At 65.1% G+C, this 115343-nt stretch carries 92 protein-coding genes, 1 tRNA gene and 3 pseudogenes (2 of these 96 only partly in view); 46 read left to right on the top strand and 50 right to left on the bottom strand.

Annotation, left to right across the window (positions count from 1 at the left end; genetic code table 11):
- Both ACVMDN_RS35740 and ACVMDN_RS35745 read left to right on the top strand, forming a co-directional pair.
- Positions 1–238 carry the 3' portion of a type I secretion system permease/ATPase gene (locus ACVMDN_RS35740; protein WP_244559016.1) on the top strand. It extends 2411 nt beyond the left edge of the window, so the window shows 238 of its 2649 coding nt (coding positions 2412–2649); the start codon falls outside the window, past its left edge; its stop codon occupies positions 236–238.
- Positions 225–1652 carry an HlyD family type I secretion periplasmic adaptor subunit gene (locus ACVMDN_RS35745; RefSeq protein ID WP_076834818.1) on the top strand — a complete coding sequence of 476 codons (1428 nt, stop codon included), beginning with the start codon at positions 225–227 and terminating at the stop codon, positions 1650–1652. Before ACVMDN_RS35740 ends, ACVMDN_RS35745 begins: the two co-directional genes overlap by 14 nt.
- Before the next feature lie 124 nt (positions 1653–1776).
- Here the strand turns inward: ACVMDN_RS35745 and ACVMDN_RS35750 are convergent, their stop codons facing one another.
- From ACVMDN_RS35750 to ACVMDN_RS35775, 6 genes are all read right to left on the bottom strand, one after another.
- The gene (locus ACVMDN_RS35750; RefSeq protein ID WP_141341226.1) at positions 1777–4638 is read right to left on the bottom strand and encodes a coiled-coil domain-containing protein; all 2862 of its coding nucleotides are present in this window, start codon (positions 4636–4638) and stop codon (positions 1777–1779) included.
- A 123-nt stretch (positions 4639–4761) separates the two neighbouring features.
- Complete coding sequence (locus ACVMDN_RS35755; RefSeq protein WP_057021157.1) at positions 4762–5376, bottom strand: DsrE family protein; 615 nt, start codon at positions 5374–5376, stop codon at positions 4762–4764.
- Between the two features lie 35 nt (positions 5377–5411).
- Complete coding sequence (locus ACVMDN_RS35760; RefSeq protein WP_225643109.1) at positions 5412–6005, bottom strand: hypothetical protein; 594 nt, start codon at positions 6003–6005, stop codon at positions 5412–5414.
- A gap of 32 nt (positions 6006–6037) precedes the next feature.
- On the bottom strand, positions 6038–7042 hold the full coding sequence (locus tag ACVMDN_RS35765) for a TAXI family TRAP transporter solute-binding subunit (RefSeq protein WP_057021156.1): 1005 nt from the start codon (positions 7040–7042) through the stop codon (positions 6038–6040).
- A gap of 215 nt (positions 7043–7257) precedes the next feature.
- Complete coding sequence (locus tag ACVMDN_RS35770; protein ID WP_076834812.1) at positions 7258–8649, bottom strand: sensor histidine kinase; 1392 nt, start codon at positions 8647–8649, stop codon at positions 7258–7260.
- Positions 8646–9311 carry a response regulator transcription factor gene (locus ACVMDN_RS35775; protein ID WP_076834811.1) on the bottom strand — a complete coding sequence of 222 codons (666 nt, stop codon included), beginning with the start codon at positions 9309–9311 and terminating at the stop codon, positions 8646–8648. Before ACVMDN_RS35775 ends, ACVMDN_RS35770 begins: the two co-directional genes overlap by 4 nt.
- Before the next feature lie 123 nt (positions 9312–9434).
- Here ACVMDN_RS35775 and ACVMDN_RS35780 point away from each other — a divergent pair, with 123 nt between their 5' ends.
- From ACVMDN_RS35780 to ACVMDN_RS35795, 4 genes are all read left to right on the top strand, one after another.
- On the top strand, positions 9435–9968 hold the full coding sequence (locus ACVMDN_RS35780) for a hypothetical protein (RefSeq protein WP_456834680.1): 534 nt from the start codon (positions 9435–9437) through the stop codon (positions 9966–9968).
- 93 nt (positions 9969–10061) lie between these two features.
- The gene (locus tag ACVMDN_RS35785) at positions 10062–10511 is read left to right on the top strand and encodes a hypothetical protein (protein WP_076834806.1); all 450 of its coding nucleotides are present in this window, start codon (positions 10062–10064) and stop codon (positions 10509–10511) included.
- 133 nt (positions 10512–10644) lie between these two features.
- Entirely contained in the window at positions 10645–11928 is a 1284-nt protein-coding gene (locus tag ACVMDN_RS35790; protein WP_283805990.1) for an MFS transporter, read from the top strand.
- Positions 11928–13187, top strand: a complete 1260-nt coding sequence (locus ACVMDN_RS35795; RefSeq protein WP_076834804.1) for an arsenic transporter — start codon at positions 11928–11930, stop codon at positions 13185–13187. Before ACVMDN_RS35790 ends, ACVMDN_RS35795 begins: the two co-directional genes overlap by 1 nt.
- A gap of 155 nt (positions 13188–13342) precedes the next feature.
- Here ACVMDN_RS35795 and ACVMDN_RS35800 read toward each other — a convergent pair.
- The 4 genes from ACVMDN_RS35800 to ACVMDN_RS35815 all read right to left on the bottom strand — a co-directional run bounded on the left by ACVMDN_RS35800 (position 13343) and on the right by ACVMDN_RS35815 (position 17961).
- A tRNA-Ser gene (locus ACVMDN_RS35800) sits at positions 13343–13432 on the bottom strand.
- Between the two features lie 547 nt (positions 13433–13979).
- Positions 13980–15431, bottom strand: coding sequence for a trehalose-6-phosphate synthase (locus tag ACVMDN_RS35805; protein ID WP_057021128.1), 1452 nt, complete (start codon positions 15429–15431; stop codon positions 13980–13982).
- Positions 15432–15633: 202 nt separating this feature from the next.
- Positions 15634–16467 carry a trehalose-phosphatase gene (gene otsB / locus ACVMDN_RS35810; protein WP_057021127.1) on the bottom strand — a complete coding sequence of 278 codons (834 nt, stop codon included), beginning with the start codon at positions 16465–16467 and terminating at the stop codon, positions 15634–15636.
- 3 nt (positions 16468–16470) lie between these two features.
- Positions 16471–17961 carry an MFS transporter gene (locus ACVMDN_RS35815; RefSeq protein WP_244559015.1) on the bottom strand — a complete coding sequence of 497 codons (1491 nt, stop codon included), beginning with the start codon at positions 17959–17961 and terminating at the stop codon, positions 16471–16473.
- Positions 17962–18145: 184 nt separating this feature from the next.
- Here ACVMDN_RS35815 and ACVMDN_RS35820 point away from each other — a divergent pair, with 184 nt between their 5' ends.
- Entirely contained in the window at positions 18146–18514 is a 369-nt protein-coding gene (locus ACVMDN_RS35820) for a DUF3175 domain-containing protein (RefSeq protein ID WP_141343299.1), read from the top strand.
- A 5-nt stretch (positions 18515–18519) separates the two neighbouring features.
- Here ACVMDN_RS35820 and ACVMDN_RS35825 read toward each other — a convergent pair whose 3' ends face one another.
- Together ACVMDN_RS35825 and ACVMDN_RS35830 are read right to left on the bottom strand one after the other, a co-directional pair.
- Complete coding sequence (locus tag ACVMDN_RS35825) at positions 18520–19575, bottom strand: IS30 family transposase (protein WP_253625294.1); 1056 nt, start codon at positions 19573–19575, stop codon at positions 18520–18522.
- A 167-nt stretch (positions 19576–19742) separates the two neighbouring features.
- Positions 19743–21776, bottom strand: a complete 2034-nt coding sequence (locus ACVMDN_RS35830; protein ID WP_141342737.1) for a methyl-accepting chemotaxis protein — start codon at positions 21774–21776, stop codon at positions 19743–19745.
- Between the two features lie 154 nt (positions 21777–21930).
- On the opposite strand from ACVMDN_RS35830, the gene ACVMDN_RS35835 reads away from it, so the two are divergent.
- Genes ACVMDN_RS35835 through ACVMDN_RS35845 form a run of 3 tightly spaced genes read left to right on the top strand, consistent with a single transcriptional unit; the run spans position 21931 to position 24786 of the window.
- The gene (locus ACVMDN_RS35835; protein WP_141342733.1) at positions 21931–22263 is read left to right on the top strand and encodes a hypothetical protein; all 333 of its coding nucleotides are present in this window, start codon (positions 21931–21933) and stop codon (positions 22261–22263) included.
- Positions 22244–23416 (top strand): FIST N-terminal domain-containing protein, encoded by a 1173-nt coding sequence (locus ACVMDN_RS35840; protein WP_076834794.1) that lies wholly within the window; start codon positions 22244–22246, stop codon positions 23414–23416. Before ACVMDN_RS35835 ends, ACVMDN_RS35840 begins: the two co-directional genes overlap by 20 nt.
- Entirely contained in the window at positions 23413–24786 is a 1374-nt protein-coding gene (locus tag ACVMDN_RS35845) for an ATP-binding response regulator (RefSeq protein ID WP_076834793.1), read from the top strand. Before ACVMDN_RS35840 ends, ACVMDN_RS35845 begins: the two co-directional genes overlap by 4 nt.
- A gap of 105 nt (positions 24787–24891) precedes the next feature.
- On the opposite strand, the gene ACVMDN_RS35850 is transcribed toward ACVMDN_RS35845, so the two are convergent.
- The 4 genes from ACVMDN_RS35850 to ACVMDN_RS35865 all read right to left on the bottom strand — a co-directional run bounded on the left by ACVMDN_RS35850 (position 24892) and on the right by ACVMDN_RS35865 (position 29680).
- Positions 24892–25632 carry a LuxR C-terminal-related transcriptional regulator gene (locus ACVMDN_RS35850; RefSeq protein WP_076834789.1) on the bottom strand — a complete coding sequence of 247 codons (741 nt, stop codon included), beginning with the start codon at positions 25630–25632 and terminating at the stop codon, positions 24892–24894.
- 280 nt (positions 25633–25912) lie between these two features.
- The gene (locus ACVMDN_RS35855; RefSeq protein ID WP_016843264.1) at positions 25913–26593 is read right to left on the bottom strand and encodes a response regulator; all 681 of its coding nucleotides are present in this window, start codon (positions 26591–26593) and stop codon (positions 25913–25915) included.
- 135 nt (positions 26594–26728) lie between these two features.
- On the bottom strand, positions 26729–27937 hold the full coding sequence (locus ACVMDN_RS35860; RefSeq protein WP_307720419.1) for a c-type cytochrome: 1209 nt from the start codon (positions 27935–27937) through the stop codon (positions 26729–26731).
- Between the two features lie 27 nt (positions 27938–27964).
- Complete coding sequence (locus ACVMDN_RS35865) at positions 27965–29680, bottom strand: PQQ-dependent dehydrogenase, methanol/ethanol family (protein ID WP_076834785.1); 1716 nt, start codon at positions 29678–29680, stop codon at positions 27965–27967.
- A gap of 404 nt (positions 29681–30084) precedes the next feature.
- Here ACVMDN_RS35865 and ACVMDN_RS35870 point away from each other — a divergent pair, with 404 nt between their 5' ends.
- The 4 genes from ACVMDN_RS35870 (at position 30085) to ACVMDN_RS35885 (ending at position 35160) form a co-directional block, all read left to right on the top strand.
- Positions 30085–30570: a (2Fe-2S)-binding protein gene (locus ACVMDN_RS35870; protein ID WP_028335209.1), complete on the top strand. Its 486-nt coding sequence runs from the start codon at positions 30085–30087 to the stop codon at positions 30568–30570.
- 90 nt (positions 30571–30660) lie between these two features.
- Positions 30661–33000 carry a xanthine dehydrogenase family protein molybdopterin-binding subunit gene (locus ACVMDN_RS35875; protein ID WP_076834783.1) on the top strand — a complete coding sequence of 780 codons (2340 nt, stop codon included), beginning with the start codon at positions 30661–30663 and terminating at the stop codon, positions 32998–33000.
- A gap of 13 nt (positions 33001–33013) precedes the next feature.
- The gene (locus tag ACVMDN_RS35880) at positions 33014–33814 is read left to right on the top strand and encodes an FAD binding domain-containing protein (RefSeq protein ID WP_076834782.1); all 801 of its coding nucleotides are present in this window, start codon (positions 33014–33016) and stop codon (positions 33812–33814) included.
- Between the two features lie 233 nt (positions 33815–34047).
- Positions 34048–35160, top strand: coding sequence for a CaiB/BaiF CoA transferase family protein (locus ACVMDN_RS35885; protein WP_076834780.1), 1113 nt, complete (start codon positions 34048–34050; stop codon positions 35158–35160).
- Between the two features lie 202 nt (positions 35161–35362).
- On the opposite strand, the gene hppD is transcribed toward ACVMDN_RS35885, so the two are convergent.
- On the bottom strand, positions 35363–36481 hold the full coding sequence (gene hppD / locus ACVMDN_RS35890; protein WP_076834778.1) for a 4-hydroxyphenylpyruvate dioxygenase: 1119 nt from the start codon (positions 36479–36481) through the stop codon (positions 35363–35365).
- Positions 36482–36604: 123 nt separating this feature from the next.
- Between hppD and ACVMDN_RS35895 the strand changes: the two genes are divergently transcribed.
- On the top strand, positions 36605–37081 hold the full coding sequence (locus tag ACVMDN_RS35895; RefSeq protein ID WP_038385738.1) for an Lrp/AsnC family transcriptional regulator: 477 nt from the start codon (positions 36605–36607) through the stop codon (positions 37079–37081).
- A gap of 81 nt (positions 37082–37162) precedes the next feature.
- Positions 37163–37474: a DUF1272 domain-containing protein gene (locus ACVMDN_RS35900; RefSeq protein ID WP_028335203.1), complete on the top strand. Its 312-nt coding sequence runs from the start codon at positions 37163–37165 to the stop codon at positions 37472–37474.
- A gap of 99 nt (positions 37475–37573) precedes the next feature.
- On the opposite strand, the gene fahA is transcribed toward ACVMDN_RS35900, so the two are convergent.
- The 5 genes from fahA to ACVMDN_RS35925 form a co-directional block, all read right to left on the bottom strand.
- Positions 37574–38845, bottom strand: a complete 1272-nt coding sequence (gene fahA / locus ACVMDN_RS35905; RefSeq protein ID WP_076834776.1) for a fumarylacetoacetase — start codon at positions 38843–38845, stop codon at positions 37574–37576.
- A gap of 109 nt (positions 38846–38954) precedes the next feature.
- Entirely contained in the window at positions 38955–40301 is a 1347-nt protein-coding gene (hmgA, locus tag ACVMDN_RS35910; RefSeq protein ID WP_076834774.1) for a homogentisate 1,2-dioxygenase, read from the bottom strand.
- 2 nt (positions 40302–40303) lie between these two features.
- Positions 40304–41257: an MBL fold metallo-hydrolase gene (locus tag ACVMDN_RS35915; protein ID WP_076834772.1), complete on the bottom strand. Its 954-nt coding sequence runs from the start codon at positions 41255–41257 to the stop codon at positions 40304–40306.
- A gap of 231 nt (positions 41258–41488) precedes the next feature.
- Positions 41489–41716: a DUF2783 domain-containing protein gene (locus ACVMDN_RS35920; RefSeq protein WP_050401747.1), complete on the bottom strand. Its 228-nt coding sequence runs from the start codon at positions 41714–41716 to the stop codon at positions 41489–41491.
- Positions 41717–41725: 9 nt separating this feature from the next.
- Positions 41726–43354 (bottom strand): FAD-dependent oxidoreductase, encoded by a 1629-nt coding sequence (locus ACVMDN_RS35925; RefSeq protein WP_141342735.1) that lies wholly within the window; start codon positions 43352–43354, stop codon positions 41726–41728.
- A gap of 169 nt (positions 43355–43523) precedes the next feature.
- Between ACVMDN_RS35925 and ACVMDN_RS35930 the strand changes: the two genes are divergently transcribed.
- The gene (locus tag ACVMDN_RS35930) at positions 43524–44084 is read left to right on the top strand and encodes a MarR family winged helix-turn-helix transcriptional regulator (protein WP_057021109.1); all 561 of its coding nucleotides are present in this window, start codon (positions 43524–43526) and stop codon (positions 44082–44084) included.
- A gap of 263 nt (positions 44085–44347) precedes the next feature.
- Here the strand turns inward: ACVMDN_RS35930 and ACVMDN_RS35935 are convergent, their stop codons facing one another.
- The gene (locus tag ACVMDN_RS35935; RefSeq protein WP_256521258.1) at positions 44348–45349 is read right to left on the bottom strand and encodes an NAD(P)-dependent oxidoreductase; all 1002 of its coding nucleotides are present in this window, start codon (positions 45347–45349) and stop codon (positions 44348–44350) included.
- The gene (locus tag ACVMDN_RS35940; RefSeq protein ID WP_016843242.1) at positions 45303–46109 is read right to left on the bottom strand and encodes an N-acyl homoserine lactonase family protein; all 807 of its coding nucleotides are present in this window, start codon (positions 46107–46109) and stop codon (positions 45303–45305) included. Before ACVMDN_RS35940 ends, ACVMDN_RS35935 begins: the two co-directional genes overlap by 47 nt.
- Positions 46110–46497: 388 nt before the next feature.
- Here ACVMDN_RS35940 and ACVMDN_RS35945 point away from each other — a divergent pair, with 388 nt between their 5' ends.
- The 4 genes from ACVMDN_RS35945 (at position 46498) to ACVMDN_RS35960 (ending at position 53181) form a co-directional block, all read left to right on the top strand.
- Entirely contained in the window at positions 46498–48057 is a 1560-nt protein-coding gene (locus ACVMDN_RS35945) for a caspase family protein (protein ID WP_076834766.1), read from the top strand.
- Positions 48058–48196: 139 nt separating this feature from the next.
- A complete protein-coding gene (locus ACVMDN_RS35950) occupies positions 48197–48850 on the top strand; it encodes an OmpA family protein (protein WP_076834764.1) in 654 nt (217 codons plus the stop codon).
- A 247-nt stretch (positions 48851–49097) separates the two neighbouring features.
- Positions 49098–50015, top strand: coding sequence for an efflux RND transporter periplasmic adaptor subunit (locus ACVMDN_RS35955; protein WP_076834763.1), 918 nt, complete (start codon positions 49098–49100; stop codon positions 50013–50015).
- A 13-nt stretch (positions 50016–50028) separates the two neighbouring features.
- Positions 50029–53181, top strand: a complete 3153-nt coding sequence (locus ACVMDN_RS35960; RefSeq protein ID WP_057021104.1) for an efflux RND transporter permease subunit — start codon at positions 50029–50031, stop codon at positions 53179–53181.
- Positions 53182–53488: 307 nt separating this feature from the next.
- Here ACVMDN_RS35960 and ACVMDN_RS35965 read toward each other — a convergent pair whose 3' ends face one another.
- The 6 genes from ACVMDN_RS35965 to ACVMDN_RS35990 all read right to left on the bottom strand — a co-directional run bounded on the left by ACVMDN_RS35965 (position 53489) and on the right by ACVMDN_RS35990 (position 60623).
- Complete coding sequence (locus ACVMDN_RS35965) at positions 53489–54124, bottom strand: pyridoxamine 5'-phosphate oxidase family protein (protein WP_076834761.1); 636 nt, start codon at positions 54122–54124, stop codon at positions 53489–53491.
- Between the two features lie 107 nt (positions 54125–54231).
- On the bottom strand, positions 54232–55533 hold the full coding sequence (locus ACVMDN_RS35970; RefSeq protein ID WP_076834759.1) for an ArgE/DapE family deacylase: 1302 nt from the start codon (positions 55531–55533) through the stop codon (positions 54232–54234).
- Positions 55530–57218: a dipeptide ABC transporter ATP-binding protein gene (locus ACVMDN_RS35975; RefSeq protein WP_076834757.1), complete on the bottom strand. Its 1689-nt coding sequence runs from the start codon at positions 57216–57218 to the stop codon at positions 55530–55532. Before ACVMDN_RS35975 ends, ACVMDN_RS35970 begins: the two co-directional genes overlap by 4 nt.
- On the bottom strand, positions 57215–58048 hold the full coding sequence (locus tag ACVMDN_RS35980) for an ABC transporter permease (RefSeq protein ID WP_057021099.1): 834 nt from the start codon (positions 58046–58048) through the stop codon (positions 57215–57217). Before ACVMDN_RS35980 ends, ACVMDN_RS35975 begins: the two co-directional genes overlap by 4 nt.
- On the bottom strand, positions 58048–59049 hold the full coding sequence (locus ACVMDN_RS35985) for an ABC transporter permease (RefSeq protein WP_076834755.1): 1002 nt from the start codon (positions 59047–59049) through the stop codon (positions 58048–58050). Before ACVMDN_RS35985 ends, ACVMDN_RS35980 begins: the two co-directional genes overlap by 1 nt.
- Complete coding sequence (locus ACVMDN_RS35990) at positions 59046–60623, bottom strand: ABC transporter substrate-binding protein (RefSeq protein ID WP_076834754.1); 1578 nt, start codon at positions 60621–60623, stop codon at positions 59046–59048. The genes ACVMDN_RS35985 and ACVMDN_RS35990 overlap by 4 nt, the downstream gene beginning before the upstream one ends.
- 185 nt (positions 60624–60808) lie before the next feature.
- Between ACVMDN_RS35990 and ACVMDN_RS35995 the strand changes: the two genes are divergently transcribed.
- Positions 60809–61669, top strand: a complete 861-nt coding sequence (locus ACVMDN_RS35995; RefSeq protein ID WP_028335183.1) for an AraC family transcriptional regulator — start codon at positions 60809–60811, stop codon at positions 61667–61669.
- Positions 61670–61913: 244 nt separating this feature from the next.
- On the opposite strand, the gene ACVMDN_RS36000 is transcribed toward ACVMDN_RS35995, so the two are convergent.
- Complete coding sequence (locus ACVMDN_RS36000) at positions 61914–62588, bottom strand: Crp/Fnr family transcriptional regulator (protein ID WP_057021095.1); 675 nt, start codon at positions 62586–62588, stop codon at positions 61914–61916.
- Between the two features lie 211 nt (positions 62589–62799).
- Between ACVMDN_RS36000 and ACVMDN_RS36005 the strand changes: the two genes are divergently transcribed.
- The 4 genes from ACVMDN_RS36005 (at position 62800) to ACVMDN_RS36020 (ending at position 69669) form a co-directional block, all read left to right on the top strand.
- Positions 62800–64848: an AsmA family protein gene (locus ACVMDN_RS36005; RefSeq protein ID WP_200844503.1), complete on the top strand. Its 2049-nt coding sequence runs from the start codon at positions 62800–62802 to the stop codon at positions 64846–64848.
- Between the two features lie 129 nt (positions 64849–64977).
- Complete coding sequence (locus tag ACVMDN_RS36010; RefSeq protein ID WP_076834745.1) at positions 64978–67416, top strand: adenylate/guanylate cyclase domain-containing protein; 2439 nt, start codon at positions 64978–64980, stop codon at positions 67414–67416.
- A 470-nt stretch (positions 67417–67886) separates the two neighbouring features.
- Positions 67887–68783 (top strand): alpha/beta fold hydrolase, encoded by an 897-nt coding sequence (locus ACVMDN_RS36015; protein WP_158074247.1) that lies wholly within the window; start codon positions 67887–67889, stop codon positions 68781–68783.
- A gap of 7 nt (positions 68784–68790) precedes the next feature.
- Positions 68791–69669 carry an efflux RND transporter periplasmic adaptor subunit gene (locus ACVMDN_RS36020; RefSeq protein ID WP_076834752.1) on the top strand — a complete coding sequence of 293 codons (879 nt, stop codon included), beginning with the start codon at positions 68791–68793 and terminating at the stop codon, positions 69667–69669.
- Between the two features lie 204 nt (positions 69670–69873).
- Here ACVMDN_RS36020 and ACVMDN_RS36025 read toward each other — a convergent pair whose 3' ends face one another.
- Positions 69874–70725, bottom strand: coding sequence for a caspase family protein (locus tag ACVMDN_RS36025; RefSeq protein ID WP_076834742.1), 852 nt, complete (start codon positions 70723–70725; stop codon positions 69874–69876).
- A 372-nt stretch (positions 70726–71097) separates the two neighbouring features.
- Between ACVMDN_RS36025 and ACVMDN_RS36030 the strand changes: the two genes are divergently transcribed.
- From ACVMDN_RS36030 to ACVMDN_RS36065, 8 genes are all read left to right on the top strand, one after another.
- The gene (locus ACVMDN_RS36030; protein ID WP_076834740.1) at positions 71098–72825 is read left to right on the top strand and encodes a hypothetical protein; all 1728 of its coding nucleotides are present in this window, start codon (positions 71098–71100) and stop codon (positions 72823–72825) included.
- A 472-nt stretch (positions 72826–73297) separates the two neighbouring features.
- Positions 73298–74023 carry a thermonuclease family protein gene (locus tag ACVMDN_RS36035; protein WP_057021088.1) on the top strand — a complete coding sequence of 242 codons (726 nt, stop codon included), beginning with the start codon at positions 73298–73300 and terminating at the stop codon, positions 74021–74023.
- Positions 74024–74181: 158 nt separating this feature from the next.
- Complete coding sequence (locus ACVMDN_RS36040) at positions 74182–75015, top strand: LssY C-terminal domain-containing protein (protein WP_076834750.1); 834 nt, start codon at positions 74182–74184, stop codon at positions 75013–75015.
- A gap of 131 nt (positions 75016–75146) precedes the next feature.
- Positions 75147–76331 carry a pyridoxal-phosphate-dependent aminotransferase family protein gene (locus tag ACVMDN_RS36045; protein WP_057021087.1) on the top strand — a complete coding sequence of 395 codons (1185 nt, stop codon included), beginning with the start codon at positions 75147–75149 and terminating at the stop codon, positions 76329–76331.
- A gap of 319 nt (positions 76332–76650) precedes the next feature.
- Positions 76651–77703 carry an ABC transporter ATP-binding protein gene (locus ACVMDN_RS36050; protein WP_244559012.1) on the top strand — a complete coding sequence of 351 codons (1053 nt, stop codon included), beginning with the start codon at positions 76651–76653 and terminating at the stop codon, positions 77701–77703.
- A 21-nt stretch (positions 77704–77724) separates the two neighbouring features.
- A complete protein-coding gene (locus ACVMDN_RS36055; RefSeq protein WP_310885509.1) occupies positions 77725–78789 on the top strand; it encodes a substrate-binding domain-containing protein in 1065 nt (354 codons plus the stop codon).
- Between the two features lie 215 nt (positions 78790–79004).
- Positions 79005–80720, top strand: a complete 1716-nt coding sequence (locus tag ACVMDN_RS36060) for an ABC transporter permease (RefSeq protein WP_076834734.1) — start codon at positions 79005–79007, stop codon at positions 80718–80720.
- Positions 80721–80903: 183 nt separating this feature from the next.
- Positions 80904–83012: a S9 family peptidase gene (locus tag ACVMDN_RS36065; protein ID WP_076834733.1), complete on the top strand. Its 2109-nt coding sequence runs from the start codon at positions 80904–80906 to the stop codon at positions 83010–83012.
- 224 nt (positions 83013–83236) lie between these two features.
- Here the strand turns inward: ACVMDN_RS36065 and ACVMDN_RS36070 are convergent, their stop codons facing one another.
- The 3 genes from ACVMDN_RS36070 to ACVMDN_RS36080 all read right to left on the bottom strand — a co-directional run bounded on the left by ACVMDN_RS36070 (position 83237) and on the right by ACVMDN_RS36080 (position 86608).
- A complete protein-coding gene (locus ACVMDN_RS36070) occupies positions 83237–83956 on the bottom strand; it encodes a ribonuclease activity regulator RraA (RefSeq protein WP_057021244.1) in 720 nt (239 codons plus the stop codon).
- A gap of 104 nt (positions 83957–84060) precedes the next feature.
- Positions 84061–85800: an L-arabinonate dehydratase gene (gene araD / locus ACVMDN_RS36075; protein ID WP_076834748.1), complete on the bottom strand. Its 1740-nt coding sequence runs from the start codon at positions 85798–85800 to the stop codon at positions 84061–84063.
- Between the two features lie 175 nt (positions 85801–85975).
- Entirely contained in the window at positions 85976–86608 is a 633-nt protein-coding gene (locus ACVMDN_RS36080) for a response regulator transcription factor (protein WP_018269422.1), read from the bottom strand.
- Positions 86609–86762: 154 nt separating this feature from the next.
- Between ACVMDN_RS36080 and ACVMDN_RS36085 the strand changes: the two genes are divergently transcribed.
- The gene (locus tag ACVMDN_RS36085; protein ID WP_057021082.1) at positions 86763–87071 is read left to right on the top strand and encodes a hypothetical protein; all 309 of its coding nucleotides are present in this window, start codon (positions 86763–86765) and stop codon (positions 87069–87071) included.
- A 138-nt stretch (positions 87072–87209) separates the two neighbouring features.
- On the opposite strand, the gene ACVMDN_RS36090 is transcribed toward ACVMDN_RS36085, so the two are convergent.
- The 6 genes and pseudogenes from ACVMDN_RS36090 to ACVMDN_RS36115 form a co-directional block, all read right to left on the bottom strand.
- On the bottom strand, positions 87210–87527 hold the full coding sequence (locus tag ACVMDN_RS36090; protein ID WP_076834731.1) for a pilus assembly protein PilZ: 318 nt from the start codon (positions 87525–87527) through the stop codon (positions 87210–87212).
- A gap of 3 nt (positions 87528–87530) precedes the next feature.
- Positions 87531–88388: a CheR family methyltransferase gene (locus ACVMDN_RS36095; protein ID WP_076834729.1), complete on the bottom strand. Its 858-nt coding sequence runs from the start codon at positions 88386–88388 to the stop codon at positions 87531–87533.
- A gap of 37 nt (positions 88389–88425) precedes the next feature.
- Positions 88426–88815: a response regulator gene (locus ACVMDN_RS36100; protein WP_018269419.1), complete on the bottom strand. Its 390-nt coding sequence runs from the start codon at positions 88813–88815 to the stop codon at positions 88426–88428.
- A 43-nt stretch (positions 88816–88858) separates the two neighbouring features.
- Complete coding sequence (locus ACVMDN_RS36105) at positions 88859–89332, bottom strand: chemotaxis protein CheW (RefSeq protein ID WP_253588546.1); 474 nt, start codon at positions 89330–89332, stop codon at positions 88859–88861.
- Between the two features lie 22 nt (positions 89333–89354).
- Complete coding sequence (locus ACVMDN_RS36110; RefSeq protein ID WP_310885508.1) at positions 89355–92069, bottom strand: hybrid sensor histidine kinase/response regulator; 2715 nt, start codon at positions 92067–92069, stop codon at positions 89355–89357.
- A gap of 385 nt (positions 92070–92454) precedes the next feature.
- A pseudogene (locus ACVMDN_RS36115) lies at positions 92455–93979 on the bottom strand (flagellin N-terminal helical domain-containing protein).
- Positions 93980–94502: 523 nt separating this feature from the next.
- Here ACVMDN_RS36115 and ACVMDN_RS36120 point away from each other — a divergent pair.
- The 3 genes from ACVMDN_RS36120 to ACVMDN_RS36130 all read left to right on the top strand — a co-directional run bounded on the left by ACVMDN_RS36120 (position 94503) and on the right by ACVMDN_RS36130 (position 96553).
- Positions 94503–95240 (top strand): Crp/Fnr family transcriptional regulator, encoded by a 738-nt coding sequence (locus ACVMDN_RS36120; protein ID WP_375166541.1) that lies wholly within the window; start codon positions 94503–94505, stop codon positions 95238–95240.
- Between the two features lie 188 nt (positions 95241–95428).
- Positions 95429–96148, top strand: a complete 720-nt coding sequence (locus tag ACVMDN_RS36125) for a Crp/Fnr family transcriptional regulator (protein WP_057020884.1) — start codon at positions 95429–95431, stop codon at positions 96146–96148.
- Positions 96149–96352: 204 nt separating this feature from the next.
- Complete coding sequence (locus tag ACVMDN_RS36130; protein WP_244559010.1) at positions 96353–96553, top strand: hypothetical protein; 201 nt, start codon at positions 96353–96355, stop codon at positions 96551–96553.
- Positions 96554–96688: 135 nt separating this feature from the next.
- Here the strand turns inward: ACVMDN_RS36130 and ACVMDN_RS36135 are convergent, their stop codons facing one another.
- Together ACVMDN_RS36135 and ACVMDN_RS36140 are read right to left on the bottom strand one after the other, a co-directional pair.
- Positions 96689–97291 (bottom strand): helix-turn-helix domain-containing protein, encoded by a 603-nt coding sequence (locus tag ACVMDN_RS36135; RefSeq protein ID WP_076834577.1) that lies wholly within the window; start codon positions 97289–97291, stop codon positions 96689–96691.
- A 503-nt stretch (positions 97292–97794) separates the two neighbouring features.
- Positions 97795–98013 carry a hypothetical protein gene (locus ACVMDN_RS36140; RefSeq protein WP_456835931.1) on the bottom strand — a complete coding sequence of 73 codons (219 nt, stop codon included), beginning with the start codon at positions 98011–98013 and terminating at the stop codon, positions 97795–97797.
- On the opposite strand from ACVMDN_RS36140, the pseudogene ACVMDN_RS36145 reads away from it, so the two are divergent.
- Positions 97922–98286, top strand: a pseudogene (locus ACVMDN_RS36145) (hypothetical protein). The gene ACVMDN_RS36140 and the pseudogene ACVMDN_RS36145 sit on opposite strands and share 92 nt — an antisense overlap.
- A 95-nt stretch (positions 98287–98381) precedes the next feature.
- Here the strand turns inward: ACVMDN_RS36145 and ACVMDN_RS36150 are convergent.
- Together ACVMDN_RS36150 and ACVMDN_RS36155 are read right to left on the bottom strand one after the other, a co-directional pair.
- Positions 98382–98564 (bottom strand): hypothetical protein, encoded by a 183-nt coding sequence (locus tag ACVMDN_RS36150; protein ID WP_141342047.1) that lies wholly within the window; start codon positions 98562–98564, stop codon positions 98382–98384.
- A gap of 96 nt (positions 98565–98660) precedes the next feature.
- Positions 98661–99662, bottom strand: a complete 1002-nt coding sequence (locus ACVMDN_RS36155; RefSeq protein WP_076834579.1) for a glycoside hydrolase family 3 N-terminal domain-containing protein — start codon at positions 99660–99662, stop codon at positions 98661–98663.
- Between the two features lie 132 nt (positions 99663–99794).
- On the opposite strand from ACVMDN_RS36155, the gene ACVMDN_RS36160 reads away from it, so the two are divergent.
- Entirely contained in the window at positions 99795–101891 is a 2097-nt protein-coding gene (locus ACVMDN_RS36160) for an acetoacetate--CoA ligase (protein ID WP_456835924.1), read from the top strand.
- Between the two features lie 38 nt (positions 101892–101929).
- A complete protein-coding gene (locus tag ACVMDN_RS36165; protein WP_076834581.1) occupies positions 101930–103063 on the top strand; it encodes a threonine synthase in 1134 nt (377 codons plus the stop codon).
- 26 nt (positions 103064–103089) lie between these two features.
- On the opposite strand, the gene ACVMDN_RS36170 is transcribed toward ACVMDN_RS36165, so the two are convergent.
- Together ACVMDN_RS36170 and ACVMDN_RS36175 are read right to left on the bottom strand one after the other, a co-directional pair.
- Positions 103090–104283 (bottom strand): methyl acetate hydrolase AcmB, encoded by a 1194-nt coding sequence (locus tag ACVMDN_RS36170; RefSeq protein ID WP_057020890.1) that lies wholly within the window; start codon positions 104281–104283, stop codon positions 103090–103092.
- Positions 104284–104372: 89 nt separating this feature from the next.
- The gene (locus ACVMDN_RS36175) at positions 104373–106013 is read right to left on the bottom strand and encodes a flavin-containing monooxygenase (RefSeq protein ID WP_076834583.1); all 1641 of its coding nucleotides are present in this window, start codon (positions 106011–106013) and stop codon (positions 104373–104375) included.
- Positions 106014–106315: 302 nt separating this feature from the next.
- Between ACVMDN_RS36175 and ACVMDN_RS36180 the strand changes: the two genes are divergently transcribed.
- On the top strand, positions 106316–107218 hold the full coding sequence (locus tag ACVMDN_RS36180) for an AraC family transcriptional regulator (protein WP_076834585.1): 903 nt from the start codon (positions 106316–106318) through the stop codon (positions 107216–107218).
- Positions 107219–107237: 19 nt separating this feature from the next.
- Here ACVMDN_RS36180 and ACVMDN_RS36185 read toward each other — a convergent pair.
- Positions 107238–108273: pseudogene (locus ACVMDN_RS36185) on the bottom strand (aldo/keto reductase).
- Between the two features lie 22 nt (positions 108274–108295).
- Positions 108296–109477 (bottom strand): MFS transporter, encoded by a 1182-nt coding sequence (locus ACVMDN_RS36190; protein WP_076834586.1) that lies wholly within the window; start codon positions 109475–109477, stop codon positions 108296–108298.
- 101 nt (positions 109478–109578) lie between these two features.
- Between ACVMDN_RS36190 and ACVMDN_RS36195 the strand changes: the two genes are divergently transcribed.
- Both ACVMDN_RS36195 and ACVMDN_RS36200 read left to right on the top strand, forming a co-directional pair.
- Complete coding sequence (locus tag ACVMDN_RS36195) at positions 109579–110535, top strand: LysR family transcriptional regulator (protein WP_076834588.1); 957 nt, start codon at positions 109579–109581, stop codon at positions 110533–110535.
- Positions 110536–110542: 7 nt separating this feature from the next.
- On the top strand, positions 110543–111031 hold the full coding sequence (locus ACVMDN_RS36200) for an SRPBCC family protein (RefSeq protein WP_076834591.1): 489 nt from the start codon (positions 110543–110545) through the stop codon (positions 111029–111031).
- Positions 111032–111037: 6 nt separating this feature from the next.
- Here the strand turns inward: ACVMDN_RS36200 and ACVMDN_RS36205 are convergent, their stop codons facing one another.
- Positions 111038–111787: a class I SAM-dependent methyltransferase gene (locus tag ACVMDN_RS36205; protein WP_076834593.1), complete on the bottom strand. Its 750-nt coding sequence runs from the start codon at positions 111785–111787 to the stop codon at positions 111038–111040.
- A 339-nt stretch (positions 111788–112126) separates the two neighbouring features.
- On the opposite strand from ACVMDN_RS36205, the gene ACVMDN_RS36210 reads away from it, so the two are divergent.
- Together ACVMDN_RS36210 and ACVMDN_RS36215 are read left to right on the top strand one after the other, a co-directional pair.
- Positions 112127–114502, top strand: coding sequence for a glucose/quinate/shikimate family membrane-bound PQQ-dependent dehydrogenase (locus ACVMDN_RS36210; RefSeq protein WP_141342044.1), 2376 nt, complete (start codon positions 112127–112129; stop codon positions 114500–114502).
- A 240-nt stretch (positions 114503–114742) separates the two neighbouring features.
- Positions 114743–115343 carry the 5' end (the start) of an Hsp70 family protein gene (locus ACVMDN_RS36215; protein WP_076834596.1) on the top strand. 719 nt of this gene lie beyond the right edge of the window, so only the first 601 of its 1320 coding nucleotides appear in the window; its start codon is at positions 114743–114745; its stop codon lies beyond the right edge, outside the window.

The following is a 115343-nucleotide window of genomic DNA, read 5'->3' on the forward strand; positions in this document are numbered from 1 at the left end:
CAGCGCGCTGGACTACGAAAGCGAGCGCGCGATCCAGCAGAACATGAGGCGGATTTCCGCCGGCCGGACCGTGTTCGTCATCGCCCACCGGCTGTCGACGGTGCGCAATGCAAGCCGGATCATCACCCTCGAGCATGGCCGCATCGTCGAGGACGGCAGCCATGACGAGCTGATCCGCACCAACGGCCGTTACGCCAACCTCCATTATCTGCAGGCCGGTATCCATGACGTCCGCTAGCCGCAATGTCGTCGCGTTCCCGAGACGCGAACCTCGCCGCCGCGAGCACGAAATCGCCTTTCTGCCGGCGGCGCTCGAGATCGCCGAATCGCCGCCGTCGCCGATCGGGCGCGCGATCGGGGCCTGCATCATCGCCGCGTTCTGCATCGCGCTGTTGTGGGCGACGCTCGGCAGCGTCGATATCGTCGCCAGCGCGACCGGCAAGATCGTGCCGGGCGGGCGCACCAAGCTGATCCAGCCGTTCGAGACCGGTGTGGTCCGCGCCATCCGCGTCCGCGACGGCCAGAGCGTCAAGGCCGGCGACGTCCTGATCGAGCTGGATCCGACAATGACGGAAGCCGACCAGGAACGCCAGAAGAGCGATCTGCTTGCAGCCGAGCTGGACGTCGCGCGGCTGCGCGCCGCGCTGGCCGCAGACCCGCTCGCGGCCTTCCGGCCGCCGCAAAACGCAAGTGCGGCCGAAATCGAGATGCATCGCCAGTTCCTGATCAGCCAGCGCGCCGAACAGAGCGCAAAGCTTTCTGAAATCGAGCGTCAGCAGGGGCAGAAGGAGGCGGAACGGGCGACCACATCGGCGAGCGTCGACAAGCTGGAGGCGACGATTCCGGTACTGAAGGAGCGCGTCGATATCCGCAAGGGTCTCGTCGAGAAGGCATTGGCGTCGAAGGTCGTCTATCTCTCCGAATATCAGGAACTGGTCGCCATGCAGCAGGACCTCGTCCTGCAGCAGAGCCGGCTGCGCGAAGCCGATGCGGCGATCGCGCTGCTGAAGGAGACCAAGGACAAGACTGCCGCGGAGTATCGCCGCGCGACCTATGATGCTCTTGCGAAGGCCGAGCAGAAAGCTGCGAGCGCCGCGCAGGAGGTGGTCAAGGCGGAGCGGCGAACGAAACTGCAGAGCCTGACCGCACCGGTCGACGGCGTCGTGCAGCAGCTTGCCGTTCATACGGTGGGCGGCGTGGTGACGCCCGCTCAGGCGCTGGCCGTCGTGGTCCCGAGCGAGAGCCAGCTCGAGATCGAGGCCATGCTGTCGAACCGCGACATCGGCTTCGTGCATCCCGGCCAGAAGGCGGAGATCAAGGTCGATACGTTCAACTTCACCCGGTACGGGCTGCTTCATGGCGATGTGCTCAGCGTGTCGACGGATGCCATCACGCGCGAAAAGCAACAGGGCAACCCCAATGACCGGACATTGGGCGCGGCGCAGAGCAGCAGCGAGCCTAAAGGTCAGGAGCTGGAATACGCCGCGCGCGTTTCGCTCGACCGGACGCACATGCAAATCGAGGACAAGCTCGTCAAGCTCGGGCCGGGCATGGCGGTGACGGTCGAAATCAAGACCGGCACGCGCAGGATCATCAGCTACCTGCTGTCGCCGCTGGCACGCTACCGGCAGGAAGCCCTGCGCGAACGCTAAAGCGAAGCCCGTCGCCGGACGTTGCGGCCGGGCGGGGCGCCACGCGCGTGAGAGCGAAGCTCGTCGCGGTGGCGCCCGTCGTTAGGACGATTGCGGTGAAATTGCCGGTGGATTGGCACATGCGCTATCGGCGCAGCGCTTCCAGACGCGATTTCGCCTCATGAACTCCCGCGGCGTTGGCCTTGGCGTAGAGGTCTTGCGCCCTGCGCTCGTCGCCGCGCGTGCCGTAAGTCCCCCACTTCGCAAGAATCAGGGGATCGTAGGTTTCTGCCAGCGCGAAGCTCGCCTGGGCGCTGCCCATTTCCACGGCGCGCTCGAGTACAAGCCGCGCCGCGCCTATGTCGCCCTGACGCAACAAGGAGCTCGCCCGCGCAACCAACCCTCCGGCTTCCGCAGCCTGCTCGGGAGCAGGCTGGGCAACCGCGCGAGCAGGCGCCGCTCGCGTCTGTTCGGCGGTTGGATTGGTGGCCACTTCGATGGACTTGTCCCGCGCGGTCGCACCGGTCGTCAACGCCGCGCCGTGCGCCTTGCGATCCTCGGCCTCATACGCATGGATTGCGCTCCGCGACAAAGGGAGGTGCTGGGGCTGCACGTCGATCCTGGCGCGCAATTGTCTCAATTCGGCAGCGCTGGCTTCCGCCGCCTGCTTCTGCAGCAAGATTTCCTCGCCTGCCTTTGCCGCCCGCGCCGTCTGGGTCTCGCTGTCGCGATGCGCTGCCGCCAGATCTTGCTCCAGCCGCGCGGACCGCTCACGCTCCTTTTGCAGGTCCGCCGCAGCGCTCTTTCCCACAGCTTGCAGCCGGGACGTTTCCTTGCCCGCTTCGGTCACCAGCACGGCCTTGCTCTCGACGTCACGTCGCGCCGCCGCGAGATCCTGCTCCAGCCGGGCGGACCGCTCACGCTCCTTTTGCAGCTCGGCCGCACCGCTCTTCTCCACCGCCTTCAGCCGGGACGTTTCCTTGCCCGCCTCGGTCACCAGCACGGCCTTGCTCTCGATATCACGGCGCGCCGCCGCAAGATCCTGCTCCAGCCGGGCGGACCGCTCATGCTCCTTTTGCAGCTCGGCAGCACCGCTCTTCTCCACCGCCTTCAGCCGGGACGTTTCCTCGTCTGCTTTCGTCGCCAGCGCCGTCTTGGTCGCGACATCGCGCCGCGCTGCCGCGAGATCCTGCTCCAGCCGGTCGGCCCGCGCCGCTTGCAGTGAGTTCTGCAACTCCGCCGCACCGCTTTCCCTTTCCCGCTTCAGTCGGGCGGTTTCCTCGCCTGCTTTCGTCGCCAGCGCGGTTTGCGTCTCGACATCGCGGCGCGCAGCCGCAAGATCCTGCTCCAGCCGCACCAGTCGCTCACGTTCGTCCGGTGTGGATTTGTGAACCGAAGCCGCGCCGCTCTCGGCCGCCTGCCTGAGCTCCGCTGCTTCTTCACCGGCTTTGCGGGCCTGCGCCTCGAAGGCGTAGATCGTGCTTCGCGTCTGGGAAAGCTCCTGTGTCAGCGCGTCGGCCTTGGCACGCGAGTCCCGCAGCTCGGCGGCCCCGGCCTCCACCGTCCGCTTCTGCCGCAGGGCTTCATCGGCCGCCTTTGCCGCCAGCGCGGTCTGGGTCTCGGCATCACGCCGCGCGACCGCAAGATCCTGCTCCAGCCTTTCGGACCGCTCTCGCTCCTTTTGCAGGGAGCCCTGCGACTCGGCCGCTCCGCTTTCGCTTTGCTGTTTCAGTCGGGAAACCTCCTCGCCGGCTTTGGTCGCCAGCGCGGCCTGGGTCTCGACGTTGCTGCGGGCAGCCGCAAGGTCCCGCTCCAGCCGTGCGAACCGCTCACCTTCGTCGGGTGTGAATTTGCTGACCGAAGCCGTGCAGCTTGCAACCGCCTGCCTGAGCTCCGTCGCTTCGTCTCCGGATTTGCGGACTTGGGCTTCGTATGCGTAGATCGAGCTCCGCGACAGCGAGAGGTCTTGTGCCAGCGCCTCGGCTCGTTCGCGCAATTGCCTGAGCTCGGCAGCTCCGACGTCCGCTGCCTGCTTCTGCCGCAGGGCTTCTTCCTTTGTCGTTGTCGCCAACGCCATCTGGGTCTCGACATCGCGCCGCGCTGCCGCCAGATCCTGCTCCAGCTGCGCGCTCCGCTCGTGCTCCCTTTGCAGGGCCGACTGCAGCTCCGTAGCGCCGCTTTCACGCATCCCCTTCAGCTGGGAAACCTCCTCGCCTGCCTTTGCCGCCAGCGCCGTCTGAGTCTCGACGTTGCGGCGCAATGCCTCGAGATCCTGCTCGAGCCGCGCGGACCGCTCGCGCTCCCGCTGCAGATCCGCCGCGCCACCTTCCGCCGCTGCTTTCAGCCGAGACGCTTCCTCACCCGTTTTTGTCGCCAGCACGGTCTGGGTTTCGACATCACGCCGCGCTGCCGCCAGATCCCGCTCCAGGCGCTCCGCCCGCTCACGCGTCTCTTGCAGGGAGTTCAGCAACTCCGCGCCGCCCTGCGCGGCCTGCTTCTCATCGGCCGCCTTGTCCGTCAACGCGGCCTGGGCCTCGATATCGCGGCGCGCCGCCGCGAGACTCTGCTCCATCGACTCGGCCCGATAGCGCTCTTGCTCGAGACGTTGCAGCAACTCGATGTCACGTCTTGCATTCGTCAGTTCGCAGGAGAGCGACTCCGCCCAGTTGTATTCCCGTTTCGAGGCCTGCCCCGTGTCGCCGACGCTCGCTTGGGCGACCTGCACCGGTCTGTCATTGCCGCCTCGACCCGGCGGCAAGGCTTCGGGAGCGCCGTTCCTTGCCGCTTCGATGAAAGCGGGACTACCGGCAGCCGCCGAATGCTGCGGTTGCGTCGAAGGGCGCGCCGGATCTGGGGAAGCCCGTGTTTCCGGCGCGCACATCATTGCGAGCATGGCAGCAGTCGTCCACGACAGCGCGGACCGTCCCGCCTTGGGCAGCAGGCGGCGCGACGAATCTGCGATGTCGCAGCCGGCAACTGCCTTGTCCTTGAGGATCACCGGGCCCATCCGCAATCACCTGTCGCGTGGCGACACGATCTGTTGAGGTACGGCATTATGCGCCGTACCGCAGCGCGAAGCCTACAGCCCGCATGGAGGACCCCACCCACCCCTTTCGGGTTAGGCCACAGGTCACGGCTTCACATAGGACCAGCCCTTCTCCTGCAGTTCCATCACGCGCACGACGCCTGACTTCACCACCTCCGCCTGGCGAACAATCGGGATATCCTTGTTCTCGGCCTTGTGCATTTTTTCCTGGGTATTGCCACAGGCCTTGAACGAGACCTCCGGCGTGCTCAGCGCCATTTCCTCGAGACGGGCTTTCACCGGCGAGGTGTCGTCGCGCAGCATGTGCAGGCCGGGTCCGAAGGTGACCACCTCGATTTTCACCTTCTCGCCGAGATCCTTGTAGTATTGCGCAACGTTGACTGCGTTGTTGAGCGCGAGATTCATGGCTGCGGGATCGTTCGTGTTCACCTGCAGGATCAGGTTGTGCGACTTGGCGTTGGATGGAAGCCGGGCGTTGGCGTCGAGAGGAGATCGTTCCCTCTTGTGGGTGGTCGCCTTGCGCGAGATATGAACCCTTTGGACCTTTTCTGAAACGTGCTGATAGTCCGCAGTGCGGTTCGTTGTTGTCGGTGTCCAGTACCGTCCGCCGCCTTGCTCCGCCGCAGCGTATGAAGCGGCCAGGAGCGCCGTTGCGGCTCCGATGATGGTTACCTTCGCAATATGCTGAAACACGCGCATGGATACCTCCTGTTAAAGACACGTTATTGAAATCCCTAGCCGTTGGGTTTTGCGGTCGGTTGTGGCCACCTGCAGGCAGCGGTGATCTTCGCGCGCACCACATCCATCCCGCCCAACGGAAACACCGCATCCAGCGCCGGTCCGGTACGGGGTGCGAGGTGAATATTGAGACCTCCGCCGTCCGGAAGGGACTGCAGCAAGCGAACCACGTCACCGCCGAACGCAACGCCGGTCCCGGACGCAGGCACAGCTGCCGCTACTTGCTGCGGCGGACCGTCGTTGATGCGGTAGGAAATCGCATATCCATCGCCGCGACCGGACACGCGGGAGCCCGCGACGATCAGTTCGCTCCGCCCGCCATGGCAGCGAATCGAAAGCGTCATTGCGCTTTCGCCAGCACCGTCGCGCGATGACGTCGTGGCGGTGGCGACCGGTGAATAGTCGAGCGGTGAAGTCGTCAGGCTGACGACCCAGCTGTTACCCAGGTTCGCCTGGGGCAGCGCCGACGCCCGCGGTGTCTTCTCGGAGCACTCCGGCCGTTCGGAGCGTTCCTTGGCGGAGCAATCGCGGAGCTGAGCGATCTGGCGATATCCTGCCGCCTGCGCCGAAGCAATGCCGCTTGCGAGCAAGACTCCAGCCACCGCGCAGGTCGCCGCGCGTCTCATTGCGATGTATTTGCGGCGGCGCGCGGCTCGCGATCGAGCCACGCCTGCGCTGCGGGGAAGCGCGTCAGGCCGGGAACGGTCGCGGCGAGATTGATCGTCTTCCACTTTTGGTCGAAGCCCGGCTGCTGCAGCTTGTCGATCCGCGAGAACAGATACTCCACGAAGCGCGCAAGGCGCTCATAGCGGTTCGATTTGGCCGGAAAGTTGAAAGCCACCAGGGCGGTCGGCACGGCGATTGTCGTGACGCGCTCGCCCTGCTTGATGAGATTGGGATACTCCGTGGCCTCGAGCGAGGCGGGAAGATAAAAGTCTTCGAACCTCCTGTCATAGGGAACAGGCAGGAACTTGAACCCCGGGTCCCAGCGGCCGCGCACGAAGGCATCCACCGGCTTCGAGGTGATGAAGACGACCGCGGCCATCTCGCCCTTGCGCATCTGCTCGAGCGCGACCTGATGGGGAATGAACGTTTTTTCCACATCGAGGCCAAGGCGGCTGAAGATCAGCGGCCCCGAATAGGCCGCCGCGGTACCCAGATTATTGAAGTTCACCTTCTTGCCGGCGAGATCGCTCAGGCTTTGGATCTCGGGACGAACGAAGATATGCAGTTCGGACGGAAACAGGTTCAGCACGAAAGCCAGCCGTTGCTGGATATCCGGCACCTGGCTCCTGTATTCCTCGAGCACGTCGGAATTGATGATGGCGGCATCGATGCCGCGCAAATACAGCAGCGAGTTCACATTCTCCGTCGGCCCGCGCGTCACGACCGGCAACACATGCAGCTTGTCGCCATCGTCTACCACGCGGGCGATTTCGGCCGCGAGACGAATGGGCGCGCCCTCGAGCAGGCCCCCGGCGAGGCCGATCGTCCAGGCATTCATCGTCACCTGCGGCTTTTGCGGCGGCGGCTCACGGCGCAATTGACGCGGTGCAGCAGGTTGCGCCTGTGCATCCACGTTTGACAGCGGAACGGTCGTGAGCAGCGGAATCAGCAGCGCCAGCATGCGCAACGGGTGCAATTCCCTTTTTGCGGTCTGTCCCATGGGATCTCCGCCCTCGCCGATCGGTGATTTTGTCGTAGTTTCATGCAGTTCATCGGCGCGCGCTATTTCTCCCCATGGGGGAGCCCACTACTCCTTCCGGATTATCCATTGTGCGTGTCCCCCCACGCCGCGGCAGCGAGGGACCGGTCACCGGCACCAAACATCCGGGATTTCCCTCACTCCAGCCCCGCGGACGGCAGACGTATCGCCACTCGAAGTCCCCCGAGTGGAGACCGGTCCAGGCTAAGGGATCCGGCGTAAAGCTCGGTGAGTTCCCGCGTGATCGACAGCCCGAAGCCGAATCCTGGAGAGCTTTCGTCGAGCCGTTGGCCGGCCTGCACCGCCTGCGACATCTGCTCCGGCGAAAGCCCCGGTCCATCGTCCTCGACGACGAGGACGACACTTCGCGTCTCCTCGCGAGATTCGACGACAACCTTGCTGCCGCACCAGGAGAAGGCGTTCTCCAGCACGTTTCCCAGCATCTCGTCGACGTCCTGCTGTTCGCAGGCTACCGCCAGGCCGGCTGGTATATGATTGACGAAATCGATCGTCTTGTCGGCGTTCACTTTGCCGAGGACGAGACCGAGATCCGCGACGCGTGGCGCGATTACTGTTCTTGTCCGAACCGGACCGCCAAGTGCGGCCGATCGGGCGCGGCCCAGATGATGCCGGATGCGCCGGTCCATTAGGACGACGAGACCGTGAAGATCCTCTGAGCCTGACGATTGCTTCTGCAGCGCGACCGCCAGCGTCGCAAGCGGCGTCTTCAGTCCGTGCGCCAGATTCGAGACGTGTTTGCGCGCCCGCTGCAGGTTGGTGGCGTTCTGAACCAGCAGCGCATTCAGTTCGGTGGCCAATGGCTGCACCTCGCCCGGCTGCGCGTCGGGCACGTTGTCGCGAAGTCCAGCTCTTACATCGGCGACCGCCTGACGAAGTCGTTCGAGGGGACGCAACCCCAGACGAACCTGGATCAGCATCGCTAAGATCAATGCGATGCCGAGCACCGCGAGCGACAAGGCCAACGTGCGCATTGCTTCCCACAACGGCCCGCGCACCGCGTCTCTCGGCGCGGAGGCCACGATCGTGACAGGAGTGCCGGACACCGCGACGTTCAAAATGCGAAAGTGGAGTACGTTGTCGTATGGACCCTTGCCGTCGGCAGGCAGCGGGCGTTCTCGCGGAGGCGGATCTTCGCCGATCGGGGGAGGCGGCGGCGGGGGCGGCAGGGGTCTGTTGCTGATATCGGGAGGAGCCAGATCCGCTCCGTCGAGCGACCGCGACCGCAAGGCGTTCTTTGGCCCCAAAATCTGCCAGTACCAGCCGCGTCGGCGTCGATCGAATGGCGGCCCGTCGGCGGATCCCGCCAGACGAATGTTGCCGGCGCCGTCGGCTTCAAGCATGGACGCGAGGAAGAGGATCTGCGCGTCGAGCCTCTGATCGATCTGCCCCTGCACGAATCGATGCAGCACGAACGATATCAGGATCGCGGCGACGATCAGGGCTGCGGTGATGAACACGCCGGCTCCGATCATGAGGCGCCGGCCGAGCGATGCATTCCGGCTCATCATGGGGATCCCGAGTTGAGCTTGTAGCCGCGGCCCCTTTCGGTCTCGATCAGCGCCTTGCCGACCTTGCGCCGGAGCCGCGCGACGATCACTTCGATGGAATTCGAATCCGTCCCGACGTCGCCCTCATAGACCTTTTCCGACAGCAGGCCTCGCTCGACCACGGTGTCCTTGCGCAGGATCAGGCATTCGAGAACACGCCACTCCAACCCGGTCAGCTTCAACGGCAATCCATCGAGCTCGAACACGCCGGTCTGCGTTTCGAAGCTCAGGGGTCCGCAGGAAATTCGCGGCACAGCATGCCCCGAGGCGCGACGGACCAGCGCGCGAAGGCGCATGACCAGTTCCTCGATCCGGAATGGCTTGGTGAGATAGTCATCGGCCCCGGCCTTGAAGCCTTCCACCTTGTCGGTCCAGCCGTCGCGCGCAGTCAGGATCAGCACCGGCAGGTGCCGGCCCTGCTTCCGCCAACCGCGCAGCACCTCGACGCCGGGCACTTTGGGCAGCCCGAGATCGAGCACTGCGGCATCGTAGGATTCGGTTTCGCCGAGGTGCTGTCCGTCCTCGCCGTTGGCGGCGATGTCGACCGCGAAATTCTCCTCACGCAGGGCTCGGGCGATCTCTTGCGCGAGCAGGCGATCGTCTTCGACCAGAAGGATTTTCATTCGGCTCACACCTCGGACCGGAACTAGGCGCCCAAGCTTAACTCAAGCTGAACGGAACGGTTCAGGCTGGATTGGGGACAGTGTCCTAGGCTTCAGGCATCGCAATCATGAAAGGAGCGTCCAATGACCGAAAGCGATGCACAGAGGGATACGAGCCCGTCGCTGCCTGGGCGCCGGCAGGTCCGGCATCGTGGCCTGTTGGCAGGGGCCGCGCTTGCCGTGCTTGTCGCCGGCGCAGCGGCCGGTGCCGGTGGCGTTCGCGTCGCCCAGAATTGGCCGCCGCGCAGCGTCATGCTGCTGCAGCCGACCGCGATCGACAGGCTGCAACCCGGCGGTCCGTCCGCCGTGCGCGGCAACGTCGCTGAGATCTTCGGCCACATGTTCTTGATGGAGGACGGCGGCGGCCGCGCCCTGATCGATCTCGGACCGCGTGGGGATAATGCCGATGCCGTCACCAGGGGAGAGATCGTGACGGTCCAGGGAATGTTCGATCAGGGGATCTTCCGCGCTCAAATCGTCTCGCATGCCGACGGCCGAACCGAAGCCTTCGGTCCTCCGCCGCATCCGCCTCGCGGCGCGCCACCGCCGCCTCCGCGGGCCGACGGGCCGCCTCCGCCGCCGCCCCCAAGGGACACCACCCCCACCACCGCGGGCTGACGCCCCGCCACCACCGCCCGGAGCACCGCCACCGCCCCCTGGGCCCAAAGCGCTTTGAGCAAATCACGAACAGTAGAAAATCAGGAGATCAGGATGTCGGAAGACCAGATCAAATTGTCCGGCAGGATCGTGCACGTTTTTGCGCACCGCTTTGTGGTTCAGACCCCGAAAGGCATGGTGCTTGCCGATCTCACGCCGCATGGAGCAGACCTCGTCAAGCTCCGGATCGGAGCCGATGTCGAACTAGAAGGCGAGCAGAAGCCTTCTGAGCTCAAGGTGACGCATTTCGCGTGCGATGGCGCGGGCGTGACGATCCAGCACAAGAAGAAGCCCGAGCACGCCCACCACGAACCCGTAGACCCCGCCGCAGCGATCGAGGCCGCTCGCTCGGCCGGGTTCGAACCGATGGGTACGCCCCGTCGCAAGCCCAAGCATTTCGAAATAGACGGCCGGCGCAACGGCGAGACCTACGAACTGCACGTCGAATTGGGCGGACGAATCCGGAAAGCCAAGCTCGTCGGCAACGGACACGAAGCTGCTTGACGCTTAGGGGACGACTGACGCCGCTCTGAGCAGCCGTAACAGGAAACCGGACCCGAACCGGACTCAACCGGCTCGGGTGCGTCGAGGATCTCATCGGACAGGCAGTTTGTTTAATCAAGCATCGGGATGCAACGTGTCGATAGCACCGACGGCCTCATACAGCGCAAGTCCAGAGAAGGCGCTCCGTCCGCTGCTCGCGCTGAACTTCTTCATCGCCGACATGCAGGCCGGCATCGGGCCGTTCCTCGGCGTATTTCTGCTCGCGCAGGGCTGGCAGGCCGGCTGGATCGGGACGGTGATGACGGCGGGCGGCGTTGCTGGGATGTTGATGACGACGCCGGCCGGAGCCCTGATCGACGCCACGCGCAGCAAGAAGCTGTTCGTCATCATCCCCGGCATCTGCAGTGTCGTCGCCTCCGGCATCGTGCTGCTGTCACAGGAGTTCTGGCTCTTGGCAGCCTCACAGGTCGCGACGGCGATTGCCGGCGCCGCGATCGGTCCGGCCGTCGCCGGCATCACGCTGGGTATCGTCCGCCAGGCAGGCTTCAATCGACAGAACGGCCGTAACCAGGCCTTCAACCACGCCGGCAACATGGTCGGCGCCGGGCTGTCCGGATTCGTCGGCTGGGTGTACGGCTTCACCGCGGTGTTCTGGCTCGCGGCGGTCTTCGGTGTTCTCTCGATCGCTTCCGTTATGATGATCCCGAGCGCGTCCATCGACGACGACGCAGCCCGCGGGCTCGAACGCGAGAGCACGGACGACAAGCGCGCGAGCGGGTTGCAAGTGCTGATCGAATCGAAGCCATTGCTGATCCTCGCCGCAACTCTGCTGTTCTTCCACCTCGGCAATGCGGCGATGCTCCCGCTGTACGGCCTGGCGGTCGTGGCCGACAAGCAGGCCGACCCCGCGAGCTTCGTCGCGATGACCATCGTCATCGCCCAGGGCACCATGATCCTGACCTCGCTGGTTGCGATGCGGATGGCCGAAAGGGAGGGCTACTGGCTGGTCATGCTGGTGTCGTTCATCGCCTTGCCGGTCCGGGGCATCATCGCGGCGTGGCTCCTGAACAGCTGGGGCGTTTATCCGGTACAGATTCTTGACGGCGTCGGCGCGGGATTGCAGAGCGTGGCAGTGCCCGGCCTCGTCGCGCGGATTCTCGACGGGACCGGGCGGATCAATGCCGGCCATGGCGCGGTCATGACGGTCCAAAACATCGGTGCCTCGCTCAGCCCTGCGATCGGTGGCTGGATCGCGCAGGAGTTCGGGTACGGGCCGATGTTTCTCATTCTCGGTGGCTGCGCCACGGTCTCAGTCGCGCTGTGGAGCGTCTTCGCGCCGTTGTTGAAGCCTGCTTGTGCGACAAAGCCCGGGCACGCATCGGATGCAATGGTTTCAAGCGCCGCGAGTGTCGCCTGATGTTCACTCACAACGCCGCGACCTGGGGAATCGCCGGTCTTGCGACCTTGGGCGTCATTGCACGCCCCTGGAATCTGCCGGAATACATCTGGGCAGTGACCGGCGCCGTCCTGCTGATCGCCTTCGACCTGTTGCCGTGGCGAGACGCCGTCGCGGCGGCAGGCAACGGAACGGACGTCTACTTCTTTTTGATCGGCATGATGCTGCTGGCCGAGGTCGCTCGGAAAGAGGGCTTGTTCGATTGGTTCGCCGAACTCGCCGTCAAGCATTCGCGCAACTCAGCGTCGCGGTTGTTTTCGATCGTCTATGCGGTCGGTACGCTGGTCACCATTTTCCTGTCGAACGACGCCACCGCCGTCGTGCTGACGCCCGCGGTCTACGCCGCGACCCGTGCCGCGAAGGTCGAGCCGCTGCCGTATCTTTTCGTCTGTGCGTTCATCGCCAACGCCGCCAGCTTCGTGCTGCCGATCTCTAATCCGGCCAACCTCGTGTTGTTCGGCGCGCGGATGCCGACGCTGCCGCAGTGGCTGCACTACTTCCTGCTGCCCTCGATCGTGGCGATTGCAGCGACCTTCATCATGCTCCGGCTCAGCCTGCGGAACAGCCTGTCGGGTAGTGTCGATGTGCGCGACGGAGAGCCGGCCGTGCTTGCCAGAAGTGCCGCGATCGTCGCCGCCGGCATCGGCGCGACGGCGGCGGTCCTGCTCGCCACATCGGCGTTGGGTCTGGATCTTGGAATCCCGACATTTGCCTGCGGGGCGATGGTGACCGTGATCGTGCTCCTGCTCGGCCGCACATCGCCGCTATCGATCGCGCGCGATATCTCATGGTCGGTCCTTCCTCTCGTCGCCGGACTGTTCATCCTGGTCGAGGGCCTCAATCGCACCGGCGTGCTGCCGGCACTCGCGGAAGAGCTCGAGCGAACCGCCGCGCGATCGCCGCACGCAACCTCATGGGGCGCCGGCGTCATCACGGCGATTGCCTCGAACCTCATCAACAATCTGCCGATGGGTCTGATCGCAGCGACGACCACGCAAGCCGCGCAGGCGTCGCATCACGTCACCGGCGCAATCCTGATCGGCGTCGACCTCGGACCCAACCTTTCAGTCACCGGTTCACTCGCCACGATCCTGTGGCTGATCGCGCTGCGGCGCGAGGGTGAGCATGTTGGCGCGCTTCGCTTTCTGCAACTCGGCATTGTGGTCATGCCGCCGGCATTGGTACTTTCGCTGCTTGCGCTCTCGCTGTCTGCCTCATAAGAGCGGTTGCGGCTTCGATTGCCAGAAACGGGGGGAGCTCCAAGAGGGCTCAACTTCTCTTGGCGGGGCCGCGCATGTTGTGTAAGCGCTGCATACGCGCCGCCGGTCGCACAAAATCGTAGAAGATCGCGGCTTGGCGCACTAAATCGTGGAAATGGCGGAGAGAGTGGGATTCGAACCCACGGTACGGTTTCCCGCACACACGCTTTCCAAGCGTGCGCCTTAAGCCACTCGGCCATCTCTCCGGGAGGCCCTCTCTTGAAGGGCTGAGGCGGATTTTGCAAGGGAGCGCAGGCCGGGAGCGCGAAATTTCCACAACATATTGAAAACATTGGGTAAATTGATAGCGACGACAGCCGCGCGCTGCGCCTTGCGCGTGGACGCGCGCGATTTTGGCCGGCGGTCGGTCAGGGACCGGCGCAAATCAATGAGTTCATCCGATCGACGCGCCGTTTCGTCATTCCGGGGGCTCGCCGCAGGCGAGAGCCGGGAATCTATTGGGGCGCCTCACTCGTGGAAGAATGGATGCCGGGTTCTCGCCTTCGGGAGCCCCGTCGCGAGCATGCGAGGTTATGACCACTGACCGCGCAACACACTCAGTGCCGTCCCAGCGAAAGAGGGACCCATAACCACAAGTGCCGATTATTGCGCGATGCTGCTACGACGAGCCCCGTTCACAACATCCACCGCGGCGTATGGGTCCCTGCTGCCGTGCGCAATTGCGCACTAGGCAGGGACGACAGCACCGCGGATGGGCGAACCAACGCACCCACCCTGCATCGTCATGCTCGCTCAGTGATAGCGCGCGGCAAAATCCGCCGTGCGGCGCGGCCACAGGGTTGGTGGCTCCGGCAGCGCCGCGTTTCCCGCATTGTGCGTATCCTGCAGCGCCTCGATGAAGTCGGCGAACCATTGCTGGATGGTGCCGCTGTTGAGCTTCTCCATCATGGCTTCCCAGCGCATCCGCCGCTCGGTCAGCGGCATCGCGAGGGCCGTCGCCAAGGTGCGCGCCATGCCGTCGATATCGTGCGGATTGACCAGCAGCGCGGCGTCGAGCTCGTTCGCCGCACCGGCGAATTTCGACAACACCAGCACGCCGGGGTCCGCCGGGTTTTGCGCGGCGACATATTCCTTGGCGACCAGGTTCATGCCGTCCTGCAGCGGCGTCACGACGCCGACCTGCGCGGTGCGGTAAAGGCCTGCGAGCACGCCCTGGCCAAAGCCCTTGTTGAGGTAGCGGATCGGCGTCCAGTCGACCTCGCCATGCACGCCGTTGACGTCGGTAACGAGCTTCGCCACCTCGCTCTGCAGATTGCCGTAGGCTTCGATCGCGCCTCGCGAGGGCGTTGCGATCTGCAGCAGCGACACCGAACGTTTCAGGTTCGGATGCAGCGTCCACATCTTGTCGAACGCCTTGATGCGGTTGACGAGGCCCTTGGAGTAGTCGAGCCGGTCGACGCCGATCGCGAGCTTCTCGCCGTTGAGGCTGCGCCGCAGCCGCGTCACGTCGGGATGCGTCATCGCCTTGGTCGCCTGCTGCGCGAACTTGCCCGGATCGATGCCGATCGGAAACACCGCGGCGCGGGTGCGGCCGAACGACGAATTGATCACGCCGTCGCGCACCTCGAAGTCGAGATCGTGCTGCACATAGCTCAGGAAGTTCTCGCAGTCCTCATCGGTCTGGAAGCCGATCAGGTCATAGGACAGCATCGCCTCGATCAGCTCGCGATGATTGGGCACGCCCGCGATTACCGCGCGCGCCGGCCATGGCGTGTGCAGGAAGAAGCCGATCGGCTGCGTGACGCCGAGATCGCGCAGCTCGGCGCCGAGCGCGAGGAAATGATAGTCCTGGACCCAGAACACGGAATCCGGCTTGCGGAAGCGCAGCAACGCGCGCGCCATGAACGCGTTCACTTCGCGATAGCTCGCGTAGTCCTCGCGAGACGCACGAATCAGATCGGCGCGCGAATGCATCGCGGGCCACAGCGCCGAATTGGCAAAGCCTTCGTAATAGCCGCCATAGTGCGCGGCCGGCAGATCGAGCATCGCCAGCGCGCCCGCCCCGAGCGCTTCGACCTCTGCGAAAGGTTCCTTCAGGTTCCCGTCGCGGACGCGTCCGCTGGAACCAACCCATATTGCCCCTGTCTTTTCCACCACCGGCAACAATGCCGCAGCCAGCCCCCCCGTCATGGGTTCATTGGGTTTTCCGCGCGAGACGCGGTTCGATACGACGACGAGGTTCACCAGGTCCCCTCCTGTTGGTCAACTCGCGTATTAACAACCATTCATCAAGATGGTTCCTGACCAAGGAATCTCCCAATTGAAACCAAATTCTGGCGAACACGAACGGAACTCGCGGGAACTCGCGAAAAGAAAATTACGCGCGAGGTTGACGCCACGACGCAAAAGCACCGTATTCGATTCGCCTGCGATGAATGCGTTTCGGTTAGGACAGGCTGACGTCCCTATCAACGTCGAGCAGATGCGCGAGGAATTCGCGCACATCGCTCGGTCCGTCGAAATGTCCGGCGACGCCGGTTGCGCGACGGCCGACGGAGAACGCTAGACCGTCGAAATCGGGCATGATCGCGAACACGGTCTCGTCGGTGACGTCGTCGCCGATGAAGAACGGACGCCGCCCCTTGAACGGCTCATGCGTCATCAGCTCGAGCACGCCGGTCGCCTTGGTGAAGCCGGAATGCTTGATCTCGCAGACGCTCTTGCCCGGCAGCACCTCGATCGGCGCATTCGGCAACTCGGCGCGGATCAGCGACACCGCTTCATAGATCGCCTTCTCCGCCTGCGGCGCCAGCCGGTAGTGCAGCGCCAGCGAATAGCCCTTGTCCTCGAGCAGAATGCCGGGGCTGAGCTTTGCGATCGCGGCAAGACGGCGCTTCAACTCCTTGTCGAGCGGCGGCGCGTGTGCGGCGACCGCCTCGCTGTCCGGCTGCAGCCGCATCTCGGCGCCGTGGCCGCCGATCGCAGGAAACACTTCCGGCGCGAAGATCAGGTCGATGTCATTGAGGGAGCGGCCGCTGACCAGCGCCAGCGCGCCGTGGGTGCGCTCATGCAGCTGCTTCAGCGTGGTCGACAGTTCCGGCGGCACCCAGACCTCGCGCGGCGTCGGCGCGAAATCGAGCAGGGTGCCGTCGATGTCAAGCAGCACCGCGACCTGGCGGAGTGGCGGAATCAGCGACGCCTGCGTCGGCACGCTGTCCGTCTTGGCGTCAGGGGCGATGTCATCATCCATGGGCATCTCGGCCACGTCATGTTTCGTCATAGTCTACTCCACACATGCCAGTGGTCGCGCGACAGATTCGAGCGATTTCCGCTCGGCCGCGACGGCATAGCGCCATGCGACCGCTGCGGCGACCATCATGAGCGCCGACCCCAGCAGGTAGCCGGCGAAGACGCTGTTGCGCGATCCGGTGTCGATCAGCACGCCGAACAGCGCCGGTCCAATCACGCCGCCAATGCCGGTGCCGATCGCATAGAAGGCGGCGATCGCGAGCGCGCGGACCTCCAGCGGAAACGTCTCGCTGACGGTAAGATAGGCGGCGCTCGCGGCCGGCGAGGCAAAGAAGAAGATCACCATCCAGGCGATGGTCTGGGTCTGCGCGCTGAGCACGCCGATCGAGAACAGATAGCCGGACAGCGCCAGCAGCACGCCCGAGATGCCATAGGTCAGCGCGATCATGGTGCGGCGGCCGAGCGTATCGAACAGGCGGCCGAGCAGCAGCGGCCCGAGGAAGTTGCCGGCGGCGAAGGGCAGGATGTACCAGCCGACATTGCTGGCGGCGACACCGAAGAAGTCGGTCAGGATCAATGCGAAGGTGAAGAAGATCGCATTGTAGAAGAACGCCTGCGCGGCCATCAGCGTGAGCCCGACCAGCGAGCGCTGCCGGTAGGTGGAGAACAGCGTCGCCGCGACCTCGCGCAGCGGCGTGTGATCGCGCATCCGCAGCCTGATCTTCTCGAAGTCCGCGCTCGATTGTTCGTGGCCGAGCACGGAGGTCTCGATATCGGCGACGATCTTGTGGGCCCGGTCGGGATAGCCGTGGATCATCAGCCAGCGCGGGCTCTCCGGAATCCACATCCGCATCAACAGCACGACGAGGCCGAGCACCGCGCCGGTGAAATAGGCGATCCGCCAGCCGTGGTCCGGCGCAAGGAACGCGGGATCGAGCAGGATGATGGCGCTCAGCGCACCGATCGCCGCCCCGATCCAGAAGCTGCCGTTGATGACGAGATCGGTCCAGCCGCGATAGCGCGCCGGCACCAGTTCCTGGATGGTCGAGTTGATCGCGGTGTATTCGCCGCCGATGCCGGCACCGGTGAGAAAGCGAAACAGCGCGTAGCTCGCGACATTCCACGACAGCGCGGTCGCGGCGGTCGCCGACAGATAAAGCGCGAGCGTGATGAAGAACAGCTTCTTGCGCCCGATCCGGTCGGTGAGCCAGCCGAACCCCAGCGCGCCGAGCACGGCGCCGGCGAGATACGCGCTGCTGGCAAGACCGACATCGGCATTGGAGAAGCTCATCGTCGGGCTGTCCTTCAGCGCACCCGACAATGCACCCGCGAGCGTCACTTCCAGCCCGTCGAGGATCCAGGTGATGCCAAGCGCCACCACGACGCGGGTGTGAAAGCGGCTCCAGCTGAGATTGTCGAGCCGGACCGGAATCGAGGTCTCGATGATGCGGTCATCGTCCGGCGTGACCGGAGCCACGGCCTGTCGCGTCGTCGCGGAACTCAATTGTGTCGGCTGCACTGTCATCAGAATCGACCAATGAGAAAAACCCCGGAACGATCTGTTCCAAGGTTCACTCACCCGGAATTGCGGCAAACGGAGTGCCCGCCACGCGGTGTCAACGCGGCAGGCCGGCAAGGGTTCCCGCAATGCGGCATAGGAACCACGATCGCGGCGAACTGTTCTCGGCTCAAAACACACGGAGGCATCGATGGCCGCACACAAGAAAGCAACACGCAAGACGGCAAGGACATTACCGGCACGGTCCATGGGCACGACGCGGCGCAGGCGCGGCGCAAGCAAGAGGACGGCGAAGCGCTGGTCGCAGCGGGTGACAAAGGAGAGCGACGCGCTCGACCTCAAGCGCGGCGTGTTCAAGCAGACCAGCGCGAAGAAGATCGCATCATCGCTGAAGCGGTCCGCCGAGCACAGCGCGCGCCGCAAGAGCGGCGCCTATCGTTCCGCGCTCTCGATGCTGACCTTCTATATCAACCGCGCCGGCAAGACGCTGCCGAAGACCGAGCGATCACGGCTGGAGCGCGCCAAGGTCGAGTTGAAGCACCAGTTCGGACGGGATTAGTCGCATCATCCCGCCAACCAAACAGCGTCGTCCCGGCGCAGGCAATTAATTCGTCGTCCTGGCGAAAGCCGGGAGGTGGATTCACATTCGAAGTGCAACACTTGAGCAAAGGACTCGGCAGGCGTGCGGTAGTCAAGGCATTTGCGCGGGGTGTTGTTGTAGGCGGCGATGAACTGGCGGAATCTGGCGGTCGAGAGGGTTACGAGATCCGTCTTGCGGGGAATAAAGCGGCGCATCCTGCCGATGGCGTTCTCGATGCCACCCTTCTGCCAGGGGGCATGGGGATCGCAGAAGAAGGTCGCGATCGAGAGGCGGTGCAGCGCCAGGTGACCGGCGAACTCGGTGCCGTTGTCGAAGGTAACGCTCTGGCGCAGCTCTTGTGGAAGGGTCGCGAAGAAGCCCACGAGATGGCGGGCGACACCGCGCGCGACCTTGCTGGCAAGGCGGATGCCGAGCAGCAGCCGCGAGGTGCGTTCGTGCACGGTCAGCACGGCCTGACCGTATTTCGAGAACATCATCAGGTCGGCCTCCCAGTGTCCGGGCACGCTGCGGTCGGCCGCTTCGAGCGGCCGATTTGCCAAGGATACACGGCCTTCGATGAAGCTTGCGGGGCTGCCGCCCCGCTTGCCGCGGCAGCCGCGCTTGCTCTTGGCGCGCGGCAGATAGCGCCGCCAGTTGAAGTCCGTGGTGCGCCTGAGTTGGCGATAGATGAAGCGGTAGATGGTCTCGTGGGAGATCACCTTGCGCCCGTACTCGCGGGCCAGCCGGCCAGCGACCTGCTCGGGCGACCAGCCGCGGCGAAGGCGTTGCAACACCGCGCGGCGCAGGCCGGGCTCCCGTTCGAGGCGTCCGCCCGTCCAGCGCCGCGCTCGCATCTGGTGCTGGGCATAGCTCGGCTTGTAGCCGACCTGGCTCCCCCGATTGCGCCTCAGTTCCCGAGAGATCGTTGATGGCGAGCGATCCAGAGCTGCCGCGATTTGCCGGACCGAGCTGCCATTGGCCGATCGGCAGGCAATCTCGCATCGGTCGTCCAGAGAGAGCTGCTTGTAAGTCCGCCCCATGGCAACACCTCCTCAAGGAAGTGTTGCACTTCGTTTGTGAACTCAGGGGACCCATACGCCGCGGCCCAACAAAAGGGCACGCGGCGAGTTGCACTTAAAACAATAGTGAGTGGTGATTATGGGTCCTGGCTTTCGCCAGGACGACGATGGATAGATCCGCGCGCGCCTTATGCCGCGCGGATATTGGCCATAAAGCGGTCGAGCTCCTCGCGCAGCCGCGAGCTCTCGACCGACAGCGAGCGGGCCGAATTCAGCACCTCTTCGGAAGCAGCTCCGGTCTCGGTGGCGCCGCGATTCACCTGGGTGACGCTGGACGCCGCTTCCTGTGTGCCCTGCGCGACGTTCTGCACGCTGCGCGCGATCTCCTGCGTTGCCGCGCTCTGCTGCTCGACCGAGCTTGCGATGTTGGTCGCGATGCCGGAGATCTGCCCGATAGTGCCGCCGATCTCCTTGATAGCGGCGACCGATTCCTGCGTCGCCGCCTGCATGCCCGAGATATGGGTGGAGATCTCGTCGGTGGCCCTGGCGGTCTGGCTCGCCAGCGACTTCACCTCGGCGGCGACCACGGCGAAGCCGCGGCCGGCGTCGCCGGCGCGCGCGGCCTCGATGGTGGCGTTCAGCGCCAGCAGATTGGTCTGCTCGGCGATCGCGGTGATCAGCTTGACGACGTCGCCGATCTCCTGCGCAGCGCGCGAGAGCTTGCCGATCCGCGCGTCGGTCTGCTCGGCCTGACGCACGGCGGAATCGGCGATCTGGCTGGATTCCTTGGCGCGACGGCCGATCTCGTCGACGGACGCCGACAGTTCCTCGGTCGCGGAGGCGACCGATTGCATGTTGCTGGAGGCTTCCTCCGAGGCGCCGGCGACCTGGCTCGACAGGTTCTGCGTGGTCTCCGCAGTCCGGGTCAGCGTACCGGCCGCGGATTCGAGCTGCACGGCGGAGGCCGACACGTTGGAGACGATCGAGCCGACGGCGGATTCGAATTCGTCGGCAAAACGAATCAGCTCGTTGCGCCGCGCGGTCGCACTTTCCTTGTTCTGCGCTTCCTGGGTCGCGGCATCGCGTTCGGCCTTGGCGATCGCCTGGACCTTGAATTCCTCCACGGCGCCGGCCATCTCGCCGAGTTCGTCGCGGCGGCCGAGGCCCGGCAGCACAACGTCGAAATTGCCCGCCGCGAGCTCGCGCATCGCCGCACACATCGCCGCGATCGGTCGCGAAATGCCCTTGCCCAGCAGGAACGCCCAGACCAGCCCGAGCACGAAGCTGCCGGCGGCGAGCATCAGGATCAGCTGCTCGGTCTCGCCGATCATGGTGTGCGATTCGTTTTCAAGTCGCTTCTGGTCGGCGAGCAGATCGGACTTCATCGCCGCCGCGCCCTGGCTGATAGCGGCCGCGGACTCCGTCATCTCGACGGTCAGTTCGTCGATCGACTTCGCGTTCGCGATCAGCTTGGCGAGCGCCTCGCGGTACTCTTCGAGCAGCGCGGTGATGTCCTTCACGCTCTGGGTGATCCGCTCGTTATTCGAGGTGATCGCCTTCACGAGATTGTCGGCGAATTTCAGCCGGGCGAGCGCGCTCGAAGCGACCGTCTTGTCGCCGTTGACGACGAAGGTATTGACGGCCCCGGTGATCGACTGGAGCTGGTCGGTCACCTTCTTGGCGCCGAACTGGATCGACTGCAGCTCGGAATCATCGGCGTTGCTCGGAAGATCGTCGAGCTTGTAGCGCATCGAGGTCGCGCTGCGGGTCAGCTTGTTCTGCGCGGTCTGTGCGCTGTCGTCCTTGATGCGGACGATCTCGGCGAAGATCTTGGTGAAGGCGCGGAATTCGCGCTCCAGCTTGGTGATCTGCTCGAGCCGGGCCGGATTGGTGGTGCCCTTCATCGACGCCATGATGGCGTCCTTCAGGCTGCCCTCGGCGGCGAGCGCGGCCTTGGCGTCGTCCTCCTTGCCGGTCGCAACGAAGTAGCGCGCCAGCGAACGGTAGAAGATCAATTCGCGATCGATGTTGCGGGCCAGATCGGCTTCCGCGACGCTCTGGCGATAGGAGCCGACGCCGGCGGAGACCCGCTCGAAGCCCATATAGGCAAAGCCCATGGTGGCTGCCGAAAGCGCCAGCGTGACGGCAAAGCCGAGCATGATCTTGGCGCGAAATCTGAGGGTTGGGATCCTGATCGACAACGATCGCTTCAGCCCCGGCATTCCAACCCCCGTCTTCATTCTGAAAACCACGCGAGGTCCGGCAGCAACCCGCCCCAGACCCCGGAGCGCAAAACTAAGGCAGAATCGATAAGGCCCGGTAAATGGGCAGCGGCCGCCGGGCCCGGCGCGATACTACCTTGGTCGGGCTAGCCGGGTGGGTAAGGTGATTGACGCGCAGGTCCGGCCCGATAGTTTAGAACCGATCAAATCCTGTCCCTGCCCGGGCCAGGAGAACACACATCGGGAGGTGTCCCATGTCATCGCGTCGACCGGCGCCATTGGCGCTTGCGGCGAGCGTAGCTGCCGGCGCAATAGCCCGGCCAATGGCATTTCCCCTCACGACCTGAAAGCCGCGGGCAAGCCGGAACGCCAGCCATCGCGGCATGGTCCGGATGCCCTCACGACCCGCGCGGGTTCAGTCGGCCGCGCCAAGAAAAGCAAAAAAATTCTGGTTAGGGAGAACGCCTTTGGCGAAGCAGAACGGTAGCGCCGCCGACAGTATTGTCGTGGTGCAGGCAAAGACCGACGGGCCGCGGGAAGCAGCCGACGAGATCGCGCGCCAATTGGCGGCGGCTGATCTCGCGATGCTCGTGGTGTTCGTGTCGCCGGTCTACGAGCCGCGGACATTCATTGCCGAACTGTCCAGCCGCATGCCCGACGTACCGATCTTCGGCTGCACCACGGCCGGCGAATTGTCGCCCGGCGGTTGGGACGAGGACAGCGTCGTCGCGATGGGCTTCAACGCGGCCGATTTCGTCATCGCGGCCCGGCCGCTGTTCGACCTTTCGACATTTCGGGTCGATCACGGCCGCTCGATCTGCACCGAATTGCAGAACGAATTCGCGCAACGCACCGAGCATTGCGATCACACCCATGATTCCTTCGGGCTGCTCTTCATCGACGGCATGTGCCAGCGTGAGGAGACCATCATGTCGGCGATCTATGCGTCGCTCGGCGACATCCCGGTGGTCGGCGGCTCCGCCGGCGACGGCCTGCGCTTCGAGAAATCGTGGGTCTTCCATGGCGGCGAGGCCTTTACCGATGCCGCGGTCCTGATCCTGATCCGGACCCGGCTGCCGTTCCGCCTGTTCAAGTGCGACCACTTCGAACCGACCTCGACCAAGATGGTGGTGACCGAGGCCGACATCGAGCACCGCATCGTCAAGGAATTGAATGCCGAGCCGGCCGCGCTGGAATATTCCCGCGCCGTCGGCCTCAGCGACAGCAAGCTCGAATTGTTCTCGTTCGCCGCGCATCCCGTGCTGGTTCGCGTCGGCGGCGCCTATTACGCGCGGTCGATCCAGCGCACCAACCCGGACGGATCGCTGCAATTCTTCTGCGCCATCGACGAGGGCATGGTGCTGACGGTGGCGCGCGAGCGCGACCCGATCGACGTGACGAGCCGCCTGCTCAAGGAGCTGACCGAGGATCTCGGCGAGGTCTCGATGTTCATCGGCTTCGAATGCGTGCTGCGCCGGCTCGACGTCGAGCAGCGCCAGCTGTCGCGGGAGATGTCGGAGCTCTATCGCCGCAACAAAGTGATTGGCTTTCAGACCTATGGCGAGCAGTATCGCTCCATGCATGTCAACCAGACGCTGACCGGCATCGCCATCGGCAAGCGGACACTCGCGCCGCAATGACGGATACCAAGACCACGCGAATTGCGGCGCTCGAACGCGAGGCCGAGAAGCTGCGCAAGATCAACGCGGCGCTGATGTCGCGCGTCGAGCGCTCGACCGATCAGCAGCTCAACGCCTTCTCGCTGTTCGAGACCGCGATCGCGCTGGATCAGCAGGTGCGCGACCGCACCCAGCAGCTCAAGCAGGCGCTGCAATCGCTGGAGAAAACCAATGGTCGCCTGCTGCAGGCCAAGCAGCAGGCCGAAGCGGCGAGCTCTTTGAAATCATCCGTGCTGGTCTCGGTGACGCACGATCTGTTGCAGCCGCTGAATGCGGCGCGGCTGACGCTGTCCGCGCTGACCGAGATGGCAACCGAGTCCAAGAGCGTCGCGCTTACCGATCAGATCGACCGTTCGCTGGCGACGCTCGAGGACATGCTGCGGACGCTGCTCGACATCTCCAAGCTCGATGCGGGCGTGCTCAGGCCCGAATTCGGGCCGGTCGCGATCGCCTCGCTGTTCGAGCCGCTGGAGCAGGAATTTGTCGCGACCGCCGCCAAGCGCAATCTCGGTTTCCGGATCATGCCGTCGTCCGCGGTCGTTCGCTCCGATCCGCTGATGCTGCGACGGATCCTGCAAAACCTCGTCGCCAATGCGCTGCGCTACACCCAGCGCGGCAGCGTGCTGATGGGATGCCGTGCCAGGGGCGATGACATCTGCATCGAGGTGCACGACACCGGGCCGGGCATTCCGGAAGCGCAGCGCGAAGCCATCTTCGTCGAGTTTCAGCGCGGCGAAACCAGCGCCGGCGACAAGGCCGGCATCGGGCTTGGTCTCTCGATCGTGCGCCGGTTTGCCGACCTGCTCGGCCATGACATCAAGCTGAGCTCGCGCGCCGGCAAAGGCTCGGTGTTCTCGGTCACCGTGCCTCGCACGCTGGATCCGGTTGCGATCCCGGTGCGCGAACAGGCGAGCGTCGACTATCGCTATGGCGGCATGGAGGGCGCCAAGATCCTGCTGATCGAGAACGACCTCTCGAGCGCCGAGGGGCTCGCCCATTTGCTGGAGAAATGGGGCTGCGACGTCGCGGTGACGATCTCCAAGACCGAGGCGCTCGAGCGCATCCACGCGCTCGACGGCATTCCCGACGCCATCATCGCCGATCTGCATCTCGACAATGGCGAGACCGGCATTCAGGCCGTCGATGTCATCCGCGGCGCGATCAACGCCAAGGTACCGGCGATCATCGTGACCGCCGACTACTCGGCCAAGGCCGCCTCCGACGTATCGGCCTTCGGCCATGAGCTGTTGAAGAAGCCGATCAAGCCCGCCGAGATGCGCTCGCTGCTGTCGTTCCTGCTGGCGGCGGAGCAGTCGGGCGCGCGGTTATGAGCAGAGCGTTTTCGAGCGAAGTGGATACCGGTTCGCGTGAAGAAAACGCATCAGACAAGAACCTGGAGCCTTTCCCGTTGCGATTCCATCGAAACGGGAAAGGCTCTAGGCGCCATGCGACGACGGCGAGGCCGTCACCGGCGCGTGGTCGTGCTTGCCGAAGTCCAGCTTCGACAGCGCGATGATGGCCTCGGTGCGGCTGCGCACGCCGAGCTTGCGCAGGATCTCCGAGACATGCACCTTCACGGTGGTGACCGAGATATCGAGCTCATAGGCGATGTGCTTGTTCTGCAGGCCGCGGCAGATCATGTCGAGCACGCGAAGCTGCTGCGCGGTGAACTGGCCGAGCTGCTGCACCAGCTCGCGCGCCTCGGCCTGGGCCTTCCGCGCGGCGGCGGTATCGCGAAAACGCGGCGGCAGGCACACCGCGCCTTCGAGGATGCCGCGCAACAGCCGCGCCAGCTCGAGCTTCGGCGTCGACTTCGGGATGTAGCCGGAAATGCCGAGCGAGAGCGCGCCGCCGACGATCCGGGGATCGTCATGCGCCGACACGATCACGAGCGCGCTGCGCGGCGCGGCGGCACGCACCCGGTAGGCGCCGAGCAGGCCCGTCGTCCCGGGCATCGACAGATCGAGCAGGATCAGATCGAGCCCGTCGCGCGCCGCGATCACATCCAGCGCACCGTCGATCGACGTCGCCTGCAGCACCTCGGCATCGGGAAACTCGGCCCCGATCACGCCGATCAGGGCGGCACGGAACAGCGGGTGATCCTCGACGATCAGCAGTCGAGGCGTACCCGCCTTGCCGAGCGGCGGCTCGTCCGCCAGGGGCGCGGTCGTGGTCAATGCTGCGCCGTCCTCCCTCGGATGCTCATAACAGCCATTGTGCGCACGACGTTATCTCAAAGCCGGATGGCAGCCTATAGGCAGGATTTCCAATGCGCCCGCCTCGCAGTGCAGCACGGCTAGTGTGCCGAATCCGAAGTTCGCATCATTTGCCGCACCTTCGGAGCGAACTTCGGATTCGATAAGGACACTAGCAAACTTATGATTCTAGTGTGCTTTATGAATGCGAAGTTCGTGAAAGTGGCTGCCGCGAAATCGCACGAACTTCGCATTCAGCACACTAGGGCGCCTTCTCCGCCTTTGCGCCCGAACAGGCCTCCGGGACCGGAAGCGGAATCTTGCCGAGCTCGATGATCGCCTTGTTGCGGCTGAACAGCTTCAGCTTGCGCAGGATCTCGGTGACATGCGCCTTCACGGTGGATTCCGCGAGCTTGAGCTCGGCGGCGATCTCGCGGTTCTGCAGGCCGCGGATGATCAGATGGAGCACCCGGATCTGCTGCGGCGTCAGCTTCTGAATGCGTTCGCGCAGCGTCCGCGCCGTCTCGGACTGTTCCAGCGCACCGACCGCGACGAAATCCCGCGGCGCGGAGACCGACCCGCTCAGCACACGCGCGATCGCCTGCGAGAGCTCGCCGAGCGAGGTCGACTTCGGCAGATAGCCGACCGCGCCCATCTCGAGCGCCTCGCGGATGGTGTGCTTGTCCTCCTCGCTCGAGACGATGGCGATCGGCAGCCGCGGATAGCGATCCCTGATCTTCTGGAAGCCGGAGAAGCCGACCACGTCGGGCAGCAGCAGATCGAGCAGCGCCAGGTCGATATTCGGCTCGCTGGCGAGGATGCCAAGGGCCCCCTTGATCGAGGTGGCCTCATAGATCCGGGCATCGGGATGCGAGATGCGAATGGCGTTGCCAAGCGCCTCCCCGAACAGGGGGTGATCGTCGATGATCAGGAACCCCATCATGAGGACCCTCGCACTGCTCAAGCCTCCGTTCCGATTGGATCGGAACGGGGCTCTCGATTCATGTTCTGACGCGTTTTCTTCACGCGAACCGGTATCCACTTCGCTCGAAAACGCTCCTCTTGCGAACCGCAGCTTCTAGTTCGATCCGCCGGTATCCTGCACGCTCTGCAGATAGACATATACGTTTCTGAGCTCGTCGTCGTTGAAGACGTCCTTCCAGGCCGGCATGCCCTTGGCCGGCCGCCCGTCATGGACCGTCTTCCAGAATGTCGATTCCATGTCGTCAGCATAGCGCTTCTTGAGCAGCCTGAGATCGATCTTTCGCTCGGCCTGCACCGCGTCCGGGCCGTGGCAATGCGCGCAGGTTCCGTTGAAGACCTCCCGCCCGGCGGTGGCATCCCCCTTGGCGTCGCCGGCGGTCGCGGCGGTCTGAACCGGTCTCTCGGCCGCCGCGGCCGCGGCCTGCCCGACCGTGACGGGCTCGCTGGCGCCGACGGACGACGTCGTCGCGCGGTCGGCCTCGCCGAACTTCACCGGTGCGCCGTTCGGCACGCCATATTTGGCAAACAGGGCGGCAATCTCCGGCTGCAGCGCCGGCAGCACGCCGTCGACTTCATCGCGCAACGCGCCGGACGCCTTGGCGAAACCGATCGCGGTCGCCCAGAGCAGGCCGTCGCCCTCGGTGGACACGATCTGATATTTGTCGCCGAAGCTGGTCTTGTTGAGCCAGCCCGCCACCGGCGCCCAGATGAAGGCGATGTCGGCCTTGCCCTGTTCGAGCGCCGCCATGCCCTCCTCCGGGCTGAGCACGGTCACCTTCCGGACGTCGTCGCGCAGCGCGAGCAGGTTCTGCGGCGTCGATTGATACTGCACCGCAACCCGCAATCCCCTGAAATCGTCGACGCCGGCAAGCTTGCGGTCCTTGCTGCCGACCAGCGCATAGCCCTCATGGGCGATCGGCTTCGAGAAGATCACCGCCGGGCCCATGAAATCGTCGATCAAAGGCAGGCCGACCATGGCGTCGCACTGCTTGCTGAGCAGCGTCTCCCGCACCGTGCGCTTGCCGAAATAGGACTTGTACCAGTTGGTGCTCACCGTGCGGCCGAGCGTCTGCGCCACCGCCTGGCCGATCTCGAGATAGAGGCCGGGCTTGCCCGGGTCGTCGCTCGAGAACGGCAGGTTGGTCGGGTCGGCGCAGAGCCGCAGCGGCGGCTTTGTCTCGTCGGCGCCGGCCGCTAGGGCCGGCACCATGAGCAGGGCGGAGAGCAGCACGGTCCGGATTGCATGTTCCAACCGCGTGTTGCGCGAGGGGGTGCGCAGTTCGTTTCGGGCGATGCAGGACACGGACAATGCTGCCTCCTAGACGATCGTTTACTGCAGGGCGAACACGAACAGCGAGCCGCCTTCGGGCGCCGCGGCGACCATCTTCTTGCCGATGTCACCGAGGAAGGCCGGCAGCGCCGCGGTGCGTCCGACCACGATCGCGACATACTGCTTGCCGTCGACCGAATAGGTCACTGGACCTGCACCGATGCCGCTGCCGAGGTTCTTGCTCCACAGCACCTTGCCGTTCTTGGCATCGATGGCGCGGAAGTCGCCATGCAGATTGCCGGAGAACACCAAATTGCCGCCGGTCGTCAGCGTGCCGCCGTTGAAGGGCAGGTCTTCCTTGATGCTCCACACCTTCTTGTTGGCGATCGGATCCCAGGCTACGAGCTCGCCGAGGAAGCCGCCGGGGCCCGGCTTGGTCGGGAATTCGGCGCCAAGATAGAACACGCCGCGCTTGTAGTTCACGTCAGAGACCGACCAGTCCATGCACACATTGTTGCTCGGGATGTAGACGAGGCCGGTCTGCGGGTTGAACGACATCGGCTGCCAGTTCTTGCCGCCGATCAGGTTCGGGCAGATGTCCTTGGCGGGATGGCCCGGGCCCGGACGCTTGTCCGGATCCTCTTCCGCCCGCATCGTGTTGATGTCCCACTTCTTGGCCCAGTTAGCGAAGACGTATTTCTCCGCGGAGATCATCTTGCCGGTCTCGCGGTTGGCCACGAAGAAGAAGCCGTTGCGGTCCGCCTTCATCAGCACGGGCGTCTCGGTACCCTTGATCTTGAGGTCGGCGAGCAGCAGCTCGTTGACGCCGTCATAGTCCCAGGCGTCAGCCGGCGTGCCCTGGATGTGCCACTTGATCTTGCCGGTGTTGGGATCGATCGCCAGCGTCGAGGCCGTGTAAAGGTTGGTCAGCTTGCCGAAATTGCCGTCGCCGGTGGAGCGCACCGCGGTGTTCCACGGCCCCGGATTGCTGGTACCCCAGTAGACCGTGTCGGACTTGGCATCGTAGGAGCCGACCAGCCAGGCGGCGCCGCCGCCGTGCAGCCCGGTGTCGCCCTTCCAGGTGTCGCTGCCGGGTTCGCCCGGCGCCGGCACCGTGTAGGTCTGCCAGAGCAGCTTGCCGTCCTTGAGCGAGAACGCCTGCAAGGCGCCGCGGACGCCATATTCGCCGCCGCCGAAGCCGGTGATGACCTTGTCGCGGACGACGAGCGGCGGCGAGGTGATGACCGAGCCCTGCTTGTAGTCGACGACCGTCGAGGTCCAGAGCTCCTTGCCGGTCTCGGCGTCGAGCGCGGTCAGCTTGCCGTCGAGCCGGCCGACGAAGATCTTGCCGTCGGCATAGGACACGCCGCGATTGTTGACGTCGCAGCAGGCGTATTGAAGCACGTCATCCGGAATATCGGGCTGCCAGGTCCATTTGCGCGCGCCGGTCGCGGCATCGATCGCATAGACGTATTTCGGACCCCACGAGGTCGACACATACAGGTTCTTGCCGATCACAACGGGCGACGACTCGTTGGAGCGGAGCGAAGCCAGCGACAGCGAGTAGACCAGCTGCAGCTTGCCGGCATTCTCGGAGTTGATCTGCTTCAACGGGCTGAAACGCGTATTGCCGTAATCGTGGCCGGCAATTGCCCATCCGTTGGGATCGGACGCCGCCTTCACGACGGAATCATTGGCTTTCGACGCACCAATGCCTGCCAGCACCATGGCGACCAGCGACACGCCGGCAAAGAAAATCCCGCTCCTCAGCTTCATTGGCTTCCTCCAATATGATTTTGTTGCCGCGATGGATGCATCGCGGGCGCGGATCGCTACCGAATTTCATGAACCAGCGATCTTCTGCCGCTGCGTCGGCGATGAAAATGACAGCAACGCCCTTGCGTCGTTATAGGCGGAAGGTAGTAGCGATCGCGGCGACGATTTTGGCGTGCGGCGAGCACCGTCAGTTTGCCGAAAACCGCTTGCGCTGCCGGGCAATTTCGTCGCGCTGGAGTGCGCCGCAGGCTGCTTGCAAATTGCCCATTGAACGGCTGCCTGCTAGGATCGCAGGCACTGCCCGGCGCCTTCATGACAGGGCCGCGACTACGACTTTGATCGCGGTTACGACCCACATGAAGCGTGGTCTACTGGGCCCATAACGAAGCTATTGGGAGAAACGCGTGTCTACAGTCAAACTGACGGTAAACGGCAAGGCGGTCTCGGTCGACGTTGAGGACCGAACCCTCCTCGTGCACCTCTTGCGCGAAAACCTGAACCTCACCGGCACCCATGTCGGCTGCGATACCAGCCAATGCGGCGCCTGCGTCGTCCATGTCGATGGACGGGCGGTCAAATCCTGCACCATGCTGGCCGGCCAGGCGGCGGGCTGCAACGTCACCACGATCGAAGGCCTCGCCAAGGGCGACGAGCTGCACCCGATGCAGGCGGCGTTCCGCGACAATCACGGCCTGCAGTGCGGCTATTGCACCCCCGGCATGATCATGTCCGCTGTCGACATCGTGCACCGCCATGGTGGCAAGCTCGATGAGGAAACGGTTCGCCACGAGCTCGAGGGCAATATCTGCCGCTGCACCGGCTACCACAACATCGTCAAGGCGGTGCTCGACGCAGCCGGCCGCATGAAGGTTGCGCAGGCCGCCGAATAGCGCGCCACGCACCGCACACGATCAAGCTCACCACCGCCGGTCTCGATGGAAACGGCGGCAAATCGAATCTCCGGTCGGGAGGACTAGACAATGGGTGTTGAAGGAATTGGCGCACGTGTCGTGCGCAAGGAAGATCGCCGGTTCATCACCGGACAAGGACGTTACGTCGACGACGTCAAAATGGTCGGCATGAGCTACGCTCACTTCATCCGCAGCCCGCATGCCCATGCCAAGGTCAAGGGCATCGATTCCGCCGAGGCCATGAAGATGCCCGGCGTGATCGCGGTGCTGACCGGACAGCAGATCGTCGACGACAAGGTCGGCAATTTGATCTGCGGCTGGGCCATCACCTCGAAGGACGGCTCACCGATGAAAATGGGCGCGTGGCCGGCGATGGCGCCGGAGACCGTGCGCTTTGTCGGGCAGGCCGTCGCGGTCGTGATCGCCGAGACCAAGAACCAGGCCAGGGACGCCGCCGAAGCGGTCGTCGTCGATTACGAAGAACTTCCCGCGGTGCCTGACATCAAGGCCGCGATCAAGCCGGGCGCCGCGCAGCTTCATCCCGAAGCTCCCGGCAACATCGTATATGACTGGCATCTCGGCGACGAAGCCGCGGTCAAGGATGCCTTCAGCAAGGCGGCCAATGTGGTGACGCTCGACCTCACCAATAACCGCCTGGTGCCGAACGCGATGGAGCCGCGCGCCGCGATCGCGCATTACGACCAGGCCGAAGAGCACTACACGCTCTACACGACGTCGCAGAACCCGCACGTCGCCCGCCTCGTGCTGTCGGCGTTCTACAACATCGCGCCCGAGCACAAGCTGCGCGTGATCGCGCCCGACGTCGGCGGCGGCTTCGGCTCCAAGATCTACATCTATCCCGAAGAGATGGTGGCTCTGTGGGCCTCGAAGAAGGTGGGCCGCCCGGTGAAGTGGACCGGCGACCGTTCGGAAGCCTTCCTCACCGACGCGCATGGCCGCGACCATGTCTCGAAGGCGGAGTTGGCGTTCGACAAGGACAACAAGATCCTTGGCCTGCGGGTGAAGACCCACGCCAATTTCGGCGCCTATATGTCGCTGTTCTCCTCGGCGGTGCCGACCTATCTCTACGCGACGCTGCTGTCGGGCCAGTACGTGATTCCGGCGATCTATGCCGAGGTGATCGGCGTCTACACCAACACCACGCCGGTCGACGCCTACCGCGGCGCCGGCCGCCCCGAGGCCAGTTTTCTGATCGAGCGCATGATGGAGACGGCGGCGCGGCAGTTGAAGGTCGATCCGACCGAGCTGCGCAAGAAGAACTTCATCACCCAGTTCCCGTATCAGACGCCTGTAATCATGGCGTATGATATCGGCGACTTCCACGCCTCGATCGATGCTGCGATGAAGGCGATCGACTATGCCGGCTTCCCGGCCCGCAAGGCCAAGGCGAAAGCCGACGGCAAGCTGCGCGGCATCGGCATCTCCTGCTACATCGAGGCCTGCGGCATCGCGCCGTCGAAGGCGGTCGGCAGTCTCGGCGCCGGCGTCGGCCTGTGGGAGTCGGCTGAGATCCGCGTCAACCCGGTCGGCACCATCGAGGTGCTCACCGGTTCGCACAGCCACGGCCAGGGCCACGAAACGACGTTCTGCCAGATCATCGCGGAGCGGCTCGGCGTGCCGATCAGCCAGGTCTCGATCGTCCATGGCGACACCGACAAGGTGCAGTTCGGCATGGGCACCTACGGCTCGCGCTCGCTCGCGGTCGGCGGTACGGCGATCGTGAAGGCGATGGAGAAGGTCGAGGCCAAGGCCAAGAAGATCGCCGCGCATGCGCTCGAGGCGTCCGAGAGCGACATCGTGATCGAGAACGGCGAGTTCAAGGTCACCGGCACCGACAAGTCGATCGCGCTGCCGATGGTCGCGCTCGCCGCCTACACCGCGCATAATTTGCCCGATGGCATGGAGCCCGGGTTGAAGGAGACGGCGTTCTACGACCCGACCAACTTCACCTTCCCGGCCGGTGCCTATATCTGCGAACTCGAGGTCGATCCCGGCACCGGCAAGACCTCCTTCGTCAACTTCGTCGCAGCCGACGATTTCGGCCGGCTGATCAACCCGATGATCGTCGAGGGCCAGGTCCATGGCGGCCTTGCGCAGGGCATCGGCCAGGCACTGCTCGAAGGTGTGGTCTATGACGGCACTGGTCAGCTCATGACCGCGTCCTTCATGGACTACACCATGCCGCGGGCCGACGACCTGCCCTCGTTCCAGCTCTCCCACACCACGACGCTGTGTCCGGGCAACCCGCTCGGCGTCAAGGGCTGCGGCGAAGCCGGCGCGATCGGCGCCTCGGCTGCCGTGATCAACGCGATCACGGACGCGATCGGCAACAACAAGCTGGAAATGCCGGCGACGCCCGATCGCGTCTGGCATGCCATTCACGGTTGAGGGAGGAAGAGCCATGTACGAGACAAATTATCACCGCGCTTCCTCGGTCGCTGACGCCGCCGCAACCTTCGCCAAAGGCGCGGAATCAAAATTCCTCGCCGGCGGACAAACCCTGCTTCCGGTGATGAAGCAGCGTCTTGCCGCGCCTTCCGACGTGATCGACCTCTCCAAGGTGCAGGAGATGATCGGCATCGAGGTGTCGGGCGACACCGTCACCATCAAGGCCGCGACTCCGCATTACGATGTGGCGCAAAACGATGCGATGCAGAAGGCGATCCCGGCGCTCGCCAATCTGGCGTCGATGATCGGCGATCCTGCCGTGCGCTATCGCGGCACGATCGGCGGCTCGCTCGCCAACAACGACCCGGCGGCGGACTATCCGGCGGCGGTGCTGGCGCTCGGCGCGACGGTCAAGACCAACAAGCGGTCGATCGCGGCGGATGATTTCTTCAAGGGCCTTTTCACGACGGCGCTCGAGGATGGCGAGATCATCACCGCGGTGTCGTTTCCGGTCCCGGCCAAGGCGGGCTACGCGAAGTTTCCGAACCCGGCCTCGCGCTTCGCGCTGACCGGCGTGTTCGTCGCCAAGACCAAGTCGGGTGACGTCCGCGCCACCGCCACTGGCGCATCGCAGAGCGGCGTCATGCGGGTGGCGCCTATCGAGCAGGCGCTGAAGGCGAACTGGGCGGCCTCGGCGCTCGACAGCGTCAATATCCCGGCGAGCGGCTTGCTCGCTGACATCCACGGCTCGGCCGACTACCGCGCCAACTTGATCAAGGTGATGGGACAGCGGGCGGTCGCGGCCGCGGGCTGATAGCGCCTAAACACAAGTCCAGAACGGCGCGCAGCGATGCGCGCCGTTCGCGTTTTTACCGGCGGCACAGGACAAAAGGTGCTTGCCACATCCGGCTTTAGGCGAGACAATTTAGCTAATCAGCTAATTAAAAATACCGTCCCACGGACGGCTGGGAGAACGCATGAAGTTCGGCACCAAGCCAGCCGTGACATCTCAGCCGCCTAGCGCCCCGCAACCAACGGAAGAACAACGTGCTCGATAAACCTGCCTCCCAGACTGCCGCCCGCACCTCGGGCCCGCTCGCCGGCTTCCGCATCGTCGAATTCGCCGGCATCGGTCCCGGCCCGTTCGCCTGCATGCTGCTCGCCGACATGGGCGCCGAGGTCATCACGCTCGATCGGGTCGGCGCCGGCAAGAATCTGAAGGCGGTCGCAACCCGCGGCCGCAAGGTCATCGAGCTCGACCTCAAGAACAAGGCGGCGATTGCTGAAGTGCTCGACCTGCTCGGCCACGCCGACGCGCTGATCGAGGGCTTTCGTCCCGGCGTGATGGAGCGCCTCGGCCTCGGCCCGGATGTCGTGCTCGCGCGCAATCCAAGACTGGTCTATGGCCGCATGACCGGCTGGGGCCAGGAAGGCCCGCTGGCGAATGCCGCCGGCCATGACATCAACTACATCTCGATCACGGGCGCGCTGGCTGCGATCGGCACCAAGGAGAAGCCGGTGCCGCCGCTCAACCTGGTCGGCGATTTCGGCGGCGGCGCGCTCTACCTCGTGGTCGGCGTGCTCGCCGCGCTGCTGGAAGCGCAGAAGTCCGGCAAGGGCCAGGTGGTCGATACCGCGATGTGCGACGGCGCGGCCTCGCTGATGTCGATGTTCTACGACATGGCCGCGCAGGGCCGCTGGAGCGGCGGCCGCGACCAGAATTTCCTGGACGGCGGCGCGCATTTCTACGGCGTCTACGAATGCTCCTGCGGCAACTTCATCTCGATCGGCTCGATCGAGCCGCAATTCTACGCGCTGCTGCGCAAGCATGCCGACCTGACCGACGCCGACTTCGACGCGCAGATGGACCGCAAGGCCTGGCCGGCGCTGAAGGAGAAGCTGACCCGGGTGTTCAAGAGCAAATCGCGCGCGGACTGGTGCCAGATCATGGAAGGCACCGACATCTGCTTCGCGCCGATTCTGACCATGGAGGAAGCGCCCAAGCATCCGCACATGGCCGCGCGCCAGGTGTTCGTCGAACGCCACGGCGTCACCCAGCCTGCCCCCGCGCCGCGCTTCTCGCGCACGCCGTCCGCGATCCGCGAGCCGGAGCTGGCGAATATCGGGGATGTGACGGCGGCTTGGAAAGCAGCGAAGTAAATCTCGTTGTCGTCCCGGCCAAGCGAAGCGCGAGCCGGGACCCATAACCACGACACGCGGTTGTGGCGCGCGGCTTTTTTCCGCGGGACTACTACCCGGCACACGCGATAGATTCCGCGGTATGGGTCCCGGCTCCCGTGCGCAATTGCGCACGAGGCCGGGACGACACCCTTTGCTGTGCGCTGGCGCGGCGCGCCATGGCTCACGCCGCGTGATCGACCTTCAGCACGCCGCGGCGGATCTGGTCTTCCTCGATCGATTCGAACAGCGCCTTGAAGTTGCCTTCGCCGAAGCCGTCGTCGCCCTTGCGCTGGATGAACTCGAAGAAGATCGGCCCGATCGCGTTGGCCGAGAAGATCTGCAGCAACACCTTGGTCTGGCCGCCGTCGACCACGCCCTCGCCGTCGATCAGGATGCCGTTGGTCCTGAGCCGGGCGACGTCCTCGCCATGCTTGGGCAGGCGGGCGTCGATCCGCTCGAAATAGGTATCGGGCGGCGACGGCATGAACGGCAGGCCGTCGGCGCGCAACCTCTCGACCGTCGCGTGGATATCGCGCGCGCCGCAGGCGATGTGCTGGATGCCCTCGCCGCGGTAGACGTTGAGATATTCCTCGATCTGACCGGAATCGCCGGCGTCCTCGTTGATCGGAATCCGGATCTTGCCGTCCGGACTGGTCAGCGCACGGGAGAACAGGCCGGATGCGCGGCCCTCGATGTCGAAGAAACGGATCTGACGGAAGTTGAACAGTTTTGCATAGAAGCCGGTCCAGACATCCATCCGGCCGCGATGGACGTTATGGGTGAGGTGATCGATGTAATAAAGCCCCGACCCGGCCGGGCGCGGGTTGACGGCCCCGAGCCACTCGAACTCGGCATCATAGGCCGAACCCTTGGCGCCGTAGCGGTCGACGAAATAAAGCAGGCTGCCGCCGATGCCCTTGATCGCGGGCACATCGAGCGTCTTCGCCGCGGGCGCGACATCCGCCGGCTCCGCGCCGAGCGCGAGCGCGCGTTCATAGGCTTGCTTGGCGTCGACGACGCGGAATGCCATCGACGGCGCGCAGGGACCGTGCGCGGCGACGAAGTTGAAGCCGTGGCTGCCCGGCTCCTCATTGACGAGATAGTTGATGTCGCCCTGGCGATAGACCGTGATCTGCTTGGTCCGGTGGCGGGCGACCGCGACGAAGCCCATCAGCTTGAAAAGCGCGTGCAGCTCCGCCGGATTCGGATGGGCATATTCGACGAACTCGAAGCCGTCGGTGCCCATCGGGTTCTCAGTGCTGATTTCGGCCGGCGGCGCATCGTGCGGAAACGGACCCATGGCGGCAACTCCCTGACTTGTCTGGGGATCAGTTTCCGTCATTTGCTGCACAACGTGCGTGCAAAATCGGTCCCATTTTGCTAGCCTTGCGCACGATCCGTGCACGAAATGGACATTTGACGCATGCCTGAAGTGGACGCCTTCGACCTGAAAATGCTCGCCGCCCTGCAGGACGACGGCCGGCTGACCAACCAGCAGCTGGCCGACCTCGTCGGGCTGTCGGCATCGCAATGTTCGCGGCGGCGGATGCGGCTGGAGGAGGAGAAGGTCATCGCCGGCTACCATGCCGAGCTCGCCGGCGAGGCGCTCGGCTTCGGCCTGATCGCCTTCATCCACATCACGCTGGCGACCCACTCGCCCGACAACGCCAAGCGGTTTCGCGAGTTGGTCAACCGGGTCGACGATATCCAGGAGGCCTATGCGCTGACCGGGGATGCCGACTACGTGCTCAAGGTGATGCTGCGCGACCTCAAGAGCCTGTCCGACATCGTCAACAACGTGCTGATGCCGCACCAGAGCGTGGCCCATGTGCGCTCCTCGATCGTGCTCGACCGCCTGAAGGAGAGCACCAGGCTGCCGCTGAAGTCGCTACAGGCGTGATGGCTCGAATCGAGGGAAATCCGCCATTCGCTTTTGCGGCACCACTTGCGATCATTCCGGCAACGGCAAGAGAGACGAACCATGGCGCTGCAGCTGCGACCGAACTGCGAATATTGCGACAAGGACCTGCCACCCAGCGCCACCGACGCGCGGATCTGCTCCTATGAATGCACGTTCTGTGCGGATTGCGCCGAGACCAGGCTCGGCAATGTCTGCCCGAACTGCGGCGGCGGCTTTGCGCCGCGGCCGATCCGCCCGGCCAAGCCGTGGCGGCCGGGTGTCTGCACGGTCAACCAGCCGCCGTCGGACAAGCGGGTGCATTTGAAATACAGCCTCGAGGACGTCGCGGCGAATACGGCGCGCTTGAGGGATGTCAGGCCCGAGGAACGGTAGCTGGCCCACCCGTCATTCCGGGATGGTCCGAAGGACCATACCCGGAATCTCGAGATTCCGGGCTCGATGCTACGCATCGCCCCGGAATGACAACGCGACCTACTCCGTCGCGACGATCGTGCCTTCGACCTCGCCGAAGCCGACGCGATAGCCGTCGCCCTGGCACCAGCCGCGCATCACGAGCGAATCGCCGTCCTCCAGGAACGACCGCGTCACGCCGCTGGCAAGTTCGACCGGCTCGGTGCCGTTCCAGCTGATTTCCAGGAGACTGCCGCGCTGGTGCTTCTCGGGGCCGGAGATCGTGCCGCTGCCGAGGAGATCGCCGACATTCATCGCGCAGCCGCTCGAGGCATGGTGCACGAGCTGCTGCACCGACGACCAGTACATGTATTTGAAGTTGGTGCTGCAGATTGTCTTCGCCTCGTTCATTGCACCGGCGCGCAGCGCGACGTCGAGCTGCATGTCGTAATTGTTCGGCTGGGTCTGCTTGAGATACGCCAGCGGCTCCGGCTGCTGCGCCGGGCCCTGCATGCGGAACGGCTCGAGCGCCTCGCGCGTCACCACCCACGGGCTGATCGAGGTCGCGAACGCCTTGGCCTGGAACGGGCCGAGCGGCACATACTCCCACTGCTGGATGTCGCGCGCGCTCCAGTCGTTGAGGATGACGAAGCCGAAGATCATCTCCTCGGCCTGCTTCTCCGTCAGCATCTCGCCCATCGGCGAGGCCTGGCCGACGACCACGCCCATCTCGAGCTCGAAGTCGAGCCGCTTGCAGGCGCCGAAGCTCGGCACCTCAGCGGTCGGCGGCTTCAGCTGGCCGCGGGGGCGGCGCACTTTGCTGCCCGACACGACCACCGTCGAGGCGCGGCCGTTGTAGCCGATCGGCATATGCAGCCAGTTCGGCTGCAGCGCATTGTCCTTGCCGCGGAACATGACGCCGACATTGGTGGCGTGCTCCTTCGACGAGTAGAAATCGGTGTAGCCGGAGACCGCGAACGGCATGTGCAGCCTGACGTCGGCCATCGGCACCAGCGCCCGCGCCCGCAGTTCCCTGTTGTCGCGCAGCTCCGGATGATCCGAGCGGAGCAGCTCGCTGATCCGCGCCCGCGTCGCCGACCACACTTTCGGCCCGAGCGCCATGAAGGCGTTGAGCGACGGCTGCGAGAACACGCCGAGCGGTCCGACATCGAGCCGCGAGTCCTGCTCGAGCTCCCACAGGTCGAGCACATAATCGCCGATCGCAACACCGACGCGCGGCGCAAGGCCATCCTTCGACGAGAACACACCATAGGGCAGGTTCTGGATCGGAAAGTCGGAGGTCGGGGCGACGTCGATGAAGGAGCGGAGCTTTGGGTCGTTGGGGTGGGTCACTGATTCCTCCAATCAAGAAGCTGTCATGCCCGGGCTTGACCCGGGCATCCATCTTCGGAAAGCGCGATGGATCGCCGGGTCAAGCCCGGCGATGACGAGGGACACAAACTCACGGCTTGTTCGGGTCGAACTTCTTCTCCAAGCCCTTCCAGCAATCCGAGTAATCGTCCTGCAGCGTCGACGATTTCGCCGCATGTTCGGTCACGCGCTGCGGGAACCGGGTCTCGAACATGAAGGCCATCGTGCCGGTCAGCTTGACCGGCTTCAGCTCGCTGTTGCTGGCGTGCTCGAAGGCTTCGCGGTCGGGACCGTGCGGCAACATGCAATTGTGCAAACTGATGCCGCCCGGCACAAAGCCCTGCGGCTTGGCGTCGTAGACGCCGTAGATCAGCCCCATGAACTCCGACATGATGTTCATGTGGTACCACGGCGGACGGAAGGTGTTGTCGGCCACCATCCAGCGCTCCGGGAAGATCACGAAGTCGATATTCGCGGTGCCCGCGGTCTCCGACGGCGAGGTCAGCACCGTGAAGATCGAGGGATCGGGATGATCGAAGGCGATCGCGCCGACCGGCGAGAAGGTACGCAGATCGTATTTGTAGGGCGCGTAATTGCCGTGCCAGGCGACCACGTCGATCGGCGAATGCGGCAGCGTGGTCTTGAACAGCGAGCCGCCCCATTTGACGTAGAGCTCGGTCGGGGTGTCCTTGTCCTCGTAGCTCGCGACCGGCGTCAGGAAGTCGCGTGAATTGGCGAGGCAGTTGGCGCCGATCGGGCCGCGCTCCGGCAGCGTGAACGCGCCGCCGTAATTCTCGCAGAGATAGCCGCGCGCCGGGCCGCCGGGAATTTCGACGCGGAATTTGACGCCGCGCGGGATCACCACGATCTCGCCCGGCTCGGCATCAATCCGGCCGAACTCGGTGACGAAACGCAGATTGCCCTGCTGCAGCACGAACATCATCTCGCCATCGGCATTGTAGAAATGCTGATCGACCATCGATTTGGTGATGAGATAGATGTGTGCGGCCATGCCGGCCTGGGTGTTGGCATCACCCGCCGTGGTCATGGTCTGCACGCCCTGCAGGAAGGTCATGTCCTCCTTCGGGATCGGCGCGGGGTCCCAGCGCAACTGTGCGATCGGCATGTCGTATTCGTGGCACGGCGCGGTGCGCCACAGCCCGCTATCTGCCCTGGCGAAGCGGCCGGAGTGCCGCACCGACGGGCGGATGCGATAGAGCCACGAGCGCTCGTTGGTGCCGCGTGGCGCCGTGAACGGCGAGCCGGACAATTGCTCGGCATAAAGCCCATAGGCGCAGCGCTGCGGCGAATTGCGCCCCATCGGCAGCGCGCCGGGCAAGGCCTCGGTCTCAAAGCTGTTGCCGAAGCCGGACATGTAGCCCGGGGTGACTTGCCCTGAGCTGCGGACGATCTGATCAGGCGAGGTATTGATGTTCATCGCTATCCTCCTTGCAGGGCGGCCCACATTTCCTGGTCGCGCTTGTCGGTCCAGATCACGGGATCGTCGATCCCCGACGCCTCGTCATAGGCGCGCGAAACGTTGAACGGCAGGCAGTGCTCGTAGATCGCAAAGCTCGAGAACTTCGGATCCATCACCTCGCGCGTTGCCGCCATCGATTCCTTCATGCTGCGGCCCTTGGCGACGGATGATTCGGCCGCGCCGTAGAGCGTGGTGACGAAATCGCGGGTCATCGCGATCGCATCGCGCCCGGTGGCGAGGCCCTTCAGCGCATCGCCACGGCCCGGCGCGATCGCCTTCGGATTGAAGGCGCGGATCTCGTTCAAGGTCGTCGGCCATTCGCGCAAATGCGCATCGCCGCAATAGCACGCCGAGTGATATTCGATCAGATCGCCGGAGAACATCACCTCGGCATCCGGCACCCAGGCGACGATGTCGCCCGAGGTATGGCCGGCGCCGAGCTGCATCAGCCGCACCTCGCGCTTGCCGAGATAGATCGACATCTCGCCTTCGAAGGTCAGCGTCGGCCAGGTCAGGCCGGGAATGCTTGCCGCATCCTGGAACAGGCGCGGGAAGCGGCCATATTCGGAATCCCAATCCTGCTGGCCGCGCTCCTCGATCAGGCGATAGGTCTCCTGCGAGGCGACGATAGCTTGCGCGTGATAGGCGGAGGCGCCGAGCACGCGCACCGCATGATAGTGCGACAGCACGACATATTTGATCGGCTTGTCGGTGACGGTCTTGACCCGCTCGATCACCTTGTTGGCCATCGCCGGCGTCGCCTGCGCGTCGAACACCAGGCAGCCGTCGTCGCCGACGATCACGGCGGTGTTGGGATCGCCCTCGGCGGTGAAGGCATAGAGGTCGGTGCCGATCTCGGAGAAGGTGACCTTCTTCTCCGAAAGATCCGTGGTCGATGCGAAACCTTTGGCCATCAGTTCAATCCTGTCCGTTCAAGAGCATTCGCCCCCTCTCCCCGTTCTTACGGGGAGAGGGTTGGGGTGAGGGGCTGTCTCCGCATACACGGCGACAGATGTGTCTGCGGAAGCGCCCCCTCACCCGGAGCGCATCTGACGATGCGTTCCGACCTCTCCCCGCAAGCGGGGCGAGGTGAGGCGGAGGCTGCTGCGCGACTTGATCAAGATCCATCCTGATTCAGCTCGTAACTATTGTTGTTGCTGCTGTTGCTGCTGGCTTGCATCAAGCATCCGCCGCTTCGCCAGCGCGATCGCCTCGCGCAGCACGTCGAGATCACCGATATGGTTGGCGAGCACCAGAACCAGCGCAGCATCGAGATCGGCGCTCTGCGCCTCGGTGAGGCCGCGATGGGCCTCGACGATGGCGCGGAAGGCGTCATCGGGCTTTGCGAAATTCGAACTGGTCGACAGCGCCATGACTGCTCCTCAGTTCAGGCCGGCTGCGCGCGCCAGCGCCGCATCAAGTGCCGGCCGCGCCGCGTTGCGGAAGCGTGCCGCGACATAGCCGTCCGGCCGCAGCAGATAGGCGGTGCCGGGCTCGGCATCGTAGCGCTTGCCGGCAAGGCCCTGCGCGTCGACCAGCCCATCCTCGCCGCCGACTCGGATGCTGCCGACGCCATCGGGCACATCGGCAGCCGCGCCATTGCCAAACTCCAGCAGCGTGAAGCGCGTTCCCTGTCTGATGAAAACATCGGTCAGATAGGTGGAACCTCCGCCCTGCTCCGTCACCGGAGCATCCGGCATCGAGGCGCCGGGCCGCGGGCCGCCGCGCCAATCATCGCGATCGCCGCTCGACAGCGGCGTATCGTAGACCGACGGCACCGACAGCCGCCCGCCATTGACCATGCGCTTGCCGAACTCGGTATCGTTGGCGAGCGACAGCACCGCCTGGCGCAGCCGCGCTTCCTGTTTCGTCACCGGCGCCATAAAGTCGGTCGAGCGGGTCGACTCGCGGATGTTCTCGTCCGCCGCCGCGCTGCGCTCGATGTGATAGCTCTCCAGCAAGCCCTCCGGCGACAGCCGGCGCAGCACGCGGTCGAGCTTCCACGCCAAATTCTCGGCGTCCTCGAGCCCGGAATTGGCGCCGCGCGCGCCGAACGGCGAGACCTGGTGGGCGGAATCACCGGCAAAGATCACCCGGCCGTGGATGAACTTGGCCATCCGGCGACACTGGAACTTGTAGAGCGAGATCCATTCGAACTCGAACTTGTCATGGCCGAGCATGCGCTCGATCCGCGGCCGGACATTCTCGGGCTGCTTCTCGGCCACCGGATCGGCATCCGGGTTGAGCTGCAGATCGATCCGCCAGATGTCGTCCGGCTGCTTGTGCAGCAGCGCCGAGCGTCCGGCATGGAACGGCGGATCGAACCAGAACCAGCGCTCGGTCGGGAACGCCGCCGTCATCTTGACGTCGGCGATCAGGAACTGGTCCTCGAACACCTGGCCCGCGAACTCCGCGCCGACCATCTGCCGCAGCGAGGAACGAGCACCATCGCAGGCGACCACGAAGGTCGCGTGCACCTGGTAGGAGCCGTCAGGGGTTGCGATGGTCAGCGCAACGCCATCGTTGCGGCTCTCCAGCGCGATCACCTTGTTGCGCCAGCGCAGGTCGATTTCAGGCAGTTGCCCGACCCGGTCGACCAGATAGGCCTCGGCGTAGAACTGCTGCAGGTTGATGAAGGCGGGCCGCTTGTGGCCTTCCTCGGGAAGCAAATTGAACTGGTAGAGCTGCGAGGCGCCGTGGAAGATCTTGCCGACGCTCCACACCACGCCTTTCTCGACCATGCGGTCGCCGACGCCGAGGCGATCCCAGAACTCAAGCGAGCGCTTCGAGAAGCAGATCGCGCGCGAGCCTTCGCCGATCCGGTCGGCATCGTCGAGCAGCACCACGCGCTGGCCGCGCTGCGCGAGATCGATCGCGAGCGACAATCCCACCGGCCCGGCGCCGACCACGACGACGGGATGCTCCGCGACATTGGCGCCCGAGCGCTCCTGGTCGGGATGACGGCGATAGCCGAACTGGGTTTTGGCCTGTGCCGTGTTGGCGTGTGCCATTGCGTGACCCTGGATGTTTCCCTTGCGCCGCGGCCTCTGGCTGCGGTTCTGTGTGACCGGCGTGCGACCGGGACCTTGCGAGCCGGCCGCGACCTTGCTAAATTAGTCTCACTTGCAACTATCTTAAACCCCCAGTCGGGGCTGCCGTCAACTCAAATTGGAGGGATTTTTGGCACGGACCTCTGCAAGCCAGCCTCCAGCCCGGCCGCGCAGTGCCGTGGAAGCGGAGCTGCGCGACACTATCGCGCCGACCAAGAAGCGCCTCGATCTCTTCCATTTCATGCCGTTCCGCCTGAACCGGCTGGCGGCCGAGGTGTCCTCGGCGCTGTCGAGCGAATATCAGGCGCGCTACGGCCTCGACATTCCGGAGTGGCGCGTGCTCGCAACGCTCGGCTTCCGCAGCGATCCCTGCAGCGCGCAGTACATCGCGCACTGCACGCGCACCCATAAATCCACCATCAGCCGCGCGGTGTCGGCGCTGATGGAGCGCGAGATCGTCGAGCGCGTCGAGAACGCCGACGACCGCCGCGAATTCCGCCTGCGACTGACCAAAACGGGCCAGGCGCTCTACGAGGAACTGATCCCGCGCCTGCTGCGCAAGGAACAGGAGATCTTGTCCTGCCTCTCCGCACAGGAACGCCGCGACCTCGGCCGCCTGCTCGGCAAGGTCGAGAGCACCCTCGAGTTGGTGCAGACCAGCGAAGAGGCCGACGCGAAGGACGCGTATTAGGCTCACTCAACCCGTCATCCTGAGGAGCGCGCAGCGCGTCTCGAAGGATGCACGGCCCGGCTGGTGGCCGTCGACCCTTCGAGACGCGCGCAAGAGCGCGCTCCTCCAGCGACAAAGGCGAAGCCTTTGCGCGGGGGTGACGGTGATGGAATCTTGTGCGGCTCCTTCCACCGTCATTGCGAGCGAAGCGAAGCAATCCATGCATCCGAGCATGCGGGACGATGGATTGCTTCGTCGCTACGCTCCTCGCAATGACGGTGCCGTTACGCCCTGTCGATATGTGTCGCGATCACCGGAAAATAATTGTCCTTCGATCCCTTGTCGATCGCTTCCTGCAGCACCGTGCCGATCAGCTCCGCGCCGCGGATCTTGATGCCGGCGTCGGCGGCGAGCTCCAGCGCGTAGGACAGATCCTTCAGCGCATATTCGGTCGAGAATGCGCGCTCGGGAAACACGCCGGGCACGATCGCCTTCATGCCATGGTTGCGCAGCGCAAAGCTGTCGGCCGAGCCCTTCGACAAGGTTTCCAGCAGCAGCTTCGGATCGACGCCGTTATGCTTCGCCACCGCGACAGCCTCGGCCAGCGCGTTCACGGTCTCGAACAGCACCATGTTGTTGAGGATCTTGGTCACCTGCCCGGCGCCGACGTCACCGCAATTGGTGACATCGGTGGCGAAGCAGCGGATCAAGGGCTCGATCGCGGCATAAAGCGCCGGCACCGCGCCGACCATCACGCTGAGCGTACCGTCCTGCGCCGCCTGCCGCGTGCGCGCGATCGGTGCGTCGACCCACGCCGCGCCCTTGGCCTGCAACTGCGCGGCGAAATCGCGGGTCTGGCTGACTGAAGACGTGCCGAGATCGACCACGATCTGGCCGCTTCTCGTGTTCTTCAAAATGCCGTCGCCTTCGAACACCGCGCGCACGTGCCTGGCGCTCGGCAAGCAGAGGAACACCACATCGCTCCGCTTGATGACGTCGGCGACCGACGCCGCAACCTCGGCACCGTCGGCGCGCAACCGCTGCAGCGGTTCGGCCGAGAGGTCGAACACGACAACGCGCTTGCCGCTCTTCTTGACCAGGTTGCGGCAAATCGGCTCACCCATCACGCCGAGGCCGATGAACCCGAGAGTCTTGGTGTCAGTCGTCTTGGTGTCAGTCATATCGCTTCTTTTGACGTTTCTTGACGTGTTGCAGACGAGCCTCGCCCAATCGGCGAGGCTATTTCGCGAACGATCGCGATGGCGCGAGATGCAGCGCGAACGCATCGACCTTGTCGCTGGCGCGCGGATAGATCTCGCTGACGATCGGATCGTGACCGGGAATGAAGCGGTCCGGATGACCGGCGAGCCGCTCGACGGTCTCCCAGCCCTGCGCCATGTCGCCGACATTGTAGACGATCGGGAACGGGCTGCGCTTGTGCAGGTTCGCATAATAATGCGCGGCGTCCGACGCCAGCACGACCGGGCCGCGCGCGGTCTCGATGCGCACCACTTGCAGGCCGTCGGAATGGCCGCCGACGCGATGCACGGTGACGCCGGGTGCGATCTCGCCGTCGCCGGAGTGGAAGGTGACGCGCTCGCCATAGACGTGGCGCACCATCTGCGTGACGTGCTCGATGGAGAACGGATGGCGCAGCATGCCGTTGCACATGCAGCGGCCGGTCGCGTAGCTCATCTCGCGTTCCTGCAGATGGAATTTGGCGTTCGGGAAGCGATCGAGATTGCCGGCGTGGTCGTAATGCAGGTGAGTGACGACGACATCCTTGATGCTATCGGCACTGACGCCGAAGCCGGCCAGCGCGTCGACCGGGTTGAGCGTCAGCTTGCGGGCGCGCGCCTTAGCCTCCTCGGCGTTGAAGCCGGTGTCGACCAGGATGTCGCGGCCATGGCCACGGATCAGCCAGACGAAATAATCCAGGTCCTGCGCGGTGGTATCGTGCGGATCGGGCACCAGGAAGTTGAGGTGGGGCGTGCGCGGCGACATCGTCGCATAGCGCAGGGCGTAGATCTCGTAGGCGTTTCCCATCGGTTTCGCTCTTGTTTGCAAGGCCTGTTTTGAACGGCTTGTCTTTGAATAGCCTGCCGTCCCGAACACAAAGCCATCGCCTCGCGCAAAGGTCAAACCGCGCGGCGTGCGACGAGCGCATGACAGGGTGGCGACAGCCTTCGTGAGTGCAGGCACGTTATCGGCCCGCAGGAACCAGCACCGTGCCGGATGACGATGGCCGCCATGACCGCATGCTGCTGCACTGCGGTCTGGCTGGCATCACCGCGATAAACGATGCTGCCGCAAGCCGTTGACGGGGGCTTGGCCGTGGTTTGATAATGGATTTTCGCTAGAGTAAGGTTCCCGAGGCGCAGGCTGGAAGCGGCGCCGTTTCACTGGAATGCCGCGATCTGGATTTGCTGCGATTATGAAAATCCGCCTTGCCTTGCTCGCCACGCTGATTTTTTCAATCGCGGCGCCCACTTTGTCCTTCGCTGCCGGCGACCGTTTCGCGCTGGTGATCGGCAACGCCAAATATCCCGACGCCGACGCACCGCTGAAGGAGCCGGTCAACGACGCCCGTGACGTCGCCGACGAGTTGAAGCGCGACGGCTTCACCGTCGAGGTCGGGGAGAACCTGACCGGCGACGGCATGCGCCGCGCGTTCGACCGGCTCTACGGCAAGATCAAGCCGGGCTCGGTCGCCCTGATCTTCTTCTCCGGTTACGGCATCCAGTCGAACCGGCAAAGCTACATGATCCCGATCGATGCGCAGATCTGGGCCGAGGCGGACGTACGCCGCGACGGCTTCAGCCTCGAGACCGTGCTCGGGGAAATCAACAGCCGTGGCGCCGGTGTGAAGATCGCCTTGATCGACGCCTCGCGGCGCAACCCGTTCGAGCGGCGCTTCCGCAGCTTTTCGGCAGGGCTCGCCCCGGTGATCGCCCCGAACGGTACATTGGTGATGTATTCGGCCGCGCTGTCGTCTGTCGTCTCCGACAATGGCAGCGACCACAGCCTGTTCGTGCGGGAACTCCTGAAGGAGATCCGCACCCCCGACCTGATGGCCGAGGAAACGCTGAACCGCACCCGCGTCGGCGTCACCCGCGCCTCGCGGCAGGAACAGGTGCCGTGGATCTCGTCGTCACTGGCCGAGGATTTCTCGTTCATTCCGGCCGGCACGGCCGGGCCGTCGAACGCCGCGCCGGCAACCGCCGCGTCGCCGTCACCGGAAGTGGCAGCGGCACCGCCAGTCGCGCCTCCGCCGGCTCCGCCCGCAGCAACGCCGACACCGCCCGCGGCGACCCCGACGCCACCAGCGGCAACAGCGCCGACACCATCACCGGCGCCGCCGACGCCTCCGATTGCGGCAGCGCCGACTGCACCGCCACCCCAGCCCAAGGCGCCCGAGATCGCCCTGCCGCCGCCCGCGGCTCCGCCGCCGGTGGTGATCCAGCCCACGCCGGCCCCGAGCAATTCGCCTGTGCTCGCCGATGATCCGACGATCAAGAGCTTGAGCGAAAAGCTGGACAAGAATCCCGATGACGCAGCGGCGCTGTATCGCCGCGGCCAGGTCTATGCCAGCAAGGGGGCCTACGACCTCGCGGTGAAGGACTTCACCAATTCGCTGCGGCTGAACCCGAAGGATGTCGAGGCCTATAACAACCGCTGCTGGGTCCGCACCGTGATCGGCGACCTGCAGGCGGCGCTGAAGGACTGCAACGAGGCGCTGCGCCTGCGTCCGAACTTCGTCGATGCACTCGACAGCCGCGGGCTGATGAACCTGAAGGGCGGGCAGAACAAGAACGCGATCGCCGATTTCGACGCCGCGCTGAAGATCAATCCGCGGCTGACCTCGTCGCTGTACGGGCGCGGGCTCGCCAAGCAGCGCAACGGCGCGGTCGCGGAGGGCGATCTCGACATCGCCAACGCCAAGGCGATGGACCCGAACATCGTCAAGGAATTCGCCGACTACGGCGTGCAGTGACAATGGACGAAGGTCTGCCCGCGGCTCGAACCGCTGACGGAATTGAGCGACTAATCAGAGGGTGCGAGCCGGGCGGCGATGCCGGCAATCAATCTGGATAGTCGTTGGAACCGCGTCAGCTTGCGCAGGAGGGACCGAAATGTTCAAGCCGTCGGCAAAGGCCGCGATCGTTTCAATCATGACCGTTGGCGCCGCGCTGTCGTTTTGCCTGGCAGCCGCCCGCGCCGGTGACGATGTCACCGAGGACCAGATCATCAAGGCGCTGACGCCCGACAAGAAGCCGCTGACCCGCGGTCTTTCGGCCGGCCCGCAGACCACCTCGCCGGAGCTGAACGTCGACCAGGCCAAATTCGTGCAGAGCGTCCGCGGCCGCACCACCCGCTCGCTGTCCTCGGCCGAGCGCGAGGAAATCGCGACCATCGTCCAGGACAAGCCCAAGATCGATCTCGAGATCAACTTCGACTACAACTCCGCCGATATCAGCGCCAAGTCGCTGCCGTCGGTGCAGGCGCTCGGCCGCGCCTTGACCAATCAGGACCTGAAGGGCTCGACCTTCGTGGTCGCCGGCCACACCGACGCCGCCGGCGGTGAGGACTACAATCAGGGCCTCTCGGAACGCCGTGCCGACGCCATCAAGCGCTATCTCGTCGACAAATACGGCATCAACGGCACCGATCTCGTCACCGTCGGCTATGGCAAGAGCAAGCTGAAGGACCCGAGCCACCCGATGGCGGAGGTGAACCGGCGCGTGCAGGTCGTGAACGTGGAAAACAAGGCCACCGCCGCCAAGTGATGGGCGGTGGCGTGGCCCCTTTTTGAGGTTACAATGCGCCCCGCACCCCGGCGGGGCGCATTTGCTTTAGGGCCAATGCTGTTGGGTCGAGCCCCAACGCGGCCCACAGGTGACCCGCCTCACATGACGTCAGGGCATGATCCGGAACAATGGCACCGGCCTTCCGAATGCCCAGGCAATACGATAGCGAGCATGATGAGACTTCGACCAACACCGATGACGCGCCAAGCTCTGGATTGATCAGGCTATGAATTTTTCCCAATACCTCAAGCCTGCGCTCGGCACGGTGTTCTTCCTCGCCCTCGCGATCGCCTATTACGCGTTCGAGCATCGCTCCCATCCCGAAGAGAAGGTGACGCCGGGCCAGGCGCTGGTCGTGGTGACGAAGTCGACCAATGCCTGTTTCTCCGACATGGTCCGCGTCACCGGCTTCATCGTGCCGCGCCGCGAGGCGCAGGTGAATGTCGACCAGGACGGCTCCAAGGTCACCGACGTGCTGGTCCGCGAGGGCGACACCGTCACCGAGAACCAGGAACTGGCGCGGCTGACCCCGCCGCCGCAGCAGGCCGCACAGGCCAATGCCAAGCCGCTTGTGCTGCGGGCGCCGGCGGCCGGCCTTATCACCGAAGTGCGCACCGCGCCCGGCGCGCCGGCCTCGCCGCAGGCGCCTCCGATGTTCAAGATCTCCATCAACAACGAGATCGAGCTCGACGCCGAGGTGCCGGGCTTCCAGCTCCTGAAGCTCAATCCCGGCGCCAATGTGCGGATCAGCCGCGACGATGCGCCCGACATGGTCGGCAAGGTCCGCCAGATCTCGCCGCAGATCGACCGCACCACCCAGCTCGGGCACGTCCGCATCACCATCAACAACAATCCGACGCTGAAGGTCGGCATGTTCGCGCGCGCCAATATCGACGCCAAGCGCTCCTGCGGCGTCGCGGTGCCGCGCACCGCGATCGACCGCCTGACCCTGCAGGTCGTGAAGGGCAACACCGTCGAGACCCGCAGGGTGCGCGTCGGGCTGACCTCCGACACCTCGACCGAAATCCTTGAAGGCCTCGACGTCGGCGAAATCGTCGTGGCCGACGCTGGCACCTCGTTGCATGACGGCGACCAGATCAAGACCATGTTCGCCGACGAACTCGATCGCACGCGATCACGGTAATTCGGGCACGCTAATGGCTTTGAACATCTCGGCATGGTCGATCCGGAACCCGCTTCCCTCGATCGTCTTCTCGATCATCCTGCTCGTGCTGGGCTGGGTCTCCTTCACCAAGCTCGCGGTGACGCGGCTGCCGAGCGCCGACATTCCGGTGATCTCGGTCGCGGTCTCGCAATTCGGCGCCGCGCCGTCGGAACTTGAATCGCAGGTCACCAAGACCATCGAAGACGGCGTCTCCGGCGTCGAGGGCGTGCGCCATATCTCCTCCTCGATCACCGACGGCCTGTCGGTGACCACGATCCAGTTCGCGTTGGAGACCAACACCGACCGCGCGCTCAACGACGTCAAGGACGCGGTGACGCGGGTGCGCGCCAATCTGCCGCAGAATGTCACCGAGCCGTTGATCCAGCGCGTCGACGTGATCGGCCTGCCGATCGTGACCTATGCTGCGATCTCGCCCGGCAAGACGCCGGAGCAGCTGTCCTATTTCGTCGACGACGTGGTCAAGCGCGCCCTGCAGGGCGTGCGCGGCGTCGCCCAGGTCGAGCGCATCGGCGGTGTCGAGCGCGAGATCCTGGTCTCGCTCGATCCCGACAAGCTCCAGGCGGTGGGGCTCACCGCGGTCAATGTCAGCCAGATCCTGCGCGGCACCAATGTCGACGTCGCCGGCGGCCGCGCCGAGATCGGCAAGAACGACCAGGCGATCCGCACGCTGGCCGGCGCCAAGACGCTGAACGAGCTCGCCGGCACCATGATCCCGCTGTTCGGCGGCGGCGAGATCCGGCTCGACGATCTCGGCACCGTCACCGACACCATCGCCGACCGGCGCACCTTCGCCCGCTTCAACGGCGAGCCGGTTGTCGCGCTCGGCATCAAGCGCTCCAAGGGCGCCAGCGACGTCGTCGTCGCGGCCGCGGTGCAGAAGCGGATCGACGCGCTGAAGGTGGCCTATCCCGATGTCGACCTGAAGCTGATCGACACCTCGGTCGAGTTCACCAAGGGCAATTACGAGGCCGCGATCTCGACCCTGTTCGAGGGCGCGATCCTCGCCGTGATCATCGTGCTGCTGTTCCTGCGCGACATGCGCGCCACGATCATCGCGGCGGTCTCGCTGCCGCTATCGATCTTCCCGGCCTTCTGGGCGATGGACCTGCTCGGCTTCTCGCTCAACCTCGTCTCCTTCCTCGCCATCACGCTCTCGACCGGCATCCTGGTCGACGATGCCATCGTCGAGATCGAGAACATCGTCCGCCACATGCGGATGGGCAAGACGCCCTATCGTGCCGCCCTCGAAGCCGCCGACGAGATCGGCCTTGCGGTGATCGCGATCTCGCTCACCATCATCGCGATCTTCGCGCCGGCGAGCTTCATGTCCGGCATTGCCGGGCAGTTCTTCAAGCAGTTCGGCATCACCGTGTCGGTGCAGGTGTTCTTCTCGCTGCTCGCTGCGCGCTTCGTGACGCCGATGCTGGCCGCCTATTTCCTCAAGCATCATGACCACGATGATCCTCCGCCCGGCCCGATCCTGCGCGGCTATCACAGCCTCGTCACCTGGTCGGTGAAGCATTACTTCGTCACCGTGCTGATCGGCTTTGCGATCTTCGCCGCGTCGATCTGGAGCATCACGCTGCTGCCGCAGGGCTTCCTGCCGGCGCAGGACACCGCGCGCTCGCTGCTCGCGATGGAGCTGCCGCCCGGCTCGCAGCTCGCCTACACCGAGAAGGTCACCGAGGAGATCGTGGCGCGGCTGCGCAAGCGGCCTGAGGTACGGAGCGTGTTCGTCGATGGCGGCCGGGTGCCGCCGGGCCTGCAGGAGGTCCGCCGCGCCGCGCTGATCATCAACTACACGCCGAAGGCCGACCGCAAGATCACCCAGCGCGAGCTCGAACTGTCGATCGGCAAGGAGCTCGATAACGTTCCTGACATCAGGTTCTGGTTCCTCGACGAGAACGGCCTGCGCGCGATCTCGCTGGTCGTCACCGGTACCGACAGCAACATCGTCAACAACGTGGCCAGCGAACTCGCGACGCAGATGAAGCGGATTCCGATCATCGCCAACGTGATCTCGGAGACCGCGCTCGACCGGCCCGAGCTGCGCATCCGCCCGCGCGCCGAGCTCGCGGCCCGGCTCGGCGTCTCGACCGAAAGCCTGTCGCAGACCATTCGCGTCGCCACCATCGGCGACGTCGGTCCTGCGCTGGCGAAGTTCGACGCCGGCGACCGCCAGGTACCGATCCGCGTCCAGCTCGAGGACAATGCGCGCAGCGACCTGCAGATGCTGGAGCAGCTGCGGGTGCCGCTCGGCCAGCGGGGCGAGCGCGGCGGCGTGCCGCTCTCCGTCGTCGCCGACATCCAGCTCGACCAGGGCCCGACCAGCATCAACCGCTACGACCGCGAGCGGCAGGCCACCGTCGCCGCCGACCTTGTCGGCAATGCCGCGCTCGGCGACGCCACCAAGCTGATCTACGACCTGCCGGTCATGAAGACCCTGCCGAAGGGCGTGCGGGTCAGCCCGTCCGGCGACGCCGAGAGCCTCGCCGAGCTGTCCGACGGTTTCGCCACCGCGATCACCGCCGGCCTGATGATGGTCTATGCCGTGCTGGTGCTGCTGTTCGGCACCTTCCTGCAGCCGATCACCATCCTGTTCTCGCTGCCGCTCTCGATCGGCGGCGCGATCGGCGCACTGCTGTTGACCGGCAAGCAGCTCACCACGCCGGTGTGGATCGGCATCCTGATGCTGATGGGCATCGTCACCAAGAACGCCATCATGCTGGTGGAGTTCGCGGTGGAGGCGATCCGCGACGGCAAGGCGCGCGAGGAAGCCATGATCGACGCCGGCATGAAGCGCGCCCGCCCGATCGTGATGACCACGATCGCGATGGCCGCCGGCATGATGCCGTCAGCGCTTGCGTTCGGCGCGGGCGGCGAATTCCGCTCGCCGATGGCGCTCGCAGTGATCGGCGGCCTGATCTTCTCGACCGCGCTGTCGCTGGTGTTCGTGCCGGCGATGTTCATGGTGATGGATGATGTCGGCGGCCTGATCTGGCGCTTCGGCAAGCGGCTCGTGGTCTCGCATGCCGACCACGAGCTGACCCCGAACGAGCACCAGTCCGACGACACCAAGCGCCCGCCCGGCCCGCCGAACATGATCTCGCCCGCCGCGGAATGAGCTGAGGCCGCGCCTCGCCAGCGGTGCGACCCGTACGAGATGACGTACTCCAAAATATCGAAAACAACCCCATGCAAAGGAGCCGACGGCGGCCGGAATCCGACACGGCGACTTGACACGTCGGGCAAATCAGCGATATTTTTCCATTATTCCGAAATCATGGTGTGAGTCTACGACTCCTCCAACACGTCGTCCCTGCCTGGTGCGCAATTGCGCACGGGAGCAGGGACGACGATGAGGAAGGATATCGATTCAGGGCGTTACACCAGGCGGTGTCATCGCCTGCGCATGCGGGTGATCTCAAGTTCTAATACAGCCGCGTCCGATAGGCCTCTTCCATCGCCTTCTCGGCGACTTCGACCTCGATCGCGGCGGTCTGCTCGGCGATGATCCGGCCGAGCGTCGGAAAGCTGTGGCGCTCGACTTGCGCGGCGGGATTCCAGAGCTTCGAGCGCATCAGTGCCTTGCCGCAGTGGAAGTAGGTCTCATCGACATGCACCTTGAGCCCGATGATCGGCGTGACGTTCTGCACCGTCAGCGGCGTCAACAAATCCGCCTCCTGCGAGATTTCGGCCCGCCCGTTGACGCGCAGCGTTTCGTTGATGCCGGGCACCATGAAGATCAGCCCGATCCCGGGCGACGCGATGATATTGCCGAACGTATCGACCCGGTTGTTGCCGCGCCGATCCGGGATCAGCAGCGTCTTGTCGTCGAGCACGGAGACGAAGCCCGGCGCATCGCCGCGCGGGCTGGCGTCGGCATGACCCTTGCCGTCGCTGGAAGCGATGACGAGGAACGGCGACAGCGCGATGAAGTCGCGGCAGAACTTGTCGAGATGATAGAGCACCTTTTTCTCGGCGAGCGGGCTCAATTGCCCGAAATGCGCACGAAGATCCTCGTGCGATTTGACCGGCGGCTTGCCGCCCGCACTCTGGTCACCCATAGCGAACCTCCCGTTTGGTTTGTCTCAATTCGTTGAGCATGATCTCCGCGCAAACGCTCCGCGTTTGTCGCGAGGGAACACCGCTTCGCACTTTTCCGGATCATGCTCTATACCGCGTCGATCCCGCACCAGCTCGCGACGAAGAGGGCGTAGGCCTTGGTCACCTTCTTCAGCGAATCGAGCTGGACCCGTTCATTGAAGCCGTGCGCGTTCTCCATCCTGGCGCCGAAGCAGAATGCGGGAACACCATAATCCAGGCCATAGAAGCGCGCATCCGTCAGCGCGGTCGAGGGAAAATCCGTCAGCTCGCGCCCGAACACATGCTCGTAGACCGAGCCGAGGACCGCCTCGCTCTCCTGCACCTCGGTCGCTTCATAGCCCGGCGACAGGAAGCCGGACCAGACGATCTCTGGCGGATTGTTGGCGAGGAACGGATGGGCCCTGGCAGCCTTGGTCACGCACTCGACGATCTCGGCCTGGCAGTCGGCGATTTTCCATCCCGGCAGGATTCCGATCCGGCAATCGACGTCGCACCACGCCGGCACGCTGGAGGCCCAATCGCCGCCCTTGATGATGCCGGGATTGAAGTTGAGCGGGTGATGCACCGCGCCGAAATGGCGATGCGACTTGGCACGTTCGTTCCACTCCGCCTCGAGCGTGTCGAGATGGCCGATCAGATGATAGGCGGCGCGGATAGCGTTGGAGCCGGTGCCGGCGCGCGCAACATGGACCGGGATTCCGCGAACCTTGAGGCGAAACCAGATCACGCCGACCTGGGCTCGCATCAGCCGTTCCTCGGTCGGCTCCGGCAGCAGGCAGGCATCGGCACGGTAACCTCGCTGCAACGTCGAGAGCGCGCCGAGACCGGTGCTCTCCTCCTCGATCACGGATTGCAGATGGATGCGGCCCTTCGGCGCAAAGTCCGCGGCCTTCACCGCATCGAGCGCGTAGAGCGCGGCAATGGTGCCCGACTTCATGTCGCCGGTGCCGCGGCCATAGAGCCAGCCGTCCTCGACCACCGGCTGGAACGGCGGCCGCTCCCACATGTCGAGCGGCCCGACCGGTACCACGTCGCAATGCCCCTGAAGGATCAGCGAACGTCCCTCCTCGCGCGCCGGCCGATAGGTGCCGACGACGGTCCGCGCGCGGGAAAAATCGGTCTCGACCGGCCCGTAGCCGGGCAAGGTCTTCAGCTCGTCCTGATTGATGACCCAGTCGTCGACCTCATAGCCGCGCTCGCGCAGCAGCTTCGCGAACATGTCCTGGCACGGACCTTCCTGGCCGCGCGTGCTGGGAATCGACGAGAAGGCGATCGTGGTCGCGAGCTGCTGCTCGAAGGCGGCGTCGACAGCCGCCTCGATGCGCTCGCGCGCGCCGGCCGGAAGGGGAACTGAACGGCTGTCGGTCATGAATTGATCCTTGCTGTAGGGCGTGTAACGGCCACGGCCGCAAAGCCCGGCTGGTCGAAGAAATCGCGCCCGGGAATCGCGTCGAGCAGATCGCGAGTGTAGGCTTGGCACGGCGCGGTGAACACTTCGGCGGTGGTGCCTTCCTCCACGATACGCCCCTTCTGCAGGACGATGACGCGGTCGGCGATCTCGGCGGCGATCCGCAAATCGTGCGTGATGAAGATCATCGCAAGCCGCATCTCCTGGCGCAACTCGGCGAGCAGCGCCAGCACCTGGGCCTGCACCGAGACGTCCAGCGCCGACACCGCCTCGTCGGCGATCAGAACCCGCGGCTTCAGCGCCAGCGCCCGCGCGATGCAGATGCGCTGGCGCTGGCCGCCCGAGAACTCGTGCGGGTAGCGATCGGCGGCGGTCGCCGACAGGCCGACCCGCACCAGGAGCTTGTTCGCCTGGGCCATCGCCTCGGCCCGCGACGTCCCATAGGCCATCGGTCCGCGCGCGATGGCATCGCCGACCTTCTGGCGCGGATCGAGACTGGCAAACGGATCCTGGAACACGATCTGGAGCTGGCGCCGCGCCTGGCGCAACGCCTCGCCGCGCAGCTGCCGGAGATCCGCGCCGCCAAAGCGGATGGCGCCGGCGTCAGGTTCGGTAAGCCGCATGATCATGCGCCCGAGCGTCGACTTGCCGGAACCGGATTCACCGACCACCGCAAGCGTCTCGCCCTCGTGCAGCGTCAGTGAGATGCCATCAGCGGCGGTCACCTCGCGTGGCGGCTGCAGCCAGCCGCGCTTGACCCGAAAGGTCTTTTGCAGGCCGATGACCTCGAGCAGCGGCTCGGGACGCAGGATGGCCTCGTGGATGTCGGCGAGGCGCGCCTTCGGAACCGCGTCGATCAGTTCGCGCGTGTAGGCGGCCTGCGGATTGCGAAGCACCTCGCTGGCCGTGCCCTGCTCGACCACCTTGCCATGGCGCAGCACCACGACGCGATCGGCAACGTCGGCGACAACGCCGAAATCATGGGTGATCAGCAGCACGCCCATGCCGCGCTCGCGCCGGAGATCGTCAATCAGGCGCAGGATCTGGCGCTGGGTCGTGACATCGAGCGCGGTCGTCGGCTCGTCTGCGATCAGGAGCGCGGGGCGGTTGGCCATCGCCATCGCGATCATCACGCGCTGGCGCTGGCCACCGGAAAGCTCAAACGGGTAGCTCTTTTCCAGCAGCTGCGGATTCGGCAGCCCGACCTGGGTCAGCAGCGTCAGCACCCGCTCGCGGAGTTCGGTCGCCGAGGGCGCAGGCCGCTGGTGCGCCAGGATCATCTCCTCGATCTGCCTGCCGACGCGCTTCAGCGGATTGAGCGAAGACAACGGCTCCTGAAAGATCATCGCGGCGTTGCCGCCGCGCAGCTTGCGGAGAGCGCGGCCGTCGAGCTTCGACGGATCCTGCCCTGCGACCGCCACGGCGCCGGACGCGATGTCGACGCCCCGCGGCAACAGCGACAGCACTGCATGCGCGATCATCGACTTGCCGGAGCCGGACTCGCCGACCAGGCAAACCACTTCGTTTGGCTTGATCTCAAAGGAGACGTTCTCGACCGCGAAGGGCCGATCACCGCCCTTGGGGAGCGCGATCGAGAGACCATCGACGGCAAGAACAGGCGCACCGGACTGCATGGCTTCGCTCATGAGCGGCGCCTCGAGACGCGCGGGTTGAGGACATCAGACAGTCCCTCGCCGAACAGGTTGATCGCCAGCACGGTGACGAGGATGGCGAGGCCGGGAAACACGCTCATCCACCACGCGTTCCGGATCACGGTGCGGCCCGCGCCGATCATGAAGCCCCACGACATCAGATTGGGATCGCCGAGCCCCATGAAGGACAGCGCGCTTTCCAGCAGGATCGCAGTGGCAACCGTCAGCGACGTCACCACCAGGATCGGCGAGATCGCGTTCGGCAGGATATGGCCGAGCACGATGCGCCAGGTGCGTTCGCCCTGGCACAGCGCGGCCTCGACGAATTCGCGGTGCCGCAGACGGAGGAATTCGGCGCGCGTGAGCCGCGCCAGCGGCGGCCAGCTCACCGCGCCGATGGTCAGGATGATCGTGAGCAGCGACGGATTGAAGGTCGCGACCAGCAGGATGGCCAGCACGAAGGCTGGAATGGTCTGGAACAATTCCGTCATCCGCATCAGCACCAGATCGACCTTGCCGCCGAAATAGCCTGAGATCGCGCCGATCACGACGCCGATCGCCATCGCCGCGAGCGCCGAGGCGATGCCGATCAGGAGCGACACGCGTGCGCCATAGGCGACGCCGGCGGCGACGTCGCGGCCGAGCGTGTCGCCGCCGAGCCATAATCCGTCCTCGCCGGGCGGCGTGAACGGCGCGCCGACCATCTCCCAGGGCGAGACCGGAAACGCGATCGGCGCAACGATCGCGACGACAACAACGACGAGCAGCAGGACGAGGCCGATCATTCCGCTCGGATGACGCAGGAAGGCGCGCACCGTGTCCATCACGCCGCTCCCGTGGTCATGCGGGGATCAATCAACCGGTAGACCAGGTCGGTGAGCAGGTTGAGCGCGATCACGACGATCGAGAGGATCAGGAAGATGCCGAGCAGGACCGGATAGTCGCGCTGCAACAGTGCCTCGAAGGTCAAGCGGCCGAGGCCCGGCCAGGCAAACACCGTCTCGATCACCACAGCGCCGCCGACCAGCGCGCCGGCCTGCATGCCGGCGACGGTGACGACCGGCACCAGCGCATTGCGCAGCATGTGGCCGACCACGATGCGCGTTCCGGACAAGCCCTTGGCGCGCGCGGTCTTGATGAAATCCTGCTGCGCGACCTCGATGATCGAGGATCGCATCAGCCGCGCATAGATCGCCAGATAGATCGCCGCCAGCGACGTGACCGGCATGATCATGTGTTTCATGATGTCGAGCGCATGCTCGACCGGCGAGAGCTGGACGTTGATGGTCTCGTAACCGAACGGCGGCAACCAGCCGAGCGTCACCGAGAACACCAGCACCAGCATCAGGCCGAGCCAGAACACCGGCGTCGCGTAGAGCACGAGCGAGAGCACGGTGAACACCGTGTCGAGCACGCTGCCGGCCGCGAGCCCGGCCAGCGCGCCGAGCGCGGTGCCGATCAGGAGCGCGAGGCAAAACGCCGTGACGGTCAGCAGCAGCGTCGCCGGCAGCCGTTCGAGGATCAGATCGACGACCGGACGACGCTGGCGATAGGAATAGCCGAGGTCGAGCCTGATGACGCGGCCGAGGTGGCTCACGAGCTGCACGAAATACGGCTTGTCGAGGCCATACTCCTTGCGCAGGTCGTCGAGCAGTTTTGGATCGGACGCGCCGGATTGCCCGGCCATGACCTGGGCCGGATCGCCGGGCGCGGCGCGCACCAGCACGAAATTGAACGTCGCGATGACGAGGATCACGGCGACGAGCTGGGCGATGCGGCTGACCGCCTGAAGTCCGATCGTCGCGGCGCTGCCGAGCCGGGTCACGATTTGTAGACCGACCCGAAGGTTTCGTGCGAGCCGATGCCCGTCGTCACGATGTTCTTGAACGCCTTGTCGTAGATGATGGGATATTCGATCTCGAGCGTCCAGGCCACCGGCACATCCTCGACCAGGATCTGCTGCACCTTGCTGTAGAGCTCCTGGCGCTTGGCTTCATCGAGCGTCACCGCGGCCTCGTCGAACAGTTTGTCGACTTCGGTATTCGAATAGCCTTGCGTGTTGGAGAACAGGATGCCCTTCTTGATGTTCGACGAAATATAGGTGCGGGCGACGCCCAGCGCGGGATCGCCGAGCTGGTAGAGCAGATTCTGGGTCATCTCATAATCCCAGTTGCCGACCTTCTCGGCCCATCCGGCCATGTCGGTGCCGACAAGCACGAGATCAATGCCGACCCGCGCAAAACTCTGGCGGAAGAATTCGCCGGCCCGCTGATAGGACTCGCCATAGGGCGGCACGATATACTTGATCTCGGCGCGCTTGCCGTTGGCGCCAGGCTTCAGTCCCATGTCGTCGAGCAGGGCCTTGGCCTTGTCGACCGAAAACTCGTAGCGCTTCACGTTCGGATCGTAGAACCGCGTCTTCGACGAGATCGGTCCGGTCGCCACCTTGGCATTGCCGAAATAGACCCGCTTGCTGAACGCCTCGCGATCGATCAGGTGCATCACCGCCTGCCGGAACCGCTTGTCGTTCATCGGGGCGATGCGGTTGTTCATCTCGAGCCACTGATGCGGCGCGAAATACTCGTAGCCCCTGGTGGTGAATTCGAGGTTCTTCTGCGCCTTGAAGCGCTGGACGTCGTAGAATTCGACGTCGGACCATTGCACGAGCTGCACCGTGCCGTTCTCGAGCGCCAGCGCGCGCGAGGCCGCATCCGGAATCACGCGGTAGACGATCTCGTCGAGATAGGGCTGGTCCTTCTGATAGTAGCCATCGTGGCGGACGAGATGAACGTGCGAGCCGCGCACCCACTCCTTCAGCTTGAAGGGGCCGGTGCCGATCGCCTTGTCGTTCTCCGGGTTCTTGCGGTAGTCGGTGCCGTCATAGATGTGCTTGGGTACGATCGGTGCAGACGTGCAATCGAAGCAGCCGATGAAGGGCGCGAACGGCTGCTTCAATTTGAACACGACGGTGAGCGGATCGGGCGCTTCCGCCGTCGCCACGCGGGCGAAGTTTTGCCGTGCGCGCGGATGCGTCTCCACCAGCAGCTTCATGCAGCTGAAGACCACGTCCTCCGAGGTCATCGGCTTGCCGTCGTGGAAGGTGATGCCGGGAAACAGCTTGAACGTATAGGTCAGGCCGTCGGGCGAGATCTCCCAGGACCGCGCCATGCCCGGCATCGGCTTGAGATCGGCGCCGTATTTCAGCAGGCCTTCGTAAATCTTGCCGCCGAGCGTCAAGGTCGGCTGCTGCTGGTTCAGCGCGGTCACCAGGACCGGTGGCTCAGGTTGGATGATGGTGTTGAGCGTTCCACCGCGGGTCTGGCCCGCCGCCCGCGTGATGCCGAACGGGATGGCTGCACCGCAGGCCAGCATTGCCTTGGTGAATTCGCGTCTGTTCATCGGACCTCTCCCTCTCCGCGCTCTCACATTCGATTTCGGCGAATGCCGCGGGGTGAGGCATTGTTGCCAAACGCCATATCCCGCGCTACCTGAAGGGGGACAACAACCATCGCGATCGGGCCAAGTGGCCCGGAAGATGCATGAGCACCCTGCGAAAACGACGATCGATCAGGAGCTCACGACACTTGAAAGTCGCAGCGCGACGAAATGACACCACCGGCTTGCGCGTTTGCCGCAAGCAATCGGGTCCCGCAGCCGCCGCGCACTATGCCGGACAGCTGCAACAGGTCGAACGGCCGCTCGCGGCGATGGCGGCCTCCTATCCGAACGAAAGCACCAGCGCGCGGCACGCGCACCGACGCGATCAATTCATCCTGCAGACCGCGGGCGTGACCTCGATGATGACCGAGCGCGGCCATTTCGTCGTGCCGCCCGGCCACGGCCTGTGGATTCCGGCCGGCGTCGCGCACCAGTCGCGGGCATGGGGCGAGGTCGAGATCCAGACCATCTATGTCACGCCTGACCGCATCAGGAATGCTCCGGCGACATGCCGCCTGATCAAAGTCTCCGCGCTGGTCGAGGCGTTGATGGAAGAAGCGGTGCACATGCCGACCCGTTACGATCCGGAAGGGCGCGACGGCAGGCTGGTCGATTTCCTGCTCGACGAGATCGGCAGGATGCCGGAAGTGTCGCTGCATGTGCAGGTGCCGCCCGATCCGCGGCTCGCCGCGATCTGCGAAGCCGTGCTGGTCGATCCGAGTTCCGATCTTACGCTCGACGAATGGGCCGATCGCTGCCAGCTCAGCCGGCGGACGCTGACGCGTCTGTTCCGGCGCGAGACCGGCCAGAGCTTTGCGGCCTGGCGCCAGCGGGTGCGGCTGCTCGAAGCGCTGGCGCGGCTCGGCGCCGGCGAGGCCGTCACCTGCGTTGCGCTCGACGTCGGCTATGAAAGTCCGAGCGCTTTCGCCGCGATGTTCAAGCGCGAGCTCGGCGCCGCGCCGCGCCAGTATCTGCGCTGGGCCGATCCCGAAGTGGTGATGCGGTAGGCGCTCGCGTCACGCATCTATCGAAATGCAAAACCCCTGCGGTCAACGGGAGAGACCGCAGGGGTTTGCAGGTGGATGGCGTGAGGCCAGCAAGGCTGGGTGTCACCCCAAGGACCGGCGGCCGGATGAAAGCGGTACCGGCCTCATCATGCAAGCACGTCTTTTAGGCAGGAGTGCGTCAACATCGGCAAGCAGAGCACGCGAGAGAATTGAATCTTCCCGCGCGCGTTGCATGCAGTCCGCTCTAGTCGTTGCGGGCGACCGCGGTCAGCTTGGTCATGTTGTGCAGCATGATCCGGCCGCGTTGCAGGTCGACGATGCCGTCCTTGCGCCAGGTCTGCAGCTGCCGGTTGACGCTTTCGCGCGCGGCGCCGACGAAGATGCCGAGCTGTTCCTGCGAGATGTGCACCTCGGAACCGAAATCCTCGGCCAGCGCGCACAGACGCCGTGCGAGGCGGACCGGCAAAGGCTGCAGCACGGATTCTTCCATCCGCTCGCTCTGCCAACGAATTCGCTGGCACAGCAATTCGATCAGCCTGACCGCAACCTTCGGCTCGCGCTCGAGGAAGCCGAGGAAATCCTGCCGCCGCAACACGAATAATTCGCTGGGCTCGCCCGCGGTCGCATCCGCGGTGCGGTCCTGCCCGTCGAGCACGGCGACTTCGCCGAACAGGTCGCCGGATCCCATGAAGTTCAGTGTGAGCCGGCTGCCGTCGGAAGCACCGGTCTCGATCCGGATTTGGCCGCGGCGGACCCCAAACAGGGCATCGCCGGGATCGCCTTTCTGGAACAGCACCTCACCGGTCGCGAGTTGCTGGGTGTGGCAGAGGCCGGAAAGCCGCTGCAACTCGTCCGCACCGAGATCGGCGAACATCGGATTCATCTTCAGAATGACCGCAAATTCGGCCTGTTTGCTCATTGTACTGCCTTCCAAATCCTTCCGAGCAGTCCCCTGACGCCCGGTTAGCAAAAATCACCCTCATAAGAGTGTGGGAGAGGTCACATAAGTTCATGCGGTAACGGATTATTTTTCCGGTCATTGGAGCCAGATCCTGCTTGCGGGATAAGCTCGTTTGATCGGCCGTGACTTTCTGCAACGGAACCCCACTTGCCCGGCCTGGAACAACGACATGAGAGCACTGAAATTCGCCGGGGCCGCCATCGCTGCCGTGATCGTGATCATCGCGTTGGTGGCCGTGGTCGGGATCCCGTCCTCGTTCCTCACATCGACCATCACCGATCGGGTCGAGCGCGAGACCGGCTACAAGCTCACCATCAATGGCGGCGCCAAGATCGGCCTCTGGCCGAAGGTCAATCTGACGCTGAGCGACGTCGTGTTGCAGGACCCGCGCGGGCGCGACGTCAACAACCGGTTCGCGGCAAGCAGCGTCGAGGCCGAGATGACGCTGTCGAGCCTGTGGTCGGGCCGGCCCGACATCACCGACCTCGCGATCGTCAAGCCGGTGATCAATCTGCCGCTGCAGCGCGAGCGCACCCGCGACCACAATCCGCCGGCGAAATCTTCCGCGTCCGATGGCGGCGGCATCACGATCCGGCATGTCAGCGTCAGCGGCGGCACCGTCGTCTTCGCCAATGTACGCGACCGGATCGAGAGCCGGATCGAGACGCTCAATGCGGACGCGACCATCGGCGACGACCGCAAGATCGTCGTCACGGGTGACGCACACGCCGGCGACAAGCCGCTGAAATTCGAGATCCGCGCCACCGCGCCGCAAGCACCGCTGGAGCGTCAGAGCGTGCCGGCCGAATTCAGCATCGATGCGCCCGGCCTGTTGCCCGCGGCGATCAAGGCGAATGCGGAAGCGCGGCTGAACGGCACGGTGGTGATGTTCAACGGCGTCTCCGGCACGCTCGGCGACGGCGGCTTCACCGGCTGGGCCTCGGTCGATTTCGCCAGCAACAAGCCGCTGGTGAAGCTCGATCTCGACTTCCAGCACATTGCGATCGCGATGCCGCCGGGGCAGGCCGGCTCCACGCAGCCGCTGGGTACGAATACGTGGAGCAACGCGTCGGTCGATCTTGCCGGGCTCAACTATGTCGACGCACAGGCGCGCATCTCGGCGGCGGAGCTCGTGATCGGCGACGGCCGCTTCACGCAGGCGGCGATCGATGCGTCCATCGACAGCGGCGTGCTGAAGGGCCGGTTCGCCAATCTCGGCGCCTATGAGGGCACCGCCGATGGCGACGTCACCATCGACGCGCGAGCCACGAATCCAACCTACGCGTTACGGCTCGACCTCGCCGGCGCGCGCGCGCTGCCGGTGCTGAAGAGCCTCGCCGAGTTCGACAAGCTCGACGGCAAGATGCAGGCCAAGATCGCGCTGACCTCGCAAGGCAGCAGCGAGCGCGCCATCGTCGGCAATCTCGCCGGCACCGCCTTCGTCGTGTTCCAGGACGGCAAGATCCTCGGCCTCAACGTGGCGCAGATGATCCGCAATCTCACCACCAGCACCTTGTCGGGCTGGCAGGAGAGCCAGGAATTGTCGACCGATCTCAGCCAGCTCTCGGCCTCGTTCAAGGTCGACAAGGGCCAGGCCGTCACCACCGACCTCAATCTGATCGGTCCGCTGGTGAAGATGACCGGGGTCGGCACCATCGACCTCAACACCCGCCAGATCGGGTTCCGCGTCGAGCCGCAGCTCGTGATGACCACCGAAGGCCAGGGCCGCACCGGCAATCCGGTCGGCCTCGGCATCCCCGTGATGGTCGAGGGACCCTGGGTATCGCCGCGGATCTATCCGGAGATGCAGGGCATCCTCGACAATCCGCAGGCCGCCTATGCCAAGCTCAAGGAGATGGGCAAGGGCCTGTTCGGGGCGAACGGCCTGGGGCTGAGTCAGGGCCTCAACGGGCTGACCAATCTGCTCAATGGCGTGCAGGGCGGCGCGCAGCCCGGCAGCAGCGGCCAGGGCGGCGGCGCCGGCCAGAGCAACCCGCTCGGCGGGCAGCTTGGCGACACCATCGGCAATTTGCTGCAGCAGGGCCTTTCCACCCTCAACCAGAGCAACGCATCGCGCCCGAGCCGCGACCTGAGCCAGCCGGCGCCGCCGGCCCCCGACCAGGCCCCGCCGCCACCGCCCCCTCCGCCCGGCGAGACCGCCGAGCAGCACGACAGTCCGGCGATGAAGGATGTGCTGCGTCAGCTGTTCAATCGCTGATATTCCCGGATATCCCCCGCCGATATGAAGGGATAACCATGCGGCCCGAGCGGCCGCTCCGCCTCGCCGATCCGTGCTAAACAGCGGCGGATCATGCGGCGCACCCGATTGGGGGCCGGACGAGGCTGGATGAACTCGGCTACGGACAAGGGCAAGAACTGGTTCCTGCGCGGCGGCCTGTTCGCCAAGTATGTCCTCGCGCTGGTCGGCCTCGTCGTGTTCGTGCTGGCGGTCAACGGCGCGCTCGAGACCTGGATCAGCTACCGCGGCATCAAGGGCACGCTGACGGACGCGATGAGCGAGAAGGCGGATGCGACCGCCAAGCGCATCGAGCAGGCGATCTCCGACCTCGAGCGGCAGATCTCCTGGGTGACCCGCGCCTCCTCCAACACGATCGAGCTGCGCCGCGCCGACTACGCGCAGTTGCTCGGCCAGGTGCCGGCGGTGAGCCAGCTCACCCTGATCAGCGGCCAGGGCCGCGAGCTGCTGCGGCTGTCGCGCCAGACCACCACCGTGAACTCCAACGCCGACTTCTCCCGCGATGTCAGATTCACCGAGACCATCGCCCGCGGCACCGCCTACGCGCCGGCGTATTTCCGCGACGGGCGGCCGTTCATGTCGATCGGCGAGCAGCATTCCGGCTTCAATGCCGGCGTCACCATGGCCGAGATCGACCTGCGCTTCCTCAATGACTATTTCGGCGACTCCCAGGTCGGCCGCCTCGCTCATGCCTATGTCGTCGACGGCAAGGGCCGCGTGCTGGCGAGCTCGTCGAAGGGTCCGGAGGTCGGCAAGGACCTTGCCGCGCTGCCGCAGGTCGCCGCGGTGCTGTCGCCTAGCGGCAGGCCGATCGCCTCCGGCAAGGATGTCGACGGCAACGCGGTGCTGACGACAGCAACGGCCGCGCCGAACCTCGGCTGGCACGTGTTTTATGAGCAGCCGACCGCGCAGGCGCTGTCGCCGATCCGCGACCAGCTGGTGCGCATTGCGCTTTTGATCGCGCTCGGCCTCGTGGTCGCGATCATCGCCGGCACGATCCTGGCGCGGCGCATGCTGGAGCCGATCACCGCGCTGCGCATCGGCGCGCGGCGGTTAGGGGCCGGCGACTTCGGCCATCGCATCGAGGTGAAGACATCCGATGAGCTGGAAGAGCTCGCCGGCCAGTTCAACAGCATGGCCACCCAGCTTGCCGAGACCTATTCCGACCTCGAGGCCAAGGTGAAGGAGCGCACCCGCGACCTCGCGCAATCGATCAACGAGCTGAAGGTGCTGGAGGAGGTCGGCCGCGCGGTGGCGTCCTCGCTCGACCTCAATGCGGTGCTGCCGACGGTCGGCGCCCGCGCGCTCGAGATCACCCATGCCGACGCCGTGCTGATCTATGGCTATGACGCCGCGCAACGCAGCTTTAACCTGACGCAATCGATCGGCATCGACGCTGCGACCGAAGGCCATCATCGCGCGATCGATGCGGCGAACAGCAGCCCGCTCGGCGAAGCCGCCGCGAAGGGCGAGCCGCTGGCGTTTCCCGATCTCACCGACCAGCCAAATCATCCGCTGCGCGATGTCGTGGTCGGCGCCGGCTTCCACTCCGTGCTCGTGGTGCCGCTGGTCGACCAGCAGGGCGTGCTCGGCGCGCTGGTGGTGCTGCGCAAGGCGGCCGGCGACTTCCCGTCGAGCCTGATCGGCCTGATGAAAACCTTTGCGCACCAGGCGGTGCTGGCGATGCGCAACGCGCGGCTGTTCACCGAGGTGGACCAGAAGAGCCACGCGCTGGAAGAGGCCAATGCCACCGTGCGCGAGCAGGCCGACAAGCTGCGCGAGCAGACCGAGGCGCTCAAGGACTGGAACAAGTCGCTGGAGCAGCGGGTCGAGACCCAGCTCGGCGAGCTCGAGCGCGTCCGCCGGCTCGAGCGCTTCCTGGCGCCGCAGGTTGCGCAGCTGATCGCCTCGTCGGACAATCCCGAGGGCCTGCTCGACAGCCACCGCCGCGAGGTCACCGTCGTGTTCTGCGACCTGCGCGGCTTCACCGCCTTCACCGAGGCGACCGAGCCGGAAGAGGCGATGAACGTGCTGCGCGAATATCACGCCGCGCTCGGCAAGCTGATCTTCAAGTATGAAGGCACGCTCGACAAATATGCCGGCGACGGCGTGATGATCCTGTTCAACGCGCCGATCCAGCTCGCCGACCACACCGCGCGTGCCGTGAAGATGGCGGTGGAGATGCGCGACACGGTCGGCCCGCTGACCGAGAAGTGGCGCAACCGCGGGCACAGTCTCGGCTTCGGCATCGGCATTGCGCTCGGCTATGCCACGCTCGGCCAGGTCGGCTTCGAGCAGCGGCTGGAATATGCCGCGATCGGCAGCGTCACCAACCTCGCCTCGCGCCTGTGCGGCGAGGCCAAGGCCGGCCAGATCGTGGTGAGCCGCCGCGTCTACGGCATGGTCGAGCCCTTCGTCGAAGGCCGCGCCATCGATGACCTCGTGCTGAAGGGATTCAACCATCCGATCCTGGCCGCGGAGATCCTGAGCTGGAAGGGCGAGCCATCAGCGGAAGCGGCGGCGGAGTAGTCAAGACACGGCTCCCTCCCACGTCGTCCCGGCGAAAGCCGGACCCATAACCACCGATGTTTGGATTGAACACGGCTGCGGCCGCAGCACAGCGTCATCGCAAGCAGCGGTGGTAATGGGTCCCGGCCTTCGCCGGGACGACACTGAATATGCGGCCCCGTTTCTGATTCAACTATCAAACAGCCAAGGGATAGACCCGAGGGGAGAAGCACACGCCCGCATCCTCGCGACGCGATCGCGCCCGAGTCATGCGATCAATCCAGCCTCACACAGGAGAGGGCGCAGGGAAGGCCGGGCGCCGATTGCCACGAGCCTCAAATCAACATCCAGTGAATCTGATCACCTCCGCAATCACGATCCCCACCTCTCCCACCCCTCCCAGGAATAACCCATCCCCCACCTCACTCGCGTCATGACGGGCGCGTGCGAACGCGCGCCCGGCGACAACAAGAACAAGCAGGATGGGTTTGATGACGGGTTTGGATGGGACGCACGCGGCGGCGTCGGTGGTGGCGCTGCATTGCTCGCTGGGGTCGGGACGGCAATGGACCAAGCTTGCGGCCGCGCTCGGCGGCGACCGGTTCATGGCGCCGGATATTTCCGGTTATGGCGTTGCCGCCTGCGGGCGCGACTGGCCGCGGACGCTGGATGGCGAGATTGCGCGGCTCGAGCCCTGGCTCACCAAGGCCGACGGGCCGTTCCATCTGATCGGGCATTCCTATGGCGGGGCGATCGCGTTTCGGCTGGCGACGGCAACGCCTTATGCGCAGTACATCCGCAGCCTTACGCTGATCGAGCCCGTCCTGCCTACGTTGCTCAGAGACACGCCTGCCGATGCGCGGCTGTACGACCGCTTCGCGCGGATCGCGCAGATCGTCTCAAGGGATATTGTCGATGGCGCCGTGATGGAGGCGGTCGAGGCGTTCACCGCGTTCTGGGCCGGCTCCGGGCCGCGCGAGCAGTTCTCGCCGAGCGGGCGGCTGCGGATGATCGAGCAGGCCGACAAGCTGCCTTGCGATTTCAGCGCCGCGCTCGACCTCGACGCCGTGGCGGAAGCCGCGCGTGCCTTGAAGGTGCCGACGCTGCTGATCTCGGGCGGGCTGTCGCCCTATGTGACGCAGCGCATTGTCGCAAAACTCGCCGCGCTGATCGATGGCGCCGAGCTGCGGCATCTGCCGGGTGCCGGCCATATGCTGCCGGTGACGCATGCCGATCGGGTCAACCCGGAGATCCTGCGGCATATCTGGCGCGCCGAGGAGCTGGCGAAGCTGGAGCTGGCGGCGGATGCGGGGCCGGCCGAGGCAGCGCAGGCGGCTGGTTCGGCCCGGCGGCATCTGGTATTCAAGAGGCCCTCATTTTGGGAATAGTTTGCCGATGATTTTGCCTCGCACGCGCGCCCCAGCCCTTGCCGCCTCCGCGCTGCTCGTGCTCGCGGCCTCTCCCGCGCTTGCCGCGGGCGAGGCCGACGCCGTGCCGAAGGGCGCGGCGGTGACGGTGCTGAAGGCCTCGAAATTCTGCTTCGGCAATATCGTCGAGGTTTCGGGCATCGTGCTGCCGCGCGATGAGCAGCAGATCCGGCCCGACCGTTTCGGCTTGAAGGTGGCGGAGGTGATGGTCGATCCCGGCGACACTGTCACCGCCGGCCAGGTGCTGGCGAAGCTGACCGATGGGGCCAACTCGGTCAACGTCACGGCGCCGGTGGCGGGCACGATCTCGGCGTCGTCGGCGATTGTAGGCAGCCCGGCCTCGGGCAAGGACGCGCTGTTCTCGATCATCGCCAAGAGCGAGTATGACCTGGTCGGCATGGTGCCGACCCGCGACATCGCCAAGCTGAAGACCGAGCAGACGGCGCAGCTCAAGGTCCTCGGCGCCGGCGATCTCGACGGCAAGGTGCGGCGGATCGCGCCGACAGTCGAGCCGAACAGCCAGCTCGGCCAGGTGTTCATCGGCATCGGCGCGAACAAGCGGCTGCTGGTGAATTCGTCCGGCCGCGCCCAGATCAAGACCGGGCAGAGCTGCGGCGTCGCGGTGCCGCTGACCGCGATCCTCTATTCCACCGCCGGCACCGTGGTGCAGGTGGTGCGCGGCGGCCGCGTCGAGACGCGGCGGGTCGAGACCGGATTGATGTCGGCCGGCCAGGTCGAGATCCGCGACGGCATCCAGGAAGGCGACATCGTCGTCGCCCGCGCCGGCGCCCTGCTGCGCGAGGGCGATCCGGTGCGGCCAGTCGGCGCCAGCGCGGATGCAAAGTAGGCGGCGCTCCATCTACAGCGTCGTCCCGGGCAAGCCAACGGGTCGGCGCAAAGAGCCGCCCGATGACAGGCTCCGCGCGACCCGGGAGCCATAACCACCAATGTGAATTGTCTGAAGAGCTGTCGCCACAGCGCGCTTCGACAATGCGGCCCTGTGGTTATGGGTCCCGGCTTTCGCCGGGACGACGTGGGGAAAGAGTCGGGCTCAGCCGCCGAGCTTGATGTCTTCCAGCAGCGAGGACGACACGCTCGGCACCTGCTCGCCTTCGCTGGCGCGCGAGATCGCGACGCGGGTCTTGTTGAAGGCGCTTTCGGCGCCGGCCTGGGCGTTGAGGTTGTTGAGCAGCTCGGAGACCAGCACGCTGTTCGGCGCCTTGCTATCGTCGGCGACCTTGCCCGGCGTTGCCGAGCTCAGCACGATGGTGTTCTCCGGCGGGCTGATCGGGGCGAGGCCGTGCGAGAACGCGCGGAAGCGGCGCTCATAGGGATTGCGGCGCGAGGCGTCGAGCACGACGAGCTTGGCCTTGGCGCCGCGCTCCTTCATCGCATCGAGCACGGACTCGACGCTGACGCCGGTGCGCTTGACGTCGGCTTCCTTCCAGATCGTGGCATCGATCGGGATCATGTAGCTCTCGCGGCCGACCTGCACGCCGTAGCCGCCGAAGAACAGCATCACGACGGTGTCGGGGCGGATCTTGGCCTTCATGCGCTCGACCGCGCGGAACATGTCGTCCTTGGTCGCATCCTCGACCACGTCGACGTCAAAGCCCTCGCGGCGCAGCGCCGACGACAGGGTGCGGGCATCGTTGATCGGCTGGGCCAGCGGCGCCGCGGCGTCCGGATAATGGCCGTTGCCGATGATCAGCGCGAGGCGGGACGTGCCTGCCGGAATGCTGCCGGTCAGCTCGGTGGGGGCGATCTTGTCGCCACCCTTGGCGACATCGAGGGTGCGCTTGTTGAGCGCGGCATGGGCGCCAATCGCCAGCGACACCGTGCCGGCCACCGCCACGCAGACGGCGATGGTGCGGCGGGAAATGCGAAGCTGCCTAAGGTCCATAGCGTTCCTAAGTCCCAATTCTTATCCCGATGGCGCTCAAGCGAAGATCGCGCCAGTTAGTCGCGTCAAAGACGTTCAGGTTTAATGGGGTTGAGGTGTGTGTGCCGTTGAATTGAACTCAATTTGCGGCGCCGCAACAAACGCTCCTTTAACCCGAACGGCCGCTCGGGGCAACCCGAATTGCCGCATGCCGCCGCCCGGCAGAGGCCATTGACGCCGTTAAGATCCCGTTACGTGATCTCTGTCACATTTGTATTCTTCAGGGATTCATGTAGCTTTCCAAAGGCTTGCGAGTTTGGGGCAGAGCGACAGGAAACTCCGTCGGGCGGCGGCGTTAACCGGTTCCTCGGGAAAGGGGATTGTTTGAGCTTCTTGGGCCTTCACGAGATCGCAAGCGCGGTGTGCCGGTCGCTGACTGTCAAGAAGGACGGCCCGTCGCTGTACGATGTCTGCGACCCCGTGCTGCAGGCCTATCGCGGCGGCGATGCCCATCTCGGAAAATTCTACCGGACCGCGCTCGGCAATCCGCCGCTGCGCGCGCTGCTCCGCCGCACCGGCCTGCCCGCGCTCAACGATCCCGACCGCCTCTCCGGCCTGCGCGCGGCGCTCACCGCGGCGCGCGACGTCGAGACGCCGGACTGGGCCGCGATCGGCACGCCCGTCGCAGTATTGATGGACGGTATCGGTGTGCGCCATCCGGCACCGCCCGCCGCGACCGCACCTGGCCGCCCGCCGGAGATCGCCGAGATCGACCGCGTGATCCGCCTGACCGGCGCGCATCTGTTGCGCTCGTTCGGCAGGAACGGCTTCATCCCGACCTATGCCGCCTTCAACCTGATCGGCGACCCCGACGTCGGCGGGCGCGAGCTGCTGATGGCGCTGACCGGGCTGAACGCGCGCGGCTACAAGAACTCGACCTTGCTGTTCAATCTGGCGCGGATCTTCATCGCGCATTCGCCGGCGCGCGCGCTGATCAACCCGGCCTGGCGCGGCATCGCCGAGCCGATGTGGGAGCCGGTGCAGATCCGCCACCGCTCGGCCTATTACGACGCCTTCTTCACCGAGGCGCTGCTCGGCTTCGTCGAGACCGGGCTCGCCTCGCCGGACGAAGCTGCTACCGCGCGGCGCGCGATCGCCGACATGGTGGACTTCTGCCTCAAGACCAGCGCCGAGGCGGTGCCGTCGCATGACGGCTCGACGGTGAAGGTCATCACCGCGCTGGCGCCGGGCCGGCATCCGCGCTTCTCGCGCTTCTTCGCCCAGATCAAGCAGGATCTCGGCTTCGGCATCTATGTGCCGGACTGCGACACCACGGCGTGCTCGTTCTCGGCCGCGACCCAGGCCGGCTCCGACGATCCGATCCTCAAGCAGCCGCTGCTCGACTTCTACCGCGGCTACCAGGTGCGATCGGGCGCCAACGAGCCGCGTGTCACCGTGCCGCTCAACGATCATCTTGATTACGAGGGCGGCGTCGTCACCTGGATCGACAATCTCGCCGGCGAGCGGCCCTATGGCAACGACCTCGATCCGACGCTGAACCTCGACATCCTCGAGGTCTCGTTCCGCAACCTCGCCCGCTGGCAGATCATCGAGACGCCGCAGCGGCTGGAGACCGTGCATCGCGTCATCGCCTTCCAGAAAAATCTGGTCGAAAGCGGCGCGTTCAAAAATCCGCGCTCGCACATCTATTATCTGCCCGAACTCTATTCGGCCTATTTCGGCCGCTGCTATGCCGCCTTCGTCGCGCTGCCGCTGGCGGCGCAACGCATCATCGATCCCGGCAACGTGTTCGCGCTGATCCGCGCCCGCGTGCTCGGCTATGTCACGCACGAGCTGATCGCCCACGAGATGAACCCGTTCGACGCCGCGCTGGCGCTGATGGCGCTGGCGCATCTCGGCGCCGAGATCTCGACCTTCACGCCGGCGCTGCACTGCATCGTGCAGGGCCTCGGCGAGGGCGGCCGCAAGGGGCCCTACCGGGCCTATGAGTGGAATAAGATGAAGACGCCAACCCGCATCCTGGTCGGCGGGCCGGAGGTGACCTCGGCGTTCGTGCTGATGGCGCTGGCGCTGGCGAAGCGACGAATGGCCGCGGTGTAGTTTCGTAGCCCGGATGGAGCGCAACGTAATCCGGGGTGTTGCCCGCCGACAAAGATTCCCGGATTGCGCGGAGCTCCATCCGGGCTACGGATAAAGACCAACGCCTCGTTGATACCCGATGACGCTGCGCTCTACTCAACCGGGCTGCGGGACTTCACCCTCCCCTGGAGGGGGAGGGTCGTATCGCGTCGCGCGAAGCAAGATGCGATATGGGGTGGGGTGATCTCTCAACACGGGCACTGCTCAAGTGGACAGACCTTCACCCCACCTCGGCTCGCATTGCGCTGCGCTTCATGCGACCCGATCCTCCCCCTCCAGGGGAGGATGGCGGACATCGGGGATGACGCGAAGTTGAAACTGGCGGAAACGCAACAGCACTGGCACGGTTGCCCAATTGCCCGCACAATCGTTGGGCACTGACCACTGCACGCTAAAAGCCATTTGAACGATAAGAACCTGGCCGGGAACGCCGATGTTCAAGACGCTGCTCACCGCGGGCCTGCTGCTCTCGCTGCCGACGCTGGCTGTCGCCGCCGACATCACCGGCGTGCCGAAGATCCGCGACGGCGACCAGCTCATGATCGGCAGCGTCCGCATCCGGCTCGCAGGCGTCGACGCGCCGTCGACCGACCAGCTCTGCCTCAACACCAAAGGCGAGCGCTGGACCTGCGGCGTCGCGGCGCGCGACGAGCTGATCAAGCATGCCGGCAACAAGACCTGGACCTGCCACGCCCGCTCGGTCGATCGCCGCGGCCGCACCATCGCGCGCTGCGAGGTCGACGGCGAGGACATCCAGAAATGGCTGGTCGCGAGCGGCTGGGCGCTGGCCTACACCCGCGCCTCGCATGACTACGAAGCCGACGAGAAGGCCGCGCGTGAGGCAAAAGCCGGGATGTGGCAGGGTGCCTTCATCGCGCCGTGGGACTGGCGGGTGCGCAACAAGAAGACCACCGTGCTCGGCGCGGTGAAGCCGCCGGATGGCGCCAACGCGATCCTGCTCGCCTCGGCCTCCGGCCCGGTGGCGCCCTCGCCCGACTGCACCATCAAGGGCAACGTCAACCGCTCCGGTGAATGCATCTTTCACCAGCGGACCAGCCGCTGGTACGCCAAGATCGAAATGAAGATCAGCAAGGGCACGCGCTGGTTCTGCTCGGTCGAGGAAGCCGAGGCCGCCGGCTGCCGCGAGACGCGGCGCTAGTCGGAAGTGCGATTGAGTTGTAGCCTCATCGGCACCGCTTGCGACGCTCTTTATGAGGAGAAAGCCCCCATCCGGATTGCATCTTCGATGCAATCCGACCTAAGAGCGAGCTTCGCTCGTCTCGACCCCCGCAAGCGGGAGAGGTGAAGGACCACGGCATGACCGATGTCGAGATCGATCCGCCTTCCGTGCGCCGGCGCAGCCGCCTCAGGCAAGCGCAGATGGCATTGCTGCTCGTCCTGGCGATCTACCTGATCGCAGCCTATCTGCTGCTGCCGGCACTGTGGACGCATTACGAGCATCAGAAGGGCCTCGCCAATCTGCCGATGGTGACGCGCACCGCGCAGGGCATTCCCGGCGATCCGATGAATGTCGGGCTGATCGGCGACACCAAGGATGTGGTCTGCGCGATGCACGAGGCCGGCTGGTTTCCGGCCGATCCGGTGACGCTGAAATCCTCGATCGAGATCGTGGGCAGCGTGCTGCTCGATCGTCCCTACAAGGATGCGCCGGTGAGCAACCTGTTCTATCTCGACCGCCGCGAGGATCTCGCCTTCGAGCGGCCGGTCGGATCGAGCGCGGACCGCCGCAACCATGTCCGGTTCTGGAGGGTGCTCGACCAGGGCGAGGAGAAACGTCCGGTGTGGCTGGGCGCTGCGACGCTCGACCGCAGCGTCGGCGTCAGCCACTACACCGGCGCGGTGACGCATCACATCGCGGCCGACCTCGACGCCGAACGCGCGCTGCTCGCCACTGACCTCGAGTCCGCCGGCATGGTCACCGCGAAATATCAGGTCACCGGCATCGGCCCGACCTTCAACGGCCGCAATGGCGGCGGCGATCCCTATTACACCGACGGCGAAATCTGGGTGCTGCGGCTGGTCGAGGCCTGCCGCAAGAACAACGGCACCGTCGAGCAGCTCCCGAGCCCCGCCGCGACCGAGTTGAAGGACCAGATCTGGCGCGCGGTCGTCGAATCGATCGGCAAATAGCATCGTGTCCCGCGGTTTTGGAAACGCTGGATTGCTTCGTCCTGCTCGCAATCGAAGCCGCGATGGAATAGTCTCCGCGCTTGACCCCTCACACGCATGATTTGCGCGCTTTATCCAAAAGGAACAGGACGATGACCGTTCGCGCGGGCCGGGAATTTCTGGCCATCCCCGGGCCCACCACGATGCCTGATCAGGTGCTGCAGGCAATGCACCGCCCGGCGCTCGACATCTACTCCAACGAGATGGTCGAACTGACTGAGAGCCTGCTGCGCGACCTCTCGAGGCTGTTCGCCACCCAGGGCAAGTCCTACATCTACATCTCCAACGGCCACGGCGCGTGGGAGGCGACGCTCTCCAACGTGCTGTCGCGCGGCGACAAGGTGCTGGTGCTGGAGAGCGGGCGCTTCGCGATCGGGTGGGGCCAGGCTGCGGCCGCGATGGGCGCCGAGGTCGAGGTGCTGAAGGGCGACTGGCGCCGCGCGATCCGTCCGGCCGAGGTCGAGGCGCGGCTGCGGCGCGACAAGGAGCACACGATCAAGGCGATCCTGGTGGTACAGGTCGACACCGCGTCCGGCGCCTATAACGACATCGAGGCAATCGGCAAGGCGATCAAGGCCGCCGGCCATCCCGCATTGTACATGGTCGACACCGTGGCCTCGCTCGGCTGCATGCCGTTCGAGATGGACAAATGGTATGTCGACGTCGCGATGAGTGGCTCGCAGAAGGGCCTGATGACGCCGCCCGGCCTCGGCTTCGTCGCCGCCAATGACCGCGCCTGGGACGCCCACAAGAAGGCCGATCTGCGCACGCCCTATTGGGACTGGACCGAGCGCGAGGGCTCGGAGCACTACCGCAAATATGCCGGCACCGCGCCGGTGCATCTCTTGTTCGCTTTGCGCGAGGCGATCAACATGCTGCACGCCGAAGGCCTGGAGAATGCCTTTGAGCGGCATCGCCTGCTCGGCGAAGCGGTGCGCCGCGCGGTCGCGGTCTGGGGTGAAGGACAGGTGCTCGGCTTCAACATCGCCGAGCCCGCCGAGCGTTCCAACACCGTGACGACGGTGACCGTGAAGGGCGCCGACCCCGCCGCGATCCAGCGCTACGCCAAGGAGAAATGCGGCGTCGTGCTCGGCACCGGCATCGGCGATTTGCAGGGCCAGGCCTTCCGCATCGCGCATATGGGCCACGTCAACGCCCCGATGATTCTCGGCACCCTCGGCGTCGTCGAGGTCGCGCTGACAGCGCTGAACATCCCGCACGGCAAGGCAGGCGCCGACGCCGCCATCCAGTGGCTCGGCGAGAACGTGAAGGCGTAGCTTGAGCCGGTCTGAGGCTTTAACCCGTCATCCTGAGGAGCCCGCCAAAGTCGGGCGTCTCGAAGGATCGACGGCCGCGCTCCCGCCGTGATCGAATCGGAGTGCGCGGAAGTAGCCGGGCCGTCGATCCTTCGAGGCTCGCTCCGCTCGCACCTCAGGATGACGGAAGAGTGGTCGGGGAATAACGCAACGAAGAGGTGCCACGACTTTTTGACGGGGCACGAGCACTTTTCGTCGTCATCATTTTCCGCTTTACTGCCGGCAACAGCCGGGCACGGATCCCTGCGACACAACAAAATGGAGGGACCGCTTGGCATCGGTGGAATTGCGCGGCCTGGTCAAGCGGTTTGGATCGTTTGTCGCGGTTGATGATGTTTCGCTCACGATCGATCATGGCCAGCTGGTCTGCCTGCTCGGGCCGTCCGGCTGCGGCAAGACCACCACGCTGCGGCTGATCGCCGGGTTCCTCGAACCATCCGACGGCGAGATCCGCGTCGGCGAGCGCGTGGTGTCATCGAAGGCGCGCACGCTGCCGCCCGAGCAGCGCAACATGTCGATGATCTTCCAGAGCTACGCGCTGTGGCCGCATATGACGGTGGCGGAGAACATCGTCTACGGCCTGCGCTTGCGCAAAATGGATCGCGACACCATCGCCAAGAAGCTCGCCGCGATCCTGGCCACCACCAAGCTGGAACCACTGGCGCAGCGCTATCCGGGCGAGCTCTCCGGCGGCCAGCAGCAACGCGTCGCGCTGGCGCGCGCGCTGATCGTCGGCCCCGAGACGCTGCTGCTCGACGAGCCGCTGTCGAATCTCGACGCCAATCTGCGCGAGGAGATGCGATTCGAGATCCGCCGCCTGCACGACGAATATCGCTACACCACCGTCTACGTCACCCACGACCAGTCCGAGGCGATGACGACCGCCGACCTGATCGCGGTGATGAATGCCGGCAAGATCGACCAGCTCGGCAGCCCTGAGGACATCTATGCGCGGCCGGAATCGGAATTCGTCGCGCGCTTCATCGGCGCCGCCAACGTGATCAAGGGCACCGCGCGCGATGCGAACCATGTGGAGTTCGCCGGCGCAACGCTCGAGGTGGTCGGCGCCACGCTGACGACCGGCCAGAGTGCGCCGGTCGCGATCCGCCAGCACGAGATCCAGTTCGCGACGCAACCGCCCGCGGCAGCGCAGAACACGCTCAAAGCCATCGTGACGCGGCAGGTCTATCTCGGCATGAATCGCGACTACATGCTGGAGACCGCTGACGGCACATCGCTGCGGGTGACCACGCCGACCGAAACCGCAGTCGAGAAGGGCAGCGAGGTCTGGCTGACCCTGCCGCCCGCGCGCTGCCGGGCGCTCAGCCGATAACAACAAGAAACGGAGCGAGCGATGCGGAAGCCGATTTCCAGACGCGATGTCCTGAAAGGCTCTGCGGCGCTTGCGGTCGGCACGGTGTTCGCGTCACCGGCACGCGCCGCCGCGCCCGAGCCGGTCGCAATCACGCCCGATCTCGTCGCCGCCGCGACCAAGGAAGGCAAGCTCGTGTTCTATTCGTCGATGGACCTGCCGGTCGGCGAAAAGCTCGGCAAGGCGTTCGAGGCCGCCTATCCCGGCATCACCGTGCAGATCGAGCGTTCCGGCTCGGAGCGGCTGTTTCAGCGCGTGGCGCAGGAATTCGATTCCAACATCCACGCCGCCGACGTCGTCAACAGCGCCGATGCCTCGCATTTCATCCCCTGGAAGAAGAGCGGCTGGCTGATGCCGTTCGTGCCCGAGGACGTCGCGAAGCATTTTCCCGACAATTACCGCGACCCCGACGGCATGGCCGTGACCACGCGGCTGTGGCTGTCGTCGATCGCCTACAACACCAATCTGGTGAAGGCGGAGGACGCGCCGAAGAGCTTTGCCGACCTGCTCGACCCGAAATGGGCGGGCAAGATGGTGAAGGGCCATCCTGCCTATAGCGGCACCATCATGACCACCACATTCCAGATCGTGCGCGAGCTCGGCTGGCCTTACCTCGAAAAGCTCGCAAAACAGCGCGTGATGCAGGTGCAGTCCTCGACCGACCCGCCGAAGAAGCTCTCGCTCGGCGAGCGCGCCGTGATGGCCGACGGCAATGAGTATGGCATCGTGCTCTTGAAGGAAGCCGGGCAACCGGTCGAGCCGGTCTATCCGACCGAGGGCACGCCGACGATCTCGGGTCCCACAGGCATCTTCGCCGGCGCGCCGCATCCGAACGCCGCAAAGCTGTTCCAGGCCTGGCTGCACAGCCGCGCGACCCAGCAATTCTTCGTCGACTTCACCGGCCAATATTCGCTGCACGCCCAGGTGCAGCCGAAGGCCGGCCGGCGCAAGCTTTCCGACATCAAGCTGATGAAAGAGGACCCGGCGGGGGTGGAGGCGATGACCGAAGAGATCAAGACCCGCTATGCGCGCTTGTTCAGGGTTTGAGCGATGAAGGGCGCGGTGCACACTTCCTTGCCTCGCCCCGCTTGCGGGGAGAGGCCGACGCGCATCGCAAGATGCGCGGCGGGTGAGGGGGACTCTCCGCGCATTCGGTGTCTGCGGAGGCAGCCCCTCACCCCACCCCTCCAAGAGCAAGCTTCGCTTGTCTCGACCCCGCAAGAGCGGGGCGAGGGAGTCGAAACAGCTTGCAGCGTGCCAACATGACAACAACCGCCTCCCCCGCCGCAAAGCCCCGCATCGACTGGACACGCCCCGTGATGTGGCTGTTCGCGGCGCTGCTCATCCTGCTGATCCTGCTGCCGCTGTCGTGGCTCGCGGTGTTTGCCTTCACCGACAAGAGCCGGTATCCGACGCTGCAAAACTTCGTCACGCTGTTCAGCAATCCGGATTTCCTCGATCCGCTGCTGACGACCGCGATCATCGCGACCACGTCGGCGCTGATCTGCTGCATCGTCGCGGCGCCGATCAGCTGGCTGGTGTCGCGCACCGACATGCCGGGGCGGCAGACCATCCGCGCACTGGTCACGGCCTCGTTCGTGACGCCGCCATTTCTCGGCGCGGTCGCCTGGGAACTGCTGGCGGCGCCGAATTCCGGGCTGCTGAACCAGCTCTACCGGCTGTTCGCCGGCGAGGACGCCGACGCGCTGTTCAACATCTATTCGATGACCGGGATCATCTTCGTGATCTCCTGCTACACGTTCCCGTTCGTGTTCGTGCTGGTGGCCAATGCGCTCGACACCATGCCGGGCGAGCTCGAGGACGCCTCCGCGATCCTCGGCGGCAATGCCTGGACCACTGCGCGGCGGGTGACGATCCCGCTCGCGCTGCCCGCGCTGGTCGCGGGCGCCCTGATCGCGTTCCTGCAGGCGATGACGCTGTTCGGCTCGCCCGCGATCCTGGCGCTGCCGGCCGGCTTCCACACCATGACGACCAAGATCTGGAGCCTGTTCCAGTATCCGCCGAAGCTCGAGCTCGCGGCCGCCGCCGCGGTGCCGCTGCTAGTGCTGACCATCCTGCTGCTGCAGGGCCAGAAGGCGCTGCTCGGCCGCCGCGGCTATTCGGTGATCGGCGGCAAATATGGCGCGCCGCGCCGGGTCGAATTGCGCGGCTGGCGCTGGGCCGCGCTCGGCTTCTGCCTCCTGGTGCTGCTCAACCCGGTGTTCCTGCCTTACCTCGCGCTGCTCAACGCCGCGTTCTCGCCGAACGCGACCACGCTGGTGACGCCATCGACGGCGACGCTGCACAACATCGTCTTCGTGTTCACCGAGCTGTCGTCGACCCAGCTCGCGCTCAAGAACACCGTGATCCTCGGCACCGCGACCGCGACCATCGGCACCATCCTCGCGCTCGTCATCGCCTATGTCACGACGCGCAAGGTGATCGCGGGCCACCGCGTGCTCGGCTTCCTCGCCACCGCGCCGGTCGCGGTCCCCGGCATCGTGCTCGGCGTCGGCCTGTTCCTGAGCTACACGCGGCCGCCCTTCGTGCTCTACGGCACGCTGTGGATCCTGCTGCTGGCGTTCCTCACCATCAATTTGCCGTCCGCCTATCAGCAATTGCAGGCGGCGTTCGCGACCATCCATCCCGAGCTCGAGGAGGCAAGCCGCATTCTCGGCGCGACCCGGTTGCAGGCGCTGCGCCAGATCACCGCGCCCTTGCTGCGCACCGGCGTGATCGCGACCTGGTGCTTCATCTTCATCGGCGTGATGCGGGAACTGTCGGCGGCGATCGTGCTGTTCACCTCGCAGACCAAGGTGCTGTCGGTCCTGATCTACGACCTCAACGAAGGCGGCGACCTCGCCGCGATCGCGGTGCTCGGCATCGCGATGCTGGTGATCACCTTCGCCGTGGTGCTGGCAGTGAACCGGATTCCGATGTCCGGCGGCAATGCCGGCGCGCGGCTGCGGAACGGGTAGCTCGCCCTAACCACGTCGTCATTGCGAGGAGCGAAGCGACGAAGCAATCCATTCTATCCCTTCGGGGAACGATGGATTGCTTCGCTTCGCTCGCAATGACGAAGCAACCAAGGATGCCCGCCCCATCTGGCAATCGCCACATTCATCCCGATATAGAGCGGAACCCCGCACCATGAGGATCGTGTGACCAAATCCGCCACCACAACATCGCCCCCGGTCGCGCCGCGCCGGCCGCATTCCTTCACCACCCACGGCATCACGGTGACCGACGACTATGCGTGGATCAAGGATCCGAAATGGCAGGAGGTGCTGCGCGATCCCTCGATCCTCGATCCCGACATCCGGGCCTATCTCGAAGCCGAGAACGGTTACACCGAGAGCCTGCTCGGCCATACCGACGTGTTGCAGAAGCGGCTGGTCAAGGAGATGCGCGGGCGGATCAAGGAGGACGATTCCAGCGTGCCGTCGCCGGACGGCCCGTTCGCCTATTTCCGCAAGTTCCGCGAGGGCGGCCAGCACGAGCTGTACTGCCGCACGCCGCGCGACGGCGGCGACGCCCATGTCGTGCTCGACGGCGACGCGCTGGCGAAGGACCACAAATATTTCAAGTTCGGCGGCAGCCGGCATTCCAACGATCACCGCCTGCACGCCTGGAGCGCCGACACCAAGGGCTCCGAATATTTCTCGATCCGGGTGCGCGACTGGGCCACCGGCGGCGATCTCGACGACCTCGTCGAGGAGACCGACGGCGGCGTGGTCTGGGCCGCGGATTCCAAAAGCTTCTTCTACGTCAAGCTCGACGACAATCACCGGCCGATGCAGGTATGGCGGCACAAGCTCGGCACCAAACAGGCCGACGACACGCTGATCTATGAGGAGCAGGATTCCGGATGGTTCACCCACCTGCACGAGAGCGCGAGCGGCCGCTTCTGCGTGATCGCGGGCGGCGACCATGAGACCTCGGAACAGCGGCTGATCGATCTCTCCAGTCCCGACGCGCCGCCGCGGCTGGTCGCGGCACGCGAGGAAGGCGTACAATATTCGATCGCCGACCGCGGCGACGAGCTGTTCATCCTCACCAACGCCGACGACGCCATCGACTTCAAGGTCGTCACCGCGCCGCTCACCGCACCCGAGCGCAGCAACTGGCGCGACCTGATCCCGTATCGCGAAGGCGTCTATGTGCTCGACGTCGAGCTCTATGCCGGCCACATGGTGCGGCTGGAGCGTGCCAATGCGCTGCCGGCGATTATCATCCGCGACCTCAACAGCGGCGAAGAGCACGCGATCGCCTTCGACGAGGCGGCCTATTCGCTTGACACCATGGGCGGCTACGAGTTCGACACCACCAACCTGCGGTTTGCCTATTCGTCGATGACGACGCCGTCGGAAGTCTATGACTACGACATGGCGACGCGGACGCGGAGCTTACGCAAGCGCCAGGAGATTCCGTCCGGCCACAACCCGGCCAACTACGTCACCACGCGCATCATGGCGACCTCGCATGACGGCGCGCAAGTGCCGGTCTCGATCCTGCATCGCAAGGATTTCGTTCGTGACGGCAAGGCGCCGCTTTTGCTGTATGGCTACGGCTCCTACGGCATGGCGATGCCGGCGTCGTTTGCCGCCAACCGGCTGTCGCTGGTCGACCGCGGCTTTGTGTATGCGATTGCGCATATCCGCGGCGGCGCCGACAAGGGCTGGGGCTGGTATCTCGACGGCAAGCGCGAGAAGAAGACCAACACGTTCGACGATTTCGCCGCCGCCGGGCGGGCGCTGATCGAGGCGAAATATACCGGTGAGAAGCGCATCGTCGGCCATGGCGGCTCGGCGGGCGGCATGCTGATGGGCGCGGTCGCCAACCGCGCCGGCGAGCTGTTCGCCGGTATCGTCGCCGAAGTGCCATTCGTCGATGTGCTCAACACCATGCTCGACGACACGCTGCCGCTGACGCCGCCGGAATGGCCGGAATGGGGCAATCCGATCGAGAGCGAGAAGGATTTCCGCACCATCCTGTCCTATTCGCCCTACGACAATGTCGCGGCCAAGGACTATCCGGCGATCCTGGCGATGGGCGGGCTCACCGATCCGCGCGTCACCTATTGGGAGCCGGCGAAATGGATCGCGCGGCTGCGCGCCACCATGCGCGGCGGCGGCCCGGTGCTGCTGCGCACCAACATGGGCGCCGGCCACGGCGGCGCGTCCGGCCGCTTCAACCGCCTCGACGAGGTCGCGATCGTCTACGCGTTCGCGCTGTGGGCGGTCGGGATGGCTGACAAGGCTGAGGTGTAGGGTGCCGGTTGGCTTGCGCGGTCCCCTCCCCATCGTCGTCCCGGCGAAGGCCGGGACCCATACCGCGTGATCTATCGAGCAAGGCAGTCACAGTACCACGGCACACAACGCAACTGCCAGTCTTCGCCAAACTCCTCCCTGTGGTTATGGGTCCCTGCTTTCGCCGGGACGACGGCGGGATGTATGGCGATCGCTTATCAAGGACGACGGCGGAGAGTGAGGCGCTACCGCCCCTTCGCCTTCCGCCACGTCGCGAAATCCTTCAGCGTCTGTTCGTCGGTCGCAGGATAGAGCCCGAAGATGCCGCGACCGTTCTGGACCTGCTCGGTGACGAAATCCTCGAACGCGGTCATCTCGAAGGTCTCGTCGGCGATCTCGTCGGCGAGATGCGCCGGGATCACGATGACGCCGTCGCTGTCGCCAAGGACGACGTCGCCGGGAAACACCGGCGCATCGCCGCAGCCGATCGGCACGTTGATCTCGATTGCCTGGTGCAGCGTGAGGTTGGTCGGCGCGCTCGGGCGATGATGAAAGGCCGGGAAGCCGAGCCGCGCGATCTCGGCCGAATCCCGGAAGCCGCCGTCGGTGACAACGCCGGCGCAGCCACGCTTCATCAGCCGCGTCACCAGGATCGCGCCGGCCGACGCGGCGCGCGCATCCTTGCGGCTGTCCATCACCAGCACCGCGCCCACGGGGCACTCCTCGATCGCCTTGCGCTGCGGATGCGCGCGATCGCGGAACACCTCGATCTTGTTGAGGTCCTCGCGCGCCGGCATGTAGCGCAGCGTGAAGGCCTCGCCGACCATGGTCGGCTGATCCGGGCCCAGGGGATGAACATCCTGGATCATCTGGATGCGGAAACCGCGCTTGAACAGCGCGGTCGCGACCGTCGCGGTGGAGACGGATTTCAGCTTGTTGCGGGTGGTGTCGCTGAGTTTTGACATGATGATTTTTCCGATTGTCATTCCGGGGCGGGCGCTACAGCGACCGAACCCGGAATCTCGAGGTTCCGGGTTCGATGCTGCGCATCGCCCCGGAACGACAGTGATCAATAAATCGACGGCTCGCCGACCGGCTTGCCAAAGCCGGTCTCGAGGAAATCGAAGTCGCAGCCCTCATTGGCCTGCTTGATGTGCTTCGAGAACATCCAGCCATAGCCGCGCTCGAAGCGCTGTTCGGGCTGTTTCCATTCGGCGCGGCGCCTGGCCAGCTCCGCCTCCGGCACATCGAGATTGATGGTGCGCGCGGCGACGTCGAGCGTGATGCGGTCGCCGTTCCTCACCAGCGCCAGCGGGCCGCCGATATAGGATTCCGGCGAGACGTGCAGGATGCAGGCGCCGTAGCTGGTGCCGCTCATCCGCGCGTCCGACAGCCGCACCATGTCGCGCACGCCCTGCTTCACCAGCTTGGTCGGGATCGGCAGCATGCCCCATTCCGGCATGCCCGGCCCGCCCTGCGGACCGGCATTGCGCAGGATCAGCACGTGATCGGCCGTGACGTCGAGATCGGGATCATCGACCGCCTTCTTCATCGACGGATAGTCGTCGAACACCAGCGCAGGCCCGGTGTGCTTGAGGAAACGCGGATCGCAGGCGCTTGGCTTGATGACGCAGCCGTCGGGCGCGAGATTCCCCTTCAACACCGCGAGCGCGCCCTCCTTGTAGATCGGGTTGTCGACGGTGCGGATGACGTCGTCATTGTGCACCTCGGCGCCATCGATGTTCTCGCCGAGCGTCCTGCCTGACACGGTCATGCAGTCGAGATGCAGATGCGGCTTGATGCGGTTCATCAGGCCGGGCAGCCCGCCGGCATAGAAGAAATCCTCCATCAGATAGAGGTCGCCGCTCGGCCGCACATTGGCGATCACAGGCACCTTGCGGCTCGCTTTCTCGAAATCGTCCAGCGAAATGTCCTGGCCGGCGCGGCGCGCCTGCGCGATCAGGTGAATAATGGCGTTGGTCGAACAGCCCATCGCCATCGCGACCGTGATCGCGTTCTCAAAGGCCTTGCGGGTCTGGATCTTCTGCGGCGTGAGATCCTCCCACACCATCTCGACGATGCGGCGGCCGGCCTCCGAGCTCATGCGGATGTGGTTGGCGTCGGCCGCGGGGATCGACGAGGCGCCCGGCAGCGTCATGCCGATGGCCTCCGCGATCGCGGTCATCGTCGAGGCCGTGCCCATGGTCATGCAGGTGCCGTAGCTTCGGGCGATGCCGGCCTCCATGTCGACCCAGTCCCTGTCGGAGATCTTGCCGGCGCGGCGCTCGTCCCAGTATTTCCAGGCGTCCGAGCCGGAGCCCAGCGTGCGGCCCTTCCAGTTGCCGCGCAGCATCGGTCCGGCAGGCAGGTAGATCGCCGGCAGGTTCATGCTGGTGGCCCCGAGCAGCAGGCCGGGCGTGGTCTTGTCGCAGCCGCCCATCAGTACCACGCCGTCGACCGGATGGCCGCGCAGCAGTTCCTCGGCGTCCATCGCCAGCATGTTGCGGTAGAGCATCGTGGTCGGCTTCAACAGCGATTCCGACAGCGACAGCGCCGGCAGCTCGAGCGGAAAACCGCCGGCCATCAGCACGCCGCGCTTGACGTCGTCGACCCGGCTCTTGAAATGCATGTGGCAGGGCTGCGCATCCGACCAGGTGTTGATGATCGCGATCACCGGGCGGTCGCGCCACTCCTCCGGCGCGTAACCCATCTGCATTGCCCGCGACCTGTGGCCGAAGGCGCGCAAATCATCGGGCGCAAACCAGCGCGCGCTGCGCAATTGATCCGGGGTCTTGTTCTTCTTCGTCATCGCCATGGGTCTCGACATTGCTCGCACGCGCGCGGTTCCGGCGCGCTTGCCCTGTGTCAGGCATATACTCGATTTTCTGACATGTCGTCCCGCCCCCGGCGCAGACGTGCCGTTCGCTGAACGTGCGCCGCACACGCTCCGCAATGTGGCAATCGGAACGTAAACCGGCCCTAGGTTATTTTTGCTGCGCCGTCATCACGATGCGGACCAGATCGGCGGCGTTGCGCGCGCCGAGCTTCTTCATGATGTTGGCGCGGTGATCCTCGATCGTGCGCGGACTGATCCCGAGATGGCGCCCGGCTTCCTTGTTGGAGGCGCCCGCGGTGAACTGCTCGAGCACCTCGCGCTCGCGGCGGGTCAGCGGCTCGCGACCCGGGAAGTGCAGCGCGGCGATCCGCGACGCGGAGGTCTCGGCCTGGCGCCTGGTGTAGGCGTCGATCGCCTCGTTCAGACGGCTCACGATCTCGTTGCCGCGGAACGGCTTCTCGATGAAGTCGAGCGCGCCGTTCTTGATGGCACTGACCGCCATCGCGATGTCACCCTGACCGGAGATCATGAAGATCGGCGCCGGATAATCCTCGCCATGCAGCTCTCTCAGGATATCGAGGCCGGATTTGCCGGGGATATGAACGTCGAGCAGGATGCAGGCTGGCGTCCTGCTGCGCGCCACCGCGAGCAACGCCGCGCCGTCCGCAAAGCAGATCACCTTGTAACCAGCGGTCGACAGGACCACTGAAAGCGTCTCGCGAACGGCAGGATCGTCGTCGACTACAAAGATTTCCCCGCGCGGAGCGCCATTTTCAACCATATGCATCGTCCATCAGTGGTGAAGCGTGCTGCCCTGACCGCACAAGAACTAACTCGACCATCTCGATCAATGGACCCGTATTTGTACGGGACGTCCGCTTAACGCACAAGTAGCACCGCGTTCCCTAAAAGTGGGGGGCAGTGGAGAAACATGCATGGAAAATGCAGCGTCGGACCGCGTTGCAGCGCGCTTGGACGAGGGCCATGATCCCTACGGTCTGATCGTGACGGACCTGGTCGCGCTGATTGGCCATGTCCAGGCGAGCCTGCGGCTGATCGAAGCGGCGATCGCGCGCGAGGCCGTGCTGGCCGCGCGGCAGGCCGACGTCGACACCGTCGTTCTCGACGACGTTACCCCGCGCTATCTCACAGCATCCACCGCCCTGAAGACATGCGATGCCGGCCTCGGCACGACGCTCGACCGCCTGTGCGATTCCGGGGCAGCAGCGCGTCTGCTGAACTGACCCGCCGCCACCGACGGGTTCGGCCCAATCACCTCGATTGTCCCGACGACGCCCAACCCATCAGGCGACGATCCGTTCCACGCATCGTCCGGATTGGCCGCGGGCCTTGCCCGCCCGGTCGGATAGGCCTTCTTGACGTCAGGCCCTGGCCCGCTCTTCGTCCGCGGCCGATCGGCGTTTGCTCGGCTTCCCCTTGAGGAAACTGACGTCCATTTCGGTGCCGTTGACGCGGACCAGTTCGCAACGGCGATAGGCAAGGCCGGTCGAGGACAGCAGGAGGAAAAACTCCTTCAGGTTGAGCCCCTGAATGGAACCTTCGACGGTCAGCGAGGCATCGGTGTCGGAGATGGCATTGAGCTGGCAGTCGCGCCGCCAGGTGCCGTCGATGGCCATGATGCAGACATCGACGCCCCGGCTGAAGGTGACCCGCTCGATGGATTTGCCGTCCTCGGTCATCGCTCAATATCCGACCGCCATGGCAGGCTTCGGCATGGCGAGCCCGGCCCGCACCCCGCTCGGCCGGTACAGGCCGCGCCGCTCGGGAATCGGCTTGAACGTGTCGGTCAGGCCGACCACGGTTTCGGCGGCGCCCAGCACCAGGAAGCCGTCGGCCTCCATCAACCGGGCGAGACGGTTGAAGATGCTGATCTTGGTGTCCTGATCGAAATAGATCAGCACGTTGCGGCAGAAGATCACGTCGAACGTGCCGAGCTGGGAGAAATCGTGCAGCAGATTGAGCTGGCGGTGCTGGACCATCGCGCGCAACTCGGGATTGACCTGCCAGAACTCACCCGACTGCTTGAAGTACTTGACCAGCATCTGGATCGGCAGCCCGCGCTGCACCTCGAACTGGCTGTAGATGCCGGCCTTCGACTTCTCCAGTACCTCCTGCGACAGATCGGTCGCGATGATCTCGACGCGCCATCCGGCAAGCGCCGCGCCCATTTCCTTCAGGCACATCGCCAGCGAATAGGGCTCCTGGCCGGTCGAGCCGGCGGCGCACCAGATCCGGACGCTGCGGCGCGCGGCGCGTGCCTTCAGCACCTCCGGCATGATGGTGTCGCGGAAGTGCTCGAACGGCACCTTGTCGCGGAAGAAGAACGTCTCGTTGGTGGTCATGGCCTCGACCACTTGGACGGTGTGCGTGGACGAGCCCGCCTTGATCTTGGCGACAAGGTCGGGAATGCCGGACAGGCCGCTTTTGCGCGCCAGCGGAAGCAGGCGGCTCTCGATCAGATATTGCTTGTCCGCGGACAGATCGAGACCGGACTGGTCCTTCAGGAGCTTACGCAGATACTCGTAGTCGGGGGGCGTCACGGGAGCCTCACAAGGGACTGAATGGTGAAACTGGGTGTCAGGCTTCGGCCGACGCGTCGAGCGCCAGCAGGCCCACTTCCTGGAATTTCGCGATCACGATGTCCTTGTCGAACGGCTTCATGATGTATTCGTTGGCGCCGGCATGCAGCGCCCGCGAGATGTGGTCGATGCCGTTCTCGGTGGTGCAGAACACGACCTTGGGCTGATCGCCGCCGGGCATGCGACGGAGCTGCACGAGGAATTCGAAACCGTCCATGACCGGCATGTTCCAGTCGAGCAGCACGGCATCCGGCAGCGCGCGCTTGCAGGCTTCGAGCGCGACCGCGCCGTCCTCGGCCTCGATGACGGTGAATTCCATTCCTTCCAGGATGCGGCGCGCGATCTTTCGCACCACGCCGGAATCGTCGACGACGAGACATGTCTTCATGTGTTGGCCTCCCTGTGGAATCCACCGTCTCCGCGGTGGAGTGTTACGCTGCAGCAGCTGTTTTGGGCACCAGTTCGAGCACGCGATCGATATCGAGGACGACCATGAGCTGGCCGTCGAGGCGGTGGACGCCGCCGGCGAGCTTGGCCATGCGGGGATCGAGGTTGACCGGGTTGTCCTCGCGGCTGTTTTCGGAGAGCCGCAGCACCTCGCCGATCTGGTCGATCAACAGGCCGTAGGATTCGCCGCGCTGGTCGACGCCGACCGCCATCGGAGGCTTACCGTCGTCGGCCTTCGGCAGCCCGAGCCGGGCGCGCATGTCGACCACGGTGACGATACGTCCGCGCAGATTGAGCACGCCGGCGATCTCGCTGGAGGCCAGCGGCACCCGCGTCAGCCGCTCCGGCATGAACACGTCCTGCACCCGCGAGATCGGCAGGCCGAACAGCTGCCCGCCGATCACGGCGGTGACGTATTCGGCCATCGCGCCTTCGCTTGTCTCGGTCTTGCTGGTCATCGATCCCTGTCCTTATCCCGTGTCAGGCCGCGCGGCGCAGTTCGGCGGTCTGCTCTTTCAGCGCCGCGATCAGCCCGGGACGATCAAACTTGGCGACATAGTCGTGGAAGCCGGCCTGCCGGCCGCGCTCGATCGCCGCCGGCGACACCATCGCCGACAGCGCGATGATCGGCAGCCCGATCAGATTGTGGTCCGAGCGGATGTTCTCGGCGAACTCAAAGCCGTTCATCTCGGGCATCTCGATGTCGGTCAGCACGACGTCGAAGCTCTGTCCCGAACGCAGCGCGGCGAGCCCTTCCTGCGCGCCGCCCGCGGTCCTGACCTTGTAGCCGGCGGCCTTCAAGACCGGCGCCAGCATGTTGCGGAAGAAGGCACTGTCATCGACCAGCAGCACCGACTGCGCCGAGGCCGACGGCCGCATCTCCTTGCGCGAGAACCAGTCGGCGAACGCCATCGGCAGGAAGTGGCCGACGTCGATCACCTCGGTGGCCTGGCCCTTGATCACGGCCGAACCGAGGATGCCGTCCTGCGAACCCGCGACCTCGATGTTGAGCCGCTCCTCGACGATGTCGATGATCTCGTCGACCACGAGCCCCATCGAGCGGCCGTCGTCGGCGAACACCAGGATCGGCTGCGAGCCCTGCGACTGCACCTCGACGCCGGCCATCTGCACCAGCGGCATCAGCTGCTCGCGGTACTGCACCATGTAGCGGCCGTTCGAGAGCTCGATCTTGTCGGTTGCGATCTCCTCCAGCCGAGTGACGAGGCCGAGCGGCACCGCCTTGGGCTGCGAGGAGCCGGCGCGGAACACCAACAGCGAGGTCAGCTGCTCGCCGCTTGCGGCGTGGGCGTTCGCATTGTCGTCGGCGAGGTCATGGGCCGAGGAGCCGGACGCGCCGAGCGCTTTTGCAATCCCGTTGGGGTCGATGATCATGATGACGGCGCCATCGCCAAGGATGGTGTTGCCGGAGAACATGTCGATGTGCCGCAGCTTGGTCGACATCGGCTTGACCACGATCTCCTCGGTGTGGAACACGCCGTCGACCACGATGCCGAAGGTCTGGCTACCCACCTGAGTGACCACGATGAAGCCATTCTCGGCATCCGTAGTCGTCGCGCCGTCGTCGATCTTCAAGAGCTTCTTGAGGTGGATCAGCGGCAGCAGCTTGTTGCGCAGGCGCAAGACTGCGGTGTCCTTGATCCGCTCGATGCGGTGCTCGGAGTTGGCGCGGGCCCGCACCAGCTCGACGACAGACAATTGAGGAATCGCAAAGCGGTCGCCGCCGGCTTCCACGATCAAAGCGGAGACGATCGCCAAGGTCAGCGGGATCTTGATGGTGACCGAGGTGCCCTCGCCGGCCACGCTCTTGATGTCGATGGTGCCGCCGATCTGGTCGATATTGGTGCGCACCACGTCCATGCCGACGCCGCGGCCGGACACCGAGGTGACTTGGGCCGCGGTCGAGAAGCCCGGCGCGAAGATGAACTTGTGGATCTGGGCCTCGGTCATCTTCTCGAGCTCGGCCTCGGTGACGAGACCGTTTTGGAGCGCCTTGGCCTTGATCCGCTCGGTGTTGAGCCCGCGGCCATTGTCGGCGATGCAGATGATGATGTGGCCGCCCTCGTGATAGGCGGAGAGGCGAATGGTGCCCTGCTCCGGCTTGCCGGCGGCGACCCGCTCGGCGGTGGTCTCGAGCCCGTGATCGGCGGAGTTGCGCACCATGTGCGTCAGCGGATCCTTGATCAGGTCGAGCACCTGGCGGTCGAGCTCGGTGTCGGCACCGTGCATCTCGAGCTCGATCTGCTTGCCGAGCTCGCCGGAGAGATCGCGGACGATGCGCGGCAGCTTCTGCCAGGCATTGCCGATCGGCTGCATGCGCGTCTTCATGACGCCTTCCTGCAGCTCGGCGGTGACGTTGGAGAGCCGCTGCAAGGGCACCTTGAACTCGGTGTCCTCGTTGCGGCGAGAGATCTCCAGCAGCTGGTTGCGGGTCAGCACCAGCTCGGAGACCATGGTCATGAGGTGTTCGAGGGTGTCGACATTGACCCGGATCGACTGGTTGGCGATCTTGTCGCCTTCCTGGACGTCCTCAGCGGCCGCCTTGCGGGCCGGCTTCTTCACAGCCTCGGCCGGCTCGGCGGCGGGAGCCGCAGCGGCAGGCTTCGCGGCCGGCGCCGGTGCGGCGACTTCGGTCTCGGTCTCGCGGAAGGCGCGCTCGAGCTCGTCGAGCGAGACCTCGCCCGGACGCAGCGGACGCTCCAGCGTCTGCACCACCAGCGTGCCTTCGGTCATGTTAGCCTGCACGGACGGAGCTTCGACGACAGGCACGTCCTCTTCAGCGGCAACCGCCATCGCCGCCATGCCGTGCTCGACCATCGCCTCCAGCTGATCGATCAGATCGCGGTCATTGCCTTCGGGCTCGGCCTCGGTCGCCTCGAGCCCTGCAAGGATCTCCTTGATGCGGTCGATCGAGGACAGGATCAGCGTCACGGCTTCCGCCTTCACCGGCATGCCGTCGCGGAATTTGCCCATCAAGGTCTCGCCGGCATGCGCCAGCGCCTCGAGCCGCGGCAGCCCGAGGAAGCCGCAGGTGCCCTTGATGGTGTGCACAAGCCGGAAGATGTTATCCAGGATCTTCGCGTTGTTCGGATCCTGCTCGAACTGCACCAGCTGGTTGTCGACCGTATCCAGGCTCTCGCTGCTCTCCGTCAGGAACTCGCGCAACAGATCGTCCATGGATAGGTCCCCTCAAGGTGCTACGGAGCGCTCGCCTTGCATCGATAACTTGGCCGGCTTCACGGCGACGTTAATTTTGCCGTCCGTGCAAATACGGACGATGAAGCCCTTCTGCAGTTCGACGACGCATCACGACAACACGGCCGGTCTCACAAGGACAGGCCTTACCACCCGGACGGGAAAGAGCCCGTTCCACCGGTCATCGCAATTTGAACTAATTGGAATTGAGGACCGCTAAGTCTAGCAAAACGTTCGCGACATGACGACCGCCTGCATCCGAACGCGATCGCTCATTGGTTGAAGCCGGCGGGATGGCTAAGCGCCAAAGAAAAGGCGGCGGAGTTTCCTCCGCCGCCCCGATAGTCGATGTCTGTCGCCGCTACGCTTAGCGGAGCAGCTGCAGCACGCTCTGCTGCGACTGGTTGGCCAGCGCCAGCGCGGACACCGCGATCGACTGGCGGGTCGACAGCGCCTGGCTGTTGGCCGCTTCCTCGTTGGTGTCTGCCAGCGTCAGGTTGGACGAGCCGGTCTGCAGCACGTTGATCAGGTTCTTCGAGAAGTCCTGGCGGATCTGCACGATCGACAGGTTCGAACCAAGGGTCGAAGCCTGGGTGCGCAGCAGGCCGCTCGCGCTGTTCAGCGTCTTCAGCGTCGCGTTGGCCGAAGCGTTGTCCACGAAGTCCGTGCCGGCGGTCAGCTTGGTGAGGTTGAGGCCCGGTGGCGTCGAAGGTCACGCCCTGGATCTTCAGCGTCGAGGAGCCCGTCTCGTTGAAGGTCAGCTTGAGCTGATCGCCATTGAGCAGGTTGATGCCGTTGTACGACGCGTCCTGGGCGGTCGTGGTGATCTGGTCCAGGATGTTGTTGTACTGGTTGACCAGGTTGGCGCGGTTCGCCAGCGCAGTCGGGTCCTGCACCGGAGCGCTGCCCGCAAGGCCGTTGAACAGCTTGCCGGCGCCGGCCGCCGTGCCGCCAATCGTGCCGATGGTCGCCGAAGCGGCATCGTTGGTGGTGCTGATGGTGAGCGCACCGGCCGCACTGAGCGAGGCCTGCAGGTTGTTGGCCGCCAGCGCGGCGTTCAGGTCGTTGAGGGACTTCACCTTGCCGGCACCGGTGCCGAAGGTGATGTTGGTCGCGGTGCCGTTGCCGGTTGCGCCGATGGTCAGCGTGAGGGTGTCCAGCGGGCTCGCGCCAGCCGTGCCGGTTGCGGTTGCCGTAGCACCGGCCGGGAGGCCGAGCTGCGTCGCGTCGCCCGAGCTGAACGTACCGACGGTGAGCGTGTCGCCGGTGCCGGCGGTGTTGGTGCTGGTCAGGACCAGCTTGCCGGTGCCGTCGATCGAGGCGGCGACCTTGGCGCTGGCGCCGACCTGCGTGTTGATCGCATCGCGAACCTGGGTGGCGGAGTAGTTCGTGCCCGAGTTCAAGGTCACAGTCTGGCTGTTGATCTGGAACGTCAGGTTCGCGCCGGCCGCGGTGAGGTCGATGCCGGTATAGGCGGCGGTGCTGGTGAGGGTCGCATTGGTCGGGGTCGCGGTGCCGAGCAGGTTGTCGGCGGTCGCGCCGGGGATCGCGGCGGTCGTCACCGACGACTTCGCGGAATAGCCGACGGCGGCCTGCAGGGCCTGGTTGGCGACCGACTTGGCGCTGTCGACGAGCTTCTGCAGCGAGGTGATGCCGGTGTTGGCGGCCTGCAGCACCTGCACGCCGTTGCCGATACCGTCCAGGAGGTTGTTGATGTCGCTGGCGCGGTTGTCGAGCGACTGCGCCGTGAAGAAGTTGGTCGGATTGTCGAGAGCAGTGTTGACCTTCTTGCCGGTGGACAAGCGGTTCTGCGTGGTGGCGAGCAGGTCAGCGGTCGACTGCAGCGAAAGCAGGTTTTGACGGACCGATGCCGAAAGAACGATGCCGGACATACTGGATACCCTTCTGGATGAACACGATTGACGCGACGCCGTAAATTTCGCACGGCGACCCACGTCACACTGGTCCGTCCGCGCTACCCGTTCGTTAAAGGGCTGGTCCGTACAAATACCCAGGACGGCCTTGCCGGTGATTCGACGGGCGGCCGGCGCGATGGCTGGCCGCGGCAGCGCGCGGTCGGCGCCGGACCGACGTCATGGCCGTGAATTTCCTGCGCATGTGCAGGACTTGCGACATCCCGGCGCGGCAGGCCCGGCGCGTCGATAGCCGGCGTTGCAGGTCACCACGATGCAAAGTCCAGCGAGGAACAGAGTTAATGGAAATCAATAAATGAGAGATAAAGTCGCGCTGGGATCTCGCGCCGCGCGGATCGACGTCGATCACCGGTCCCGGCGGCGGCCACGCCGTCTGCCCTCCAGAGGGTATAGTTTCAACACCACAACCCTTGTGCAATTGGACAGGCAAGCTATGTTCGCAGTCCTTCCACACGCCAAGAGTAGGTGATGCGAGACCGTAGTGCTCCCGCCCTCGGCAGGAGCAGCAATGTCCGCGGTATCGCGTCCGCCCAATCGTCTGTTGCAAGCACTTCCCCCCACGGAGTACGCGCAACTTCATCCCCTCCTGGAACCCGTCGACCTGACCAAGGAAACGGCGCTCGCCGATGCCGGCGCGCCGGTGCAGCGGGTTTATTTTCCGCATAGCGGCGTGGTCTCGATGATGATCAATCTGTCCGACGGGCAATCTGTCGAGATTGCAACCGTCGGTCGCGACGGCGTCGTGGGCGCGTCTGCCGCCCTGCACGAGCGGCCGCTGCTTGCCGATGCGATTGTCGTGGTGCCAGGCTCAGCCTCGATGATGCGGGCGGAGGATTTCCGCGAGGCAGCAAATCGCAGCGCGGATTTCCGGACCCTGGTCGCGCTCTATGAGCAGGCGCTGATGGCGCAGACGCAACAATCCGTCGCCTGCAATGTTTCGCATCCGGTGGAGGCACGGCTGTCACGATGGCTGCTGCGCGCACGCGATCTGTGCGGCAGCGAGGCGTTGCCGCTAACCCAGGAGATGCTGGCGCAGATGATCGGCGTCCGGCGCAATGCGGTTTCGATTGTCGCACATGGGTTTCAGCAGGCCGGCATCCTGCGTTACAGCCGCGGTCATATCGAGATCACCGATATCGACGGCCTGCGGAAGGCGGCGTGTGAATGCTATACGACGGTCAAGGCGCACGCCGAACAATTGATCGGGCCGGAAGACTGACTGGCGCGCCGCCAGCCCCAACTGTGATCGAGCAGACAACCCGAATGTGCGGCGATAGGTCTATTCCTATTGGAACCAAGACATGTTTCCATTGGAACCCTGGCGTGCCAGAATAGGTTGCAAGGACGTCCAGCCGCACGTCAGCCCTGGGCCCAGAGACAAGCTTTGCCGGCAGGCTGGAGGTTGCTTTGGAAACGGTTCCTCGATCACCCAACGGATTCCTGGCGTCGCTCTCGGCGAGCGATTTCGAATTGATTCGGCCGCATCTGCGGACGGTCGACCTCGCGGCCGATTCGGTCCTGGTCGAGACCGACGAGATGCTCAAGCGGACATACATGCCGCACAAGGGCGTGATCTCGCTGGTGGTCAAGCTGGCTAGAGGCGAGCGCGTGCAGGTCGCGATGGTCGGCCGCGACAGCATCTATGGCGCATTCGCCCCGCTCGTCGAAGGGCCTGTCCTCAACAACGCCACGGTGCTGGTGCCCGGCGTCGCCTCGACCGTGGAACTCGAGCCGTTGCGCGCAGCTGCCGGCCAGAGCCCGACGCTTCGCGCGAGATTGATCCGGCACGGGCTCGCCGTCTATGCCCAGATCCAGCAGACCGCCGGCTGCAACGCCGCGCACACCGTGGAGTCACGGCTGGCGCGATGCCTGCTGCACACGCGCGATCTCTCCGGCAGCAACAAGATCGTCCTGACGCAGGAGGCGATGGCGCAGATGATCGGCGCGCGCCGCAACAGCGTGTCGCTGGTCGCGCATACCCTGCAACAGGCCAATTTCATCCACTACAGCCGCGGGCACATCGAGATCACCAACGCGGATGGGCTGATCAAGACGGCGTGCGAATGCTACGCCGCGGTCAAGGCGCAATATGCCGGACTGCTGAATTGTCAGGAAGTCGGCCGTTAGAGTTTGTTGTTTTTGCCGCGTCTTCTTCGCGCAAGCCGGCACCCGCTTCGCTCAAAAGCGCTCTGACCGCTGTGCAAGCCGTACTTCTACGGCGTGCGATTTTCATCGTCGGATAACGCTGTTTCCTCACATTCACGTGGACGCACGGGGGAGCCGATGTTCACGTACCAGACGACCGACCGGAAGGAAGCCCGGCGCTTCCGCATGGCCCAGTTCAACGGCCGGACCGCCACCATACGGTCGGCCGGCGCGATCGTCACGGGACGCGTGCGCGCGATCGTCGAAAGCAGGTCTGGCGCGACCGCGGCATGGGTGGTCACGATCGTTCCGGATGAACCGAAGGCATCCGCGACGGCCGCGCGGCTCGCACCGCGCCTGTGCTTCGCCGCGGAAGACGATTTCTGAAAAGACGATTTCTGAGAACCGGGTCCTAACGAACCGAACACCGCTCAGAGCCCCATTCCGATGGTATCGGAACGGGGCTCTGGTTTTCAGTTTTGACGCGTCTTCTTTGCGCGAACCACTTCGCTTGAAAACGCTCTATGCCGAATGCAGCAAGGCCTTGCGGACGAGGTCGGCGGTGTTGCGCGCCCCGAGCTTGCGCATCGCCTCGGCGCGATGGCTCTCGAACGTGCGCGGGCTGATGTTCATCCGCAGCGCGCCCTGCTTGTTGGAATAGCCGTCGCTGATCAGGCTTAGCACTTCACGCTCGCGCTTGGTCAATGGCTTGCGGCCGGCTTCCGGTGCGAACACGACATCCGGCGACCGGGAGCCTGCCGGCTTGTCGTCGCCCGGCGGCTTGAGGTCTGCGGCCGGGACGGCATTGGGATAGAGGTCGGAAATCTGCTTCAGCATCGCGGACACGCGCTCGGTCTGCTCGAGCGCGTTCTCGATCACCTGCCGCAGATAGACGCCGTTGCCGGGCGCGTGCGCGAATTGCTGACTGTGCTGCTTGAGTTCGTTCATATAGAGCAGCAGCGCCGTCACCGGCCCATTGAACTGCCGGACGATCGCGGCACCGGCGTCCGCCTGCGGCCGCGGCCCTGCGGGTCCCTGAGTGTCAAGCGACTGCGGCTCGAGCGTCGCGGTTCCACCCGTCCATGCCGGAAGGCGCGCCTCGGCTCGGTTGTCATGTTGCGTCATAAGTATGGTTTACCAAAGGTGAACTTGTGGCCGCGTTAACGCGGGACTCCGTAGAACTACGGGTGACGCAACTGTGACCTCGGGCCCCGACCTGCCAAGCAGGTGCAGATTACCGCTGATTTGGCAACAAACCTCGCATATTTGAGTCGAATTACAGTATTCTTACGGGACGGATGGGCGAGGCTGCCACCGGCGGGATTCTCCGCCGGGCATCGACCTTCAACGGTTCGGGCAGCCATTTCCGGCCCCCCTGGTTCCGGATTGAAAAAGGCCGGAATTCGCGGCCCGGCGCCTCAGGGGCGCCGGAGCCGAAGGAATTTCTGCAGGAACCGCCCCGAAAGAACGAACCTGAACCACCAATACGCCATTCGCCGGGTCGTCATCGATCATCCCTCTGGGCATCGGGATGGCCCCGGCATACCGCACGCGGGCGCGCGCACCTATGAGACGGTTCACATCAACCGAGAAGCGTCGGGCAGGCACCGGATCAGGCGAATGTCAATTTACAGCCCCGGCAGGCGTCGCGATGATCGCCGCCTCTCGATCAGCAATAAGGGCGCGGCCATGAAGCGAGGGCGGAACGGATCCTGGATTTCCTTGATGACGATTGCGGCGCTCGCCGCGGCACTGCTGCTTAGCGCAGGCGCGCAGGCCCAGACCCCGCCGACCAGCGATGCAACGCCGACGCCCGACACCGCGGTCATGCTCACCATCTTCTTCAAGCATGATCAGTCACGACCGCTCGGTGAGCTCAATGCCCAGCTTGAGCGGCAAGCTTCTACAAGGCGTTTCCGCCCGAGGGTGTCGAGGTCGTCAGCTGGTACGTGATGATGGGGATCGGCCAGGTGGTGACGCTGCGGTTGCCGGCATCGCGGCTGCGCGAGGTCAACCGCGTCATCGAGAACAGCGCCTGGGGCGCCTACCACACCGAGTTCTACCCGACCTACGACTACAAGGCGGTCGGGATCGGCAATCATGAAAAAGCAAAGCAGTAGCCGGTCGCATCGAGACCGATGCCGAGTCAGGGCCGCGCGCCGGACTTGCCGGTTTTGGCCGAAGACCAGGCTAGCGATTGGATCCGATCCACCGCCTATGCGTGGGCCCGCGAGCGCTGGCTCAATCGCTTTGCCAGTATCCGCAAATCCTCGGCGCGCCCGCTGCAAAGCAGGCGGCTGAATTCGTCAGGATCGATGGAGGCAGGCGGAAAATCGGCTGGTTTGCGTGCGGCCCGACGTAGCCAGGTCAATCGGAAGAGACGCTTGAGCATCTTCATGGTTGTCAGCCCCGATGAGCGTCATTGTTAAATCGCGGCAATGAAATTTGGTTCCACACCTTGTGGTCGCCCGACGCAAAATTTGGTTCAACGCCGTCAGGCGAACAGCGCCTTGCGCTTTTGCACGCGCGCAATGGATCGCCGCACCGCGGCCTGATCGAGTGATCCATCCTGCACCGCACCCGCGACCGCCGCGGCGATGCCGGCCATCCCCTGCTCCTGGTCGAACAGATTGTTGCCGATGCAGATCATGTCCATGCCGGCGGCGATCGACTGCAGGCTGGCCGCGCTTGTGCCGAGCGCCTTCTGCAGCCCCTGCATCTGCATGTCGTCGGTGATCAGCAGCGTCTCGGGCAGACGACGGCGAAGCCGGCCGAGCCCGGCCGATGACAATGTCATCGGACGCTGCGCGTCCCACTGCCGGACAATGGCGTGGCTGACCAGCACCGCATCGCCATAGGTGCGCGGCGCCAACGCGTAGAACAGCTCCTCCTGCTCGGGACGCAGCGCATCGGAAATGTCCATGAACTCCAGGTGCGAATCGACGCTTGCACCGCCGATGCCCGGAAAATGCTTCAGGCAGAGGCCTACTCCCGCCTGCCGCGCCGCAGCGTCGACCAGCCGGGCATTGGCCTCGACCTCACCGATATCGGGCGAATAGGACCGCTTGATCCTGCCGATGTTGGGATTGTCGGGATTGTAGTCGACGTCGATGACAGGCGCGAAATTGTAGCGGATGCCGAGCCGGCGCAGCTCGCCGTAGCTTGCGGCCAGCACCGTCTGCTTTTCCGCGCGCGCGAGCAGGTTGAACTCCTTCGCGCTCGGCAGCGGCTGAAAACCGCAGCTGTCCTTGAGCCGGCGCACCAGGCCGCCCTCCTGGTCGATGAAGACCAGCGGCCGCGACGGCAGCGCCGCGATCTCGGCGCAGAGCGACTGCACCTGCGCGGGCGAGGCGATGTTGTTGTCATACTGCCGGGTCTGGCAGGAATAGTCGAACAGGATTACCCCGCCGAGCCCGAACTGCGCGGCAAATTCCTTCAGCCAGGGCGGAACGACCTTGCCGTAAAAGCCGAGAATGAAGAGTTCGCCGACGGACATGGCCGCTCGATTCAGTTGCCGCATGGAATCAGCCGCGCCCGATGGGATAGCACGCTGCGGCGGCGGTAAGAATATGACGCAGCTTGCTGCTCGACTGCGTTCCCCGTGCTCGCATCACTATGTTAAGACACGCTGGCGGGCCTCGGTCGCCCGCCACGACACAAGGACTTTCGGAAACCGCCCATGACAGCAGCTTACGTCCCGCAAATGGCTCTTTACCGCCAATGGCTGAAGCAGACGCGCGGCCTTGAATTTGCGGATTTCGAGGCGATGCGGCGCTGGTCGGTCACCGATATCGACGCCTTCTGGCAGAGCGTGTGGGATTATTTCGACCTGCGCTCGCCGACGCCGCATTCGGCGGTGCTGGCCGAGCGCAAGATGCCGGGCGCGGTGTGGTTTCCCGGCGCTTCGGTGAATTACGCGCGCCAGGTCTTCCGCCACGTCGCGCCGGCGCATGCCGCAGGCCTGCCGGCCCTGATCTCGAGCGGCGAGGACGGCAAGCTCTCGGAGACGAGCTGGCCCGAGCTGCAGCGCAAATCGGCAGCGCTGGCGCTGCATCTGAAGGCCAACGGCGTGCGCGCCGGCGATCGCGTCGCCGCCTACTTGCCGAACATTCCCGAGACGATCATCGCGTTCCTCGCGACCGCGAGCCTGGGCGCGGTCTGGAGCGTCTGCGCGCCTGACATGGCGGCACCCGCGGTGATCGATCGCTTCAAGCAGATCGAGCCGAAGGTGCTGATCGCCTGCGACGCCGTGACCTATGCCGGCCGCCGCCACGACCGGCAAGGTGTGATCGAGGAATTGCGGCGCGCGCTGCCGACCGTGCAGCATGTCATCCTGCACAGCGACGCCGCGCCGTCCGAGACGCGATTGTCAGCGATCCTCGCGGGCCGGAGTGCGGAGATCGACGCCTTCGAGCCGGAATGGCTGCCGTTCGATCATCCGCTCTGGATCGTCTATTCCTCAGGCACCACCGGATTGCCGAAACCGATCCTGCACAGCCATGGCGGCATCATCGTCGTGGCGCTGCCGCTCTCGACCCTGCACAACGACATCGGCTGCAGCTATCAGCCAAACTCGTTCGGCGAACGCTTCCACTGGTACTCTTCGACCGGCTGGATCATGTGGAATTGCCAGGCCAACGGCCTGCTCAACGGCACGACCTGCTGCATTTTCGACGGCAGTCCCGGCGGCACCAAGGACAAGCCCGACTGGACCACGCTGTGGCGCTTCGTCGCCGACGCCAAGGCCACCTTCTTCGGCGCAGGGGCGGCGTTCTTTGCCAATTGCACCAAGGCGGAAATCGATCTCGCTGCCGTCGGCGACCTCTCCGGCCTGCGCACGCTCGGCTCGACCGGCTCGCCGCTCAGCGCCGACACCCAGGCCTGGTTCAACGAGCGCTTCGCCGCGCTTGCGAAGCAGAACGGCAACGCCGCGCAGGCCGATATGTGGTGGGCCAATATTTCCGGCGGCACCGACTTCGCCGGCGCCTTCATCGGCGGCAATCGCGAATTGCCGCAGACGCCGGGCATCATGCAATGCCGCCTGCTCGGCTGCGCGGTGGAAGCGTTCGACGAGCAGGGGCGCGCGGTGATCGACGAGGTCGGCGAGCTCGTCTGCACCGAGCCGCTGCCCTCGATGCCGCTGCGCTTCTGGAACGATCCCGGCAATGCGCGCTACCTTTCCAGCTATTTCGAGACCTACCCCGACAATTTCGACGGAAGTGGCCGCGGCCCGGTGTGGCGGCATGGCGACTGGCTCAAGATCAACCCCGACGACTCCTGCGTGATCTATGGCCGCAGCGACGCCACCATCAACCGCCATGGCTTGCGGATGGGCACCAGCGAGCTCTATTCCGCGATCGAGGCGCTGCCGGAGGTGCTGGATTCGATGGTCGTCGACCTCGAATATCTCGGCCGCGACAGCTACATGCCGCTGTTCGTGGTGCTGCGCGAGGGCATCGCGCTCGATGCCGCGATGAAGGCGAAGATCAACAAGGCGGTCGAGGCCGGGCTGTCGCGCCGCTTCCTGCCCAACGACATCTTCGTGGTGGCGGAAATTCCGCGCACGCTGTCCGGCAAAAAGCAGGAGCTGCCGGTCAAGAAGCTGCTGCTCGGCCACCCCGTCGAGAAGATCATCAATCGCGATGCGATGGCCAATCCAGGATTCCTCGACTGGTATCTCGATTTTGCAAAGAGTTATCTGAGCAGGCAGGCCGGTGCGGCGTAACGGCCGCTGAATGCCACTCGCGTTTGGGATTTCACGACATGCCTTCACCCAGCTACATCGACCCGCTCAACGGAAAGCTCTATCCGCTGGATATCCCGCGCTGGTGCTCCGACGAAGGCAAGCCGCTCCTGATAACGCCGCTGCCGGGCATCTCCCGCGACGACATCGATCGCACGACGCGGTCGCTGTGGCGCTACCGCGCGGCGCTGCCGGTCGAGATCAGGCGGCCGATCACGATGGGCGAAGGCTGCACGCCAGCCGTCGAGAAGGCGTGGGATGATCTGCGGCCGCATTTCAAGCTCGAATGGTTCAATCCGACCGCAAGCTTCAAGGATCGCGGTACCACGGTGATGCTGTCGTTCCTGCGCCAGCTCGGCGTCGATGCGGTGCTGGAGGACTCTTCCGGCAATGGCGGCGCGTCGGTCTCGGCCTATGGCGCGGCCGGCGGCATGCGGGTCAGGATCCTTGCGCCGGCCACGACGTCGCCGATGAAGGTGGCGCAGATGCACGCCTTCGGTGCCGAGGTGCAGCTGGTCGAAGGCCCGCGCGAGGAATCCGAGGCAGAGGCGATCCGCCAGTCGAAGCAGATCTTCTACTCCAGCCACAACTGGCAACCGTTCTTCCTGCAGGGCACCAAGTCGCTGGCCTATGAGATCTGGGAAGATTTCGGCTTCACCGCGCCCGACAATGTCATCATGCCGGTCGGCGCCGGCAGCAGCCTGCTCGGCTGCTATATCGGCTTCAAGGAACTGCTGGCGGCCGGGCAGATCGCGCGCCTGCCGCGCCTGTTCGCGGCGCAGCCGCTCAACTGCTCGCCGGTCGATGCCAGCTTCGCCGCCGGCGTCGACACGCCGGTCGATCGCGCGGTCCGCAAGACCATCGCCGAGGGCACCGCGATCAAGCATCCGCTGCGGCTGAAGCAGATGATCGCGGCACTGAAGGAGAGCGGCGGCGGCACCGTCGCAATTCCCGAAGACGGCATCGTCGCCGCGTTGAAGCGGTTGGCGCAGACCGGTCTGTTCGTCGAGCCGACCTCGGCCTCGGCCGCCGCCGCGCTCGATGTCCTGAAGGCGCGCGGCGCGATCCGGCCGGCGGAGCGCACCGTCGTCATCATCAGCGGCACCGGGATCAAGGCGGCGGGGCTGATCACGGAGCTGCTCGGAGCGAGCTAGCTTTGGCACGCTTCGATGAGCTGTCCCTATCCCGCCTTGCGCAGCCTCAGGGATTCGTAGAACGCGGTCTCGAAATTGATGTAGCCGATAAAGGACGTCGGATCGCCAAACGGCAGGATCTGCGTCGCCCAGTATCCGCCAAAACCGTTCTGCCGATCGATCCAGTAGAACAAATTGGCCAGCCCAGCCCAGCCGAGCGCGCCGGCGGGGCGGCCGGTCGGAGCCTGCTCCTCATTGATCATGAAGCTCAGCGCCCAGGATTTCGACTGACCGGGGAAGAACTCGGCGTCGTTGGCGAGCGAGGTGATCACGCCGGTGATCGCGGTGACCTTGTTGTTGCCGAGATGGTTCTTCTCCGCCATCCGCACGGTCTCCGCCTTCAGGACCCGCCCATGCTCGCCGGCGCCGTCGTTCAGCCACATCCGGATGAATCGCATGTAGTCGCCGATGGTGCCGTAAAGCCCGTGGCCGCCCATGTGGATCTCGGGATTGGCCGGCAGCTCGAAATCCATCGGCGTGAGTGAGCCGTCGGCGTTGCGGGCGTGGATGCCGGCGAGCTTGCGACGCATCGCGTCGGTGAGCTCGAACGTCGTGTCCATGATCCCGAGCGGCTCGAAGATCCGCGTCCTGAAGACCTCGCCGAGCCGCCTGCCGGCGATGGCCTCGACGATCTGGCCGCACCAATCCATGTTGGTGCCGTATTCCCAGCGCTCGCCTGGATCGAACAGCAGCGGCGTCATCAGCGAAGCCTTGGATGCCGTGATGACGCTGGGCTGCCCCTTCTCTTGCGCCAGCCGGTTATAGGTGTGATTGATGAAGTCGTAGCTCAGACCCGCGCTGTGGACCATCAGCATGCGGGTGGTGATGTCGCGCTTCGGCGGACGCAGCCGCGGCTCGCCCTTGTCGTCAAAACCCTCGATCACCTGGAGCTTGCCGATGTCGGGCGCGTAGGTCCTGGCGGGTGCGTCGAGATCGAGCTTGCCTTCCTCGACGAGCTGCAGGACGGCCGTCCCGGTGATCGCCTTGGTGGTCGAGAAGATCGCGAACACGCTATCGGCCGTCATATCGGCGGGCTGGTCGAGGCGGCGCTTGCCGGCGGCACCTTCATAGATGTTGCGATGGCGGTCGGTCACCATCGCAACGACGCCGGGAACGCGCGGGTTTGAAGTCACGACGCCGTCAAGGATTGCATCGGCGGCTGCACTGAAATTCGTGCTCATTGTCTTCCTCCTGTGTTTTGTGATGTTGACCCGCGCAGCCCGGATTACGCTTCGCTCCATCCGGCTACGCGGTCGAAATGCGGTCAGCCCTACTGCGTGGCAAAACCGCGATAGCCGCTCGCGGCGACCTCATCGCATTTCTGGCGATAGGTGCCGACACCGCCGCAATAGGACAGCACCCGGCGCGGCTTGCCCTCGACATTGGAGCCCAGGTACCAGGAGTTGGTCTTGGCGATCAGCGTTGCGTTGGCGGTCTCATCGTGATGCGCCACCCACTGATCCTCGGTATCCCTGGTCGGCTCGATGACGTTCAGGTTCTTGCCGCGCAAATATTTGATGCAGTCGGCAATCCACTCCACCTGCTGCTGCAGGCAGGTGGTCATGTTGCAGAGTGCGGCCGAGGGCGCGAGCGGCACCGCCGTTGTGAACAGATTCGGATAGCCATGGACCTGCAAGCCCATCGTGGTGCGGATGTCCCTGCCCCAATCGTCCTTCAGCGATCGCCCGTCGCGGCCGCGGATGTCGATCCGCGTCAGCGCTCCCGTTCCGGCGTCGAAGCCGGTCGCCAGGATGATGACGTCGAACTCGTGCACCGTGCCGTCGGCGGTCTGGATGCCCTCAGGCGTGATGCGGGCGATCGGATTGTTCTTGACGCTGACGATCTCGACATTGGGCCGGTGGAAGGCCTCGAGGAAATTGCTCTCGAGCGGCACCCGGTGCGTGCCGAAGCCGTAGTCGGCGGGAATCAGCTGTTCGCACAGCTTGGGGTCCTTGATCCGCTCGCGCATCTTCTCGCGGACGAATTCGGTGACCTCGGCGTTGACGGCTTCGTCGAAGAACAGTTCGGCGAAGGACGAGACCCACAGCTTCAGGGATCCGTCGTTCCAGCAGTCCTCGATCACCTCGCGGCGCTGCTGTGGCGTCAGGTCGGCCCAGGCGTGCTCGAAGTCGAATTCGAATCCGGTGAACGTCTTCGGCAGCCGCTCGGTGAGGAATTTGAACTTCGACTTGTAGGCCTCGGCATCCGACGCGTCCCATTTCGGGTTCTTCATCGGGATGATGTATTGCGGGGTGCGGATGAACACCTTGAGGTGGCCGACCTCACCGGCGATCGACTGGATCACCTGGATTCCGGTCGCGCCATTGCCGACCACGCCGACGCGTTTGCCGGCAAGCTCGATCGGCCCCTTGGGCCAGCGCGCGGTGTGGAACAGCTTGCCCTTGAACGTCTCCTGTCCCGGGAAGGACACGTGCGGGGCCGAGAGCATGCCGCAGCAGGTGACGAGGAACTGGGTATCGATCACGTCGCCCTGGTCGGTCGCGACCAGCCAGCGTTGTGTCGCCTCATCGAAATGCGCGCTCTTCACCGTGGTGCCGAATTGAATGTCCTTCCTGAGGTCGAGGCGGTCGGCGACGTAGTTCAGCCAGCGCTCGATTTCCGGCTGGCCCGGGAATCGCTCGCTCCAGCTCCAGCCTTTGTAGAGCTCCTCGGAGAACAGGTACTGATAGGTGTGGCCTTCGGAATCGAAGCGCGCCCCGGGATAACGGTTCCAGTACCAGGTGCCGCCGACGCTGGACCCGGCGTCGATCGCCTTCACGCTCAGTCCCTGCTCACGCAGGCGGAACAATTGATAGAGACCGGCGACGCCGGCGCCGACGACCACGGCGTCGAGCTTGGTCGTTGCATGCGCACCATTGCTTCCTTTCGACCTTGTGACGGTCTCGGTCATGGTTTCCTCCTGTGTCTGGCTTCTCGCACGCACCTTCCCACCCGCGGTGTCGCCGGATGATGGTGCGTTGCGTCAATTTGGGTCTCGGCCGTTCGCGTTGTCGCCGAAACGCAGAGCAGGCTACGGGCCGTTCGGCCGCGCGGCTTGGATGAAACCGACAATCTCTGGAACGCGACCGTGCAATCGAGCACCGGCCGTTGGTCGGCTTGGCAAATGGCGAAAGCGGCCTATTCTGCGCTCAGCCGTCCGGCCAAGAACAAGCGGTCAACCGCGCCACCAATCCCAGGGAGGAGGCTCACGCGATGGGCCAATTGATCACGGTCGAGGAGCTGCCGCGCTACGCTCCCGGCGAGATGAAGCTGGATAGTTTGTCAGTCGGGAGAAGCGATTTCCGGCTGCGAATTTTCCGCTATGCGCCGTCGGATATCTGGGTCCCGCCGTCGGCAAACTTCCTCCTGGTGCTCTATCGCGACGGCGTGACGTCGATGAACCGCCGCGTCACCGGCGCGTGGAAGCAGGATCAAGTCGGTCGCGGCGTCACGTCGCTCATGACGCGCGCCGAGCCGTCAAGCTGGCATTGGAACAACGACATTGAGGTCAGCCATTTCTACATCTCTCCTGCCCTCATGACGAAGACCGCGAGCGATGCCTTCGACCGCGACGCCGAAACGATCGAGATTCACGACCTGCTCAAGGTCGAAGACCCAATGCTGACCTGGATCAACGATCAAATGGTCCAGGAAGTCGCCGCGGGCGGTCCCGGTGGACGGCTCTGCTATGATGCACTGGCGCTGCAGGCGAGCGTGCATATCCTGCGGAAATATGCGGCGATCGAGTTCAAGATGCCCTGCGCGCAAGGACCCTTTCGCCCGGCGCATGCCCGGCTGATCGAGGACTATATCGAGCAGAACATCTTCCGGAACATCACGCTGGAGGAGCTCGCGAACATCTGCAATTGCACGCCGGTCCAGTTCGCCCGCAAATTCCGCGTGCATTACGGCATGCGGCCGCATGCCTATGTCCTGCGGCGCAAGGTGGAGCATGCGTGCCAGCATCTGCGCAAGGACCGCGTCGCGCTGAAGGAGATCGCGCTGCTCGCCGGCTTCGCCGATCAAAGCCACCTCAATCGCGTGTTCCGGCAGCACATGAACGTGACGCCGGCGGAATACCGCCGGCAGGTCTGCGAGCACACCGTCCAGGCATGAGACCGAGTCTGCGACGGACTCACACTGGCGGCGGATTGAGGCGCGCGAAGCCTTCCTGGATTCGGTAGGGATAGTAGGGGATAGGCCGGCATCACTGCGCTCGCGCGGTCGAGACGCGCGATCTGGTCCGGCGAGAGCGACCATCCGACCGCGCCGAGATTGTCGCGCAACTGCGCCTCATCGCGGGCGCCAATGATTACGGACGACACGCTCGGCCGCGCCAACAGCCAGGCAATCGCGATCTGCGGCACGCTGCGGCCGGTCTCCGTGGCGACCGCGTCCAGCGCGTCGACGATCGCGTAAAGCTTCTCGTCGTCGACCGGCGGCCCGAACTGCGCGGTCTCGTGCAGGCGGCTGTTGGTCGGCAATGGCTGCCCGCGCCTGATCTTGCCGGTGAGGCGGCCCCAGCCGAGCGGGCTCCAGACCAGCGCGCCGACGCCCTGGTCGAGCGCGAGCGGCATCAGCTCGGATTCATAGTCGCGGCCGACCAGCGAATAATAGACCTGGTGCGCCACATAGCGCGGCCAGCCGTGCCGCTCGGCGGCACCGAGCGATTTCATCAGATGCCAGCCGGAGAAATTCGAGGCGCCGACATAGCGCAGCTTGCCGGCGCGCACCAGCGCATCGAGCGTCGACAGCACTTCATCGACCGGCGTGAAGGCATCGAAAGCATGAAGCTGCAGCAGGTCGATATAGTCGGTGTTGAGCCGGCGAAGCGCGGCGTCGACCGCGGCGGCCAGGCGATATCGCGACGTACCGGCATCGAGCGGGCCGTCGCCCATCGGCAGGCCGGTCTTGGTCGAGATCAACACCTTGTCGCGGCGGCCCTTGATCGCGGCGCCGAGGATCTCCTCCGACGCGCCGTTTGAATAGACATCGGCGGTGTCGAACAAATTGACGCCGGCCTCGAGGCAGATGTCGATCAACCGGCGCGCCTCGCTGGCGTCGCTGCGGCCCCAGGCCGAGAACAGCGGCCCCTGGCCACCGAAGGTGCCGGCGCCGAAGCTAAGCACGGGGACCTTCAGGCCGGATGCACCGAGATTGCGGTATTCCATGGTCATGCTCCCTTGATCCGATTCATTCCGCCGGGCACTGCGCGGCGAGCGCGATCGGCCGATCGAGGCGCAGGCTCCACAGCGCGAGCAGCAGGCCGATTGCAGTGATGACGGCGGCCACCAGCGGCAGCGCGCCGAGGCCGAGGCCGCGATCGATGGTGACGCCGCCGGCCCAGGCGCCGAGCGCGTTGCCGAGATTGAACGCCGCGATGTTCAGGCTGGAGGCCAGCGTCCGCCCTTCGACGCCGGCGGCTTCGAGCACGCGGAGCTGCAGCGGCGCGACGGTCGCGAACGCGGCGATGCCGAGAATGAACAGCAGCACGACCGCCAATGCCTTGATCGAGACGACCGCCGTCAGCGCGACGAGCACGGCGGCGAGGCCGCCGAGCGACACCAGCAGCGCCCGCGCAAGTCCCTTGTCGGCGAGCCGTCCGCCGGCGACGTTGCCGATCGCAAGGCCGGCACCGAACACCAGCAGGATCGGCGACACCGCGGCGTCGGAGAATCCGGTGAGCCGCGTCAGGATCGGCTGCACATAGGTGAAGACCGCGAACAGCCCGCCGAAGCCGAACACCGTCATGGCAAGCCCGAGCAACACCTGCGGGCGGCCGAGCACGGCGAGTTCCTCGCGCAGCGGCGCAGGCTTGTCGTTGGCGCCGACATGGCCGGGGACCAGCACCGCCAGCACGATGAACGCGATCACGCCGATCGCCGCCACCGCCCAGAACGCCGCGCGCCAGCCGAGCATCAGCCCGAACCAAGCGCCGAAGGGCACGCCGAGCAGGGTCGCGACCGTGAGCCCGATGAACATCGTGGCGATCGCCGACGCGCGCTTGTCTTCCGGGACGAGGCCTGTCGCCACCACGGAGCCGACGCCGAAGAAGGTGCCGTGCGCCAGCGAGGTGAGAATGCGTGCCGCCATCAAGAGCCCGTAGCTCGGCGCCAGCGCACACGCTGCGTTGCCGAGCGTGAAGATCGCCATCAGCGCCAGCAAAACCGCCTTGCGCGGCATCCGCCGTGTTGCCAGCGTCAGGATCGGCGCGCCGACGAATACGCCGAGCGCATAGCCGGAGATCAGCAGGCCAGCCGCGGATACGGATACCTGCATGTCGGCGGCGACTTGCAGCAGCAGTCCCATGATGAGGAATTCGGTGGTGCCGATACCAAAGGCACCGGCGGTCAAGGCAAGGACTGCAGCAGGCATGTGTCGCTCCGGACAAAAAGGATTCCGCAAAGCGAGATAGCGGTCCGGGCGGGGAAGGATTAGAATGACCGCAATCCAATCATTTGTGACTTGAATTCAAGATGGCCCGCACAGATACCAACCGCTCCGGCGAGATGGACGTATTCGTCCGCGTCGTCGATCTCGGCGGCTTCACGGCTGCCGCGAACAGCCTGCGCCAGACACCGTCCGGCGTCAGCAAGCTGGTCTCGCGGCTCGAGACCCGGCTCGGCACGCGGCTGGTCAACCGCACCACGCGCAAGCTGCAGCTCACCGAGGAAGGCCAGGCCTTCTATCAGCGCGCCCAGCGCATCCTCGCCGATATCGACGAGGCCGAACGCGAGGCCGCCTCATGCGTGCCGCGCGGCCATCTCACCGTGAACAGCAACATCCCGTTCGGCATGCTGCATGTGATGCCGCTGCTGCCGCGCTTCATGCGCGAACATCCCGATATCACGCTCGACATCGTGCTGACCGACACGCTGGTCGATCTGATGCAGGCGCGCGCTGATGTCGCGATCCGGGTCGGCCCGCTCGGCGCCTCGCGGCTGATCGCACGCAAGCTCGGCACCAGCCGCATGGTGGTGGCCGCCGCGCCGTCCTACCTCGCCCGCTTCGGCACGCCGAAGACGCCGGCCGACCTCGCCGACCATCGCGGCATCGGCTGGACCTTTCCACGCAGCATCCGCGGCTGGCCGTTTCGCCGCGCTGAACGGATCGAAGAAGCGCTGCCGCCGCCGGTTGCCCGCGTCAGTGACGGCGAAGCCGCGCGCCAGCTCACGCTCGGCGGTATCGGGCTCGGACGATTGGCGCTGTTTCACATCGGCCCCGATATCGAGGCCGGGCGCCTGGTGCCGGTGCTGCAAAATCTCAATCCCGGCGACCGCGAGGACATCCACGCGGTCTATGTCGGCCATGCCGGCCCGCTGCCGGCACGGGTCCGCGCTTTCATCGATTTTCTTGCGCAACACATCCGCATCGGCGATCCCTCGCTGCGGCGCGGCGCCGATGGAAAATGGAAGGTCGTGGGCGACAAGTGAGCATTCGATGACGCACGAGCCCCCGGCCTTTCAGTCCGTCACCGAAACGATCCGCATCGCTGCCGAGCCAAGGCAGGTGTGGGACGCGATCATGGACTCCAAAGCGGGCGAGAGATGGCGCAACGCGCATTTCAGGACCGATTGGCGGATCGGCGCGCCGATCGAGATCGAGGCGGAGATCGGCACAAAGCGCTATCGCGACAGGGGCCGCGTCCTCCATATCGAGCCGCCGATGCGGCTCGAATACTCCTATTGGTCGCAGGTCTCCGGCCTGCCGGATGTTCCGCAATCCTATGCAACGATCACGATGACGCTCGCGCCTGACGGCGGCGAAACGGTGCTGACCGTCACCCAGCAGGTGCCGCCTTCGCCGATCCGCCGCGGAAGCGGCTGGGAAATCGGGCCTGACTCAGGCGCCAAACACGTTGCCTTCTACTGGCGCATGACGCTGCCGCGCCTGAAGCAGGCGGTCGAGCAAGGACGTGCCGCGCAATAGCGCGGTCTATGCCCGCTTCAGCAAGAAGAGCTGCGTGACATAGGGAAACACCACTTCGTCGGCGTCGCCGAGACCGGCTTCGCGCAGGATATTGTCGGTCTTGTCGCGCAGGATCGCCTTCTCCGCATCGGGCAAATTGGCGACATAGCTCGTCGATGCGATGCGCTCGAAGACGTCCTGTCGCTTCATCCGGTGCGGATGGTCCTGCGCGATTTCCCTCTCAAGCACGAAGCGCGGGTCCTTCAGGATCCAGCGCCAGCGTCCGGTCCGTTGCCGGGGCGTGTCGCCCGCATAGCCCTCGATCATGACGGACAACGCGTCGACCCACGGCGTGCGGTCATCCCGGTTGTTCCAGACCAGCGCAAGCGTCCCGCCGGGATGCAGCAGTCGCGCGATCTCGGCCACCGACGCCTCGTTGTCGAACCAGTGGAACGCCTGGGCGCAGGTGACGAGGTCGACGCTGCCGGTATCAAGATTGATCGCATCGGCGCGCGTGTTGATGACCTCCACCCCGGCTTCCCTGGCCAGCCTGGCCGACATCTCGGCGACGGGCTCGACCGCGATCAGGCGCGCAGCCGCGGGCAAATGCTGCAGCAGCAGGCGGGTGAACTTGCCGGTTCCGGCACCGAGGTCAACGACGCAGCGCGCGGCCGCAAGCGGCAGCGCGGCGACGATCTCCGCAGGGTAGCTCGGCCGGCCCGCCTCGTAGGCGGCGACCGCGACACGATAATTCTCGGCAGTGGGGTTCAGTGTCATTGTTGCTTCTCCTGCGCGCCAACCATCCGCGGTGCGATCCGCGGAACGGTATAGAGCAGCGCCTGCACAGGACTGGAAGAGCGCGTCGATTCAAAATTCGCTGAATTCTCTCACCTTTGCGTCAGCCCCGCAGCTCCACTGCTCCCCGTTGAAGATGCGCGCATTTTGAATGATTTGCTTCGGCGGGTTTCGCATAGCAACCTTACGCGCTTGTGGCACATCAACATCGCAGTTCCAGGTTGCAAGTTGCGGTTGGCTGAACGACAGTCCGCGATGGCGGACGCGGTCTGTCGCGCTTGTGCGGGACAAGCCCGATCCCTCCCCCGCACCGGGGCGACCATGCAGCGATCCAGGGCAGTCTTCATCACGGCTATCGTCTACGCCCTGATCGGCCTGGTCCTCGCGGGCGGGGGCATTTGGCTCGCCGCACTAGGTGGATCGCCCTTCTACATTGTCCTCGGCGTCGGCATTCTCGCCACGGCTGCGCTGTTGCTGGCGCGGCGCCATCAGGCGCTCTGGCTGTTTGCGATCGTGCTGCTCGGCACGCTGGCGTGGGCCGTCTATGAGGTGCGGTTCGACTGGTGGCCGCTCGCGGCGCGTGGCGACATCATCTTCCCCATGGCCCTTTGGCTGCTTACGCCGGTGATCGTTCGTGCCCTGACACGAAGCGGGCCGGTGCCTTACATGCGCGCGACGGCGCCACTCTGGATCGGCGTCGTCGCTGCTGCGGCGGTGCTCATCGCCGGGCTGCTGTCCAGCTATCACGACATCAACGGCACGATTGCCGAGTCCGGCTCTGCCGTGCCGCAAAGCGAAGCCGACCCGCAGCCGGACGGCGACTGGCGCGCCTATGGACGTACGCAGTTCGGACAGCGCTATTCGCCGCTGAAGCAGATCACGCCTGACAATGTCGGCAACCTCAAGGTCGCCTGGACCTTCCGCACCGGCGACGTGAAGACACCAGACGATTCCGGGGAGACCACCTTCGAGGTCACCCCGATCAAGGTGCGCGACACGCTCTATCTCTGCTCGCAGCACCAGGTGCTGTTCGCGCTCGACGCCAAGACCGGCACGAAGCGCTGGCGCTACGACCCCAAGCTCGTGCACAACAAGACGTTCCAGCACATGACTTGCCGCGGCGTCTCCTATCACGAAACCGCGCAGGGCGCCGTCGACTCTGGCGGCAATTCGGCGCCGGCCGAATGCCCACGGCGGATCTTCCTGCCCGTCAATGACGGCCGCATGATCGCGCTCGATGCCGACAGCGGCAAGCTCTGCGATGGCTTCGCCGATCACGGCATCCTCGACCTGCAGCAAGGCATGGGGATCAAGACCGCCGGCTTCTTCGAGCCGACGTCGCCGCCGGTCGTCAGCGACAAGATCCTGGTCGTGGCCGCCGCGGTGATCGACAATTATGCGGTCGAGGTGCCGTCGGGCGTGATCCGCGGCTTCGATGTCTATACCGGCAAGCTGGTTTGGGCCTGGGATTCCGGCGCGGCGGACGAGAACGCATTGCCGTCGCCGACGCGTCATTACACCAACGGGTCGCCGAATTCCTGGATCACGGCCTCGTTCGATCCGAAATTGAATCTGGTCTACATCCCGACCGGCAACAACGGACCTGACATCTGGGGCGGCAATCGCGATGCGCTGGTCGAGCGCTATTCCAGCGCCATCGTCGCGCTTGACGTCAACACCGGCAAGCGCGTCTGGTCGTACCAGACCGTGCATCATGATCTCTGGGACATGGACGTTCCCTCGCAACCGAGCCTGGTCGATGTGACGACGGCCAAGGGCGTCGTTCCCGCGCTGATCCAGCCGACCAAGGTGGGCAACATCTTCGTGCTCGACCGCAGGACCGGCGAGCTGATCGTGCCGGCGCCGGAACGCGCGGTGCCGCAAGGGCCCGCGCCCGGCGACCGCTCTGCAGCGACCCAGCCATTTTCCGAACTGACCTTCCGCCCGGAGGCTAAGCTGACCGGCGCCGACATGTGGGGCGGCACGATCTTCGACCAGTTGCTGTGCCGGATCATGTTCCACCGCTTGCGCTACGAAGGCACCTTCACGCCGCCCTCGTTGCAGGGCACGCTGGTCTTCCCGGGCAATCTCGGCATGTTCGAATGGGGCGGCATCGCGGTCGATCCTGTCAGGCAGATCGCCATCGCCAATCCGATGTCGTTGCCGTTCGCCTCCAGGCTCATTCCGCGCGGTCCGCTCAATCCTCCGGCGCCGACGGCCGAGAAACCGGTCGGCAGCGAGGTCGGGGTGCAGCCGATGTACGGCACGCCGTTCGGCGTCGGCATCTCGAGCTTCCTCTCGCCGCTCTCCGTGCCGTGCTACCGGCCGCCATGGGGCTCGATGGCCGCGATCGATCTGAAGACGATGAAGATCGTCTGGCAGCATCCCAACGGCACGATCCGGGACACCACGCCGCTGCCGCTTCCATTCAAGATGGGCGTGCCGATGCTGGGCGGGCCGATCACTACCGCCGGCGGCGTTGCGTTCTACACCGGGACCTATGAGTACGCGATCCGGGCCTACGATGTCCGCAACGGCAAGGTGCTCTGGGAGGATCGCCTGCCGGCCGGCGCGCAATCGACGCCGATGAGCTACGAGGCTGGCGGCAAGCAATACGTCGTCACCGCGGCCGGCGGCCACGGCTCGTTCGGCACCAAACGCGGCGACTACGTCATCGCCTACGCGTTGAAGGATTGAGCCGCGTCATCGAGGCCGTCATCTTCCTTCTCCTTCCCGAAGGTCGGGATGGGGGTCAGCCGCAGGCAATGCTCTCTGCGGAGGGCGCGGATCCCCACCCGCTTTGCTCTGGCGAGCAAAGCGACCCCCCCTTTCCAAGGGGAGGTGGAACTGGCCCAACTGGATAGCTCCAGACGGGTTGGCAAATCCGGCCAAAGCCGCTAAAGGTCCGCCCCCTTTCACGGACAATCCGAGCATGACATGTCGAGCGCCCCGCCCGCCGTCTCGATTGGCGTCGATTTTGGCACCAGCAACACCGTGGTCGCGCTGTCCGACGGCGACGGCCGCGTCGAGGCTGTTCGTTTCGACCACGGCGGCCGCACGCATAGCGTCTATGTGTCCGCGCTGTGCTTCTGGGAGGAGCGGCCGGGCGCGGGCCTGCATCCGCGCGCCGAGGGCGGCCCGTGGGCGATCGAGCAGTTCCTCGAGGGACGCACGATCCATCGCTTCATCCAGTCGTTCAAGACGTTCGCGGCAAGCTCGGCCTTCAACACCACCCAGATCTTCCGGCAACGCTACAAGTTCGAGGACCTGCTCGCGGCGTTCCTGCGCACGCTGACGCGCCATGCCGGCGAAGGATTCGATCTCGGCGCGCCGACCATCATGGTCGGCCGTCCGGTGAAATTTGCCGGCGGCAATCCCAATGACGAGCTCGCGATGCAGCGCTACCGCGCTGCATTCGAGCGGCTCGGCGCCGGCCATGCGCGCTATGTCTACGAGCCGGTCGGCGCGGCGTTCTCCTTCGCGCGCACACTCGACCACGATGCCACCGTGCTGGTCGCCGATTTCGGCGGCGGCACCA

The sequence above is a fragment of the Bradyrhizobium sp. USDA 4510 genome (genome assembly GCF_054059095.1).

Bases quoted from the DNA above. Each gene is read 5' to 3' on its own strand.
- ACVMDN_RS35745 (WP_076834818.1), top strand. From the start codon at position 225: ATGACGTCCGCTAGCCGCAATGTCGTCGCGTTCCCGAGACGCGAACCT.
- ACVMDN_RS35750 (WP_141341226.1), bottom strand. From the start codon at position 4,638: ATGGGCCCGGTGATCCTCAAGGACAAGGCAGTTGCCGGCTGCGACATC.
- ACVMDN_RS35755 (WP_057021157.1), bottom strand. From the start codon at position 5,376: ATGCGCGTGTTTCAGCATATTGCGAAGGTAACCATCATCGGAGCCGCA.
- ACVMDN_RS35765 (WP_057021156.1), bottom strand. From the start codon at position 7,042: ATGCTGGCGCTGCTGATTCCGCTGCTCACGACCGTTCCGCTGTCAAAC.
- ACVMDN_RS35770 (WP_076834812.1), bottom strand. From the start codon at position 8,649: ATGATGAGCCGGAATGCATCGCTCGGCCGGCGCCTCATGATCGGAGCC.
- ACVMDN_RS35775 (WP_076834811.1), bottom strand. From the start codon at position 9,311: ATGAAAATCCTTCTGGTCGAAGACGATCGCCTGCTCGCGCAAGAGATC.
- ACVMDN_RS35780 (WP_456834680.1), top strand. From the start codon at position 9,435: ATGACCGAAAGCGATGCACAGAGGGATACGAGCCCGTCGCTGCCTGGG.
- ACVMDN_RS35785 (WP_076834806.1), top strand. From the start codon at position 10,062: ATGTCGGAAGACCAGATCAAATTGTCCGGCAGGATCGTGCACGTTTTT.
- ACVMDN_RS35795 (WP_076834804.1), top strand. From the start codon at position 11,928: ATGTTCACTCACAACGCCGCGACCTGGGGAATCGCCGGTCTTGCGACC.
- otsB (WP_057021127.1), bottom strand. From the start codon at position 16,467: ATGACGAAACATGACGTGGCCGAGATGCCCATGGATGATGACATCGCC.
- ACVMDN_RS35815 (WP_244559015.1), bottom strand. From the start codon at position 17,961: ATGACAGTGCAGCCGACACAATTGAGTTCCGCGACGACGCGACAGGCC.
- ACVMDN_RS35820 (WP_141343299.1), top strand. From the start codon at position 18,146: ATGGCCGCACACAAGAAAGCAACACGCAAGACGGCAAGGACATTACCG.
- ACVMDN_RS35825 (WP_253625294.1), bottom strand. From the start codon at position 19,575: ATGGGGCGGACTTACAAGCAGCTCTCTCTGGACGACCGATGCGAGATT.
- ACVMDN_RS35830 (WP_141342737.1), bottom strand. From the start codon at position 21,776: ATGCCGGGGCTGAAGCGATCGTTGTCGATCAGGATCCCAACCCTCAGA.
- ACVMDN_RS35845 (WP_076834793.1), top strand. From the start codon at position 23,413: ATGACGGATACCAAGACCACGCGAATTGCGGCGCTCGAACGCGAGGCC.
- ACVMDN_RS35855 (WP_016843264.1), bottom strand. From the start codon at position 26,593: ATGATGGGGTTCCTGATCATCGACGATCACCCCCTGTTCGGGGAGGCG.
- ACVMDN_RS35865 (WP_076834785.1), bottom strand. From the start codon at position 29,680: ATGAAGCTGAGGAGCGGGATTTTCTTTGCCGGCGTGTCGCTGGTCGCC.
- ACVMDN_RS35875 (WP_076834783.1), top strand. From the start codon at position 30,661: ATGGGTGTTGAAGGAATTGGCGCACGTGTCGTGCGCAAGGAAGATCGC.
- ACVMDN_RS35880 (WP_076834782.1), top strand. From the start codon at position 33,014: ATGTACGAGACAAATTATCACCGCGCTTCCTCGGTCGCTGACGCCGCC.
- hppD (WP_076834778.1), bottom strand. From the start codon at position 36,481: ATGGGTCCGTTTCCGCACGATGCGCCGCCGGCCGAAATCAGCACTGAG.
- ACVMDN_RS35895 (WP_038385738.1), top strand. From the start codon at position 36,605: ATGCCTGAAGTGGACGCCTTCGACCTGAAAATGCTCGCCGCCCTGCAG.
- ACVMDN_RS35900 (WP_028335203.1), top strand. From the start codon at position 37,163: ATGGCGCTGCAGCTGCGACCGAACTGCGAATATTGCGACAAGGACCTG.
- hmgA (WP_076834774.1), bottom strand. From the start codon at position 40,301: ATGAACATCAATACCTCGCCTGATCAGATCGTCCGCAGCTCAGGGCAA.
- ACVMDN_RS35915 (WP_076834772.1), bottom strand. From the start codon at position 41,257: ATGGCCAAAGGTTTCGCATCGACCACGGATCTTTCGGAGAAGAAGGTC.
- ACVMDN_RS35920 (WP_050401747.1), bottom strand. From the start codon at position 41,716: ATGGCGCTGTCGACCAGTTCGAATTTCGCAAAGCCCGATGACGCCTTC.
- ACVMDN_RS35925 (WP_141342735.1), bottom strand. From the start codon at position 43,354: ATGGCACACGCCAACACGGCACAGGCCAAAACCCAGTTCGGCTATCGC.
- ACVMDN_RS35935 (WP_256521258.1), bottom strand. From the start codon at position 45,349: ATGCGTTCGCGCTGCATCTCGCGCCATCGCGATCGTTCGCGAAATAGC.
- ACVMDN_RS35940 (WP_016843242.1), bottom strand. From the start codon at position 46,109: ATGGGAAACGCCTACGAGATCTACGCCCTGCGCTATGCGACGATGTCG.
- ACVMDN_RS35945 (WP_076834766.1), top strand. From the start codon at position 46,498: ATGAAAATCCGCCTTGCCTTGCTCGCCACGCTGATTTTTTCAATCGCG.
- ACVMDN_RS35950 (WP_076834764.1), top strand. From the start codon at position 48,197: ATGTTCAAGCCGTCGGCAAAGGCCGCGATCGTTTCAATCATGACCGTT.
- ACVMDN_RS35955 (WP_076834763.1), top strand. From the start codon at position 49,098: ATGAATTTTTCCCAATACCTCAAGCCTGCGCTCGGCACGGTGTTCTTC.
- ACVMDN_RS35960 (WP_057021104.1), top strand. From the start codon at position 50,029: ATGGCTTTGAACATCTCGGCATGGTCGATCCGGAACCCGCTTCCCTCG.
- ACVMDN_RS35965 (WP_076834761.1), bottom strand. From the start codon at position 54,124: ATGGGTGACCAGAGTGCGGGCGGCAAGCCGCCGGTCAAATCGCACGAG.
- ACVMDN_RS35970 (WP_076834759.1), bottom strand. From the start codon at position 55,533: ATGACCGACAGCCGTTCAGTTCCCCTTCCGGCCGGCGCGCGCGAGCGC.
- ACVMDN_RS35975 (WP_076834757.1), bottom strand. From the start codon at position 57,218: ATGAGCGAAGCCATGCAGTCCGGTGCGCCTGTTCTTGCCGTCGATGGT.
- ACVMDN_RS35980 (WP_057021099.1), bottom strand. From the start codon at position 58,048: ATGGACACGGTGCGCGCCTTCCTGCGTCATCCGAGCGGAATGATCGGC.
- ACVMDN_RS35990 (WP_076834754.1), bottom strand. From the start codon at position 60,623: ATGAACAGACGCGAATTCACCAAGGCAATGCTGGCCTGCGGTGCAGCC.
- ACVMDN_RS36000 (WP_057021095.1), bottom strand. From the start codon at position 62,588: ATGAGCAAACAGGCCGAATTTGCGGTCATTCTGAAGATGAATCCGATG.
- ACVMDN_RS36005 (WP_200844503.1), top strand. From the start codon at position 62,800: ATGAGAGCACTGAAATTCGCCGGGGCCGCCATCGCTGCCGTGATCGTG.
- ACVMDN_RS36010 (WP_076834745.1), top strand. From the start codon at position 64,978: ATGAACTCGGCTACGGACAAGGGCAAGAACTGGTTCCTGCGCGGCGGC.
- ACVMDN_RS36015 (WP_158074247.1), top strand. From the start codon at position 67,887: ATGACGGGTTTGGATGGGACGCACGCGGCGGCGTCGGTGGTGGCGCTG.
- ACVMDN_RS36020 (WP_076834752.1), top strand. From the start codon at position 68,791: ATGATTTTGCCTCGCACGCGCGCCCCAGCCCTTGCCGCCTCCGCGCTG.
- ACVMDN_RS36025 (WP_076834742.1), bottom strand. From the start codon at position 70,725: ATGGACCTTAGGCAGCTTCGCATTTCCCGCCGCACCATCGCCGTCTGC.
- ACVMDN_RS36035 (WP_057021088.1), top strand. From the start codon at position 73,298: ATGTTCAAGACGCTGCTCACCGCGGGCCTGCTGCTCTCGCTGCCGACG.
- ACVMDN_RS36040 (WP_076834750.1), top strand. From the start codon at position 74,182: ATGACCGATGTCGAGATCGATCCGCCTTCCGTGCGCCGGCGCAGCCGC.
- ACVMDN_RS36045 (WP_057021087.1), top strand. From the start codon at position 75,147: ATGACCGTTCGCGCGGGCCGGGAATTTCTGGCCATCCCCGGGCCCACC.
- ACVMDN_RS36055 (WP_310885509.1), top strand. From the start codon at position 77,725: ATGCGGAAGCCGATTTCCAGACGCGATGTCCTGAAAGGCTCTGCGGCG.
- ACVMDN_RS36060 (WP_076834734.1), top strand. From the start codon at position 79,005: ATGACAACAACCGCCTCCCCCGCCGCAAAGCCCCGCATCGACTGGACA.
- ACVMDN_RS36070 (WP_057021244.1), bottom strand. From the start codon at position 83,956: ATGTCAAAACTCAGCGACACCACCCGCAACAAGCTGAAATCCGTCTCC.
- araD (WP_076834748.1), bottom strand. From the start codon at position 85,800: ATGACGAAGAAGAACAAGACCCCGGATCAATTGCGCAGCGCGCGCTGG.
- ACVMDN_RS36080 (WP_018269422.1), bottom strand. From the start codon at position 86,608: ATGGTTGAAAATGGCGCTCCGCGCGGGGAAATCTTTGTAGTCGACGAC.
- ACVMDN_RS36085 (WP_057021082.1), top strand. From the start codon at position 86,763: ATGGAAAATGCAGCGTCGGACCGCGTTGCAGCGCGCTTGGACGAGGGC.
- ACVMDN_RS36090 (WP_076834731.1), bottom strand. From the start codon at position 87,527: ATGACCGAGGACGGCAAATCCATCGAGCGGGTCACCTTCAGCCGGGGC.
- ACVMDN_RS36100 (WP_018269419.1), bottom strand. From the start codon at position 88,815: ATGAAGACATGTCTCGTCGTCGACGATTCCGGCGTGGTGCGAAAGATC.
- ACVMDN_RS36105 (WP_253588546.1), bottom strand. From the start codon at position 89,332: ATGACCAGCAAGACCGAGACAAGCGAAGGCGCGATGGCCGAATACGTC.
- ACVMDN_RS36110 (WP_310885508.1), bottom strand. From the start codon at position 92,069: ATGGACGATCTGTTGCGCGAGTTCCTGACGGAGAGCAGCGAGAGCCTG.
- ACVMDN_RS36130 (WP_244559010.1), top strand. From the start codon at position 96,353: ATGGCCCAGTTCAACGGCCGGACCGCCACCATACGGTCGGCCGGCGCG.
- ACVMDN_RS36135 (WP_076834577.1), bottom strand. From the start codon at position 97,291: ATGACGCAACATGACAACCGAGCCGAGGCGCGCCTTCCGGCATGGACG.
- ACVMDN_RS36150 (WP_141342047.1), bottom strand. From the start codon at position 98,564: ATGAAGATGCTCAAGCGTCTCTTCCGATTGACCTGGCTACGTCGGGCC.
- ACVMDN_RS36155 (WP_076834579.1), bottom strand. From the start codon at position 99,662: ATGTCCGTCGGCGAACTCTTCATTCTCGGCTTTTACGGCAAGGTCGTT.
- ACVMDN_RS36165 (WP_076834581.1), top strand. From the start codon at position 101,930: ATGCCTTCACCCAGCTACATCGACCCGCTCAACGGAAAGCTCTATCCG.
- ACVMDN_RS36170 (WP_057020890.1), bottom strand. From the start codon at position 104,283: ATGAGCACGAATTTCAGTGCAGCCGCCGATGCAATCCTTGACGGCGTC.
- ACVMDN_RS36175 (WP_076834583.1), bottom strand. From the start codon at position 106,013: ATGACCGAGACCGTCACAAGGTCGAAAGGAAGCAATGGTGCGCATGCA.
- ACVMDN_RS36180 (WP_076834585.1), top strand. From the start codon at position 106,316: ATGGGCCAATTGATCACGGTCGAGGAGCTGCCGCGCTACGCTCCCGGC.
- ACVMDN_RS36190 (WP_076834586.1), bottom strand. From the start codon at position 109,477: ATGCCTGCTGCAGTCCTTGCCTTGACCGCCGGTGCCTTTGGTATCGGC.
- ACVMDN_RS36195 (WP_076834588.1), top strand. From the start codon at position 109,579: ATGGCCCGCACAGATACCAACCGCTCCGGCGAGATGGACGTATTCGTC.
- ACVMDN_RS36200 (WP_076834591.1), top strand. From the start codon at position 110,543: ATGACGCACGAGCCCCCGGCCTTTCAGTCCGTCACCGAAACGATCCGC.
- ACVMDN_RS36205 (WP_076834593.1), bottom strand. From the start codon at position 111,787: ATGACACTGAACCCCACTGCCGAGAATTATCGTGTCGCGGTCGCCGCC.
- ACVMDN_RS36210 (WP_141342044.1), top strand. From the start codon at position 112,127: ATGCAGCGATCCAGGGCAGTCTTCATCACGGCTATCGTCTACGCCCTG.